The organism is Paenibacillus sp. PastF-3, from assembly GCF_029893135.1.
GTDB lineage: Bacteria > Bacillota > Bacilli > Paenibacillales > Paenibacillaceae > Paenibacillus_AQ > Paenibacillus_AQ nitricinens.
The window spans coordinates 173,014-288,356 of record NZ_JARXWM010000007.1 but is presented as its reverse complement, the minus strand read 5'-3'; the positions used below and the strand labels follow the sequence as shown (position 1 = coordinate 288,356).

Genomic DNA, 115,343 nt, shown 5'->3' with positions numbered 1-115,343 from the left:
GCAACTTTTGTTACCTCTAAATCGCCATTTGAAAGGGTTGCATCGATGGAACCTTTTACGCTCACTCCGGACAACAACGCATGGTCATTTTTGGTCTCGATATTCAGATCCTTATCCATCTCTACATTGCTAAAATCACCTTTAATGAATTTATGTAGCGCTAAGACAGTCTCCCATTCCTTTAGAAAATCATGGGTTTTATCTTTCCCTTGCGGAGTGATTTTATAATATTTTCGCAATCGACTATTGTGTTCAGTCGAATACACGGTCTCACAGTTTTGTGTCTCTAAACGCTTTAAAATTGGATAAAGCGTTGATTCGGAATTCTCAATATGCTCAGAAAGATCTTTGACGATTTTGTATCCATGATCCCCCCTAACACCCTTTGAATGCGCTCTTTCTTGTCTTTTTTTAATTACTGTTAGTATCCTTATTGGTTTTGAATTGTCTAGGGGTGACGCCCGTGTATTTTTTAAATACTTTGGTGAAATAGCTTTGGTCGTTGAATTGCAGACGGGTAGCAATGTCGGATAGGTGGATTCCAGGTAATTCAATTAGCCGTTTAGCTTCTTCAATTCGTTCGATTTGAATAAAATCGCTAACGGTGAACCCGGTCTCTTTCTTGAATAGCTGAGAGAGATAACTCCTGTTCAAGCCTGCAACCATTGCCAGGTTATCTAGGGAAAGCTCTTCATACAGATGATTAAAAATATAGTTCTTACAGAGGGCCACAGTTCGCGACAGTTGTGCACTTCTATTATTTCTGACATGGTCAGCGAAATCACAAAGCGCATGAAGAAGAGCGTTGTCTACTGCGGGAATATCCTTCAGTTCTTCGATATGCTGGATATGAAAATCGCTGAGGGTATAGGAAATCTCCCAATACAGCCCTCCATCTATCGCTGCACGTGTAGCGAGGGTAATACAGGAGATCGCCAAATTTTTTTTGCTGCGTAACTGACTTTTTTTAGAGAGTACACCGTAATTTTCTTCGGGGAATGAAGCTTGGCTTCGTAGCAGCTCGGCTTTATTCCCATTTTTGATATGGTGAAATAGAGCCTTTTCCAGCATAGGCTCGTGATGGAACCATGTATTCTCTCTACGGTAAGAGACATCCAAATCCAAGCTGTCGCTAGAGGGCTGTTTGGGTTCAAGCGCTCGAGAGTCAAGCAGTAGTTCGCTCAGGGTCAGAGTTTTTCCAGTAATAAGAGAATAGAGAAGCATAGCGGTATGGTACAATCTCATCCGGTTCATTACAGGCAGATTGCGATAGTAAGTAAGGCATTGATCCTGAATTCCGTAGGGTACTTCATTGTCACGCATTAGACTGAAGATACTGTCTCCTGAGAGTTGAGTAAATAACGAGGGACCCATTACAATGGTGCCTCCGCCATTATGCTCGAAAGGAAGATCGAGAAGGATATAATTCTCTAAGAAATTAGTAGTGCGAATGATTGGTATTGAGGCATTTGAGCTATCGTGATAAGAATTGTTTTCTCTATTATTCGAATTTGCAATTTCTGAAAGGAGTTCATTGATGTTATGAGCCCACGGGGCGCTCTCTGAAGAGGAAGGAAGCGCTAGCTCGATTCTTCGATTGGAGTCAAGCAGAAACACAGGAATTTGAAGCGATTCATACAGCGCTTTACAGATATATTGAGCTCCTTCATGATCGTCCAAATAATTCAACATTTTAAAGCCTCCTTACCCAACAAGAATACCAAAAATACAATAATAATGCCATAAATCCGGTATGAAGTAGATTAAAATGAGGATAGTATACATTCAGAGGAGGTATTTTTATGAAAACCAACATTCATGAACTCATCGCACAAATGACCCTTGAGGAGAAAGCAGGACTCTGCTCAGGGCTTGATTTTTGGCATACTAAGGGCATTGAACGACTCGGAATCCCCTCTTTAATGGTAACGGACGGACCTCATGGTTTACGTAAGCAAAAAGAGAGTGCCGATCACCTCGGGCTCCATAACAGTGTACCCGCAACGTGTTTTCCTTCAGCAGCAGGGATGGCTTCTTCCTGGGATCGGGATTTAATCGGACGTGTGGGTGCAGCACTAGGGAAAGAGTGTCAGGCAGAGAATGTCGCTGTTCTGCTCGGGCCGGGAACAAATATTAAGCGCTCCCCACTAAATGGTCGTAACTTTGAATATTTTTCGGAAGATCCTTATCTCTCGTCGGAGATGGGTGGAAATCATATCAATGGTGTGCAAAGTGAAGGAGTAGGGACCTCACTCAAGCATTTTGCCGCAAATAATCAGGAGCACCGGAGAATGTCCGTTGATGCCGTTATTGATGAGCGGACGCTGCGGGAGATTTATCTGGCTAGCTTTGAAGGTGCAGTTAAGAAGAGTCAGCCATGGAGTGTGATGTGCTCTTACAATCGCTTAAACGGTGAATATGCTTCAGAAAGTGAGTTTCTCCTGACAAAGATTCTTAGAGAGGAATGGGGCTACGCAGGATTCGTCGTTTCCGACTGGGGGGCGGTCAATGAGCGAGTGAAGGCACTGCAAGCAGGGCTGGAACTGGAAATGCCATCCACCGGAGGACTTGGCGATGCCCAGATTGTAAAGGCTGTACAAAATGGTGAACTAGCTGAAGAAATATTGGATCTTGCGGTAGAGCGATTGCTTACTTTTGTTATTAAAGCGGTAGAGAGCCGTAAAGAGAATGCCTCATTTAATGTTGAGGATCATCATCGTTTGGCACGCGAAGTAGCCCGGGAGAGCATGGTGTTACTTAGAAATGAGGATGGGATTCTGCCGTTGTCTAAGCAAGGGACTATTGCGGTGATCGGCGAGTTTGCTAAAAATCCGCGTTATCAGGGCGGAGGCAGCTCACATGTGAATCCGACGAAACTGGATGATGCTTTTGAAGAGATGAAGGCTCATGCAGGTTCTGCCGAACTGCTGTATGCGCAAGGATATGAACTGAATCATGACACGATTAATGAAGCTTTGCTACAAGAGGCACGGAATACAGCGGCAAAAGGGAATGTAGCCGTATTGTTCCTTGGACTTCCGGATAATTATGAATCAGAGGGTTATGATCGCAGTCATTTGTCACTTCCAGAGAGCCATAAAGCGTTAATCGATGCAGTAGCTGAGGTACAAAGCAATATCGTCGTTGTACTCAGCAATGGTTCACCCATAGAAATGCCTTGGATTCATAAAACGAAGGGTATTCTTGAAGGTTATCTAGGTGGTCAGGCTTTTGGCGGTGCAGTGGCAGATTTACTGTTTGGAGAGGTTAGTCCAAGTGGCAAACTGGCAGAGACCTTCCCGATGAAGCTGAGCGATAATCCATCCTTTCTTAATTTCCCAGGTGAAGGGGATACGGTAGAGTACAAAGAAGGCTTGTTTGTAGGCTATCGTTATTATGATAAAAAAGAGCTTGAACCGCTGTTTCCTTTCGGCTTTGGTCTAAGCTACACCGCGTTTCAATACAGCAATTTGAGAATCTCCAAGAGCAGCATAAAAGATACCGAGAACGTACAAGTTACGGCTACCGTCAAAAACACGGGTACTCGCGCAGGAAAAGAAATCGTTCAGCTCTATGTTAGCGACGTGAAGAGCAGCGTGATCCGCCCACTTAAGGAGCTTAAGGGCTTCCAGAAGCTAACGCTTCAGCCTGGTGAAGAGCAAGTGGTTTCTTTTGAACTGGATAAACGCTCCTTTGCTTATTACAACGTCAACATTGGCGATTGGCATGTGGAAAGTGGAGTTTTTGATATTGCTGTTGGTTCATCTTCACGAGATATTCGTCTGACTGCTTCGATTGAAGTAGAATCGACAGTTCCCCTTCCGTTAAGTTATCATCGCAACAGTACCGTTGGTGATTTGCTAGACAATCCACGTACGGCGGATAAAGTGAAGGAGTTCAGCAGTATTTTTGGAATGGAAGATGCGATGGACGATAATCCGGAAATGTTCGTGGCGATGATGAAATATATGCCGCTGCGGGCACTGGTTGGGTTCGGTCAAGGGAAATACACGGATGAAGATTTAGCGAAGGATCTGCAAGAATTTAATGCTTTGGCTGTAGAGTAGGTGGAATAGTAGGGAGTAAACCTCAACGTTCGCATTTCACGATATATTTAGAAAAAGGCTGCCCTTAGAGGCGGCTTTTTTGGATTTTGAAGGATTGAGTTAATGAATCTAAATTATTCATTCATTCTCTTCTATATGACTTATATTACATTAAATACCATAATGTCATATGACTAAATTGATGACAACGTACACTATTTAAATGCTCTTCTTATATATATATTGATGAAATGACATGTGTTAGATGCAGATGGAGGTATGGAAAAATACGATATTCGATAACCTTCTTGATGTGCGGGTGATTTTTAAATAGCAACTTTAGTTGTCTTGTCTGCATTGTTGTTTGGATGATAGATTAGAAAAAACGTCGAATTAGGAGGAAAAATGAGCTTTAAGGAGTTAATCATGTCTGGAAGCGATCTACAACTAACTAATAATGGATGGTACAAAGCGAATGAATATTAGCATTATATTGTTGGCTCAGCACTTTAATCTAACCGTACAATGTCTGGATCGAATCAAGCAATATACGCCTATGCCCTATGAGCTGATCGTCGTCTCGGATTACGAATCTACTGAAGTGTCGAATTTTCTTGCATATGAATACGGTGTTCATGTCATTCATAGCAGGAGTAAAGGGGTTGCAGCTGCATTTAATCTGGGCGCGCGGTCAGCTTCTGGTGATCGTCTTGTATTTATCCGCGATCAGATCATGGTAAATGAGGGATGGCTAGAGCAGTTGTCGAGCTGTTTGGATCATTATCCGAATGCTGCGATCGCGGGTCCTAGAATGAATGACGTTAGCGGTGGTCAAAGGATTCCCATTGTTTATCAGAACATGGAGCAACTCTATCAGTCGGCATCCATGCTTGCTATTGGGAAGTCAATGTCTTGGACCCGGGTTTCTAGGCTTGTTAGTTTGCTAATGATGATGCCGCGTCGCTATTTTGAGGAGATTGGGTCCTTCGATGAGAGGTTTGAGGTCGAATCCTATGAGGATGATGATCTGTGTTATCGCGCGTTATCAATGAATCTGGATGTTTACATAGCGGAAGGATGCGTAGTCTTCCGGAAGGAACCTCCTTCAGTAAATCCCAATGATCCCGATTGGTACAATAATAGATTAATCTTGAATCGTGCTAAGGCTATAAGCAAATGGGGATTCGATTTAACTTCGTCCTTGCATTGCGGCACGCGGAAGGTCACGGTCAGCTTATGCATGATCGTGAAGAATGAAGAGCAAACCTTAGGACGTTGTTTATCCAGCGTGAGGGAGCTAGTCGACGAGATCATTATTGTGGATACGGGTTCGAGTGATGGAACCAAAGCGCTCGCAGCTTCTTATGGGGCTCGGGTTTATGATTTCGAATGGGTGAACGATTTCGCTAAGGCAAGAAATTATGCCTTCAGTCTCGCGACTCAAGAATACCTGCTGTGGTTGGATGCGGATGATTATCTGCAGTCAGAGGATGCAGAGGCTCTAGGGTCCATTGTATCCGGATTAGCATGGGATATCGATGCCGTGTCGATTCATTATTATCTCGAGCGGGATAAGGACGGTAACGTAACTTCGAGTTTAAGGCGGAATCGTCTGGTTAGACGAAGTTGTGGTTTCCGTTGGATTGGAATCGTTCATGAGTACCTGGAGGTCGAAGGCAAAGTACTCTATGCCGAGTTAGGCATAACGCATGATAGAAAGCATACGCAGTCTTCGCGTAATCTGCTTATCTATGAGGGGATGATAGAAGCGCAGGCGAGCTTCACTCCGCGGGATTTATTTTATTATGCTAACGAGTTGTATGATCACGGCCTATGGCAGCGAGCGATAGAGCAATATGATACCTTCATTGCAATGCCGGATGGCTGGATGGAGGACAAGCTGCTAGCGAGCCGGCGTGCCGCCGATGCATTGGCACAATTAAGCCGCTTTCAAGAAGCTAAGCTTAAAGTACTTCAAGCCTTTGCATTGACACCTCCCCGAGCAGAAGCTTGTTGCCAATTAGGGGCTTATGAGCTAATTGAACAACGGTTCGAGAATGCTGTTTTTTGGTACAAGCTAGCCACAGAAGTTCCTAAGCCGACTGAACCTAACGCTAGAATAGACAATTCGGCATGGACGTGGCTGCCACATTTGCAATTATGCGTTTGTTATGATCGCTTAGGTCAACACGAAGAAGCTAACTATCACAATGAATTAGCTGGGAGTTATGTACCGAAGCATCCGAGCGTCATGGCAAATCGCGATTATTTAAAGCAATACGTAACTTTATATACTTGAGGGGGATATGGTTAATGGCAAGACTAAAGAGAGCAAAGGCAAGTGGGAAGAAGAGTGGAAATTCGTTAGCCTACAAGAGCTCAATGGCATTTATTCTAATGAGTCAGTTAATTGCACCATTGAGTCCTGCTAATAGTGGTATTCTACCCCGGGCAAGCGCCGCGGCTTACAGCGATGTCAATACTTCTTCATGGGCGTACCAGTATATCACCAAAGCGTCCGCACTAGGGGTAATTGAAGGAGACGGTGCAGGCAACTTCAACCCGAGCCGTCCTGTCACAAATCAGGAAGCGGTCGTTATGGTGCTCAGGTTCATGGGATATGAGCAGCCTAAGGCAAATGGCGTGAGCCTGCCCTTCACTGTAGATTCATGGGCAACTGTATGGTTGCAGCAAGCAATTGACATCGGTCTAGTAATTCCAAGTGAGGAAGAGAGACCAAACACCGTCATCTGGGGAAAAGAACAAGCGAGTAGAGAGTGGATAACACGTCTAATTATTCGTGCGGCAGGCAAGGAATCTGAGGCGATAGAGTTAAAGGACGGCAATATCGGTTTTTCCGATGCATCAGACGCATCGGACTGGGCAGCAGGCTACATTAATGCTGCAGTAAACCGTAATGTCATTTCGGGTTTCCCTAATAATACTTTTAAACCTAAGCAGACGGCTACTCGTGCCGAGTTTGCTGCTATTTTATCTAAGACCGAAATATTTGCGAGCACGGTATCCGATCGAATTATCCATGGCTCTGTCGTCTCGATGTCGAAGAATTCAATCGAAGTGTTGAGCAGCAGCGGCCAGACGTCGGAGTTCAAAATCAATACCCATTCAGTTCTGTTCGGAGACAATGGCAAGGGTGTACTGCCTACAGGAGCATTGGTGACGCTCATCCATAATGGAGGAGTAGCTTCCTTCGTTGAAGTATTGGGAATGGGGGCAGCAGGGCAGGCAGGTTCGAAAGGTGAAAAAGGCGATAAGGGAGATACGGGCGCAACTGGCGCAGTAGGTCAAAACGGGGCTTCTGGTTCCAGTGGACCGCAAGGAGCAACGGGAGCAACCGGAGCAGTCGGAGCAACTGGAGCAGTCGGAGTAACTGGAGCGACCGGAGCTAACGGTGTAAATGGAGCAGTCGGAGCGACCGGAGCGGCTGGAGCTAAGGGTGTAACAGGTGCGGTCGGCGCGACTGGAGCAACTGGAGCGACCGGAGTGGCTGGAGCTAAGGGTGCAACTGGTGCGGTCGGAGCGACTGGAGCCACCGGAGCGGCTGGAGCTAAGGGAGCAACAGGTGCGGTCGGCGCGACTGGAGCCACCGGAGCGGCTGGAGTTAACGGAGTAACAGGTGCGGTCGGCGCGACTGGAGCCACCGGAGCGACTGGAGCCACCGGAGTAACAGGGGCAATCGGCGCAACTGGAGCAACTGGAGCGGCTGGAGCTAAGGGAGCAACAGGTGTGGTCGGCGCGACTGGAGCCACCGGAGTGGCTGGAGCTAAGGGTGCAACTGGTGCGGTCGGCGCGACTGGAGCCACCGGAGCGGCTGGAGCTAAGGGAGCAACAGGTGCGGTCGGCGCGACTGGAGCAACTGGAGCGACCGGAGGGGCTGGAGCTAAGGGTGCAACAGGTGCGGTCGGCGCGACTGGAGCGACCGGAGCGGCTGGAGCTAAGGGAGCAACAGGTGCGGTCGGCGCGACTGGAGCCACCGGAGCGGCTGGAGTTAACGGAGTAACAGGTGCGGTCGGCGCGACTGGAGCCACCGGAGCGGCTGGAGCTAAGGGAGCAACAGGTGCGGTCGGCGCGACTGGAGCAACGGGAGCAGCTGGAGCAACTGGCGCGACTGGACCAACCGGAGCGACTGGGCCGCAGGGAGTCCAAGGCATACAAGGTGTAACCGGAGCGACGGGACCTACGGGCGCACAGGGAGCAACCGGGGCATCTGGCGCATCAACAATAATTCCATTCTCTTCAGGCGCACCAATAACCATAACGACAGCCCTCGGAGGATTAACCAACACAGTGGCGATGCTCGGATTTGGCAATTCGTACTCAGGAGCTAGTATAGTAGGTGGAAAAATAGATTTAACCAGAAGTAATGGCTCTGATCCTACAAAAGATCCATACAATCAGGCGTTTATAGTTCCACGTAATGGTACGATCACTTCAATATATGCTTTCTTCAGCACAACTGTAGCTATGACTTTAGTAGGCACAACCGTAAACATTCAAGCACAAATGTATAAAGCGGATAGAGACAGCAACAGTTTTACTCCTATTAGTGGTGCAGCAGTATCCTTGGCGCCTGCTTTCACAGGAATAATATCAATCGGATCTACTAGTAACGGATTAAGTACAGGATTAAATACTTCTGTTCAGGCTGGCGATCGCTTAATGTTAGTGTTCTCTTCGACGGCTTCCGGTCTAAGCTTGATAAATACAGTAACAGGTTATGCGAGCGCTGGAATTGAAATTAAGTAATTCAAGATTTGGGGTTGAAACCCTCCATTTTGTTTGATAGGAAGTGATTAAATATGGCAAGGAAGCTAGTTTCGATAAAAAGATTGAGTTTATTGTTGGCGTTAGTTCTTATATTTTCATTCGTCATTCCATTCCCATCGTCTGCGGGGTATGCAAAAGGACGTGCTATTGAAGAGGTAAAGCTCTTGGCTGCACCGGCAAATTTGGCAGTTAGCGGCACAACCTCCACAAGCATCGGCCTTAGCTGGGATGCCGTAGTAGGAAGCTCTTACTTCGATCTGAGTTATAAGGTAAGCCTAGTGGAGCAGACCAATTCCAGCGTGACCGATGTGGTCTACACCTTTGATTCAGGCGGATTAACGGAGTATACGGTGAAGGGATTAGCTTCCGACAGGAGCTATACATTCACGGTCCAAGCGGTAAATTTATCTGGACCTGTGTCCAAAACAAGTCTCCCTTTAATTGCAAATACGCTTCCAGCGGAAGCACAATCTCCGGCAACGAAAGAAGAGGAACTCCCTCTAGCCGATCAAGAACCCCCGAGTACTCCCGAGCTAAGTCTTACCGGTCGAACATCGAATAGTATTAGCTTGGCATGGAGTTCATCCGAGGATAATGTCGGAGTTGCGGAATATGTTCTATATCAAGACTCCAATCTGTTGGCAGAAGTAACGGTCAGCACAACAGTCTACACGGCTGTCAACTTGAAGGCTGGACAGGAGTACACCTTTTTAGTACAAGCTATAGACGAAGCGGGGAATAAATCAGCAATCAGTAACGAGTTGAAGGTTAGTACACTTGATGATGTAAGTATGGTTGGTCCGGTTATGAGCATGGGCAACGGGAATTCCTTCCATACATTAACTGTGCAGCCGGATGGTAGCGTATGGGCCTGGGGCAATAATAGGAAAGGTCAGCTCGGTGATAGCACGACCATCACTCGTAATAAGCCTGTGCGAATGGTTGGTTTGCCGGAGATCAGCGCTGCATCCGTTGGACAAGACCATTCCATCGCACTCGCGACGGACGGAACAGTGTGGACATGGGGAGGCAATAATGTGGGCCAGCTGGGTAATGGTACGTTGGAGTCCCAGCTTATGCCGCAGCAAGTGCCTGGATTAGCGCGTGTCGTAGCGGTTCAAGCGGGTGAGCAGCATTCGATAGCGTTATTGTCCGATGGAACGGTGTGGGCATGGGGACTTAATGCATATGGGCAGCTTGGAGATGGGACCACCGAGGATAGTGCATCACCGGTGCAGGTTATAGGCTTGAAGTCCATCGTATCGATCTCGGCCGGAGCCTTTCATAATCTAGCGGTTAGTCGCGATGGTCAGGTTTACGCATGGGGGGTCAATGCGTATGGTCAACTCGGCGATAACACAAAGATTGACCGCGCGACTCCCGTGCAGGTTGCTGAATTAAGCGGTGTTTCATCCGTATCTGCCGGCTTTTATCACAGCATGGCAGTGAAAAAGGACGGAACCTTATGGAGCTGGGGAACGAACGTCAAGGGGATCTTGGGTGATGGGACATCCGAAGATCATTATACTCCCGCTCAAGCGGTGGATCTGGGTTCAGTGATCAGCGTATCCGCTGGCGCCTTGCATAGTATGGCGCTGAAGAGCGACGGAACCGTATGGATATGGGGAGCGAACAACGAGGGCCAGCTCGGTGGCGGAACCGAGTCGGAGCGTTCCATCGCGTCTAAGCTCGATATTGGCAGTCGCATCGTCACTATTAGTGCAGGGTATATGAGCGGCGGTGCGGTTAGCGAGGAGGGAACCTTGCTGACTTGGGGTTACAATGGATTGGCCCAGCTTGGTAATGGCACTTATACTAATGTCATAGATCCGGTTACAATTCCACTTGTAGAAGAAACTAATTAAATTTGAAAAGTAGGGAATTCCAAGCCAAAGTGCAGTGGATTCCCTATTTTTTATATGAGGACCAAAAGAGAAAATTCTTTTAATATTCATAACTTTATCACTACAGCTATCCTCATGACTGCATGACTATTAAAATGATGTATCCGAACATATCACCTTCCGCATTTTAACTGATGGGGGAGAACAGTTCTTGCTCCGTCTTTACCCGGATAATGAACCTCGTAAGTGCCTTGTCTTACCCGAAGCTGTAACCGATTTGGAAGGGGCTTATATTATGGAAACGTCGGCGAGTGATGGACAATGGTACAGAAGGATGGAATGATCCACGCCGACTAACACAATAGAAATGTCGTTTTTCTGGATCGTGAACCGTATCCTATCAATTTTGGCAGGTGATCATATAATGAGACTAGAATGCTTCTTAACCTTCTTATTTGATAAGTAAAAAAGACTCTTCTATATAAATAGAGGAGTCTTTTTGCGGTGTTAAGGTATTTAGATAAATAGATTATGACTAGATTGATCGGCTTGACCGAGGTAATACCCAACGCCGCCAATTCCCACGCCGTCGATAAGTTCTTCACGGGTGATGCCCATAAGATCCATAGACATTTGGCAGGCAACGATCTCGACGCCTTGGTCGACAGCCATTTGAATCAATTCTTCCAAAGATGAGACATTATTGTTCTTCATTACAGAGCGAATCATTTTGGAGCCCATACCCATCATGTTCATATTCGAAAGTGTTAGCTTCCGACTGCCACGTGGCATCATCGCTCCGAACATTTTGCCGATGAAATTCTTGTTCACAGGTACTTTTTCATCCTTGCGGATAATATTAAGGCCCCAGAAGGTAAAGAACATCGTTACTTTTTTGCCGCTGGAGGCTGCTCCGTTGGCAATGATAAAGGAAGCGATCGCTTTATCCAAATCACCGCTGAATACAACCATCGTACTTGCGTTACTAGTTTGGACAGGTTGTGCTCCTGTTGGTATGGAATCCGCAGGAATACCTTTGCGCAGATAAGCTTCTATCATGCCCGTAGGCAGCTTCGTTAATTGCAAAAGCGTGTGCTTCGACATACGAGCCCATGCCTTGATATCTTCATAGAATCCAGGATCGGAAGCCGTTACCTTTAAGACTTGGCCGTCCAAGAGCGGGTCCATGCTCATTTTGACTTGGATCAGCGGCCCAGGGCAGCATAGGCCGCAAGCATCAAGTACGGAATCAGGTGTTAGATTCCATTCTTGGTTGGAAGTGGCGGATACAGATGCGCTGGAGTTGGATGCGAAAGCTGTAGTGTTGGTATTGGCTGCAGCAGTGCTAGTCCCAGTACCATTGCTAGTGTCAGTTCCCGCCGGTGCTCCCGTTGCTGCGATTTCTTTACGGGCTGCTGAAATACCTGCGTTTGGCGTCAAACTATCTTTTTTTTTAGGCGAATAATTACTCATTTGATATGTCTTATAGCCTCCGGTCAGATTCTTCACACGGAAACCCTTTTGCTGTAAAATCCGGGAAGCGGTATAGCCTCTAAGTCCAACTTGGCAATACACCCAAATTTCTTTACTAGGGTCAAGCTCGGCTAGACGACCACGCAGATCATCTACAGGGATGTTAATAGAGCCTTCAATATGGCCGTTGGCATGCTCGATTTCCGAACGTACGTCAACTAAAATGGTATTGTTGTTGTCACGACCTTCTAAATCCTTAGGAACGAATACTGTGGTCATACCTTTCAAAATATTTTCAGCGGCAAAGCCAGCCATATTCACTGGATCTTTAGCGGAAGAGTAAGGAGGGGCATAAGAAAGCTCCAATTCCGTTAAATCAGTAACCGTACCTCTAAAACGAATCACTGTAGCGATATCGTCGATACGTTTATCTACTCCACTATAACCAACAGCTTGTGCACCGAGCACCGTACCTTTTGGATCAAAAATCAGCTTCATTGATATTGGAGTTGCCCCCGGATAATAAGTTGCATGAGAGCTTGGATGTACGTAAATCACGTGATAAGGTAAGCCTAAACGCTGAAGTGTTTTTTCATTATTACCGGTAGAAGCACCTGTCACACCAAATACTTTAATGATAGAAGTTCCTTGGGAGCCTTTGTAAGTCGTACCTAGACCGCTAACGTTGTCCGCTGCAATCCGTCCTTGCTTATTGGCAGGGCCTGCTAGTGGAATGGCGGTTTTAGTTCCGTTTACGAAATCAACCACCTCGACCGCGTCACCAACTGCGTATACCTGATCTAAATTTGTTTCCATGCGCTCATTGACCAAGATATGCCCGCGTGGACCGAACTCTAAACCACTATCCTTCAGGAAAGAGGTATCCGGCGAAACGCCGATAGCCAGCAGAACCATATCACTTTGCAGCACAGTGCCACTCGCTAATTGAACTTCTATTTGTTCGCCAACTTCTGCAAACCCTTGGACCATATCCGAAAAAATAAGATTAACGCCATGCTCGTCGAGCTCTTTTGCCAAAATAGAAGACATTTCGGTATCGAAAGGAGCTAAGATTTGCGGGCCTGCCTCAATTAAGGAAACTTCCAGTCCAGCTTCTCTCAAGTTCTCAGCCATTTCAACACCGATAAACCCACCACCGATCACAACGGCGGAACGAGTACCTTCGGCAGCGACTTTGGTTTTGATTTTGTCAGTGTCGGGAATGTTACGAAGCATGTGAATTTTGGAGCTCTCGATACCAGGTAAATTCGGACGAATCGGTTTAGCGCCTGGCGATAAAATAAGCGCATCATAACTCTCTTCATAGGAACCACGTTCCTTGCTTTCCACTCGTACTTTCTTGTTTACAGGGTCGATAGACACCACTTCGCTTTCAATCCGAACATCGATGTTAAAACGTTTATGCATCGCCTCAGGTGTCTGAACCAGCAGCTTGGAGCGATCCTGAATGGAACCTCCGATATAATAAGGTAGTCCGCAATTAGCAAAAGAAATGTATGGATCACGCTCAAACATAACGATATGAGCCTCTTCATCTAATCTCCGAAGCCTGGCGGCCGCTGATGCGCCTCCTGCAACTCCACCGACAATCAGTACTTTTTTACTCATGATGATTTATTCCTCCCCAAGAAATAGCTGAATTAAATGTTTGATCTTCTCGTCTTTCACAGAATAGTTAATTTCAAGTCCATTACGTTCGGTCTCCACAATGCCAAGCGATCTAAGCTTCTGCAAATGTTGGGATACCGTAGATTGTGGAAGGTCGAGACAGTCCTGCATAAAACTAACGTTGCAGCTGCCTTTTTCAAGCAGTCCTTTAATGATGCACAAGCGAACGGGATGAGCGATAGCCTTTAAGGTTTCGGCGGTTTGGTTATAGGCTTTGAAATTTTTGTCCATGGTTATGAACTCCTCGCTTTACAATATCCTTATATCGTAATATTATGATATAGTGATATGAAAATCAAGTTATTTTTTAAAAAAGAGAAGGAGAGATGCTCGATGTCTTTTAAAATTTCAAAGGAAATTACCCCACAGCAAGTCGCGGAACTTCTGAAAAATGGAGAGACTCCTACGCTGCTGGATGTACGTGAACCCGCTGAATATGTGGAAGGACATGTGATTGGTGCTAAGCATATTCCGATTGGACAGCTGTTAATGCGTATAGATGAACTAGATCCTAATGATGAGATGATTGTGATGTGCCTAAGTGGTGGTCGAAGTGGACTGGCATGTGAGCTGTTGAGTGAAAAGGGATATAATGTTGTGAATATGATGGGTGGATTAAGTGCTTGGACGGATGATTATTTGGAACGGGGGTAATGGCGTGAATATGGTGTTTAGGATCCTACTAAGTATATTAATTGCTTTTAGTATTGTAAGGTTCTTACGTTCCGTTTGGCCAGTGCGCTCACTCTCCAATGTAGAAGCCCGCGACGTTCGAGAATTAGCAGATGAAACATTGGATATGAAAATGCTCGATGTAAGAGATGCCGTAGATTATGAGAAGGAAAGTATCCGTGGCTCGATAAATATATCAATAGGGCGGTTAGCCTATGTCTGGCAGCACTGTCTATCTCCGGACGATTCGATTCTAATTCTTGCTGATAGTTACTATAAAAGAAACAAAGCTGCGAGAATTCTTTATAAGCAGGGCTTTCGAAAGTTATATGCGGTAAATGGTGATTTTTTAGGGAATAAAAGAACGCTTTCCGACATTTCGGTGAAAGGTTGTTGTGAAGGATAATGGATTTAAGCTCATTAATGTCCCGTCTTGGATTTGGCAAAAGTGAAAGTGTAACTGTAAGGGTAAAAACCTTGAAGGTGGTAGAGTTTCGTAGCGAATTGGAGCAATCCAAAAATAAGCTGCTGATCGATGTCCGTGAACCGGATGAATACAAGAGTGGATTTATTCCGGGGGCGAAAAACATCCCGCTGTCTCAGTTGGAAAAGCGGCTCGGTGAGATCCCGAAGGATCGGGATGTGTTACTCTACTGCCGCAGCGGTATGCGAAGCAAAAGCGCAGCGTCGATTCTGAGTAAGCAGAGGTATACTCGGCTTGCACATTTGCAGGGCGGGGTAAGCAGCTGGGATGGGAAGTTGAGTCGACGGTAGGCTTTAAGGAATTTCGTCCTGAGCATAGTTCACCTGAGGTAGCTTTAACGTACTTAAACCAATTAGCTTTTTTAATGGAACTGAATGCTGTGGTGAGGCAAATGTAGATGAATTACTCTAACTGTGCTAACTAGGTTAGTTAGCACTAATTTAACTTACTGTAACTGAACTGCTGTATGAGCTAACTTAGCTGTATCTACTGTAACTGAACTGCTGTATTTAGCTAACTTAGCTGACCTTACTTTATCGCAACGTACTTTAAACTAATTAGCTTTTTTGCTGGATAAGTTTTATTTAGCTGGATCTAGTGTTGGCTGTTGAGTGTTATTGACAGTATTAGAAAGTGAATACTATACTTTTGAGTAATAGGATGAAGCACGTCCCGTACCCATATTGGGTGCGGGATTTTTTTATGCCAAGGAGGAGTGTAAAGTATGGGATTTGCGGAAGAGCATCGTAAGTGGTTAGAGGATCATATTAGTCGAAGAACAGGAGAACGTCGGGGGAGATTGGAGCGGGGACATGGCCATGGTGAGCGGATGTTTTTGGAGAAAGTATGGTGGCCTATGATGGGGCATTTCAATGACCTTCATCCTGAATATGAAGTGGTGGATTGGCGTAGCAAGCCCTACTTTGTTGATTTTGTGTGGAAGCCTGGACAGGTTAAGTTTGCATTTGAAGTAAAGGGCTACGGCCCACATGTGCAAAATACAGACCGAACGCGCTACAGGCAGGAGCTGAATCGAGAGACTTATCTGCAAATCGCGGGTTATCGGGTGGTCGCGATTCCTTATGATGATCTGGATGCGAGTCCTGAACTTACGATTACTTTGTTAAGAACATTGCTGATGCCGTACCTCGCTGTGAAAATGGAGGAGAAAAGGGAGTTTAGCCGACTGGAACGTGATATTTTACGGATTGCTGTGCGTTCGAATGGGTGCATCCGGCCGGTTGATTTGGTGAGGGAGCTTGGGATTCACCCACGGACGGCTAAAAAAGGGTTGAGTGCTCTCTGCGAAAAAGGAAAGTTTTCCCCCATAGTTTCTCAGGAGAGTGGCATAGTTTGCAGATATGAATATATCCATTCTTTCAAGGATTTTCAGCTATGGTGAGGTAACTAAATGCCTTGGATATCGCCTAAAAGGCTGGAATCAGGCAAAAGGAAGGCACAAATGCCTTGGATATCGCCTAAAAGGCTGGAATCCGGCGAAAGGAAGGCACAAATGCCCTAAATCAGCCCCCCGGCCCTAACTCGTACTTTCACTTATGGATACGGGCGAGCGAAGCCCCCCATAAATCTCTAATTTTGACCTGATTTTCGCTTAGATTGTTAAGGTGTTACTTATCGAGCTAATCTTCTATGATTAGGTTGATAGACCAGATTTGTGTTAAACACAGATAACTACCTCGAGAACATATGAAACCGCTATCAACTTGAATCGAAGGAGCGATTTTGATGGAAACAGTGACATCTAAATATCCATTTCAACAGATTGATTTACCCTTAAATGACCGAGTGCAGGATTTGATCTCCAGATTAACGCTAGATGAAAAAGTAAGTCTGATCCCTCAGTATCAAGCGGCCATAGAGCGTTTAGGTGTTGGAGCGTATAAACACGGTACAGAAGCGGCACACGGAATCTCCTGGCTTGGAAAAGCGACCTCTTTTCCTCAGCCGAGCGGACTGGCTTGTACCTGGAACCCAGAGCTAATGAAGGAAATCGGCTCGGCCATTGGAGATGAAGCAAGAGCATTTTACAAAAAGAATCCAACGGTGAATGGCCTGACGTTATGGGCACCAACGGTGGATATGGAGCGTGACCCGCGGTGGGGTAGAACGGAAGAAGCTTACGGTGAAGATCCAGAATTAACTGGACAACTCAGTACATCTCTTGTTCAAGGAATCCAAGGCGATCACCCGGTGTATTTGAAAGCGGTCGCAACGCTTAAGCACTTCCTAGGGAACAACAACGAGATCGAACGAGGAAATTGTTCCGCCAGCATCGACCCGAGAAATATGCGTGAGTATTATCTCGAAGCATTTAAGCCTGCTTTTCAAGAAGGAGGCGCACAGTCCATGATGACCGCTTATAACTCGGTGAATGGCGTGCCTGTTATTCTTCACCCAGCAGTGATGGATGTTGTCAAAGGCGAATGGGACATGGACGGTTTTATCGTAAGCGATGCCGGCGATCTTTTTGGGATTGTGAAGGATCATAAGTATTATGAATCATTTGCACAGTCGATGGCTGAGTCTATCAAAAACGGAATTGACAGCGTAACAGAAGAAACCGAAGAGACGATCAAGGTTCTTCATGAAGCACTAGACCAAGGCCTACTAGCAGAGGAAGATCTGGATCGTGCACTAACTAACACATTTAGAGTTCGTTTCCGTCTGGGAGAGTTTGACCCGGCTGAAGGGAACCCATACGCAGCAATCGACGATTCCGTTATTCTTAACAAAAAACATGCCGCACTGTCCATGGAAGCTGCCAAACAATCCATTGTGCTGCTGAAGAATGAGCAAGCTACTTTGCCATTGAATAAGACCGAATTAAACAAAGTGGCGATTATTGGTCCGCTTGGTGATGAAGCATTCAGAGACTGGTATTCCGGCACATTACCTTATGGAGTGACTCCGCTGCAGGGTGTTAGCAAAAAGCTGCCTGGTAAACACGTTACTTTTGAGAGTGGCGCAGATCAGATCATTCTTACCTCAGCCGCAAGCGGTCAAGCCATTGGAATTACGGGCGAGGACGGAAGGCTGGCTGTACAACATGTTATAGCAGAGCACGGAGAATTGTTCCAACATACCGCTTGGGGCTGGACTAGCAATACTCTGAAGGCGACTAGTCGTGGGCAATATGTAACTTTAAGCGAATCGGAGACTCTTACAGCATCTGCGGACGAAATTTACGGGTGGTTTGTAAAAGAATCCATTAACATCGTACCTGAAACCAAGGATACGGTATCTTTGCGGACTTGGAATGACAAACTGATCTCCGTAAATCCGGAGGATGGCACGCTGCAGGTTGCTGATCAGGATGCAAGTGCGGACGCTCGTCTTTTTAATAAGAACATCGTTACAAACGGACTGGACGCTGCGGTAGAAGCTGCCAAAGCAGCTGAAGTGGCAGTGGTTTTTGTCGGTAATCATCCGCTTCTTAACGGAAAAGAAGAAATCGACAGACCCGATATTGTGCTTCCAGAGGAGCAGGAGCGCCTGGTCAAAGCAGTCTATGAAGCGAATCCGAATACAGTGGTAGTTATTGTCGGCAGTTATCCGATTTCATCCACTTGGATTGACGAGAATATCCCGGCAGTTTTGTATACATCCCACAGTGGACAAGAGCTGGGCAATGCGGTTGCAGAAGTGTTGTTCGGAGATTACAGTCCTTCCGGCAAACTGAATATGACTTGGTTCCGTTCTGTGGAGCAGCTGCCTGAGCTGATGGATTATGATATTATCAAAGGTAAACGAACCTATATGTACTTTGACGGTAAGCCATTGTATCCTTTTGGTCACGGCCTAAGTTATGCTGAAGTGAATTACAAGAATCTAAATTTGAACACAAAGGAACTGCAGCAAGAAGATAGGCTTAAACTTTCCGTTCAAGTGGAAAATACTGGAGCAGTCGATGGGGATGAGGTTGTTCAGTTATATGTGCAGGCTTTGAATTCCCGGGTTAAACGTCCGATTAAACAGTTGAAAGGCTTTGAAAAAGTGAGTATCGCCGCAGGTCAATCGCGTACAATAGAGTTTGTTCTACCAGTCTCCGAGCTGGCATTCTGGGATGTCACACGTGAGCAATATTGCGTCGAAAATGGAGAATACACGATTCTGATTGGTCGTTCTTCTGCTGATATTAAATTATCTTCAGTAGTAACGGTGAAAGGGGACATCATTCCTTCCCGGAATTTATATAACAACACCAAAGCAGAGAACTATGATAACTACGAAGGTGTATATCTGGACGAATGCAAAGCAGGCGGGGCTTCGGTATATCCGGTAAAAGAGGGCGCTTGGATCGCTTTTAATGACGTATTGTTCGATCATGGAGCAGTAGCAATTGAAGCTCTGGTCTCCTCCGCAAAAGGTGGTAGCATTGAGATCAGAACCGGAAGCGCAGCTGGGAAACTGGCTGGAACCGTGACCGTCCCTTCTGGTGGAGTTCTGCAACAGTGGAGCACATTGAAAGGCGAAGTATCCGTGGAGACAGGTACTAGCGATGTTTATGTAGTTTTTAACGGCGAGGTGCTTCTCAGCCGGTTTGAATTTAAACAATAATAGAGATGACCTTTGATTATGGGATGGAGTGTGCACATATGGAGTGCTTGGGATGTCGGATTGCTAACGGAATTGAGTCTAACGTAAAGGTAGTATATGAGAATGAATTTATTACTTGTGTGCTAGATATAGCTCCGTTTAATGAAGGGCATACTCTGATCCTTCCTAAAAAGCATTACTGGGATCTCGAAGAAATCGACTCAGAGACTTCCTATGCGATAATGGACGGGGCGAAGAGGCTGTCAGTTGTTCTGAAGACTTTGTTCGAACCAGATGGCATAAGCATTTGCCAAAATGGCGGAAAGTTTAACGATTTGACCCACTATCATATGCACATCATCCCTAGATACGAAGGCGATGGATTTGTTTGGAGTGAACCACTACACCCGCACGGTGCTGAGAAGTTTTTGAGTCAGACGCAAAGAAAGATTCTTGACGTATTAAAAGAGGACTAAACATAAAAAGTGCATTCCTGAAGCAATATCAGGAATGCACTTTCCTTTTGTTATAGAGTAACACTCTAATCACATCCGCCACCGCCACCAGCATCTCCGCCACCGAAATCTCCCCCGCTGCTGTGCCCGCTATCCCCGCCCCAGCTATGACCGCTGTCATGCCCAGAATGGTGATGGGAGCCACCCCCGTGATGGTGTTGATTAGAATGATTCGAATTATTTGGATCCAGCAGATCTGGATGGCTAGCTGCCATAAAAGACATGCTGGCGGCATCATCACGTCTATTTCCCTCAAATCTGTTGCTGTTCGAGCTTGAACCATTACGAACTACGGATTGTATGATTATAAATACAATAACTCCAATAAACAGTATCCCAAAGACCATTAGATCGCCCTCCTAGTTATTCATTATAAGCTGTATTCTCTTAAATTGTACCATAATATTGAAAAAATGGATTTGAGAAAGTGTGGAAGGCTAGTTGATTTGATTCGCTGATGCTACCAAAAAGAGGAAAATAGTCTCGGCATGGGTTTGTTCTCAATGGTTAATCAATCTCAGTGCCTTGGCTATCAGTGTTGTGGGAAGATGTTCTACAAGGGCTCTGCTTCTTTATAGTTTGATTTTTGGATTACGAACTCTGTCAAGAGGTCAGGGTCCTAAATTTAAGTAGAAAATATTGGTATTCTATAGTATTATCAAATTTGCTAGAATTACAAAAAAATACAAGGGGCGCCGCACATGAAACAGGGGAAGAATTATTTCATTTTACTTTTATTATTTATTTTACTGATTAACTCACTGGGAGTTGGGGTTCCCACCGCCAGTGCAGATTCCTCACCGGCGTCGCTAGAACTCGAGCTTCCTGCTAATTTGACGGACTGGGTATTAGATGAAAATGCAGGTTATATCTATGCCATCTCTAGTGCGGAAAATAGTCTCTATTTTATTCGGCTTAGTGATCTTAAGATTGAGAAAACGCTGAATGTAGGTTCGAACCCTTATTATATTGCAAAGGATGGGCAATCTTTGCAGATTGCGCTTTCCGGAGCGACGATGATAAAAACGGTTAACCTCTCCACTCAACAAATTTCGGACACAATCATAACAAAAACAGTACCTAATGCGGTTGCTGCTACTTCCACTCATCTTTTCTACGGGACTGGTGATGGGAAAATCTACAAATATGATAAGGTAACTCGAACGAGCAGCTTATTATTCACTGATTTTATGACGAATAATATTACTCTAGCAGTTGATGAGTCTTCCAATACACTTTATGTTGGTGAATTATCCTCATATGCTGGGATCAAGGCTATAAACGCTGAAACCGGAGCATTACTCAGTCAGGACATTGATGACAATATGGAAATTGGTGGCTCTTCTATTTCTCTCAAGCATATATTTATTGATGATCAATTCGTATATTTTGGTGGGCATCAGTTCAATAAAAGGAATTTGATAGAGACCACTGGTACTTATTCAAGAACGAATGACGATTATACTTATCTCGAAGCTGTAATTTTGGATGTATCTGACGCCTATGTTCTTACTACACAAGGAGTGTACGATAAATATACATATACTCCGTTAGTTCTATTTCCTTCTAACAAAAGGTTTGCTTTGCTCGACTCGAACGGCTATGCGTTTCTTGGAGGCATAGAGAATTGGTATGATGATGCAAAAAAGATTAGTCGAATCGATCTTACGATACCACAAAGAATAACTGCAAACCTTACCACGGATTCTTATTCTATTAAAAGCGATCAAATGATTACGGATTGGGCTACTACGGACAAGTCTCCGTATATTTATGCCATTGTTGCAAGCACCAATGAACTTGTTGTTATCAATAAGGAAGATTTGAGTGTAGTAAAGAAGATGTTTATTGGTTCAAACCCAACTGACATAAAAATTTTCAATAACAAAGTTTATGTCATCTTTAAGGGTGAAAATCATATCAATATTATGGATTTGGAAGGTGGTATTCCATCAGAAGCAGCCACTGCCAAAATCACCACTAAGCACTACCCGTTTGAAGTCTATCCTGATAACAATAATCGGATTCTGTATAATAGCGGGGTATTTGATGGTGGCATCAGCGTGACATCGTCTGTCTATAGCAATGTTACAGATGCGGTGTACAATGAAAAAAGTGCAGGGATTTATAATTCAGACAGTTACACACTAGACCTAGATCAAAAGATCCTCTATGGCGTAGATAGTTTCTCCCTCTATAAATATAACAGTCAAAATTTCAAGTTAATTGAAAGACAAGACATACAAAGTGGTTATTATAATTCCAATATCCTCCTGGATGGAAACAATTTATATTATGGGAGTCGTAGGATCGATGCAACCCAAACATCCATATTATATGGAACCTATCCAGAAAAAATTATTTATGCTCGTGGCAGTCTTGTGTTTAGTAACAGAGCCGTCTACGACAGAGACAGCTTTACTAAAATTCATGATTTATTGATGTACATGCAACACGCATATGTTGATACAGATCAAACTATTTTTATATCTAGTAATAACCGATTATATAAATTTCATAGCTTTGGAGAGATGCAGACAGTCATGAATGAGGCTCGCCTTCCTTCTAATGCTGTTTTTGTGGATGAAAATTTAACCTCCGGTATAATTGACGGATATCTGTCCTTTGAACCTCCGGCTGATCAGGATGGGATTACGGGTTATGCCGCATATTATCTTGATCAGAATGGAAATAAACTTAAGCAAGTAGGAATATATAAGAACTCAGAATTATCAACGGATTCATTCTTAGTTTATGAAATATCATATTCGAGCCTGCCGACTGGAGCAGTAAGTATTGGGCTTTATCCGGTTGTCGGTATTAACAATTATGGCAGTGAGGGGACACTTGATATTCATATTTCGGCCCCTATCTATGATGCACCAAGTTATCTGCCTGTGGACTTATCAATTACAGATACGAATTCGGACATCAATATATTTACAGGTACAGTGACATGGAAACCTGGAACAGCTGAACTACCAGGTGCCCGTTATTCCTTATATTTTATTAACGAAGAAGGTGCGCTTGGAGATGCCATCGCTATTGTTAATGGTGGGCAAAAGAGTTACTCTCTTACTATTTCCGAAAGAAATGTGCCGGAGGAAGCTTTAGCACTCGGTGTTTTCACGGAAAATGATGATTTCATCCCTCCTTTCTATAGCAGGGCAATACTTGAAGATAAAGTGACAGCGGATATCCTGGTATCGTCCATTACTGTACATAAATACCAGGTGCAAGCGGATAACATCGTTGTGAATAACCTGGTTGCTGGAGATATCGTTCGAGTTTACAATGAACGACTTACCCGCTTACTAGGTTATGGGATCGTTGATCCGGACAAGACTACTATTACGATTACTATTATTAACATTGGATATCCGGGGGAGAAACTCCTTATAACTAGGCAATCATCTAAGAAAATTGAAAGTATGGGGACTTTAGTCGTTGTACCTCCTATTACAAATGATAGCGGCGGCGGAACTGGTGGCGGCGGAACTGGTGGCGGCGGAACTGGTGGCGGAGGAACTGGTGGCGGCGGAACTGGTGGCGGTGGAACTGGTGGCGGAGGAACTGGCGGCGGTGGAACTGGTGGCGGAGGAACTGGCGGCGGCGGAACTGGCGGCGGAGGAACTGGTGGCGGTGGAACTGGCGGCAGTGGAACTGATAGCGGTGGAACTGATAGCGGTGGCAGCACGGGTGCGGTCCCTACTGACAGTGCCAAGGTAGTAACAACAATCAAAGAAAACATAGATGGAACCCGCTCGTCTTTGACTGAAGTAGCAGCTGAATTTATTTCAAAGGCAATGAACGATCCTGAATTTAAGAAAAATCCGTTAATCATTATTAAGGCTGATGAAAAAACGGCAACTCAGAGCAGCCAATTCCAGATAGATTTAAGTTTGTTAACAAATATTAATAATAACTCGAAGGAAGCTGTACTTATTCTGGAATCATCATCGGGCAAGCTTCAGCTTCCTGTAAATTCATTGTTCTCGGCAATTTCCGGGTACAGTGGTTCGGAGCAGAGGGTCGTCATTACGATTGCTCAAGCTGCAAGCGACTACAAAGCCAAATTGACTACTCAACTAAGCAACTCTACTAGTATTACGTTGGGATATCCAATGGAGTATCAGGTTAAGCTGATTGGAAGCGGTCAGGATCGCATTCTTTCCAGTTTCTCTGATTATGTCAGTCATATGATGAAATTCAACGTAAACCAAGATGCAAAGGCCGTCTATACAGGTCTAACTTATAATCTGGTCACTGAGACCTACGTTCCTGTTCCTACCACCTGGGAATGGAAGGATGGAGTTTTGCAGGTGACTATGAAGCGTAAGGGGAATTCTGTATATACTGTTGTTCAAAACCATGCCCAATTTAATGATTTGAATAACAGCAATCCATTTAAAGACAGTATCTTAGCTTTAGCTAATCGAAGTATCATTAAAGGTTATTCTGATGGAAGTTTCAAAGCAGAATCGGTTGTCACGCGTGCTGAATTTGCCGCCATGCTTAATCGTGCCTTAGGTATTATGCCGAAGCTTCAGGCTTCTAAAAGCTTTAAGGATGTTAAGAATGGAGTTTGGTATTCGTCGCAGGTAAATGCAGCCGTCGACGCTGGCCTCATAAACGGCTTTGCGGATGGGAATTTCCGCCCGAGTCAAGAAATTACGCATCAAGAGATGATTGTTATGCTGGTCAACGCGCTGAAGTATGGCAAAACGGACACTACAGTAAATAAAACCTCTTCACCTGTGTTGCCTGATAAGTTGCCGGATTGGGTAAAGCCTTATTATGTTATTGCCCAAGATAATGAAATATTGCCGACGAACAGTCCATTTCAATTTCAGGCGGGTAAGAAAACTGAGCGTCAAGAAAGTGCGTTGCTATTGTACCAATTGATGAAGGTACTGAAGCTTACAAATGCCGAATAAAGAAGTCGGTGAATTGTGAGTTTTCTGGTTCACATCTCGTTCTATAGGCATTGAATTAAAGTGAAAGACACCCTCAAGGTGTCTTTTTTGTTGTCTATATGGCACTTTCAGAAGAAGCATGTAAATTTAATTGCTTGGAATGTAATGTACTCACCAATAATTCTGGTCAGAATTTTATATAGAAAGGGTTGATTTTATCACCCCGATTTGCTACCATACGATGTAACTTAATAGTTATTGTTTTCTAGGGTTCCGCAGCTGGTGCACAGCTGGTCTGGTCCGAGGGAAAACGCACGAACAGCATCGTTCGTGTTTACACGGAGGGATAAAAGCCCGGGAGGTATCGTTATAAATGACGATGACCTTCCGGGCTTATTTGTTTGTTTCGTGGGCAATTATAAAGTTAGTGAATTGAAGGAGGGCTTGGAATGAAGAACAACAATTCAGAGTGGTTAAAGGTAGTTGGTGCAGCTGTTTTCGAGGTCATGTGGGTCATTGGCTTAAAACATGCCTCCACGATGTGGGAGTGGCTGATAACTGTGGTAGCTATAATAATAAGCTTCTATGTGATGATTTCAGCGAGTACCAAATTGCCGGTCGGTACAGTATACTCCGTGTTTGTTGGTCTAGGAACTGCAGGTACAGTAGTTGCGGACATGGTTTTATTCGGAGAACCGTTCAAGTTGATGAAGCTGGTTCTAGTGGTTATTTTGCTGGCAGGCGTTATAGGATTGAAAATGGTGACCAAAGAAGCCGAAGTAAAGGGGGAGTCTTAAATGGCATGGGTATTTCTGGTCGTTGCTGGTTTATTTGAAATGTTTGGAGTAGCTATGATTAATAGGTTGAATAAACACCGGAATTTCTTGTCGTTCGCACTGCTCTTTCTTGGTTTCGGAGCAAGCTTTCTGTTTCTGTCTTTAGCTATGAAGAGTCTGCCGATGGGAACAGCATATGCGGTATGGACGGGGATCGGCGCATCCGGCGGAGCGATTCTGGGGATGATATTGTATGGAGAGGCCAAAGACTGGCGCCGGATCGTCTGTATTATTATGATTCTGGGGGCCGCTGTGGGACTAAAGCTGATAGCTTAGTTTAGTATTCATTCTTTACTTTTTCTCTTCAAAAGAGCGATTAGTTATAAATTGGACACGATTCAGATGTTTAGAAAGGTTCTTATAGGTCGTATAAAGTAAGTATACAATACTTCAATAAGGGGATTTTTAATATGACTAAGGATTCAATCGAACATTTGGCTGAAATCACAAAAATGAACCAATCTAACCGCATACTGCTTCCAGATGGAACGTCACTTCCTAGAATTGGGCAGGGAACTTGGAATATGGGTGACGACCATTCCCGTAGGGAGGAAGAGATTGCTGCCCTTCGATTAGGCGTGGAACTAGGCATGGATTTAATAGATACGGCTGAGATGTATGGGGAAGGACGCTCGGAGCTTTTAGTGGGTGAGGCTATCCAAGGCATTCGGGATCAAGTTTTCTTGGTGTCAAAAGTCTATCCACATAATGCCGGTAGTGAGCGCCTTATCCGCAGCTGTGAAGAAAGCTTGAAACGCTTGAATACGGATCATCTGGATCTTTATTTGCTGCATTGGCGGGGGGATATCCCACTAGAAGAGACTGTTGTAGGAATGGAGAAACTGGTCTCTCAAGGAAAAATAGCAAGATGGGGTGTATCCAATTTCGATATCGACGATATGAAAGAGCTGCTTGGTATTGAAGGGGGAACTCATTGTGCAACCAATCAGATTCTATATCATCTAGGGTCCAGAGGAATTGAAACTGAACTGCTGCCATGGCAGAGAAGTCACAAGATCCCGGTAATGGCTTACTCACCGCTTGCTCAAGCAGGTTCACTCCGAAAAGGAGTGGTCGAGAGTGAAGTCGTTCAGGAAATCGCCCGTGTTCATAACGTAACACCACTTCAGATTATGTTAGCTTGGACGATTCGCGAAGAGGATATCATTACGATTCCAAAAGCATCTTCTCGTGAACATGTCATTGAGAATGCCTCTGCAGGTTTAATTACGCTAAGTGAAGAAGAAAGATGGAAGCTTGATGAAGCCTTCCCAATACCATCTTGGAAAGTTCCGCTGGATATAATTTAAGATCAGATTAGCCAAAAAAGCTCACCGAAAAGGTGGGCTTTTTTAGTTGTGATAAATCCAATGTAGGCTGTGATCATACGGATATTGGAGGGTCTAAGAGAATGGTGCTTGTTATAATGATGAGCCTGTGGATGGCAGGGGAGCTGATCAGGAACGGAAGTCTTGCGAACATTCGCAGGCTTCCGTTTTTTCTTGGGTCTGAACCCTTGTACATGGCCGGTAAGGTAAATAAGCTGCTTTTTGGAAAAGGGTGCGGATGGGCAATCGGAGTGATGGCATCCGGAGCAGGTTTGGTTTAGAGGAACGAGGGAGTTGGGAAGATGAGGGATTAGCGTGCAACGCAAGGTTTATTTCATAGATATAAGTCTCACTGGTCAGAATAACGAAACAGGTTCTTCTGGAGGTGTTGAACCGCTAAAGTAAATAAATCCAAACCATCCTTATTTTCCGGGTCGGATCAAAAGCTAGTTGGCTTCTGTATGGGCTGTGGCAGGAACTCTTAAATGTTGTCAACAATGATCATGCCGAAACCGTGTTTTCAATTTGATGACAAAGAAAGCGTTTTAATTTAGGATGTGACCATAAGGGATAACCTTTAATGCATTTAAGTAAAGAAGGGTCCCATTCAATAATTAAAGGGGGCATTTTAAATGGCCACAACAGCAACACAGAAAAGTTCATCCGGTGGTGTACGGGTGAAAGTTCAACAATTCGGCCGTATGCTAAGCGGAATGGTGATGCCGAACATCGGCGCATTTATCGCTTGGGGGTTAATTACGGCATTATTTATTCCTACAGGCTGGTTTCCTGTTGAAAGCTTGGCGAAATTAGTAGGTCCAATGATTACTTACCTGCTGCCACTCCTGATCGGTTATACCGGCGGGCAGATGATACATGGTAAACGCGGAGGTGTAATCGGGGCTATAGTGACGATGGGCGTTATTGTCGGCTCGGACATTCCAATGTTCCTCGGCGCAATGATCGTGGGCCCCTTATCCGGTTGGGTACTGAAGCAATTCGACCGTGCAGTTGATGGCAAAATCAAAGCCGGCTTCGAAATGCTGGTTAACAATTTCTCACTTGGTATTATAGGGGGTCTTCTGACTCTCGGGGCATACAAAGGAGTCGGACCCCTTGTACAAGGTCTAACCAATTTGCTTTCCGATGGTGTGCAGTTCCTGGTTAACCATAGCCTGCTGCCACTCGTTAACATCATTATTGAGCCAGCCAAGATCTTGTTCCTGAACAATGCGATTAACCACGGAATACTGAGTCCAATTGCGGCAGAGGAATCTGCGAGAATAGGTAAATCTATCCTGTTCATGCTGGAATCTAACCCTGGTCCAGGTCTGGGTATCCTGCTTGCTTACTGGCTCTTTGGACGCGGATCGGCAAAATCGTCTGCTCCTGGCGCCGTAATCATTCACTTCCTGGGTGGGATTCACGAGATTTACTTCCCGTACATCTTAATGAATCCTCGCTTGATCCTGGCTGTTATCGGTGGTGGTGTTACAGGTACATTTACGTTCCAATTGCTTGGTGCAGGGCTTACAGCCTCACCTTCTCCTGGTAGTATCTTCGCCTACATCGCAATGACGCCAAAAGGTGGATTCTTCCCGATGTTCGCAGGTGTAATCGTTGCAACTGTTGTATCTTTCCTGATTGCTTCGCTGCTACTGAAAACTAGCCGTAAGAATAACGAAGATGAGGATGATCTGGAAGAAGCAGCAGCTAAAGTGAGAGAAATGAAATCTGCAGGTACTGTCGCTCAATCAGCAACTACTGTGAATCATGCAATAACTCCTGGAATTGCTGCGAACGTAGCTGGGAATGTCCGCAACAAAGCTGACGTCAATAAAATCGTCTTCGCTTGTGATGCTGGAATGGGTTCTAGTGCCATGGGCGCGTCTGTTCTAAGGAAGAAACTGCAGAGCGCAGGGGTGAACATTACCGTCGTTAACTCCGCAGTCAGCGAGATTCCGTCTGACGCAGACATTGTAGTGACCCAGAAGACTCTGACCGAACGGGCGATTGCCAGCAACCCTAACGCAGAGCACATCTCTATTGATAACTTCCTGAAGAGCCCGAAATATGATGAGCTTGTGGAACGTTTGAAGTAAAGAGAGTGGGTGAACGATAATTTATATTTGTTATCAAAAAGGAGACGCTGGCCCCCAAGCCAGCGTTTGTCTCCATATAAGGCGAGGGTTCCCCACATGAGGAAAATAACCGCCAGGCAGCGTCAAATGATCTCGCTGCTTTTAGAGGCAAACGAAGAGATCACGGCCGCAGAGATTGCGGGAAGTACTGGAGTCAGCGTCAGAACCGTGCACCGGGAAATGGAAGACATCGAAAAGGTCTTGCAGGATTTTGGACTGGATCTCATCAGAAAGTCGGGAAAAGGTATTCAATTGAGTGGCTCGGAGAGCGGGCTGACAGAGCTTCGCCTATTTCTGCTGGAAGAGAAGCCGGTAGAATATTCGGGCGAGGACCGTAAGGTGTATGAGCTATGTTCCCTGCTTGAAGCGGAGGAGCCGGTGAAGCTGTTTGCCCTGGCTCATTCCTTAAAAGTTACCGTGGCAACCGTCAGCTATGACCTTGACGAACTGGAGCCGTGGGTCCGTAAATTCGGCCTGCAGCTGGTGCGCAGAAGAGGGTACGGTGTTGAAATAACCGGAGGCGAGATGGATAAGCGCCGGGCCATTGGCCGATTGGCCGCCGAGCATCTGGATCAGTCTGATCTGGTGGGGCACAATCTGCAGGGTGAGGGGAATCCGGTCTTCAAGATGCTGTTGTCAACGGTGGGAAAAAGCAATCTGATGGATGTTGAGAATACCCTGTGGGACATGGAATGGAATTGGACGGCTGAACTGCCGGAGATTGTCTACATGGAGCTGCTGCTCGGATTATCTGTTGCTGTACGCAGGCTGGAACTCGGAAGGGGCATCAGCAATGCCGAAGAAGCTGGTTATTCACGGCTGTCGGATCACTGCAATATTGCAGATGCAGAGGATTTTGTAAGGCGACTGGGAGAGACGCTGGAGTTTCAATTTCATAGGACAGAAATTCTATATATCGCAGGCTTGTTTGACTTGGCGCAGGACTCCTTTTCCTCCGCGGGCTACGCTTACGGCGACATTGAACTGATGGAGATCGTTTACCGGCTGACGGAAAGTGTCATCAAGCGGACCGGAATTCCATTTCAGACCGACCGTTCTTTACGGGAAGGGCTGCTAGAGCATATTGATCCGGCGCTAAAACGGATTCGTGAAGGCACAAGGATTCGTAATCCCCTGCTCGTTCCTATTCGCAGGGATTATGAATATCTGTTTACTATAGTTCGGGCGGCAGTGGAGGATATACAGCTGGAGCTGGAGATTCCGGATGAAGAGATCGGGTTTCTGGTCATGCATTTTGGCGCATCTGTGGAAAGGCTAAATCAGCTCAGGCGCAATGTGCGGGCGATTCTGGTGTGCGCCAGTGGACTTAGCTCCTCCCGGCTGCTGGCTACAAGGCTTACGAAAGAGATGCCGCAGATCGAAATTCTCAGGAATATTTCCTGGTATGAGGCAGCCCGCCTGCCGCAGGAAGATTATGATCTGATCATCTCAACCATTGATCTTCCGTTGGATAAAGACCGCTATATCAAAATCAGCCCCCTGCTGACCGGGGAAGAAATAGAGAAATTACTGAATTACATCCAGAATACTACGTTAAAGGAACGAAATACACCTACCGCTGGTGAGCCGGACCCTACGGTTCGTGAGGAAGCGTCTATGGACCGCCTGAAGAGCTATAAAGGAATTCTGGATGAGATAGTCAGATTGTTGGAACGTTTTCAGTTCCATCCGCTGGATAATAGCGGAATGAGCCTTTCCCGGACACTCGCCGCGATGCTGGATCTGCTGAACGGCAGCGGAGTCGTCGGGGATGCCGAGATTCTTCTGGAGCGTCTGCTGGAGCGAGAAAGAATGGCCAGCCAGGTAATCCCGGATACCGGACTGGCGCTTTTTCATACAAGGAGCAGCCATGTTCTGATGTCTTCCATAACGTTATACCGGCTCCGGGAGCCTGTTTTACTGGGAGGAGATACCGAAGTCAGGGTTATTCTGTTGATGCTCGCCCCGCGCAAACTTTCTAAGGAAAGCCTGGAAGTGCTTAGTGAGATCAGCGCCCTGCTGCTAAATTCAGAGCTTGTAAGACTGCTTGAAGAACGGTCGGAGCTGGAAATTCGAGGCTATTTGTCGTCGGAGTTGCTACGTTTTTTTGAAAATAAAATGTGAAAGCGAGAGAAACCATATGAGTATACTGTCAGAGAATAAAGTAATTATGAATGGTGCCGCAAAAGATAAATATGAAGCGATCACTATGGCTGGCCAGCTGCTGGTAGATGCAGGACATGTAACGGAGGAATATATTCCCAAAATGCTAGAGCGGGAAGAGGTAGTCTCCACATACATGGGTGAAGGCTTGGCCATTCCGCACGGGACCAAGGATGCCCGGCCTTTTATCCAATCTACAGGATTGTCCATCGTCCGGTTTCCGGATGGTGTGGATTTTGGAGGGGAGGAGCCTGCGTTTGTGGTAATCGGAATTGCGGCTGCAGGAGACGGACACATGGAAATATTGACAAATGTGGCGATGATCTTTAGCGAAGATGATGCGATCGAACGGGTGATGAGTGCGGGGACACCTGCGGAAGTCATTGCCATCTTCGAAGGAGGAGTTGAGTAATGAAAGCAGTCCATTTTGGTGCGGGAAATATCGGCCGCGGATTTATTGGTCTGCTGCTGTCAAAGGCAGGGTATGAAGTATGCTTCGTGGATGTGAATGAAGCGTTCGTCTCCCAGCTTAAGGAGCGTGGTGAATACCCGGTAACGCTGGCCAGCGAAGGCCAGGAGACGGTTACCGTTACAAATGTGACAGCACTTAGCAGTATAACTCATGCCGACGAAGTAGCTGCTGCCATTGCTGAAGCAGATCTCGTTACGACAGCTGTTGGCGTGTCAATCCTGAAGCATATCGCCGGAGTACTTGCCGAGGGCATCGGCAGACGTGTGGCGGTTTCCTCGACACCTCTGCATGTGATTGCCTGTGAGAACGCCATTGGCGGCAGCGCTCAGCTCAAAGATCTTGTGTACGCACAATTGGATGAAGCAGCCCGCGGAAAAGCTGATGCTTCTGTAGCATTTCCTAATGCAGCAGTGGACCGGATTGTGCCACTGCAGCAGCATGAGGATATTCTCAAAGTTGTGGTAGAGCCATTCTATGAATGGGTTGTGGATGCATCGCAAATGCTTCCGGGCTATACCCCTGTTGAAGGGATTCACTACGTAGATAATCTGGAACCTTATATCGAGCGCAAGCTGTTTACAGTAAATACCGGACACTGCTCTGCAGCTTATCTTGGCTACCTTCGTGGCTATGAGACCATTCAGCAAGCCATGGGCGATGAGGAATTGACAGCGCGCGTCCGGGAAGTTCTAGAAGAAACCGGAGCAGTGCTGGTGAATAAACACGGCTTTGATCAAGCGGAGCACAGCAAATATATCGATAAAATCCTCGAACGCTTCCGCAATCCGGCGTTGACGGATGAAGTCTCCCGGGTTGGCCGCTCGCCAATCCGCAAGCTGTCGCCGAACGACAGGCTCGTATCCCCGGCACTTCAGGCTTATGACCGGGAACTGAGCTATTCGGCTCTAACCCGTTCCATGGCGACAGCGCTGCTGTTTGACGTGAAGGATGATCCAGAGGCCGTAGAGCTACAGGCATCCATTGCTGACATCGGAGTTCCGGCAACCGTTACGAAGTATACAGGCATTGCCTCAGGTCATCCGGTGCATCAGTCGGTTATGGCAGAATATGAGCAATTGAAATTATGAAATGCAAAAGAACCACAGGGGCAGAAATAGCCACTGTGGTTCTTTTGCTATACCTTTAGCTGTTCTCAATAATTGTCTGTAGTGTAGTCCGGTCAAGGCCTTCTACCAGTTTGATCAGAAGCTCTTTAGCAGCATCGTAGTCATCACTGTGAATCACTGATGAAGCGGTGTGTATGTAGCGGGAGCATATTCCGATTACTGCGGAAGGAACGCCAATTCCACTAACATGAACCTGACCTGCATCTGTTCCGCCTTGGGATACAAAATACTGATATTTGATCCGGTGGGTATCCGCTGTATCTTGTACATATTCAATCAGACCGCGATGTGTAACCATCGTAGGATCAAAAATACGCAAGAGAGCTCCTTTGCCCAGATGGCCAAATGCCTGACTATCACCCGTCATATCGGCAGCAGCGCTCGCGTCCAGACCGAAGAAGATGTCTGGTGACAGGAGATTAGCCGCAGTACGCGCGCCCCGAAGACCTACTTCCTCTTGTACAGTGGCACCAGCGAAAACGGTATTTGGCAGCTTTTTACCGTGCAATGCTTTAACTAGTTCAATGGCGAGACCTACGCCGTAACGGTTATCCCAAGCTTTCGCCAAGATTTTTTTCGGATTAGCAAGGGGAGTGAATGGACAAATCGGCAGAACCTGTTGGCCTGGTCTAACGCCAAAGCTTTCTGCTTCTTCGCGGCTGTCTGCACCGATATCAATATACATTTTGCTGATTTCACCAGTCTTACCACGTTCTTCATTGCTTAGCAAATGGATAGGCGTACTGCCAACAACTCCGGTCAGCGTTCCTTTAGGTGTAATGATATGTAGGCGCTGGGATGCAACAGCAGAGGCAAGCCAGCCGCCAAGTGGTTGAAAACGGATCATTCCGGTGTTAGTAATTCCGGTTACCATGAAACCTACTTCGTCAAAATGCCCGGCGACCATAATCTTTGGCCCGTTCTCTTCGCCCCGCAATACGCCGAACAAACTACCGAGACGATCCTGTACGAACTCTTCAGTATAAGGAGTCATAGCATCCTTGACGTAAGCGCGGAGTTCGCGTTCAAATCCTGGGGCTGAGGGAAATTCGGTAAGTGTTTTGAACATGTCCAATGTTTCTTGATTCATATGAATTCACTCCTTTATTAAAATATAAGAACACATTTATACATCATTCTTATATTTCTACGAGAAACGGATGTTATCCATAATGGATCACATCGTTATTTCTTCCTGCAACCTAGTATGAACATTCTGGGCTCACTTGTCCATGACAAGAGACAATGAACACCGGGCACGAGCTCCACGAATACTATGCATTAGAGGCTTTGGTGGCAGGAGCCTTAGAGAGGATGCGAAGATGAATGAGGGTAGCGGGTAGCGTACCCCCAAGAAGGGTGCAGGGAGGATTATCAAGTAGGAGCCTACAAGGAAACGGAACGCGCAGACGATACTGGCGCCACAATCCAAGGGAAAGAGAAGCAGTACTTATTTTTGTGCTCTTTTTATTGCTGATTGTTGTGTTACTGTATTTTTCCTGAACTGGAGGGACATAACGAAGCGGAGGATGGCAAACAATAAGGAAAACTTCTAAGCGAAGAACAACTTAAGGGGCTTAAAGTGAGTACTATGATGCTTGCCAGCCCCCTTCGCCTAACTTTCAGGAGGTGCCTCAATGCCGGCGAAAACTAAGAAATCGGGTGTCAAGCTGAAGCTTGACACCCTGACTCCACAAGATTATGAGAAATTGTCCAAGCCTTTTGTTCCTGCTAGGCCCGTATTCAAAAACTGCATACGAGCGTTTATTGCTGGCGGCATAATCTGTGTTATTGGACAAGGGATTCAGGAGGCTTTTATGGCAATCTTCGATATGACCTCCAAAGAAGCTGCCAGTCCGACAGTCGCGGTGATGATCCTACTCTCTGTAATTCTGACCAGCTTTGGCGTGTACGACAAAATGGCGCAATGGGCTGGTGCAGGAACTGCAGTTCCTGTGACCGGGTTTGCAAACAGTATGTGCTCTGCAGCTCTGGAGCACCGCGCTGAGGGGCTTGTACTTGGTGTAGGCGGCAATATGTTTAAGCTTGCGGGTTCGGTCATCGTATTTGGTGCCGTCGCTGCTTTCATAATTGGTATCGTCTATATCTTTTTGGGCACAGGAGGTGCACACCATACATGAAACAGCTTGGTAGTCAGACATGGGAGTTCACGAACCGTCCCGTTATTTTAGGCTCTTCCGCAGTAGTTGGACCGGAAGAGGGAGAAGGTCCTTTAGCTTCAGACTTTGATTTTATATTTGATACGCTGGAAATGGATGAGAAGACATGGGAGAAGGCCGAGCGCGCTCTGTTCGAGAAGGCTTCCCATCTGGCTCTGATTAATGCGAATATCGATAAACAAAAGCTGGAGTTTTTTGTCGGCGGAGATTTGATGAACCAGATTATCAGCAGCTCTTTTGCGGCCAGAAAATTGGGTGTGCCTTACCTCGGAGTCTTTGGTGCTTGCTCAACCTCTATGGAGAGCCTTGCGATTGCCTCAATGATCGTTGATTCTGGTGGCGGTAAGTATGCGCTGGCGGGAACATCCAGCCATAACTGTACAGTAGAGAAGCAGTTTCGTTATCCAACGGAATATGGTTCACAGAAACCCCCAACGGCGCAATATACAGTAACAGGCTCAGGCTGTGCTGTAGTGGGACAGAATGACGGCTCTGGTAGCCATCCAGTCGTGGTGTCAGCCACATTAGGACGTATTATGGATCTTGGTTTGACAGATCCTTTTAATATGGGGACGGCTATGGCACCTGCGGCCGCGGATACAATCACTGCCCATTTTCGGGATACAGGTCTATCGCCCGGGCACTATGATTTAATTGTTACTGGCGACCTGGCATCCGTGGGGTTACCTATAGCCAAAACCCTGTTGGCCAAAGAGGGAATTCCTATGGAGCAAACTACTTTTAATGATTGTGGTCTGCTTATCTACGACTTGGAGAAACAGAAATATGTGATCGCTGGTGGAAGTGGCTGCGGGTGCTCAGCAGTTGTAACCTATGGTCATATCCTTAAGCGGTTAAAAAAAGGTGAACTTAAACGGGTGCTCATAGTGGCAACGGGCGCACTTTTATCGCCTTTGTCTTATCAGCAGGGAGAGAGTATTCCATGTGTTGCTCATGCCGTATCCATAGAGAGCGGAGGTCAAGCATAATGATGATTTACTTATGGGCTTTTCTGATTGGAGGAGCCATTTGCGTTATAGGGCAGCTGATGTTCGATGTATTGAAGCTGACACCTGCACATACGATGAGTACCCTAGTTGTAGCCGGAGCGATTGCTGATGCTTTTGGTATCTACGATCCACTTGTGAAATTTGCGGGTGCTGGAGCAACCATTCCAATCACAAGCTTTGGGAACTCCTTGGTTCATGGGGCATTAACGGAGCTGGAGCGGGATGGCTGGATCGGTGTAGTTACGGGTATTTTTGATATTACAAGTGCGGGCATCTCGTCAGCTATTGTGTTCTCCTTTTTGGCAGCTTTAGTTGTACGGCCGAAGGGGTAAAGTTGATGCTGCATGAAAAGGTTGTCGTCAGAAAAAGACGGCAGCCTTTTTTTGTTATTTTAAAATTGTAGGATGTTTCATCTTATGGTTTTTTTTTGTATCCTCACTTCGTGATCTTCAACAATGTACTTTGGGTCCCCTAATCATGTAAAATATAAATAATACTGCTTATTCTGGCTAGGAGGATCATATATGCCCGTACGACAAGAATCGATGCACACTATGAATGCTGTACGCACTAATTTGGAATCCTGCATACTTGGAAAATCATTTGAAATACAATTACTGTTAACCGCTCTGCTTGCTGGTGGTCATGTATTGATCGAGGATGTACCGGGAACAGGAAAAACCCAGCTGATACGAGCACTTTCAAGATCAATGTCGGGTGAATATCGCCGGATTCAGTGTAATCCAGATATACTCCCGAGTGATATTACAGGTGTATCTGTCTATCACCCTAGGGATGAGATGTTTCATTTCCGGCCTGGTCCGGTGATGACGAATATTTTGCTAGCCGATGAAATTAACCGTGCTACTACGAAGACACAATCCGCACTTCTGGAAGTGATGGAGGAACGAAACGTTACCGTAGATGGTGAGACGTATCCACTTCCTCATCCTTTCATGTTATGCGCTACCCAGAATCCGATAGACTTTGAGGGAACCTATACTCTGCCAGAAGCCCAATTAGATCGATTCATGCTGAGAATTAGCCTTGGATATCCTGATGCAGCGACGGAGAAGAATTTATTGCTGAGCCATCAGGAAGGCCAACCGGTGGACAGGCTTTCGCCAGTAACAAGCATGGAACAAATTGCAGGAATTCAGGAAGAGATCCGCGACATCTTCATGAGCGATCCCGTGCTGAATTACTTGTTAGATATTGTGCGGCAGACAAGAGAACATCCACTGGTAATGCTGGGTGCAAGTCCACGTGCCTCACTATCCTTTATGATGGCTTGTAAAGCTTATGCCTTTTTGCAAGGCCGAGATTACGTTCTGCCTGATGATGTGAAGATCCTTACTCCATTTGCCTTGGGACATCGTATATTGCTGCGTCCAGAGTCGCGACTAGATAATATTAGCGTGGAATCTTTGCTTCAAAAGCTTCTGCAGAGCATCCATGTGCCTGTTACGATGAGGCAATGATATGAGACGTTATTTGTCGTCGGTTGCAGCCATCATTCAGCCATCTAAGCTTGCAAGCATCCTTGTAATTTGGAGTATTACACTCTTATATGTACTTTTTCAGGGCGGGAAAACTGCATTTATGTTGTTTATCATGGTCTCTGTACTTATTGCATATTTGATTGCTGGAGGTTTAGGAGGCGTTCGGCGAGCTAAGGGCACTCGCAGTCTTTATTCTGAACAAGACAAGGGGGATTTGCTCTCTGCCGGAGGACATCTTCGTGTAAAACTAAAGATTACAATCCCCGGGATTTTGCCCTTGCCTTACGTTGTTGTAAGGGAGGTTCTTAAGCGGCATAATGGAGAATCGTGGGTATTTGAGGAAAGTGTAGTCCCAAGCCTCAGAGGCATTGGGGAACTAAAGTTTCAGACACCAGCCTTAGAGCGTGGAACTTACACATTCTCTAATACAGATATTATCAGCCAAGATATATTTGGGCTTGTCGAGCATAAGGGAACATTTTTATCGGAAGGACAATTTCAGGTTTTGCCTCGTGCGATCTACGTTCCGCGCTGGCAGTTATATGAGAGAAAATCTCGGCTATCCGGGCCGCAGGCTTCCGTTGTTCAATCTCGGCGTGAAACCACACAGATTAATGGCGTACGTGACTATGTATATGGTGATCGCTTGACGCGAATTCACTGGAACGCAACTGCTAAGACAGGCTCTTGGAAATCCAAAGAGTTTGAGCATGAGTCGATTCCCAAAACCATTCTAGTCCTTGACGGAAGCACATCAGCTTATATGAATACGAATCAATTCGAATTAGCAGTTTCGGTGACGGCATCACTCCTCGGCTTCGGCATTCGGGAGAGAATTGGAATTGGTCTCTGTTGTTTGGATAAGTCGACGAAGGTGTTCGCACCTGTTGAAGGTGCTGCTGAGCGTCAGAAGATGATTCAATATTTAATCGATCTAAACGCTGAGGGGCGCGGTCCGCTTATCTCCCGATTGGAAAAAGGATATCGTATGTTTCCTAAAGGCTCTTACTTTGTGTTAATTAGTCCACAGCGTGGACAGCCTGTACTTGATGCCCTACGTTGGGCTGACAGCAGAGGAATGACTGCTTCTCACATTCATGTGCGAAATTCCGCAGAGATAAGTAGAGGTAACGATTGGATAGACGTCCTTAGATCTCGTGGAATAACCGGCTATGGTATTAGCTCGCTTCAAGAGCTTCCCTCAGTGTTAGGAGGGGAAGGTTGATATGAGAACCTGGTGGAATCAGATAAAATTCTCCTGGCACCGTTCCGTCGGCCTGTTATGGCTATTGATTATTGCACAGCAGTGGATTTCTTATACGGAACCCATCTGGCTTAATCAAACCACTGCTTCTGTATGGGCTGCCCTGTTAACGATTACCATCATTGAGATTTTTATTCCTGTTAAAGTTCAATTCAGACTGATTATAGAAGCAGCAGCTATTATCTATATCGTTTATCGCAACATTACTAATTATGGAATTTATGTTCCAGATCCATGGGCTACAACCCTTCTTGATAAGCTTCAGGATATTAGTGTGTATATGGTGCCGTATATCTGGTTTGCTCTTGGTGCCTCTGCCTTGTTGTTGCTATCGTCTTGGTGGGTATCCTCGAAGAAGCGTATCTTATGGTTTATAGGAATGAACATTGTAGCGCTGGCTGCGCTTGATTCCTTTACATCTATTGTTTTGTGGCAGGAAGTGGCTTGGACGGTATTTGCGGGTATGGGCTGGCTTGTCAGCCAGCACCTAAGAAGTTTTCAGTTACATTATCCGCGTGGATGGGTACATTTGCTGGAATATCCCTCGAAAATAGTCATGAATATCGCAATCGTCTTCTCTCTGGTTATTTTAATCGGTGTAAATATGCCGGATGTAAGGCCTACTTTGAAGGATCCTTATACGGCGTGGCAAGAGTGGAATGGAATTGGAAAATCTTCTGGTAAGAGCACAACTGGAACAACAAACTCCAATACGGGTTCAGGTTCCTCTGTTAACAATACTTCGTCAGGCTATAGTCTGAATGATGACAACCTGGGCGGGGGCTTTAACTTCGATTATACCCCGGTGATGACAGTGGTTTCAGATTTACGTATTTATATGCGAGGAGAAACACGCAGAGTCTATTCTGGAAGTGGATGGTCGGATAAGGATCGATTGAAGCGAGGACGTTTAGAAGAGGTGGAGACGGGGAAATCCTTGGAGCAAAATGCGGCTTCTAAGGTCACTACCCGCACATTGAAACAGACGGTTAAAGTGCTTAACAATAATGAATTTCCGGTGTTATTCGGTGCTTATTCTGTAACTTCGGTGGATTCATTGAATGGTGAGGCAGCTGGGAAGGGTCTTTTCTGGAGAGATCGTGATAGTGAGCTTCTATGGGATATAGACGGGAAGAAACTCGACTATCCTTCGACCTTTGAGCTGACTTCTGAAGTTCCGGTCATTCCTGTTCAGGAATTGACAGCAAAGACCTATAAGGAACTATACAAAGGGAATGATCTGGAGGAAAGCTTTCTTCAGCTGCCTGATGACTTCCCTCAACGGGTTAAAGATCTGGCCGAGGAAATTACAGCACAAGGAACAACACCGTATGAAAAAACAGCACTTTTGCAACAATACTTACAACAAACCTTTCCATATACCAACAAGCCGGATATAACACGTGTTTCAAGTGAGGATTTTGTAGATGGTTTTTTGTTCGAGCTGAAGGAAGGTTACTGTGATTATTATTCTACGGCATTAGTCACTATGGCACGTTCCCTAAACATCCCTGCAAGATGGGTTAAGGGTTATGCACCTGGAGAACAGGCGGAATTGCCTATGAATTTGGCGCAGCAGGTAGGTGCCGCAAATAATAATTACACGATTACCAATGCAGATGCCCATTCCTGGGCAGAGGTCTATTTTGGTGAGTATGGTTGGATTCCTGTTGAAGCTACACCAGGGTTTAATACTCCTCTCCTGACTAAGAATGAGCAAATACCTGAGACAGATCCGGAAGATCAAGATGAAATGGCAGAACCAACACCTGCACCTGTGACTAATGCACAAGCAGATCAAGGCTTCCATGTGGGTTTATGGGTAGTTTTGGCAGCAGTGGTTGTATTATTATCCTGGACTATTTTTAAAGTTTGGCATATTCGCTTTAAGTTGCGCTTCTTCGTTCAACAGATGCGAATGGGCCGACCTTTAACGCCTGATCAGAAAGTTGTGGCTGAAACTGAGCGTTGGGTAAGGTATTTGCATCGTAAGGGAATGATGAAGGAAGAGCATGAAACATTGCGTGAAGCCGTAGTCCGCTGGAGTCAGGAACGACCTGCTGTGGCCAATCATCTTTCTTCACTGCTAACGATGTTTGAACAAGCAAAGTATAGCCCTGATGTTATTGAAGACAAAGACTGGCAGAGCGTGTATACTGAAGCTTTGCGGCTGCGGAGAACGATAAGATCCAAGAAATAGCGTTTAGGCAGTAAATCATTGCTATAGATTTATTTGCGTAGCGCATGGAGTATGTTATAGTTTTTTGTATGAAATCGAGGTGAACGTATTGTTTGAAAGGTTAGTTCCCAAACTCCGGGTGAATACGGTATTCGATATTTCTCTAGAAGAGCTGTATCGACAGGGATACCGTGGAATCATTACGGATCTGGATAACACACTGGTCGGTGCCAAAGCGCCTGTGGCTACTCCGGAGCTGTTGTTGTGGTTTGAGAAGGTGAAGGAAGTGGGCTTTAAGCTCATCATCGTATCCAATAACAACATGGACCGGGTGTCACGCTTTGCTACACCGCTTAATATTGAATTTGTGCATCAGGCTCGGAAACCGAGTAATGCTCCTTTTCTCAAAGCGATGAAGCAGATGGAGTTACCACCGGAGCAAACGATTGTGGTGGGCGACCAAATGCTTACAGATGTATACGGCGGCAATCGGCTTGGCCTGTATACCGTATTGGTGCTGCCAATCTCCGTGAAGGATGAAGGGTTCGGCACAAGATTTAATCGTCGGGTAGAGCGAGTGGCTCTGACACGGCTTCGTAAAAAAGGATTGTGGCACGAGGAGGAAAAATAGTAATGAACGAACAAAGTGAAACACAGCGTCCTGAGAAGTGTAGCGGTTGTGGTATCAAGCTTCAGATGGAGCATAAGGATCAACCAGGATACCTTCCGGAAGTCGCACTAGACCGGGACCCTGTGATTTGCCAACGCTGTTTCCGGATTAAGAATTATAACGAGGCTTCATCTGTTTCTGTGAACCAGGATGAATTTCTTCGCTTGCTGAGTGGAGTAGGGGAGAAGAATGCACTTGTTATTCATATTGTTGACATTTTCGATTTTGAAGGCAGTTTGATTTCCGGTCTTCAGCGGTTTGTCGGTAATAACCCAGTTATTCTTGCAGTGAATAAATGTGATCTGCTACCTAAGGTTACGAACTGGAATAAACTGCGTAACTGGATGCAACAACGCTGTAAAGAAGAAGGATTGCGGACAGCTGAAATCGTACTTTGTAGTGCGAAACGTAATCAAGGCTTTGATCGTTTACTGGAAGCCGTAACAGAGCTGCGTGGTGGGCGTGATGTTTATGTAGTCGGTGCAACGAATGTAGGGAAATCTACGCTTATCAATCGTCTGATTTCGGACTACAGCGATTTGGAACAGGAGTTAACCACTTCACGTTACCCTGGTACTACACTTGATACGGTCAAAATCCCACTAGATGATGGCCACTATATTATTGATACACCAGGGATCGTGTATCCATGGCGTTATAGTGAACTAGTTGAGCGTCAGGATCTGGATGCAGTTATGCCAGCCAATCCGTTGAAGCCTGCCGTCTATCAGTTGAATGAAGGACAGACGTTATTTTTCGGTGGACTGGGACGTTTTGATTTCGTGCAAGGTCCGCATCAATCGTTCACTTGCTTTATTAGTGGTACTTTAAAAATCCATCGCACCAAACTGGAACGTGCAGATTCCCTTTATGCGGACCATCGTGGTGAAATGTTGTCTCCTCCAGGAAGTGACCGGATGGACAAGCTGCCACCATGGCAACGGCATGAGTTCCGAATTAATAAAGGCAGTCGGAGCGATCTATATATTTCAGGTTTGGGCTGGATTAAGGTCAATGGGACAGAAGGCGCAGTCGTGGCTATCCATGTTCCGCGTGGTGTGAAGGTGCTTACCCGCCCTTCGATGATCTAACGGGGAGGCTATTACAGTGTCTTTGATAACTGCAACCGAGGGCTACAATACCGGGAATATTTTACTGGGCGTAATGGGAGATCCTATTATACAATCAAAATCGCCTATTATGCATGAAGCAGCACTCCAAGCATTGGGAATTCCGGGTGCTTACGTGCCGCTTCATATCCTTCCAGACAATCTGGAGAATGCGGTGCAAGCGATTCGCACCCTTGGATTCCGTGGGGTAAATGTGACGATTCCGCATAAGGTTGCGGTGATGGCTTATGTAGATCTATTAGATGAAAGTGCGGTAGCCGTTGGTGCAGTCAATACGATTGTTAACAATAACGGAATACTCACCGGATATAATACGGATGGAATCGGTTATGTACGTTCGCTTAAAGCGGAAGCTATTTCTGATTTGTCAGGTACGAAGATTATGGTGATTGGAGCGGGCGGCGCAGCAAGAGGAATTGTTGCCGCACTGCTTCAGGAGAAGCCTTCGTCTATCCTTATCGCTAATCGCAGTGTTGATAAGGCACAGGACTTGGCTGCAGAGTGCCAGAGCAAAGGGAATGTGATCGGGATTAGCATGAACGAAGTAGCGGAAATGCTAGATGGTATTGATGTACTGATCAATACAACTTCCGTAGGCATGTATCCTCACATGGATGAGACACCTATAGATCCTGAACTGCTTCGTGCAGGGATGGTCATAAGTGATCTGATTTATAATCCACTGCGCACTCGTCTATTGTTAGAAGGACTTGAACGGGGTTGTACGATTCATGGAGGCCTCGGGATGTTTGTCTATCAGGGGGCTTATGCACTGGAGTATTGGACAGGACAGCCTGCGCCTACGGAAATCATGCGAAAGACCATACTCAATTGTCTGGGTGGAAAAGAATAAGAAATGGATTCATCAATTTAGGGTAATAATATATGTTAATTAAGGAGTTATTCATTTATGTTAACTGGTAAACAAACACGGTATCTTCGTTCATTGGCGCATCACCTCGATCCTATTTTCCAAGTGGGCAAAGGTGGAGTAAACGATCACCTCGTACGCCACATTGAAGAAGCTATTGAGAAGCGTGAGCTTATGAAGATTAGTATACTGAGCAACAATATTGAGAATCCCAAGGAGATCGGTGCTGCGCTGGCTGAACAATCGGGTTCTGAGCTTGTACAAGTGATCGGAAAGACCATTGTCTTGTACAAAGAATCGCGTGACAACAAAACCATTGAGCTGCCCCGCTAATACTTGAAAGCATACTACCGAGGAGGTCGTCCTCTTGAAAGTTGGAATTATGGGAGGTACCTTTGATCCTCTTCATATTGGACATATGATGGCAGCGGAAGCAGCCAGAGAAACTTATGGACTTCAAGAAGTATGGTTTATGCCTTCGCATATTCCGCCTCATAAACATGAGGCGGGGGTATCTGGAGCAGATCGGCTGGCAATGGTGGAGGAAGCGATACACAATCATGAAGCTTTTCGCACATTAGATTGGGAAGTTGTCAGAGGTGGCGTTTCCTATACGTATGAGACCATAAGACGGCTGCAAGAGACGTATCCGCATTTCGATCTTTATTTTATTATCGGAGCGGATATGGTCCAGTATTTACCGAAATGGAACGAGATTGAAGAGCTTGTACAGCGGCTTACATTTATCGGCGTAGGTCGTCCGGGGACACCTCTTGATCTAGACGTTTTGCCAACCTATATAGCAGAGAAGGTACTGCTAGCAGATATGCCTCTGGTTGATATTTCGTCAACGATGTTAAGAGAACGATCTGCAACTGGCAAATCCATACGTTATATGGTACCTGAGGCAGTGTTCGAATATGTTCAAAGGAGTGGATTGTATGGCATACAGCCGCGAAGCTCTGATTGAGGCGGTCTCGACACAAATGCCTGCTAAGCGCTGGAAGCATACACTGGGCGTCATGGAGTCATCCATTCAACTAGCGGAGCAATATGGCGCTGATCCTGAGCGTGCGGAGACAGCGGCAATTCTGCATGATGTGGCCAAGTATTGGCCTGTGGAGAGAATGAAGGAGATTATCGAGCAGAATCATCTGAACTTGAATCTTCTGAAGCATGACAAACAGCTGTGGCATTCGGAAGTAGGTGCCTTTGTAGCAGAGCAAGATTATGGGATCACAGATCCAGATATTCTTAATGCAATCCGTTTTCACACCTCAGGTCGTGAAGATATGAGTTTACTTGAGAAAATTGTCTGTCTCGCCGACTATATCGAGCCTGGCCGCGATTTTCCAGGGGTTGATAAGATACGTAAGCTGGCAAAAGTAAGTTTGGAAGAAGGACTAGTCGCTGGATTTGATTCTACGATTAGTTTGCTACTGGAAAAACGCCGAGTGATCTTTCCGTTAACGGTACTGGCGCGTAATGATTTAGTTAGAATATTGGAGGATAAAATATGAGTGTACAACCAAGCAAGCTGTTAGAACTGGCCCTTAAGGCTGTGGAAGATAAAAAAGCAATGAACGTAGTGGCATTAGATCTGCGTACTGTTTCACCGATTAGTGATTACTTTGTTGTCTGTCACGGTAATTCGGATACTCAAGTTCAGTCCATCGCTACCGAAGTCCGTAAAGTGGTCCATGAAGCAGGCGGCGTAATTAAGGGGATCGAAGGAATGGATTCAGCACGTTGGGTGCTGATGGATCTTGGAGATGTTATTGTTCATATTTTCCACCGCGATGAACGTGAATACTACAATATCGAGCGTCTGTGGTCGGATGCGAAGGTAGTGGAGACTGTATGAGCCTGATTGCAGGAACTACAGTTACACTTAATGTAGTAAGAGAGGTATCCCCATACGGATTTTTCCTGAACGCAGGAGATCAGGATGTTATGCTGCATTATACGGAGCTTACCGAGAAGGTTAAGACAGGCGATAAAGTTGAAGTCTTTATCTTCTTCGATACCGAGGATCGTCTAGCGGCAACAATGAAGAAACCGTTTCTAACATTGGGCGAAATGGCCTTATTGGAAGTGGCTGATATCCATCCGCGTCTAGGCTGCTTCTTGGAAATGGGTCTCGGACGGCAGCTGCTGCTGCCCATTCGCGAGCTTCCGGAGCTTCCAGAGCTGCGCCCTCAGATCGGCGACTATGTGTATGCGATTATGGAGCATGATAAACAGGGACGTCTTCGTGCTAAACTAGCCGGAGAACAGGAACTAGCTCCGTTAGCTCTTCCTGCGCCTGAATCCTGGATGGGACAGACTGTGACAGCCCGAGTCTACAAACCGCTGCAGATGGGGACTTTTGTTCTTGTAGATGCTGGGGTTTTAGGCTTTGGTATTATCGGTATGGTCCATTCCTCTGAACGGAGTCGTCTACTACGTCTTGGAGAGCAGTTCGAAGCACGTGTCTCCCATATTCGCGAGGATGGTCGGGTTAACCTTTCTATGGGGCTCCGTAAAGAAGTAGGCATGGATGTAGACTCTGCCACGATTTTAGAATTCTTGCATGCCCGTCCGGGTGGAGCGATGCCTTATTCGGATGCAACACCACCGGATATTATCAAGCAGCGCTTCGGAATTAGTAAATCAGCCTTTAAGCGTGCGCTTGGAAAGCTGATGAAGGAAGGCCATATTACCCAAAAAGAGAATTGGACGTATCTTGCTCCTAAGGAAGAGGAAGATTCAACCGAGGGAAATGAAGGTACAACTGAATAATTAAAATATAAGAAAGTATAAGTTTCACACTATATTTTATCCTTATATTTCTCGCTTAAACGCTTACCGTCCTTGTAGGGACGCCGAGGGCGTTTATGCTTGATGGGTCAATAACAGATTTACATTAAATGTTGTAATAGAAAGCGGTGTACTAGTGTCTTCCTATGGGAAATTTGCTTATGTATACGATGAGCTCATGGCAGATATGCCGTATCCTGATTGGATCTCCTTTGCTGAAACCGCATGGAGTAAATACGGTAAGCCTGTAACCGTGGCTGAGCTTGGCTGCGGCACCGGGAGTATCACTATTCCTTTGGCGGGTTCAGGGTATCATATGACCGGAATCGATCTATCTTCAGATATGCTCTCAGTGGCACAGCGCAAAATGGAAGAGCATCCCCAGGGACGGCGCTTCTTGCGCGAAGGTAGTGTTCGTTGGATTAGACAAAATATGAAGGAATGGGAGCTTCCAGAGCTTGTGGATTCTGTGATTTCTTTCTGTGATTGTCTGAATTATGTGCTGGAAGAAGACGATATCAGAGCTGTCTTTGCTAGTACTTTCGCAGGACTGAAGCAAGGCGGCACCTTTCTGTTCGATGTGCATCATCCAAATACACTGATCCGTTATGAAGAAGAACAGCCTTTTATTCTGGATGAACCATCGGTGTCTTATATTTGGACTTGTGAGATGGATGTTCCACGCCGCGAAATAGAACATCATCTGTCTATTTTCGCCCGCGAAGAGGGACGGAGTGATGTATATCGCCGTTTCGAAGAGACGCATATTCAGCGTGCCTACGATCCCCAGTGGATGATGGATGAACTGCTTAAGGCTGGATTTAGTGATGTGAAGACTTACGCCGATTTCGAGTGGATAGAGGCGGATGATGATGCGGAACGTTTATTTTATATTGCTATAAAATAAATATTTCCATAATAATAAGAGGGGTGCCTCATTAGCTATGAAAATAGCTGATGGGACACCCTTTTTTTGACTTCGTACTTATGTAAAACAAAAAACCGGGCAGTGTTTATGCCACCCGGCATCTTCCAATCCTTACCGATGCTCAAACAGATCAATGGCACCCAATACGACATGAGCCAGACCAAATCCAAGTACGCCTGTTGCTGCCATCTTATACTTGCTTCCAAGAAAAGCGGCGCTTGAAGCGGTTACGACGGTTCCAAGAACAGCGGGAATTAGACCTTCACGCATTCGAAACACTCCTTCTCGGTGGTTTGGGAGACAAGGTTATTATGAGTCAAACCCAAAAAAATATACGAAGGTAAAAAAGACCGGAGAACAGAAATTTCTGCTTCTGCGGTCTTTTTGTTTAAATGGTTTACTCTGATAAGGTAACAGCAGTACGAGAAGCGCCAATTTCAACTTCATGAACATCATATAGTACACGCGCCAGCAAGTCCTGGCTATAGTTGCCGAAATGTTTGCCGTAAATGGTGAGTCCGCGTTTGTTTACAGGCTTGTCCGTTACAGCTATCCGGAAAGTAAGCTCGCTCTTGTAATCAAGCTGGATATCATCCAGGGTCACGTCAGAAATCCGGCAGCCGTCAATAAAGCTGCCTTCATTATTAATACGGATCAGTTTGAGCATACCATATTGGTTTAAATGTGGAGGCCACCAGTCTGGATTAAACGTTCCACGGGTGTCTCCGAAATCTCCAGGACTAGTCCAGTAGCCGATTTCAATTCCATTTAAGTAAAAATAAAGATCGGAAGGGTAGTTATCGTTAGATCCTGGGGCCTCAGAGCCAATCTCCATCGAGAATTGGATTTCACGGAACGTTTGATTAGCTTTAAGATAGTTCGGAACTCTATATTCGAGAAAACCTTCGCCCATCCATATGATCTCAGCTTCAATCCGTTGGGGGTCTGCAAAATAACGCGGCTCATCAAAATCCCCGATTATGCTGTCTTTGGTAGCAAGTCCGCAGGTCGGAACAGCCTGATAGTTGCTATAATGTCCTACTTGGATTTCTACTTCGTAGAGATTATCAACATCCTTGCTGCGAAGATCAACAATAAGCTTATCCTTATTTAAATAGCAGACCTTCTGAATACCGTGTTTACCCACGGATGTGTTTATCTCGATGAGACCGCTTTCTTCTAGCTTTTTAATATGCATCGTGATTGCGCCATTGCTGAGATTCAGCTTCTTGGCAATTTCATTCAGATTCAGTGCTTGATTGGTAGCTAAAAGTTCGAGTATGAGGATTCTGATTTCAGAACTAAGCGCCTTGAATATTTCAAGACCACTCATTAAATCTTTAATATAGATCATTTTATCAATACCTTCTTCCAAATGGTCATAAATGAATACTGTTTTATGAAATTATAAACTAATATAGCATATAAATAAAGCATCCTTCCTTATTTTGTAGAATGATAAAAATAAGGGAGTTTTTTTCCTGTTTTTGCATCTAATCTAATTTAATTTAAAAATTAATGAAACTAATTTACAAAAAGAGATGATTTTACACCGTAATCCTGTTACTTTAACTATTTATTTTATAAAAGTATTAAAAGGTTTAAATAAATATATTTACAAGTCTTTTTGTCTATGCTATTTTTAAACTGAAAGTCTTAGAAAAGGACGTGAAAATCATTATGTTAGCTGCAACGCCCCCGATGGGCTGGAATAGCTGGGACTGTTACGGAGCTAGTGTTAATGAAGAAGAGGTAAGAGGCAACGCTGAATATATGGCTGCTTATTTGAAGGAATTCGGCTGGGAATATGTTGTTGTGGATATTCAGTGGTATGAGCCTGGAGCGAACTCTTCGCAATATCGTAACTTTGTACCGCTGGTCATGGACGAGTATTCCAGACTTCAACCGGCAGAAAATCGTTTTCCTTCCGCTAAGGGAGGCAGAGGTTTTGCTCCACTTGCTGAATATGTGCATGGATTAGGGTTGAAATTTGGCATACATATTATGCGTGGAATTCCTCGTCAGGCCGTTCATGCTGGCAGTGCCATTCTAGGATCTAAGCAAACTGCACGTGATATCGCTCATCCCAATTCTATTTGTCCATGGAATACAGATATGTATGGAGTAGATGCTTCTAAAGAAGGCAGTCAGGCTTATTATGATTCGCTCTTTCAGCTGTATGCCAGTTGGGGCGTTGATTATGTGAAAGTAGATGATATTGCCGCTTCACGTATTTATGGATACCACAAAGACGAAGTTGCCATGATCCGTAAGGCTATCGACCGCTGTGGTCGCGAAATGGTGCTTAGTCTTTCCCCTGGACCTGCTCCAGTGGAAGATGCGAAACACTTAGCTGATCACGCAAACCTGTGGAGAATGACTGACGATTATTGGGATCATTGGCATTTGCTACGCGGAATGTTCGAGCGCTGTGAGAAGTGGGCTTCCTACGTTCAGCCAGGCCATTGGCCGGATTGTGATATGCTGCCGCTAGGTCATCTTGGAATTCGTTCTGTTGATGGCGGGGGAGACAGATTTACAAGGTTTACTCCTGACGAACAGGTTACCATGATGACACTCTGGGCTATTTTCCGTTCGCCTTTAATGTTCGGAGGGGAGCTTAGAGACAATGATGAGTGGACTTTATCTTTGTTAACCAATAAGGAAGTGCTTCATCTGCATCATTTTGGTAAGGGTGGTAGACAGGTAGAGCGGAATGAAGAGTATGCGATCTGGACTTCTGAGGATGAGCAAGGTAACCATTATGTAGCGTTGTTCAATCTCAGTGATGAAGAGTCGACGCTTCAAATATCGTTTCAGCAGCTTCATGTTTCCATTCCAAGCACGATCCGTGATCTATGGCTAGGCCGTGACCTGGAGGTTGTTAATGAAGGGGTTAAGCAGCTTCTTCCACCGCATGGTTCTGCATTGTTAAAGCTTTTATAGAGGAGAGAGATTATGGATACGAGTAGAGCGTACAACAACCCATTGGTGGAGCAACGTGCTGATCCATGGGTATATAAACATACGGATGGCTATTACTATTTCACAGCTTCTGTTCCAGAATACGACCGGATCGAAGTAAGAAGATCGACAACCATCGAAGGATTAACTACTGCAGAACCAGTTGTAGCTTGGCGCAAGTATGAGACGGGGCCACTTAGTGCTAACATTTGGGCGCCGGAAATTCATTACATAGACGGGAAATGGTACATTTACTTTGCCGCAGCACGGACTACGGAGACGACGGATGGTTTGTTCGATCACCGGATGTTTGCGCTCGAGAATGCATCTGCTAATCCCTTAGAAGGAACATGGGTAGAAAAAGGTCAAGTGAAGACCGCTTGGGAATCGTTCGCTTTGGATGCGACCACGTTTCAGCATAAAGGAAAACTGTACTATGTATGGGCTCAGAAGGATCTGAATATTGAGGGGAATTCTAATCTGTATATCTCTGAAATGAGCAATCCGTGGACACTCACAGGTCCTCAGACTATGATTGCTACGCCTGAACATGACTGGGAAGTTATTGGGTACAAAGTCAATGAAGGTGCAGCAGTATTGAAACGTAATGGTCGTATCTTTATCAGCTTCTCGGCTAGTGCTACAGACTACAATTATTGTATGGGACTATTAGTTGCGGATGAAGACAGTGAACTTCTGGAGGCCGATTCATGGACTAAACTACCCAATCCTGTATTTCAAACGAATGAAGAAAATGGACAATTCGGTCCTGGCCACAATAGCTTTACGGTCAATGAAAATGGGGAAGATGTGCTCATCTACCACTGCCGCAATTATAAAGAAATTACTGGCGATCCTCTTTATGATCCAAACCGTCATACTCGTGCTCAGGTCTTCCATTGGAATGAAGATGGCACGCCGAATTTTGGAGTTCCTGTTAAGGATGCGCAATAAATCTGTTTTGTAAAAAAAGAGAGTTACCCATAAGCCACGTTAAAGGCCGCTGGGTAACCCTCTTTTTCATTTGTTACATGTTGCTGCTTAAGGTATATATTGTTGCACGATGGAAGTGATTACGCCGTCCTGAATCGTAAGGTGATAAGGGAATTGGCTTAGATCGAAAATATCCGTCTTATTAAATTGATCGATAAATTGCTGTAAGGTAATGGCTTCGTTCCACTGAATGTCTAAGTCCTCAATGTTACCAGTGTGATCAAAGATCTGCATGGTGACTGTTGCGTTATCAGCGATCGGATAGGTTGTCAGTGTATCAACATCATTAACAACATAATATCCGTCTGGAGCTCCGCCAATTTCTGCTGCACCTTCCGGGTCTCTTTCAGCAAAGACTCGGTCAGCATCAGCACCCTGATACCAGTTTATTTCATCGGCTGTAATGGAAAGCTTGCCATTCTCGGATTGAATAGTATGAATATATACCGTCTGTTGCTGAGTCTTGCCACTATCTTGCGCATCTACTCGTGTTCCAACGGTACTAGCAGTAGTAATTAGGGAAAGAAACAATAGAACAACAACCGGTAACACATACGCTGACTTTTTCTTAAACATTAGAAATCTCCCCCTTGAGATATGTAAAAAGGTTGTATATAGCTTATTACCCGCTATGTTTTTTCCTAAACGGGCTATATACTTCTATTACGTTAAACGGGCAGGTTTTGTTGCAATTTTTTTAAAAAATTTCTGAAAAAAGATGCCAGTCGTGAATCCACTGAAAATGATAGTAAAAGTTTGTCTCCTCGGGCATATTAAAATGTCAAAACATACAGATTAGGGGGAGCAACGAATGGGTGGAATACTACGGATTTATAGGAACGACTGGCGCAACGTATTTAAGGTTCCTGTGGCCGTGTTCCTGATCGCTGCCTTGGTAGTATTACCTTCTGTATATGATTGGTTTAATGTTGCAGCAGTATGGGATCCCTACAGTAACACCTCTGGCATTAAGATTGCTGTAACCAGTCTGGATGAAGGAACCGCTGTGAAGGATAAGAGCTTCAATATCGGCAATGACGTCTTGGAAAGCCTTCGGAATAATAAAAACTTAGGCTGGACCTTCGTAGATGCAGAAGCTGCGCATAACGGCGTGAAACGTGGAGACTATTATGCCAGTATTGTTATCCCTGCTGATTTCTCAAAGCGTATGACGGGAATCCTTGAAGGCAGGATCGTGAAACCAGAAATTGAATACACCGTCAATGAGAAGATAAATGCGATTGCTCCAAAAATCACGGATAAAGGCGCCTCTTCAATCACTACGCAAATCAGTGAGAATTTTACGGAAACGATTAGCGAAACGGTATTTACTGCTTTAAAGGAAATTGATGCAAAGTTCCAATCGGAACTGCCTATTATACGCAAGGTAGAAAAAGGTTTGTTTAAACTAGAGGCAAGTCTTCCTGAGATTGAAACGGCAGGCCAAAGTGTATTGAAAATTGAGGAGAATTGGCCACAAATTCATGCATCAGCAGAGCGTATCTCTAAACTGGAGAACAAACTGCCTGAGGTAGAGAAGGCGGGCCTAGCTTTAGAAAAAATAGCTGAACATTGGCCGCAAATTGCCGATGCTGCAGATCATTTAGACGCACTGCAGGATAAGCTGCCCAAAATTGAACAAGCCGCACAGCTAATCGTTCAACTCGATAATCATTTTGGCGAAGTTGAACAAATCATGGATAAGGCGGCTGAAGGTCTTGCTGGAGCCAACAAGATTGTTAACACTGCCCTAACTGCGTTACCTAAGGCCGACAAGATTGCAGCCGCTGGAAATGATTTTGTTCTGGAGCTTCAGCAATTCTTAGAGAAGAGTAATGCTGCATTTGAGGCAGTACCTGCCGCCCTCAAACAAAATATATACCTCCTGCAAAAAACGGAGAATACAGTAGTTCAACTTGTTGAACAGTTGCAGGGAAAGGATATTGACCCGCAAGCGGTGAGCGAGCAACTTGAGTTAGTATCCGCTCACTTAGCATCGGGAAGTAGCGTAATTGATCATACGCTTTCTTTGTTATCGGCACTGAATACATTCTCCCCAGGAACAGTGCCTAATGCGGAGATCAGCATTTTAAAGGATGTAAACCATGCCTTGAGCAGACAGACTACATTGGTAAATTCCTTGGCAACGGATCTTCAAAAGGATGGTCAGCCTGATCCGAGTAATGTTGAGCAATTGGGCCTTAAATCTGATGAAGGGAACGCAGCCGTTGCTATGCTTATTTCCAGATATGAAACGGCAACTATTCCTGCTATAAAAAATACATTAGAGCAATTAACTACGGCTGCTGAGACTACAGCTACAGCACTGGAGCAGGTTCCAGATCGTCTATCTGCGCTGGGTACCCTACTTGAAGAAACCGTGTCAGCGATTGAATTCGGACAATCGAGCTTGGCTAGTCTACAGCAGGACTTACCAGCGATTCGTGAAGCGGTACATACAGCAGCCAGTGGTGTCGCAGATAAGACACAGAACTTTGGTGCTTTCATTCGCGATACACTTCCACTTATTCAGAGCAGCTTGCCTGCCGCAGGGGAGAAGATACAACAAGCCGCAAATTTCGTCCGTCAGGATCTGCCGGCTGTAGAGGAACGCGTGCATCAGATTTCTGATCTGATTCGTACAGGCCTCCCCCGTGCGGATAAGGGGGTGGCGGTCGCAGCGGACTTGGTGCGAAATGATCTTCCAATCCTGGAAGATTCGATTCGTAAAGCAGCAGCTACCATCCGTCAGATCAAAGATGAAGTGGATCTGGGAGAAATTGCTGAGCTGCTCGGAGGGGATATTAAGAGCAAGAGTGATTTTTTGGCCAATCCGGTAGTGTTAAAAGAGAATAAGTTATATCCTATTCCGAACTATGGGTCGGCTATGACTCCTTTTTATGTTGTACTTTCTTTATGGGTGGGCGGTACACTTCTTATCTCACTTCTTCGTACGGGGGTGGATGCGGAGGGGATTGTGTACAAGCGATATCAATTGTATTTTGGACGACTGCTGACGTTTCTTACGGTTGGGATTCTTCAAGCGCTGGTGGCTGTACTTGGCAATATTTTTATTCTGAAATGTTATGTGGTGGATAAGGTGTGGTTTGTCCTTTTTGCAGTATTGATTAGTATCGTATTCGTGATGATTGTATTTACGCTGGTCTCCGTATTCGGCAATGTAGGGAAGGGGATAGCGATCGTATTTATGGTACTTCAATTCTCAAGCTCTGGCGGTACGTTTCCAATCAGTACAACAGGGCATTTCTTTCAGATGTTGAATCCGTTTATGCCTTTTACTTATGCGATTAGTCTAATGCGGGAAGCGGTAGGGGGGATTCTGCCGGAAGTGGCGATTCGCGATTGTCTTTATTTGATCCTATTCGGTGTACTAGCACTCTTATTGGCGCTAACACTCAAGAAGCCGCTGGAGCGTTATATCGATAAGGCGGCTGAGAAAGCCGAAGAATCCAAATTGATCTCCTAAGGGAAAAAAGAGGTTGTACCTAAGCCAATTGCTATGGCTTTTGGTACAACCCCTTTTGGATTATCTTGCTGGAGCGAAGTCGGCTACTGGCTTTAGAATCTCTTCAATTCTCTCCAAAGTATCTAGGGATAAAACGGCATCAACAGCTTTGGCGTTCTCTTCCACCTGCGCTGGCTTACTGGCTCCAATAATTGCAGAACTTACACCAGGTTGCCGTAGGGTCCAAGCTAACGCTAGTTGCGACAGCTTCAAATCAAGGCTGTTAGCTAGTTCATCCAGTTGTCCGACAACAGTCAGTACATCATCGCGGAAGTAGCTGCGAATGACCCCGTTTACCGAATCATCTGCTGCGCGGGTTCCTTCTGGAGGCTGTTGACCAGGTTTGTATTTACCGGTCAGAATTCCTTGAGCGAGTGGAGAAAAGACTACTTGACCAAGACCCTCGCGCTGAGATACCTCAAGCACCTCATTTTCAATGTACCGCTCAAACATGTTGTAGATGGGCTGATTAGAAATAAGTGAGCGCAGATTTAGTCTACGTGAAATACCGGCGGCATCAGAAATCTGGGCTGCGCTCCATTCGCTTACTGCAGAATATAGAATTTTTCCTTGTGCAGTTAAGTCGTCAAGCGCGCGCAAGGTTTCCTCTACAGGCGTCTCTCTGTCGAAGCGATGGCAAAAATAAACATCAATATAATCGGTTCCTAAGCGGCGAAGGCTAGCTTCACACTGCTCCATAATGTGCTTGCGAGATAAACCGCGATTATTTACATCGTCTCCCATGGGGAAGAACACCTTGGTACTAAGCACATAAGATGATCTTTCATAAGCGCGAAGAGCAGCACCCATTGCTTTTTCACCTTCACCTCGGTTATAGGCATTAGCTGTATCAAAGAAATTGATACCGCATTCAAAAGCTTTGCTGATGCAGGCGTCTGCAGCCTTTTGCTCTGCTGCTGTTCCATATGTAAGCCAGCTGCCTAAGCCGATTTCACTGATTTTTAGTCCTGAATTGCCAAGTCTTCTGTATTTCATATTTCTCTTCCCTCCTTGAGTTGTATATGTTAACTTTACTTGTATCTTATGGAACATTCAACTTGAATGTTTCATGTAAAAGAAGAGATCAAGGAGATGAATCATAGTAATGACTAGTCCAACTTCTAAAGCTAAAAAAGTGATTTTATTTCAGGGTGATTCTATCACTGACGGGAACCGTGGTCGTGATGAAGATCCCAATCATATTCTGGGACATAGCTATGCATATATCATTGGTGGCAAGTTAGGTAATGAACGGGCTGAGCAGAATCTAGTATTCTATAACCGTGGGATAAGTGGGGATCGAATCTCCGATTTGTATGCACGCTGGAATGAGGATGCGATTTACCTTCGGCCGAATATCATCAGTATTTTGATTGGTGTTAATGATCTTTGGAGAACAATGAAAGGGGAACCAAGCGGTGTAACGGACCGTTTTGAACGTGCGTACCGTCACGTGCTTGAAGAAACTGGGGAAGTACTTCCGCAAACGAAGCTAGTCTTGTGTGAGCCTTTTATTCTGAATACCGGAGCTCCGGCAGAACAATGGGAAGAATGGGAAGCTAAAATTACGCATTACCAGAGCGTTGTTAAGCAGCTTGCAGAAGAGTTTAATGCAGTGTTTGTTCCTTTACAGGAAGCATTCGATGCAGCTGCTCGTAGAACAGATGCAGCCTACTGGCTGTGGGACGGCGTTCACCCGACAGCGGCCGGGCATGATCTGATTGCCGGGGAGTGGCTGAAGATCGTAGGGAAAAGCGGTCTTTTAAACGACTAGTGAAATAAAGGTTTCCCCTTATCTTAATTTATGCACCTACTGATTACTCAGCGGGTGCATAGATAAGAGAGATATGATAGTTGTTCAGAAATTCGATCCATTCCTCAGAAGGCTTCTCGTCTGTAACGATATAATCCACTCTATCGAAACTGAATAATTTAATGAACGCAGTCCTGTCGAACTTAGAGTGATCTGCGAGCAGAATTACTTTATTCGCCTGCTGTTGCATAAGAATCTTCAATTCACTTTCTTCTTCATTCGAATCGCTGAGCCCACCAGTCATAGACAACGCTTTACAGCTGAATATAGCTACGTCCACATTATATTTTTGAATAGTCTGCGAGGCGGTATGTCCAACGAAGGAGCTGGTCTCGGGCCCTAGTATTCCACCAGTGGAAATTAGCTTTTGCCCGGAGTGTTGAAATTCGGATAATACAACCAAAGAATTCGTAATAATCGTCAGATTGTTTTTCTCCTCTATAATTCTCCGTAAAGCCTCAAAAACGGTTGAGCTCGTATCCGTCACCAAGCTATCCCCATCATTAATTAATTGGAGAACATGATCAGCTATCGTACGTTTGGCCTCTATATTTACCTGATGCCTACTCACATAGGGAGGGTCCTCATTCGTGTGGGCATTAAGAATTGCACCGCCATAATTTTTCTTGGCAAGGCCTTCCTTGTCCAGTTTATCCAGATCCCGCCGAATGGTCTCTTCCGAGACATTGAATTTTTGCGCCAGCTGAGCGACATGGACTTTCTTTTGTCTATACAGCTCATTAATGATTAGATCCCGCCGTTCAAATGCTTTCATCCGTTCACTCACCTCTATCATCATCTACTTCATAGTTTACTACATTGTCATAAAAATCAAAATCAAAAAATAACCTCATACTCACATAATACCACAGTGTTATGTTATAAATACCACATAAAACCACATTATTTATCTATAAATATGTTGATTTATGTTGACTAAAGCGTTTCCATATTTTATGATGGAGGAGAAATCATTCCATTATCGATAAGATTAAAGATGATCTTGAGGAGGAACAGCAGTGATAGAAAACTATCCGAAAATTGGTATCCGTCCGACCATTGATGGCAGAAGAAGAGGGGTTCGCGAATCGCTAGAAGCTCAAACCATGGGTATGGCACAGCGGGTAGCTAAGTTTATTGAAGAGAACTTATTTTATCCAGATGGCCGCCCCGTGGAGTGTATCATTGCCGATACTACGATTGGTGGTGTTAAAGAAGCTGCGGCTGCGGCTCAGAAATTTGCCGGGGCTAATGTTGGCGTATCGATTACTGTGACCCCTTGCTGGTGTTATGGTTCTGAGACGATGGATATGGACGCCTCGATCCCGCATGCGGTTTGGGGATTTAACGGAACGGAACGCCCAGGCGCCGTCTATCTAGCTGCTGTTCTCTCTGCTTATGCACAAAAAGGAATTCCGGCGTTTGGTATCTATGGTGAGGATGTTCAGGAGTCTGGCAGTGAGGAGATTCCAGCGGATGTGCAGACGAAATTGCTACAGTTCGCTAAAGCAGGGATGGCAGTTGCTCAAATGAGAGGGAAGTCCTATTTATCTATGGGTTCTGTTTCGATGGGGATTGCTGGATCGATTGTGAATGAACAGTTCTTCCAAGAGTATCTGGGGATGCGCAATGAATATATAGATATGTCAGAATATGTACGCCGCTTTGAAGAGGAGATTTATGATAAAGAGGAATATAAACGAGCCCTCGCGTGGACTAAAGAAAACTGCCAAGTTGGTGCCGATAATAATCCGAAGCATCTGCAAATAAGTGATGATGAGAAAGAGAAGCAGTGGGAGACTTGTGTGAAAATGACATTGATCGCCCGGGATCTGATGATCGGTAATCCTGTTCTCGCTGAGCTGGGCTTTGAGGAAGAGGCCAATGGTCATCATGCGATTGTTGGTGGCTTCCAAGGGCAACGCCAATGGACCGATCATTTTCCTAACGGAGATTTTATGGAGACAATTCTGAACTCCTCTTTTGACTGGAACGGCAAACGTAACCCTTATATCGTAGCAACAGAGAATGATAGCCTGAACGGAGTAACAATGCTGTTCAATTATCTGCTGACGAATACTGCACAAATCTTTGCGGATGTCCGCACCTTTTGGAGTCCAGATGCTGTTAAGCGTGTAACAGGTCATCAATTGCAAGGTGAGGCAGCACACGGAATACTACACTTGATCAACTCGGGTTCGGCTGCTCTTGATGGTACGGGTGAACAGACGATAGACGGCAAACCTGCGATTAAACCTTTTTGGGAAATTACAGAGGATGAGGTAGAAGCTTGTTTAAGCCATACACAATTCCGCCCGGCTTCTCAAGAATATTTCCGTGGGGGCGGCTTTTCTACGAATTATTTAACCAAAGGCGGGATGCCAGTTACCATGGCACGTTTGAACTTGGTAAAAGGACTTGGGCCTGTTCTTCAGCTTGTAGAAGGTTATACCGTAGAGCTGCCTGAGGATGTTCACCATACACTGGATCAAAGAACAGACCCAACTTGGCCAACGACCTGGTTTGCACCTAAGCTAACTAATAGTGGTTCATTCCAATCTGTTTATGATGTCATGGATAATTGGGGCGCAAATCATGGGGCGATTAGTTATGGGCATATTGGAGCGGATTTGATTACACTGGCGTCCATTTTACGCATTCCAGTCAGCATGCATAACGTTGAGGAATCACGTATTTTTAGACCACGGGTATGGTCATTATTTGGCACTGAAGATCTAGAGGGAGCCGATTACAGAGCCTGTCAGAACTTTGGACCTCTCTATTAAAATCTTCCTGTGAAGCAGGTGTGGTGAACAATGGGTGATACGATTAAACTTCTAGCCATAGATCTCGGCGCCAGCTCCGGAAGAGTGATGCTGGGGATATATGACGGTGAAAAGCTGAAAATGGAAGAAATTCATCGGTTTGAGAATACGCCGGTACAGGTTAACGGGCATTTATATTGGGATACGCTAAGGCTCTTCCACGAAATGAAGCAAGGGGTTCAAAAAGCCTTTAGGCAACATGGAGAACTGACGTCTTTAAGTGTGGATACATGGGGCGTCGACTACGGTTTTATCGATAAGAATGGAATGCTGCTCTATTCCCCACATCATTATAGGGATCGGAGGATGGAGGTTCACCGTCTCAAATTGGAAGCGTTACTGTCACCGGCAGAGCAGTTCCGTATGACCGGTATTCAACCAAGTGTGATTAATACAGTCTATCAGTTGTTCTCTGACTTTCAGGATAATGATTCTGTTAGGGAGACTGCGGACACTATTTTAATGATGCCAGATCTATTTCATTATCTATTTTCTGGTATAAAAGCAGCAGAACGCACGATCTGGAGTACAAGCGGCTTAATGGATGCTGTTACGGGAGAACTCTCCTCTGAATTATTTAGCAGGCTGGGGATTCCGAGTCATCTAGTTCCACATAAGGTTCATGCGGGAACAGTTATTGGATCAATTCTTCCGGTTATTCAAGAGGAGCTTAATATAGGCCCGATGAAAGTGATTGCCGGCGCTTCACATGATACGGCTTCAGCAGTGGCTTCGATTCCGTATACTCGTAAGGATGAAGCTGCATTTTTAAGCTGTGGTACGTGGTCGTTGGTGGGGATGGAGACGCCTGAGCCGGTCATTTCAGAGAAAAGCTATGAATATGGTTTCACAAATGAACGTTGCTACGGTAATTCTAATCGTTTGCTAAAAAACACAACGGGACTATGGATTCTACAGGAGCTCCAAAGGAATTGGGCAAAAGCAGGAGAGAATCTTAGTCAAAGTGAAATGGTTGAATTAGCTAAAACGATTGATCAAGCGCCAGCGATCATTGACCCGAATGACCAGCTTTTCAGCACACCTGGTGTGATGATGCAGCGGATTCAGGAATATTGTGAGCGAACGGGGCAACAGTCGCCTAATACGAAAGCTGAATTTATACGCGTTATCCTTGAGAGCCTTGCGCAATCATACTGTAGAACGATTGAAGAAATGGAAGAGATCACCGGCAAGACAATCACTATCATTCATATGGTTGGCGGTGGGATTCAAAATGAGCTATTATGCCAGCTCACCGCTGATGCTACGGGTAGAGAGGTCGTTGCAGGGCCAGTGGAGGCCAGTGGAATTGGCAATATCATTGTCCAGCTGGCTGCCCTGGGGAAATTGGAGGTTTCTAAGGCGAAAGAGTTCGTGGCACGATCTTTTACCTTTAAGACATACCAGCCTTCTTTGGTGAAGAACTCTAAAAAATAGGATATGAGGAGAGAACTTATGGATAACTTGGAACAAAAACTACGTTCGCAGATTTGTGATATTGGCAGAAATTTGTTTAATAAAGATTTCATTGCCGCCAATGATGGGAATATTTCAGCACGGTTATCAGAGAATGAAATTCTCACTACCCCCAGAGCCGTAAGCAAGGGATATTTAGAGCCACATATGATTGTAAAAGTAAACCTGCAAGGGGAAGTTCTTGAAGCGGCGGAAGGATACAGACCTTCAACGGAAACCAAAATGCATTTGAGAATTTATAATGAGCTACCTGAGATGAATGGTGTGGTTCATGCACATCCCCCGTATGCTACCGCTTTTGCCATTAAAGGTGAGGCGCTCGATAAAATGATGATGCCAGAGTCGGTTATCATGATCGGGGATATTCCTTTGGCGGAATACGGAACACCTTCAACAGAAGAAATCCCGGACTCACTGATGCCTTTCCTTGGCAAAAAAACAGCAGTCCTGCTCGAAAATCACGGAGCACTTACTTGGGGAACGGATGTTATGGAGGCTTATCTGAATATGGAGAGACTCGAATATACAGCCAAGATTACCTTTATTACACGTATGATTGACGGGGAGAGAGAACTGCCACAGCATCGGATCGATGAGCTGGTTGCTTTGAGATCTTTTTATGGGAAGTAATGAGGTGCTTGGATGTTGAAAAAAATTCCTAAGCTACTCTCTCCGGAACTGGTACGAGTGATGATGGAGATGGGTCATGGTGATGAGCTTGTACTGGCAGATGCTAATTATCCAGGACACTCCTTAAACTCAAAAGTACTAAGATATGATGGCATTGGAATACCTGATCTTTTGGATGCAATATTGGAACTGCTGCCCCTAGATCATTATGTGGAGCATCAGGTGGCGTTTATGGCTGTGGTTGAGGGAGATCCTACGGTGCCGGTGATCTGGTCCACGTACGAGTCGATAATCGCCAAACATGACGCTGAAGCGACGATTAAATATGAGAAGCGGTTTGATTTCTACAATCGTTCTAAGCAAAGCTACACTATTGTAGTCACAGGTGAAGAAGCACTTTATGGAAATATTATTATCAAAAAAGGTGTAATCAAGGCCTGATGATCAGCGATTCTGCTTGCGGTATTGCAGAGGTGAGCATTTCGCGATTTGCTTAAACACCCGCCCAAAGTGGGCTATGCTGTCAAATCCTGTATTCTCAGCAATGGTAGTGACTTTAGTGTTAGTGCTCTGCAAGAGTCGCTGAGCTTCCTTGATCCGAATGTAGTTTAGATATTCCACAATGGTGAAGCCAGTGGTCTGTTTGAATAAACGGCAAAGATAAGTACTGCTGATGAAAAAAGTTTCGGATAGCTGCTCTAATGTAAGCTTTTCAACATAATGTGCCTGTAAATAATCGATCATTTCGTAGACTTTAAGCTGCTTCTCACTGCTCTCAGGAGCGATGGGCTCGCGGCTTATTTCTTGTACTCTGTTCATTTCAATAAATAACTGGATGAGCAGTGTCTGAAGATAGGGGACTTGCTGTGATCGATGTTCTTCTTGTTCTTTTAGCATGGAGAAGAGGATAGTTTCGATGGCTCCTTGTTCATGTACTCCGGGACGCAGAAGTAAGCTTTGTGTAGTTAAAAAAGAAGGAATACTTAGGTCGTAGTTTGCCAACGTTTTTTGCAGAAAGACCTCCTCAAAGTTAATCAATATTCGTTCATGGCGCGCTGAGCCCTTAGAAGTGGTGCGATGGAGTTCATTTTTGTTAATAAATATTAAATCACCTTTGCGTAAGGTATAAATCAGATTATTGATATAATAGCTGCGCTCACCTGCGAGTAAATAATAAATCTCATATGTTTCGTGATAATGGTCGGAATCCATGCTGAATGGACCGGCTCTTTTGATTTGCTCAATGAAAAATGGAGGTTCAAGCACCTGTTCCATTCTATATCCCCCCTTTCAGATAATGAAGCTAATATATGCAAAGTTTTCGTTATTTCTACTAATAATCGCTTAGATTTGGATGTATTTTATACTATAAACTATAAGAAGAAACGGCATCTAAATCAATAGCGATGGAGTGATCCTTGTGTCGAAGAAGAAATATGTATTCGTTGGTACTGGTGGCCGAGCGGAGTTCTTCTATGGTGAGATAACTACGAATTATCGTGAAACTTCAGAAATTGTAGGCTTTTGCGATGTGAATGGGACAAGAATGGATTATGCGAATCGATTACTGAAAGGGAAATATCATTATCATGCGGTTCCTACTTATAAAGCTCATGAGTTTGATCGTATGGTTGAAGAGACCAAGCCGGATGTGGTTATCGTTACGAGTATTGACCGCACACATCATCGTTACATTATCCGGGCGATGGAGCTTGGCTGTGATGTAATTTCAGAGAAACCGATGACGGTGGATGAAGAGAAATGCCAGGAAATTCTTGAAGCGGTTGAGCGGACGGGGAAAAAACTGCGTGTTACGTTCAATTACCGCTACGCCCCGCATAATACCAAAATCCGTGAATTGATCATGGATGGGGCGATTGGAGAAGTGTTATCCGTCAATTTTGAGTGGCTGCTAAATACGCAGCATGGGGCGGATTACTTCCGCAGATGGCATCGGGATAAACGGAACAGCGGAGGGTTGTTAGTTCATAAATCAACACATCATTTCGATTTGATGAATTTCTGGTTGGGCTCCCGTCCGGATACGATCTATGCCATGGGAGATTTAAGGTTCTATGGCAGAGAGAATGCGGAGAAGCGCGGGGTGACGGAGTTTTATCAGCGTGCCCATGGGAGTAGTGCAGCGGAAAATGATCCCTTTGCGCTTCATCTAAAAGACAACGAGCAGCTTAAGCAGATGTATCTGGATGCCGAGCATGAAGATGGGTACCTGCGAGATCAAAGTGTATTCGGTGATAATATCAGCATTGAGGATACGATGGCAGTCATGGTCAAATACAAAAACAAGACGATTATGAACTATTCACTTAATGCTTATTTGCCTTGGGAGGGCTTCATTGTAGTATTTAACGGGACGAAGGGGCGGATGGAAGTTAAGGTTGTTGAACAGTCCTATGTAAACGCCGGGGGGAAGAAAGAAGATGAAGGGGCACTAAAGGACAAGCAGATCACTGTATTCCCTCATTTTGCGCCGCCTTATGAAGTGGAAATTGAAGAAGGCGTTGGGGGACATGGGGGTGGAGATCCGGTCATGCTTCGTGATATTTTTGAACGACCTGTGGAGGATCGGTTTAATCGTGCAGCTTCCCATGTGGATGGGGCGTTGTCTATTATGACCGGGATTGCGGCTAATCGTTCGATCGCTACTGGACTGCCGGTGAAGGTGGATCAGTTAATCAAATGGTAGAAGGAAAAAGCTCAAAACCAAAATTAGTAGTAGCCTGTTTGTGAACAAACCGCTGTGGAGTGGAGGGTTCTTACGATCGCTGTTAAAGCCCAATTTCTGGATAGTAGAAAGATTAGTAGTTGAAATTGGTCTTTAAAGGCGAACACTGGCGTTTCTCCAGAATCCCTCCACCCCTCCGCTCTGTCTTCACGTCAATTTACTACTATTTTTAGATTGAGCTAAAAAAGTAAAAATAAAAGGCTGCCTCTAAAGTCATCGTAGATGACTAAGAGACAGCCTTATTTATTTTGGCTATAGAAATTATTGTTTGACGACGTTGAAACCGTCTTTTTGCAATTGAGTCACAATGCCATCATCACCCAGCATGTGTAGTGCACCAACAATGACAAGATAAGTCGCTTTTTTATCACTATTCAAATATTCTTTTACATGCTTCACCATGTTGGCATTCCGATCCGAAACGAGACCTTTATAGTATTCTGGCTCCTTAGCAACCGCTTGTGTCATAGCTACGAGTGATTGTTCATCCCCCTGCATCCACATTTGGGATAATGCATCCAACGAAGCCGTTGCTGCAGCATTGTCCGTTTGCTTGAGGCTATCGAGTGTATCGAGGAGAAGCTTTTCTTGCAATCCATCTGAGAATTGATTAAACATATTCAGCTGCAATTGCATATTTTCCAATTCAATGATAGGTTTATTCAGTTTGCCTGCCTTCTGTGTGAAATATAGGTCGATCCCCGTATCCGGTGTATAATCTGTTGTTTGCATTTGTAGGCTTGAGATCCCTTGAGTAACGACCCATGGCTTATAGGAATCGAATGCATTTCCTGCAAGACCATTCGCTTTCAGAACCGCAACAACTTTGTTATAGGTATCAGCGGATACGTGATCCTTGAGTTTGGTCCCATCTGTATAAGAACCTTTCTCCGCAAGGAACTTTTGCATCTCCGTTTGATCAACCTTTGTTAAGTCAACTTCAACCCCGAGATATTGAGATGCTTCAAAAGCAGCTTCAATTTCCGGGCGTAGCGGGTACATTTTGTCGTTAGCCACATGGATAGAGCCAAGTAGATAGACGGTATTACCGTTGTTCTCCACTTTCCATAAGAATCCGTTGCTACCAGCAGCCTCGTTATTAGCTACAAAGGTGATGGTGCGCTGCGCCGCACTCCATTCTACCTTATAGCCGATCGTTTCACCGATAAAGCGGACAGGAACATAGGTGACATTGTTGATGGTTTTAGGAGCCACCTCTAGTTTTTTCTTCTCCCCGTTTACCGTTGCTGTGGTGCTGCCGATAGTCAGTGAAAGGGCTAGTCCATTTTTGGTCCCCGTTACGGTTTGGGTCTTTTTATTCCAATTCATATTTACATTTAGCTTCTCTAGGAGTGGACGCATAGGAACCAAGGTCGTTCCTTTTTCAACAACTGGGTTAGAATTGCCTAACTTTACTTCTGTTCTATCAATCCACACACCGACAGGCTTTTCAGCCGCATGGGCAGTGGTAAAGACAGACATAACCATGAAAATGGATAAAAATAATGCACCTAGCTTTTTCATTAATAGGACACTCCGTTTCTAAAAAGAATGAAAGTTGTAAGTCACTTTTTGATTTTAACGTATTTTTCCATAAATAGTTATACGTTTTGTTACTATATTGATTTGATGCCTAGGATTGGAAAGCGAGCCTGTATCACTTTACTTCGTACAAAAGTCAAAATAATGCACATCAAAGCAAAAATCGCCCCTATTAGATCCTGTTCACTCTCCTTATCATGAAACATAAGAAACGAAGAGCCCGAAGGGAGCAAGGAGCTTATGTGGAGCAGTGCGATTGAAGATGCAATAGAGAAGGTACGTAAGAACATTGACCGATTTGGGGGCAGATTCCCTCATGTCAGCATCAATGGAACTTACCAGCTTAATAACAACGATGATTGGACCAATGGATTCTGGAGCGGCATGTTGTGGTTGTGCTATGAATATACGCAGGATGACAGCTTTCGTATTGCGGCATCTCATACCGTAGAGGATTTCCGGCGCCGTTTCTCGGCAAAGACGGTGCTTGATCATCACGACATCGGTTTTTTGTATTCATTATCCTCCAAGGCCCAGTGGATGATTGATAAAGACGAATCCGCACGTCAGTTGACACTGCAAGCGGCAGATTTACTACTGAAGCGCTGGCGGACAGGCGGCGGTTATATTCAGGCTTGGGGACCTGTGGGAGATGCCAAGGAAGGTGGACGCATCATTATTGATTGTCTGTTGAATCTACCCCTTTTGTACTGGGCGGAACAACAAACTGGTGATTCACTATACCGTCAGGTGGCGGTCATGCAGGCGGATAAAACGAAACGTTATCTGGTGCGGGGAGATGACAGCTCCTACCATACGTTTTTCTTCGACCAGAAGACTGGAGAGCCGATTGGCGGCGCTACACACCAGGGTTATACTAACGGATCGACTTGGACGCGAGGGCAGGCCTGGGGCGTCTACGGTTTTGCATTATCTTATCGCTATACTAAGGATCCGTTGTATTTGGAAACGTCCAAGCGGATGGCCCGTTATTTTTTAGAACATTTACCAGAGGATCATGTCGCTTACTGGGACTTTAATGCTCCAGTGTCTGCGGATACGTACCGGGATAGCTCGGCCTCTGCAATTGTTGCGGCTGGACTGCAGGAACTGCTGGAGCTAATGGAGGAGGAAGATCCCGAACGGGCTTATTTTCAACAAGGATTAATACAGTCGATGACTTCACTTGTGCAGAACTATTCCACGATCGGTGAAGACGCGGAGGGGCTGCTGAAGCACGGCTCTTACCATGTACGCGGCGGTCTGTCTCCGGATGATTTCATGATCTGGGGAGATTATTTCTACCTCGAAGCGTTGCTGCGGCTGCAAAAAGGCACCAGGGGGTACTGGTATGAACGCTGATGGCCGATCAACCTCTCCCTATGCTGTCTTTACGCTACTCGACCTTAAGTTACCTGCTTTAACGCCCGTGAAAGATGCGCTCAGCCAAGCACGGCAGGAAGATGCGCTAACTGAATTGCATCGTTATTTGACTAGTCGGAGCATGCCGGGCTGGCGGGCAGAGGACAGTCGGAAACAGCAGCATATCGATTATATACAGCGATATTGCGCAGAAGAGCTGGAAGTCGTAATGAAGACGGCGGATGAAGTTATGGAGCAGACGTTTCTTTTTCGGTTTCCCTGGGATATGGAACGCAGCCGCATTCCGGTCACTTTTAAGGAAGAAATTGACTGGCGTTATATTCCCGATAAGGATGTAGAATGGGCTTATATGCTGAATCGCCACCGCTACTGGGTGGCATTAGGACAAGCGTATGCGATAACAGGTAATGAGGAGTATGCGAGAACATTTTGTTGTCAGCTTGAAGATTGGATGGACCGTAATCCTGTTCCAGACATGCCTACGAATGATACGTTGACTTGGCGCACCATTGAAGCGGGTCTTCGCTGTGCGAACTGGATCAAAGCGCTGTCCTATATACAGGATAGCCCGCTGCTTACACCGACGCTTCTGGCGAAAGTGATGATATCCCTTCATGAACACAGCGAATATTTGTCTTTATCGTTTACGGGCTGGAAGAATATCAGCAATTGGGGAGTTCTGGAGACTTGTGGCTTATTCCAAACCGCGCTCTACTTCCCTGAGTTCACAAGGGCTAAGATTTGGCGACGGCTCGGTGAGGAGAGATTGGGGGAGACGGCTAGAATCCAGGTCATGGCAGACGGTATCCATTGGGAGCAATCGCCCACCTATCATCATGAGGTTCTGGTATGTTTTCTCGACTGCATCCGCTTGGCTCGCATGAATGGACTGGAGCTACAGGCTGAACTTCAGCAAAAAGTTCATCAAATGGCCGCCGCTTCCTTGTATTGGGCCAAACCGAATCATCGGCAGCCGATGCTCGGGGATAGCGATGATAGCGATGTCCGTTCGATTTTGACTTATGCAGGTTGGTTGTTTCAAGATTCTGTGCTCCGCTTTGGCGGATACGATCATATGGATTATGACAATGCCTGGTTGTTCGGAACGAGTGGAGTTGAAGGCTACGAGCAGCTGATTGCGGAGGAACCGCCTTACTTGTCGCGCTCTTTCGCACATTCCGGTCATTATGTGATGCGAACGGGTTGGGACGAGCAGGACTTGTATCTATATTTCCACTGCGGACCGCTTGGGGGTGGACATGGTCACGCGGATTTGCTACATTTCGATCTGCATGCCTTTGGACGGGATATGCTTACCGATCTGGGCAGATACAACTATAGTGATCACACACCACTCAGAAAAGCGTTAAAAGAAAGTGCTGCCCATAATACGACTACTGTTGACGGAATTGGATTCACTGAAATCACGGATACATGGTCCTTCTCCCAAATTGCGAAGCCGACAGGCAGCAAATGGATCAGCAATCCGGATTTTGATTATGTTGAAGGCAGCCATGATGGCTACCTTCATTTGGATGATCCGGTACACCTGCTAAGGAGGATCATATTCATCAAGCCTTATTACTGGCTTCTGGTCGACAGCTTTAGCTGCCGTCAGGAGCATACGTTTTCCCAGCATTTTCATTTTGCACCCGGAGCGGTTCAGATGGAAGACGAGACATTCATTTGCCGTACAACAAAAGATAGGGAAGCCAATCTTAGCATCATTCCCGTTAATGTTAAAGGACTTCAGGGCAAGATTGATGACGGGGTAATCTCCCGCGAATACAATCTGCTGGAACCCAATCAGCATGCCGTTTACTCCCGTACGGGAAAAGGAACGGTATCGATGATGCAGATACTGTACCCGCAGCCTTCCGGTGAGCCATTCTGTCCACAGGTTGAACAGGTGCCGATTTACCGCCATACGGGTGAACCTGTGGATGCTGTACAGGCGGAGGCATGCCGCATCAGCTTCCCTGAAAGGAATGAGGAGCATATTATCGTGATCAGCCATAAGCTTCCATCCAGTCACTTGGATTCCTATGTAGTAGAAGATATACAAATATTTGGTGAAGTAGTGCTTATTGTTTTCGAAAACGGTAGAAAGAAAGTCACGGTAATCAGATAATGCATGTATACTGGATAACGGGCTGATAGAATAAAAGAAAAGAGCATGAGAGAGGCGCGGAGAAAACATGTTCAAATTCACTTACTATAGACGTATCCAGGCATCATTTCTTTTGCTGATTTTTATCCCGCTGATTGCAGTATCGATCATCTCCTTTGTGCTTATTCGGGATACGATGGTAGAAAAGCTACAGCTCAGCAACGATAACTTCCTGAACGTTATGATTGACGAACTAAACAAGACCATTGATGATGTGACATTTGCATCGCATTTTATTGTAAACGATACCAATTTTCGCGCCAATCTGAAGGTCTTTGCAGATACCGGGCGACTGAACACCTATCAGGATTACGTACATTTTACGCAAATTCAGGATGTGTTTTCGCTCATCAACTCTAAGCCGCTAAATAATAACATTCGTATGTATTTGGTTAACCGGAAACACTTTGTGATCTCCTCTGGGACTGAGAATTTATCCGTGATTAATGCCAACATGGACAAGCTGATGGGACGTGTCAATATTCACGAACCGGAGACCTTGCAATGGCTTGGGATGGCCGACAGCGGTTCCGGTAAAAGCAGCAGCTACTATATTGCCAGAGTAATCTATGATAGCCGGGAGAAACAGCAGGTGTCCGTGCTTCTCATCTCGATTCCTGATGCCTATTTCAATAAATTGCTCGGGCCGGTTGAGTTTGGCAAGCTGGCGTTGTTTGATTCCAGAGGAGGTCTGATCGCCGGGAACTCAGAGCTAGCCCCAGAAGGCAAGGCAGATAGAGGGAGCGTGCGTACGGCCAGAGCCATCGACAAATCCAATTGGGAGCTGGTCTATGAAGCTTCAGAGAAAGAATGGTCGGGCCAGATTTCGCGAACTTTTTATAGTGGTATTGGTTTAGTGCTTCTCTTGTTTATTGTCTTTTCCGCCACTTCCATGCTGATTGCCAAAAGATTGCATAGTCCGATCATGAAGCTGCAGCGCGTTGTGCGCCAGTTCGGAATGGGGAATCTTGATGTCAGGCTGGAGGTCAAGGGCAAGGATGAAATCGCTGAGCTGGGGCAGACATTGAATACTATGCTGGATCAACTGCAAGGATTGATTCACGACATTGAGCTGGAGCAAGAACAGAAGCGAGTGATGGAACTTGAGGCCCTGTTTATGCAGATTCGTCCCCACTTTTTGATCAACACGTTGAATTCGATCAAATGTAGCCTTATTTTGGCTAAAGATAAGCTGCACAGCGGGATCATTGATTCGCTAATGAGTCTTCTCCGTGCCTATTTGAAGGTCAATGAACCGGCTACCTTACGGGAAGAATGCAGACTGCTTGGCCATTATATCGACATCATGAAGATCCGCAACGAAATCCCTCTTGAACTGGAGGTCGATCTGGAAGCGGATACAGAGAAGCTCATCGTTCCTAAACTTATTCTGCAGCCTCTCGTAGAGAATGCGATCGTTCACGGTCTAGTTGACCACCCGGCACCGCGTATTGTCGTACGTGCCCGAACGATTACTGATGGGATTATGATTGAAGTCGAAGACAATGGCTGCGGAGCAGGGGCAGAAATTCTGGCAGGACTGAACCGCAGATTGCTCTACAAGGACGATGAACAGGATGGAGCTTATCAAAGGGTCGGTTTAATTAACGTGGTCCAAAGACTGAGGCTGACCTATGGTCAGGATACCCGCTTGTCGCTTCATAATTTGCCGCAAGGTGGGGTGTCCGTTTCTCTGTATTTGCCGCAAGGCAATCATCAGGTTAATCTGCCCGAGAGAGAGGGATATTGATGTATAAAGTGATGCTCATAGATGATGATGTTCCTATGCTCAAAGTGCTTCAGCAGATGATTGACTGGGAAGCACATAGCTTGCAGATTGTCGGCAGCACCTATTCCAGTGCCAAGGCGTTATTAATGTTTGAGGAAGTGCAGCCCGACATCGTGATCACGGATATAGGCTTGCCGCAAAAGAACGGGATTGAGCTGGCCGATTACTTTACCCGGATGAAGCCGGAGGTCAGAATTATTTTCCTGACCTGTCATGAGGATTTCCATTATGCTCAGCAAGCGGTAAAGCTGAAGGTGGATGACTATTTAATCAAGGACCAGCTTACAGACGAGCAACTGGAGAAAAGCCTTGCCAAGTCTGTACGTTTGCTTAAATCGAAGATCGGGTTAATCAAGCATGGGGAGACGGGTTACAACAGCCAGCTATTCCGGCAGAATCTGCTGCAAAGGGTGATTGGCGGCGCTCCGCCCGAAACCACGTTAGCCTATGCGATGCAAATCGGCATATCCTGGACGTACCCGTGGTTCATGCTGGGCACGGTCAGTATTCACTTTTCCAGTTTCGAGAAGAGGTACAAGCAGAGCGAGTATCCACTTATTTTATATGCCATTTACAATATAGCCTTAGAGCTGTCCGAAGCGTGTGAGGGGATTACGCCTTTTTTGGAGCAGAAGAATATTGTGATTCTGTATAATTACCGTGTGAATCTGGCGCAGAATGCCAGTCTTTATTTTCATGATTATTTACAGCGATTGTGTTCTGAGTGCTCCCATCTCCTTAAGATTCAACCGGGCATCATTGCAGTCACTGAGAAAATAGAGCTACAGGCGATTGGACAGATTCATCGGCAAATTGTCCAGGACAAGTGCGAGTTTTATGCGAGTGCGGATTACACAGTTCTGGATACTCTGCAAATCGCTACACCTCGCTTCCAGCCTGCTCCTCAAGGATTTCTGGATAGTTATATCCCGCAGATGGAACGGGCCGTGATTAAAAATGATCTTGAAGCCATCCGTGGCACTCTTCAGGAAATCGCTAGGACTGCAAAAGTTATGGCTATCCATCCGGGAGATTTCGTCCGGGATTTATCCTTTATGCTCCGCGGTATCGAGCTGATGTTCACTAGCCTAACATTCGATGAGGATCTGTTCGTCTATCTCGTGCAAACCCGCACACTGGAGGATACGATGGAACTGGTGGAAAGAAAGCTTGTGCAGATTACAGGCAACAAACAGCAGGTGGCGGGAACTCCCCCGCAGGAGCCCAAGCTGCAGCTTATCCAGCAATTTATCGATCAGCATCTTGGCGATAACATCACTTCAATCGATATGGCACGTTATCTCTTTTTGGACCCGAGCTATTTCTCGCGTTATTTCAAACGCATGACAGGTCTGACCTTTACGGACTATGTACATCAGCACAAGATGAAGGTTGCGACCAAAATGCTGAAAATCTCCAGCCAGAACCTGGAATCGCTAGCCGTTGGTCTGGGATATTCGGACAGAACCTATTTTTCAAAAGTGTTTAAAAAATATGTGGGAACAACGCCGAGCGAATATAAATCCAAACACTCGGTACGCTGAGAAGATTAATGCCTATCGTTCTGAACAGAGCCGCCGCCCCTCCCGGGCGGTCTTTTTATTGTCAGCGGACAAAGGTCAAAATCTTGCACATCTCGGGTCATAATCACTCCTTCATGCGGAAGGCAGATATATTACTATAATGACAAATCAAATTGTCGAGGTGATACAACGTGGAGGCTGCAAAACAACCTGTGCCAAAAATTCTGCAGGAGAAGCGGAAGTTCTGGACTCCGCAGCGGAAAGAGGCTTTGACCGGGTGGCTGTTTCTAGCTCCGGAAATTGTCGGAATGCTTTTTCTTAATGTATTTGCACTTGGATTCTCACTTTATTTAAGCTTCTCGAAATGGGATCTATTGTCGGGGGTTCAAGGGATCGAGTTTATCGGATTGGATAACTATATCAAAATGTTCCATGATCCGAGCATCATTCAAGCTTTGAAGAACAATGCTATTTATATGATTATGACCGTGCCGATACCGATTGCGATTGCTTTGGTGCTGGCGGCATTGATTCAAAATAGTGTATTTCTTAAAAATTATTTCAAAGTTGCCTTCTTTATCCCTTATATTTCTTCGATTATTGCAATTGCCGCTGTATGGAGCGCATTGTTCCATCCATCCCTTGGACCGATTAATCAGTTCTTGATGGAGCTTGGAATTTCCAGCCCTCCAAAATGGCTGGTGGATCCAAAGACCTCGCTGTTATCGATTGCCATTATCAGTTCTTGGGCGAGTCTGGGTTACACCATTATTATCTATATGGCCGGCTTGACGAATATTTCCGATGAAATCTACGAGGCTGCAGAAATAGACGGAGCCAGCGCACTGAAAAAATTCTTTGCTATCACGGTTCCGATGCTGCGTCCAACCACGTTCTTCTTACTTATAACCATGCTGATCGGCTCGTTTAAGGTGTTCGACATCATCGCCTTTTTGACCGAAGGCGGCCCGAACAATTCTTCTACCGTGCTTGTGTTCAGGATCTATGAGGAAGGGTTCAAATACTACAACATGGGCTATGCTTCTGCAATTTCCTGGCTGCTATTCGCCGTCATAGGCTTGATCACCGCAGCTACTTGGAAAATGAGAAATGAAGAATAAAGGGGGGAGATTAACATGCAACTGATTAGAAAAAATATGTCCAGAGTGATCACTACCTGCATCATGGGGGCTTTGTCCATTGTATTTCTTATTCCTCTGATCTGGATGATTTCCGCAGCCTTTAAATATGAGAAAGATGTTATGCGCTTCCCGATCCAATGGATTCCCGAGAAGATCAATGTAGCGTATAATTTCAAGATGGTTTGGATGGGACGAGTACCTTTTTCTCATTTCTATTTAAATTCCTTTAAAGTTGCGATTATTACAACCTTAATTACACTTATCATATCATCTATGTCGGCGTACGCCTTGACCAAAATCAAGTTTAAAGGACGAAATATGGTATTTCTGGCGCTGCTGTCGTTCATGATTATACCTGACCAGGCCACACTGATTCCGCGCTTTCTGCTGATTCGCTGGTTCGGTCTTTATGATACTCATGCTGCAATCATATTAATGAGTATGTTCTCCATCTACTTCACGTTCCTGCTGCGGCAATTTATGATTGGTGTCAGCGACGAATATATTGAAGCGGCGCGAATTGACGGTGCAGGCCATTTACGGATATTCTGGTCTATCATTATTCCGCTCTGCAAGCCGGTGCTCGCTACGGTGGCGATCATCAAATTTATCTGGACCTGGAATGATTACCAGAATCCGCTGATCTTCTTACTAAATAAGAATTTGTACACTATCCCACTCGGTATGACACTGTTCCGGGACGATTATTCGAACAACTATGCGATTATGATGACGGCAGCGGTGTCTGCGATCATCCCTCTGGTCATTGTGTTCATTGCCTTACAGAAGCAAGTCATTAACGGGATTTCCTTAGGTGGTGTAAAGGGCTGATCAAGCAGCTGCACCAAAAGATGGGGAAAAGTCAAAAATGTAATCCTACAACAGCAAAATTGTGCACTTGGCCTGTATAGCAGGTGCCTATAATAAGAAATGAACAAGGCACTATACTTAAAATTCAGTGCGGGGGGAAATAAAATGAAAACAAAGAGCAAAAAAGGATTATCCGTTGTATTAGGCTCCATGCTAGCGGTTTCCTTAACGCTAAGCGCTTGTGGTAATTCCGGCAATACGGCCGAGAATGGCAGTGCTGACGCAAGTGCAAATGCAGGGAATGCTAAGGCGGACAAGCAGGTCGCCATCAAGTATTACAACTGGGACAATGAAGCGCAGTCGGCAGGAACCGATGGTATGCTGAAGGAATTTATGGATCAGAACCCGGACATCAAGGTAGAGCATGTGACACTCGTTCCTGGGGATTCCGTAGAAATGCTGAAGAAACTTGACTTCCTGATTTCTTCCGGCGAAGCGATTGACGTTGTGCAGGTACCAAGCCTTGGCGGTGTGCTTGAACGGGCGACTCGGGGAGCGCTTGCCCCGCTGAATGAATTCTATGAGAAGGATAACCTCGTTCCTGAGGATGAATATTATGTAAACGCTAAGGTCGATAGCAAATATTATGGGATGCAATACACTAAGAGCAGCAACTATGTGATGCTGAACAAGGACGCGCTGGATGAAGCGGGGTTGCCTGTCCCTACTTTTGGCTGGACATGGGATGACTACCGCGACTATGCTAAAAAATTGACTAAAGGCGAAGGTGTGGACAAACGTTACGGCACATACTTTCACACTTGGGAGCTATACATGAATGCTCCAGCCCAAACGATGATGAAAGATCCGTTCGTATATGATGATGGAACAACCATTTTCGCGGATCCAACCTATAAATATTTCTTCCAGCTACGTAAAGACATGGAGTCGGTTGATAAGTCTGCAAAATCTTATGCGGATGCTCTTGCTGCAAAGCTCAACTACCGGACTGAATTCTTCAATGAAGAAGCTGCTATGATTCTGGCAGGGAACTGGACGATTGCTGACCCAGGTAATACAGAGCAGTACCCACATGGATTTAAGACAGCTTTTGCTCCGGTTCCGGTACCTCCGGCAGGATCGGAACCGAAAGAATATGAAGGCAAATACTTCACCAGCGGCAACATGCTGGCGATGGGTGCAACTTCGAAGAACAAAGAAGCTTCCTTTAAACTGATGAGATTCATGTCAACGGCTGTTAGTGATAACAGACTGGAATTCTCCGGCTATAAAAAAGCTGACAATGAGGCTCTACTGACTAAATTAGTTGCTGGAAAAGAAGATATGTATGATATGGATTCACTCAAATATACACTCTTCGATAGCGGAATTCAGTTCCTCGACGGTGCGCAGGTGATGACGACGGCGACTTCCGAGTTGACCAAAGTTATCGATGACGGGTTCAGCAGATTTATGCTCGGCAATGAATCAGTGGATAAAGTGCAGCAATGGATGGTTGATGAAGCAACGAAAATCATCAATGAAAAAGGCGTCATCAAATAAATAGGCAATAAGCGAGGTATCCCAAGTTGGGGACGGGGCTTTGGAAGGTCATCAACCGGCTTTCCAAAGCCTTATTTATACATTGGGCTACACAAATATATGGGAGAGTATAAAAATGATGGAAAGTATTTCTTCAAAGAACAAGTCCGAAGAGCAAGCAGCGTTGCCTTCCAGAGAGCAGATGGCTTGGCAAGACCTGGAGCTGGGGATGTTCTGCCATTTTGGTATCAATACATTTTGCGATCAGGAGTGGGGAGAAGGCGGCGATTCACCTGCCGTTTTTAATCCGCTTGAGCTGGATGCCCGCCAATGGGTTAGTACAGCCAAAGAAGCTGGATTCCGTTATTTTATACTGACGGCTAAGCATCATGACGGCTTCTGCCTGTGGCCGACTGCGACAAGCACCTATTCTGTGGCTTCCAGTCCATGGAAAAAAGGACGCGGCGATATCGTTAAGGAGTGCGCAGAAGCTTGCCGGGAACTTGGGGTCGGCTTTGGCATTTATTTGTCTCCATGGGACAGACATGAGCCATGTTATGCGGATCCGCAAGCGTACGATGATTTCTATGCCCTGCAATTGCAGGAATTACTTACGGGATATGGTCCGCTTACGGAGATTTGGTTCGACGGTGCAGGATCAGAGGGACGCAATTATGATTGGCGGCGGATTATGGAGCTGATTAAGCTCCATCAGCCAAGCGCTATGGTGTTTAATATGGGAGCACCAACGATTCGCTGGGTTGGCAATGAGGAGGGGGTTGCTCCTTATCCATGCTGGAACACTGCGAATACCGCAAGGGGGAGCATGTTCAGTGAAGCTTCGCTAAACTGGCTGCCCGGAACACCGAAGTGGGTGCCTGCGGAATGCGATGTGCCTATCCGTAAAGACCGTTGGTTCTGGCATCCTGAGGAAGAGCATTTGCTGCTGTCCCTAGAACAGCTAATGGACATTTATTATCGTTCGGTTGGGCATGGGGCGACTTTGCTGCTCAATGTGGCGCCTGACAACCGCGGGCTGTTTCCGGAGGCCGATGTGCAGCGTCTGCTGGAATTCGGTAAGGAGATTAAGCATAGATTCGGCGAGGCTCTGGCGGTAACGACAGGCACTGGAGAGCTTATTGAGCTGGAACTGCCTGCGGCTGCTGTGATTGACCATGCCGAGATGATGGAGGACATTGCTTACGGAGAGCGGGTGGAAAGCTATGTACTGGAAGCGTACAGCAATGGGGAGTGGCTGGAGTTAAAGCGCGGTAGCGCGATTGGCCATAAGAAAATTGACGCTTTCCCTCCAGTATATGCAGAAAAAATACGGCTGCGGGTGATGGAAGCTTCCGCAAGTGCCGAGATCAGACGGCTTGCCGTTTATCACTGTGGAGAAACGATAGAATAGATGTTGAAAAAGGAGGTTGTAGAGTATGAGCCTACTCACTTGGAACGATGGACACTATTTGCTGGACGGACAGCCTTACCGGATCGTATCGGGAGCCATTCATTATTTTCGGGTTGTGCCTGAATACTGGAAAGACCGGCTGCTGAAATTGAAAGCCTGCGGATTCAATACCGTGGAGACCTACATCGCCTGGAATATGCATGAACCTAAAGAAGGGGAGTTCGTATTTGATGGCATGGCCGATGTGGTCTCTTTTATTGAACTGGCCGGAGAGCTTGGGCTCCATGTAATTGTCAGACCAAGTCCATTCATCTGTGCGGAATGGGAGTTCGGAGGTCTGCCGGCCTGGCTGCTGGCTTACAGTGAACTTCAGCTTCGCTGTTGTGATCCTCTTTATTTAAGCAAAGTGGACAGGTATTACGATGAGCTGATTCCTCGGCTGGTTCCTCTGCTCTCCACACATGGCGGGCCGATTCTGGCCGTCCAGGTAGAGAATGAATATGGCAGCTATGGCAATGACAGTAGTTACCTGAGATATATGCGTAATGGACTCCTCAGCAGAGGGGTCGATGTGTTGCTCTTTACCTCCGACGGACCAACCGATGAAATGTTGCTCGGCGGAACACTGGAAGATGTGCATGCTACAGTCAATTTTGGCTCCTGTGCAGAGGAATCCTTCCGCAAATACCGGGAATACCGATCTGAAGAGCCGCTGATGGTGATGGAATATTGGAATGGCTGGTTCGATCATTGGATGGAGGATCATCATGTGCGCGATGCTGAAGATGTAGCTGGCGTTCTGGATGATATCCTGACGCACGGCTCCTCACTCAATATGTACATGTTCCACGGAGGGACCAATTTTGGCTTCTTTAATGGGGCGAATCATATCGTCGCCTACGAGCCGACGACTACAAGCTATGATTATGATGCCCCGCTCACGGAATGGGGAGATATGACAGCGAAATTTGAAGCTGTTCGGTCGGTACTGGGCAAACATGGATTTGCACCGACTTGTCCGCTCCCTGAGCCGATTCCGAAGATTTCCTACGGGAAAGTTGCCTTGATGGAAAGAGCGGAACTGACTTCCAATTTGGCAAAGTTATCCGAGCCGGTGAATAGTGTGTGTGTGCAGCCGATGGAAAAGCTAGGACAATCTTATGGTTTTATATTGTACAGCACTTATGTGCAGGGACCACGGTCCAGGCAGAAGCTTTACATCGAGGGCGTGCGTGATCGGGCGCAGGTCTTCCTGGATGGACAGGTACTTGGGGTAATTGAACGCTGGAATCCGCAGCCACTTGAACTTTCCATTCCTGCCGGGGGAGCGCAGCTGGATATTCTCGTCGAGAATATGGGGCGGATCAATTATGGGCCGCTCATTCGTGATCCTAAAGGGATCTTAGATGGGGTTAGAATCGATAACCAGCTTCAATATAACTGGACGATCCGTACACTGCCACTGGAATCTGGATCGCTAGATTTACTTGTGTATAAGGAACATCCGGTGGAGCAGCAGGAAGCTACGACACCTTCGGATCTACCTGGATTTTACCGGGGCAGCTTCGAGGCGGAGGAAATAGGGGATACCTTTCTAAGATTCGATGGATGGAACAAAGGGGTTGCCTGGATTAACGGGTTTAATCTGGGCCGCTACTGGAACGCAGGACCGCAAAGGGCGCTATATATCCCCGGTCCATTGCTGCGCAAAGGTCGTAATGAACTGGTTCTTTTTGAACTGCACGGCTGTGCGGAGACATGCGAAGTTGAGCTTGTGAATTGCCCTGATCTGGGAAAAACTTCGGCCGTCGACGATGCCGTGCTGAATTTTGTACAGGAAGATAATGTGTAGATATTTTTAGCTTTAAACAATTCAAAGATTGGGGTGAACAAATGCGGAAATCAAGTCTGGTTTTAGTGTTAGTTCTCATGGTTGATCTTTTTTCTTCATGCGTAGGAATTCATTACAACGCTGATGGTAAAGCCTCAGCGGCTGCATCAAATCTCATGCTTAACGGAAGCTTTGAGAATACAACGACAACCCTGGACTCCACCTGGACAGGGGTTACAGACGCTGCTCCGGTGGGCTGGAGCTTATGGGTCCCTACAGGTAGCGGGAAAGGCACGAATAAAACAGCGAATATCAAGATAGACGCTGGCACTGCGCATGAAGGAACCCGGTCCATGCTGTTTGATGCCTTTGCCACAAGCAGGATTTCCATCAATCAGGGGGTAACTTCGGTTATCCCCGGTAAATCCTACAGACTTAAAGTCTGGCTAAAGACGGACAACGTCACTGGGCAGGGAGCCTACTTTAGAACACAGTATTACAATACTGCCAAAGTGGGAGATGGACCTTCTTCTCCCAAAATAACAGGCACACAGGACTGGAGTATGCAGCAAGTACTTTTAACTATGCCGGCTAATGCGACGAAGCTTGTCATCGAGCCTTTTTTGGAGACTGGAAAAGGAAAGCTTTGGATAGATGATATCCTATTGGAGGAATATACGGGTCTTACGGGGATTGCACTGGACCGGACGGCCTTCTCTATGGTCAAAGGGGACACCGTTGCACTTCTGCCGACATTATCTCCATTAACGGCGGTGGATAAAACGGTAGTGTGGACTTCAAGCAATCCAGAAGCTGCGACTGTGGATGCATTTGGTAATGTAACGGGTACGGGGATCGGATCTTCGACCATCAAGATTGCCACGCCGGATGGTAGCCTCGCAGCCGAATGTCTGGTTACTGTTGAAGCTCCTGACACGATACAGGCCTATAAAAAACTGAGGCTGAAATGGTATGACCGATTAAGTGGTGGCCAATACGATGGGCATGATCCTGATATCGCTGCCAGTATAAATGCTCAGGCTGTGACGGCTGCTGCATTTTGGGAGAGTATGAACAAATCCTCCGGCCGCACCTCCTTGTGGAGTGATACCGCGAGCACTACAGATTCACAGTTTATTACAAGCGCTTACAATCGCTTGAAGACTATGGCATTGGCCTATTCTGTGGAGGGCTCGGAGCTTTATGGCAGCAGCGTTTTGGCCAATGATATTGTAAGCGCAATCAATTGGATGTACACCAACCGTTATAATCCGGGAAAAAGTGCTTATGGGAACTGGTGGGACTGGGAGATCGGCACGCCGCAGGTTGTAAATGATCTTATGGTGCTCATGTATGACCATCTGACGCCGCAGCAAATCAATCAGTATCTTGCGGCTATTGATGCCTTCTGCCCGGATCCCAGAGTAGGGTCGGTGCTTGGCGTCAAAGGCACAAAGATGACGGGAGCAAACCTGCTGGATAAAGCGCTTGTGGTCACGGTAAGAGGCGTGATTGGCAACAACAGCGCGAAGATCATTCAGGGCCGTGATTCCATTGGCTCCGAGTATGTGTACACAACCCATGGAGATGGTGTATATAAGGATGGTTCGCTCGTTCAGCATAATAATATTGCCTATACGGGAGGTTATGGTTCGGTCTGGCTCAAAGGGACGGCTGATATGTCTTATCTGCTGACCGATTCTCCATGGCCAATAACGGACCCGAATGTTCTGAACATTTACGAATGGGTGGCTCAGACTTACGAGCCGGTGATCTACAACGGTCAATTTATGGATTCGGTAAATGGTAGAGGTATTTCTAGAAAAGGGAGCGGCAGCGCAAGGGGGTTAATTGTCACCCTGCTGCAGATGGCTGAAACTGCTCCGGACAATATTGCAGTATCCATTAAGCAAGCCTCAAAAGAATGGATCTCAGCGAATATGGCATCCGGCAATTATTATGAAGGGTTGTCGCTTGCCGATATAACGATTGTAAAAAAGCTGATGAATGACGGGAAGATCCATCCAAGAGGAGCTCTTATTAAGAATCAGGTATTCGCCGGCATGGATCGGGTAGTTCATCTGCGAGAAGGTTACGGCTTCGGCTTGAGTCTGTTCTCGAATCGCATCTCGGCGTTTGAGAAAGGGAACAACGAGAACCTGAAAGGTTGGTATACGGGGATTGGGATGACCTATTTATATGATCAGGATCTGGCTCAATACCGCAATGACTTCTGGCCTACCGTCAATTCCTACCGCTTGCCTGGCACGACAACGGATGGATCTGGGCAAGGGATGGTACCTGTGGAATGGAAAAGCTACATGAATCCCAAAACCTGGGTGGGTGGATCGTCGCTGGAAGGCCTTTACGGTGCAGCCGGTATGGATTTCTCACTCTCGCAAGTGACCGGCAGCGATTTGCAGGGCAAGAAATCCTGGTTCATGTTCGATGACGAGATTGTGGCGCTTGGTTCGGGAATTTCCAAAACAACTGCCGGCCCGCAGTCTGTTGAGACGATTATCGATAACCGGATGCTGAACGAAGTGGGAAACAACAAACTTGTAATCAACGGAGCTGTAGAACCGTCACAGACGGGATGGTCAGAGACATTGAAGAATGTTCAATGGGCCCATCTGAAGGGGAATGTGCCAGGTTCCGACATTGGCTACTATTTCCCTGAAGCTCCAAGTATTCTGGCGCAACGCGAGTCCAGAACTGGCAGTTGGAAAGAGATTAATGCTTCTCAATCCGATGCTCCCATTACGCGCAACTATTTAAGCCTGGCAGTTGAGCATGGGGATACGCCTACGAATGACTCATACAGTTATGTTCTGTTGCCTAATCGTGACATTTCAGGTACTGAGGGTTACAGTGGCAACCCGGATATCGAAGTGCTGCGCAATACAGAGGATGTGCATGCGGTCAGAGAGAAGAAGCTGGGCATAACCGCCGCTAATTTCTGGAATCCAGGAACGGTAGATTTCATCAAGGCGCGCAATCCGGCTTCCGTGATGATTCGGCAGATCGATCAGGAGCTTGTAGTTTCGGTGTCTGATCCTACACAGTCACAAAATCAATTGTCCCTGGAACTGGATATACCGGGATTGACACTGCTCAGCAAAGACAGCAAGACGGAAGTGGTGCAAGCTTCGGGCAATACATTGATTACGGTAGATGTGACGAACTCCATAGGGGCAACGCATGTATTGAAATTTAAGATTACTGAAGGAGAGGCTCCAAAAGACGAATATGATGAGCTTCGTGGAAGATGGGTAGAGTATTTGACCGGAGGGCAATCCTTCAACCCGAATCATCCGGACATTGCCAAGTCCATAAAGATTTTATCAGATAAGATTAGCAATCAGGAGCAAACTGGATTCTGGGATACGATGAACAAGCAAATGAACCGTACTTATTTATGGAGTGATAAGCCGGGCAGCACAGCGGATGCTTTTGATACGGCCGCCTCTTATAATCGGTTGAAGGATATGGCTATTGCCTTTTCGACAACTGGCTCACCATTATACGAGAACAAGCAGCTGAAATCAGATATTCTGGACGGTTTAGATTTCCTATATGTGAATTGGTATAACGAAACCAAACTGGAGAAAGGCAATTGGTTCGAATGGGAGATCGGTATTCCGCTTGCATTGGGAGATACAATGGCCTTGATGTTCGAGTATTTGTCAGCCGATCAGATTAATAAATATACCAAAGCCATTGATAAGTTCTGTCCGGACCCAACCAAACGGACCAATCAGCCCTCGTTGATGGAAACCGGTGCGAATCGGCTGGATAAAGCACTGGCGGTGGTCCTGAGGGGCATTCATAATCGTGACAGCGCAAAGATCAAACAAGGACGGGATGCGGTTAGCCAGGTATTGCCCTATGTGACCCGCGGAGACGGCTTTTATGAGGACGGCTCCTTTATCCAGCATAATAATATTGCTTATACCGGCAGTTATGGGGCTGTATTGCTTGGCGATATGATGAAAATGATGACTCTGCTGACAGGGTCCTCCTGGCCGCTGACGGATGCCAATATGAAGAATGTATACAACTGGGTAACGGATTCTTATGAACCTCTTGTCTACAGAAAATTAATGATGGATATGGTGTTCGGCAGATCGATAGCTCGGGGCAACAGGGAGCTCGTGCCTTGGTCACATATTCTGCGGCTGGCCTCTTCCGCGCCACCGGAGCAAGCGGCCCGATTTAAATCGATGGTAAAGTATTGGTTTGAAGCCGATACGGTAGTAGAAAGTTATTACGAGGGTCTACGAGTAGCTGATGTTGTTCTGCTTCAGAGTCTTATGAATGATCCTGAGGTGCAGCCATCAGGAGACCTTACCGTGCATAAGCAGTTCGCGGCTATGGACCGGATTGTCCACCATCGGCCTGGATATGCCTTTGGGATCAGCATGTCATCCGCCCGAATCGCCAACTATGAAGCTGGCACAGAGAACCTGAAGGGCTGGTATACAGGTGAAGGCATGACCTATCTGTATAACCAGGATCTGGATCAATATGCAGATGCATTCTGGCCAACCGTGAACGCTTACCGTCTGCCTGGGGTTACATCGGATGGGGCAACGCGCGGTGCAGGCAAGACCACATCTAAAACATGGGTGGGAGGATCATCCATAGACGGTCTTTACGGAGCGGCCGGCATGGATCTGGATCCGGATAACAGCACATTGTCCGGTAAAAAGTCCTGGTTCATGTTCGATGATGAAATCGTAGCGCTTGGTGCAGGCATTACAAGCACGGATAACCGCAAGGTGGAGACCATCGTAGATAACCGTAAGCTCAAGGCGAGCGGAGATAATGTACTTACGGTCAACGGAGAGGTTAAACCATCCGCGCTGGGCTGGTCTGAGTCAATGAATCAGGTGCATTGGGCACATCTTGAAGGCAATGTTCCTGGTTCAGGGATCGGTTATTATTTCCCTGATGCCCCAATGATAGACGGTCAGCGAGAGTCTCGGACTGGCGCATGGAAGGATATTAATCAAGGGGGATCCACGGAGCCGATTACGAGAAATTATGCCAGCCTGTCGATTGCTCAGGGAACGAATCCGGTGAATCAATCGTATTCGTATGTGCTGCTGCCGAATCAGGATGAAACGGCGACAGCGCGCTACAGCAGTAGTCCTGACATCGAAATTATAGCCAACACGGATAGTGTTCAAGCCGTCAAGGAACAGAAGCTGGGACTTACGGCTATGAACTTCTGGGTTCCGGGAATGATCGAATCCGTGCGTGCCAATCAGCCAGCTTCCATTATCGTCAAGGAGTCTGGAGATGAACTGACGATAGCCATTTCGGACCCGACACAGTCTCAAACCGTGGTGAATGTGGATGTCGGCAGAACCGCGCTGGAAGAGCTGATGAAAGATCCAACCGTGACGGTACTGCAGAGCTCGCCGAGGATCGAACTCGCTATCCATACGAGCGGATCTAAAGGGAAAAGCCATGTAGTCAAGTTCAGAATTGATCCGAATGCCGAGCCTTCCGAGCCCTCTGCTTCGGAACCAGATGAAGCGGCAATAACGAAGCTGTATGTTTCTGAAGATGCGTATGTCAATGGAGGATCGAAAGCTGCAGTCAATTATGGTTCGGTCAATTACTTGCAAATCAGAAATGGCAGCGGAGACACAGACAGAAGAGCTTATCTGAAATTCGATCTGAGTTCATTTGTCGGCGAAGTCGGTTCTGTGAAGCTGAATGTGTTCGGAAAGACAAATGACGGGGCAGGCACTTTGTCCGATATTGGTGTATTTGGAGTCCAAGATGATTCTTGGACAGAGGCAACGATAAATTACAATAATGCTCCAACAATCGGTACTCAAGCCGCGCTGCAGACTTTTTCCGGACCGGAGCAGTGGCGGCAGTTCGATATCACCTCATGGGTTGGTAAAGAGTTCCCTTCCGATCCGGTGATAAGCTTGGCGTTCAGGCAGGTAGGCTATAATCTCGCCACAGATATAAGAAGCCGCAAGAACGAGAATGGCAAATATGCTGCGAATCTGGAGATTCTGCCGAAAGATACAACACCTCCAGTCACGAAGGCGACTGTACTTGGAGAAGCAGGAGAAGGGGGCGCATTTAAGGGCAAAGTCAATATCACTTTTGATGTTACCGACCAATCCAATGGGGGGGCTGTTGGCTGGGGAGTCAAGCGGACGGAATACCGGCTCAACGGAGGTGCATGGAATGCGGTTACTCAGAGCGTATATATTGAGAACCCCGGAACCTTCAGCATTGATTATCGTTCGGTGGATAAGGCTGGCAATGTAGAGCCGTTCCGGCAGCTTCAGGTGACGGTCATGGAGCCTACAGAAAGAGTCTCAACGGCAATCAGCGGTCCGGCAATCCTGACTGTCGGGGAGACCGGAACGGCGGTTACTTCGGTTGTATACAGCGATGGCAGCCGTTATATAGTAACCGAAGGCATAATCTATGAGAGCAGCGATACTAACGTCGCAAGTATAGGCAAAGATGGCCATATTGAAGCAAAAGGCCCGGGTGTTTCGGTTATTTCATCCGTTTATGACAGCATGACCGCTTCCTATTCATTAAAGGTGTATGAACAGCCGCCGGAGCTTCTCTCCATTTCGTTAAGCGGTCCGACATCCTTGGAAACAGGGCAGAGTGGTACGGTGGTCACAACAGCAGTATATAGTGATGATAGCCGCCATACGGTAACCGAGGGTGTGATCTACGAGAGCAGTAACAGGAAGGTAGCCACAGTAACGGCAACAGGGCAGCTACAAGCACTCGATCCGGGCATGACTGTGATTACTGCAAGTTACGGAGGACAGCAGAGCAGTCTGACGCTTCAGATTCTACAAACGGAAGACAATACTTCAACTGTTTCGAGTCCGCAACCACAAGTACCTTCCGTACCGGAGGAAACGGCGGGACGACTGCAACTAAATGCAGCCTCGTTGAACGATCTTTCGGCAGCAATTGTCTACAAGGGTAAATTGAGAATGCTAGTATTGCCGGGGATGGCAGCAGACATGCTGAACCAGAAGCCGCTTCGGGTAGAGGCTTCTAACTTCAATGTGACCCTTCCGGCAGCGGTGCTTCAACAATTGCAGGCTTTGGTTCCTGCGGAGCAATTGGCCGATAGCCAAATCCTTCTGGAGGCTTCCGAGGTAAATGGGGGAGCGAAGCAGAGAATACTAGCTAACGCGGAGCGGCAATCTGGTGCAGCATTGAACCAGGCAGGGGAGTTCCTTCTCTTTAACCTGTATATTGTCGCTGGTGACGGTACACGAAGCATACTTCACCCATTTGTTGAGCCCGTTACATTGGAGCTTAACATTTACCCTGAGGCAAAAAGGAATTTGCTCGGCGGCTATTATTTTCCGGAGTCCGGAAATATGGAGTATGCGGGTGGTGGTTCCTGGCTGAAGGGCAAGGTGGCTCTGCACACCGAACACTTAGGCACATATGCCGTGCTGGAATATAACAAATCGTATGACGATATTCCTTCTGGACATTGGGTGGCGGCGGTTGTAAAAGAGCTGTCGGCCAAACATCTGATTCAAGGCGTCGGACCTCGGAATTTCGAGCCGAACCGATCAGTGACCCGTGCCGAATTTACAGCTATGCTGGTCCGCTTGCTAGGACTTGAAGCGAAAGGATCTACAGCATTTGCGGATGTATCTGCGGATCAGTGGTATGCGGGGGAAGTGGCGCGGGCTGTAGAGGCGGGGATAGTCCATGGGGTGAGTGAGACTCGCTTCGCCCCAGAAGCTCTTATTTCCCGCCAAGAAATGGCGGTCATGGTGATGCGAGCGTACGAATATGTCAGCGGGAGAAAGGTGGAGCCGAAGCCTGTAATCCAATTCGGTGACTTGCGTGCGGCTGCCTCATGGGCCCGTGAATCGATCAGCGCTGCCCAAGCCCTTGGACTTATCCAGGGACGAAGTGACCAGCAATTTGCTCCGGGAGGCTCAGCAACTCGAGCTGAGAGTGCAATGGTTCTACACAATCTTTTAGCAATTAAGACTGAAAATTAAGAATTGAAGCCAGGGCTTTGGGAAGGTTCAGTAGAACCATTCCAAAGCCCTTTTGGCGTTTAGAGAAATCTGCCGGTTTGGATGGACAAAGCTTTCGTTGAGGTTTCATTTCTACTCGGTTTGTGAATAATGGAGGATTGAATAGGAAGGGAGCATTAGAGATGCAAGAATATATGGATATAGTGCTGCGGGCTGTTGTTGCTATGATCATGCTCTTATTGACCGCTAAAATATTGGGCAAACAGACTATTTCTAATCTGACGTTCCACGATTTCGTGACAGGAATTATTTTAGGATCGATTGCATCGAATTTAGCATTTAATAAAGATCTGAAATCTTCGTATATGATCGTGGCCCTTCTAGTCGTTGTAGCCGTGTCTTTTTTATTTTCTGTTCTCGCTTTAAAGAATCGTAGAATGAGAAGCTGGATCTCAGGATCACCTACGGTACTTATCGAAAACGGGAAAATTCTTGAAGGGAATATGAAAAAAGTAAGGTATTCTTTAGACTCCTTGGATCAGGCGCTGAGGGAAAAAGAAATTTTTAATCTAGAGGTAGTAGAGTATGCCGTATTAGAAGATAACGGAATGGTATCCGTCTTAAAGAAACAAGAGTATCAATATGTTACTCGAAAAGATTTGAAGCTTCTTTCGGTTCCTCAGAGCTTTCCCGTTGAGTTAATTATGGATGGCGTTCTTATGGAAGAGAATCTTGAGAATAATGGACTGACCAAAGAATGGCTGGAGAACGAATTAAGACGGAAGGGGAAAAGGATCTCCGACGTATTTTACGGGGTAAGAGGAACGCAGCAGCAGCTTGTTTTTGACTACTATGAAGACGGGATAAGGAAACCTATTGATAAAGAATAATGTTTATTCAAATTGGAGATTGACGGATCGCTGAGGACCGCTCTATAATGTTTGTATAATTATTAATTAGTTAATAAAAATATAAATGTTGAAGGGCGGAGTTTATTCATGGCAGATCGCGCAATCCTTAACACAGACATTCGCAAAGGTACGATAAACAAAAATATTTATGGACACTTCTCTGAGCATCTAGGACGTTGTATTTATGAAGGCATTTGGGTCGGAGAAGATTCACCGATTCCTAACACTAAAGGTATACGTAATGATGTTGTGAAAGCGCTTAAAGAAATTCAGATTCCAGTGCTTCGCTGGCCGGGTGGATGTTTTGCAGATGAATATCATTGGAAAGATGGTATTGGCGATCGCGAAGTTCGTAAACGTATGATCAATACGCATTGGGGCGGCACGGTTGAGAACAACCATTTTGGTACACATGAATTTATGGAATTATGTGAGATGCTGGAATGTGAACCTTATATCAATGGTAATGTGGGCAGTGGTACGGTTCAAGAGATGTCCGAATGGGTAGAGTATTTAACCTTTGGCGGTGTCTCCCCGATGTCTGAGCTTCGCCAGCAGAACGGCCATCAAGAGCCTTGGGCCGTGACTTATTTTGGCGTCGGCAATGAGAACTGGGGCTGTGGCGGGAATATGCGTCCGGAATATTATGCAGATCTTTATCGCCAATATCAGACGTATGTACGTAATTATGGGGACAATCGTATTCACCGGATCGCTTGTGGTCCTAACGTGGATGATTATCACTGGATGGAAGTTCTGATGCGTGAAGCTACGCGCTTTATGGACTCGATTACTCTTCATTATTATACGATTCCTGGTCCAGCTTGGGAGGATAAAGGGGCAGCAACAGGCTTTGAAACTAGTGAGTGGTTTAGCACTTTAGAGAAGGCCCTTCGTATGGATGAGCTGATTACTAAACATGGCGTTATTATGGATAAATATGACCCAGATAAAAGAGTAGGCCTTATCGTTGACGAGTGGGGAACTTGGTACGATGTTGAGCCAGGCACGAACCCGGGATTCCTATATCAACAAAATTCGATTCGGGATGCCCTTGTAGCTGGCGTGACCCTGAATATTTTCCATAAACACAGTGACCGGGTACGGATGGCAAATATTGCGCAGACCATTAATGTGCTTCAAGCGGTGATTTTAACCGAAGGCGAAAAAATGCTGCTAACGCCTACCTATCATGTATTTAATATGTTCAAAGTCCATCAGGATGCTGTGTTGTTGGATTTAACAATCGATAGTGGGACTTACAGCTTTGAGGGCCGCGAGATTCCTGAAGTATCTGCTTCAGCTTCCGTCACAGACGCTGGGATCATTCATGTCAGTCTTTGCAACTTGAATCACGCTGCTTCAGCTACGGTACCCCTTGAGCTACGTGGCCTTTCCGGGCAGAAGGTTGAAGTGACAGGTACTACGCTCACAGGTAACAAGATAGATGCTCATAATACATTTAACCAGCCGGATGCTGTTGTACCGCAAGCTTTTACAGCCTTTACACTTGAAGGTGATCTTCTTAATGTAGAGCTGGCTCCAATGTCAGTAACAGTGCTGGAGATTACGCCGAAGGCATAAGGTGGTGTTATCATGTCAACAACATCTGCATGCAAGGGGTGTCGCGACGATTATAAGGTTACCGAAGCACAGATAAAGCGTATCCTGTCATCATCCATGTTTAAGACAGAGCTTTGTGTTCCAGATAAGGTTTATGCTGAACGGATTTCTCTTTGCGGGACTTGTCCTAAGCTGCATGAGAATGTGACTTGCGTCGCTTGTGGCTGCATTATTCCCGTTGTAGCTAAGCTTAAGGAACGTAGCTGTCCGCTGCCTGGTGGCGGATTATGGGGACCCTTCATTGAACATGAAATAAGGTAAAATAAGAGCCGCATTCGACTCTCCAACGGGAGATGAATGCGGCTTTATTCATGAAATATAAGAAAGTATAAGTTTCACGCTATAGTTTAGATCTTATATTTTTCAGAAACGGGTATCGTCTTTAAAAGACGACAACGTCGTTTCTTCTTAAGTATCTGTGTAGAACAGCTCAACGATTAGATCATCATTATAGTTGCCGAAGCCTTTGCCAAAAAGAGTAATGCCGCCAATATGCTCGGCCTCTTCATCGACGGAAAGCTTGAAAGTCCATTGCTTGTTGCGGATGTTCACTTGATCCAGCGTAACGTCGGACAATTTCAAGCCGTCCATAAACGTGCCTTTAGATGTAATGCGCAGCTGCTTAAGAAGGCCGTATTGATTCGTGAGTGCTGGCCACCAAGCTGGCGTGTATTTACCGCGTCGATCTCCGTAGTCACCCGGACTTGTCCAGAATCCAAGCTGCACTCCGTTTAGTGTGAAGGTGATGTCGGAGGGCCAATTATTATTAATGGAAGGTGCTTCGGAGGCAATCTCCATCGTAATGATTAGCTCCTCGGGCTGTTGACTGGAGAGAAGGAAGTTAGGAATTTTATATTCGATATATCCTTTGCCGAACCAGAGAATACCAGCATTCATACGCTCGAGATCCCAGAAATAACGGGGATCATCAAAGCTGCCAATCACTTGCTCTGTAGTGGCGAGACCGCAGGTAGGCTCGATCATGAAGTCGGAATAATGTCCAACAGGAATCTCCTTGCGGTAGCTTTTGCGCTCATTAATTTGTCTGCCTGGAAAGGTTATCTCGGCACTTTCAGCAGCCAGCGTACAGATCTTTTGCAGACCACTTCGTCCAGGTGCCATATGTGTCTGGATAAGTCCTGCAGCTTCCAGCTTACGCACATGCATTGTCATAATGGCGCTGCTCAAATTTACTGCTGCGGCCAATTCCTTGACATTCATTGGGTTCTCGGCAAGCAAGCGCAGCAGGTGCAGACGAACTGAACTGGCTAAAGCTTCGTAGACGGGAAGGGATTCTTCCGACAGGTCAAGTTTCATAGATGGCCTCCAATTTAGTTCAAGACGTATAGTTAATGATTATATTATTTAAATGCTTGTTTTACAATACGAAGGTGAGAAACTTTCTGGATGCTCATTCACTTTAATCGCGTGATTTAAGATAAAAAGAACGGAGCCTGAGGCTCCGCTCTCTTTCCAAATGATGATTCTCTTAATTTACATTTGAGTTATATTCGGTCAGTATTTCGTCTGATTTGAGTGCTCTGCTGTAAATCTTCAGTTCATCAATCATTCCCTTATAAGGTACGTCCCAATAGTTTACGCCAAGTGCGAATACACCATTCTTGTTCTTAAACACATTCGGGAAGCCCTCACCGGAGAATTGCTCAACTCCGTCGAGGTATACCTTCACGGTACCGTTGTTGACCGTAAATGCTACATGCGTCCATTTATTCTCTGGAATCTTCATAGCGGAAACAGCATCATACCAGGCCTCGCCAGACCATAGGAGTGTTTTACCTCCGCCGTTCTGAGGAACGAAGCTAATCCAGCTGTTTATCGAAGCAGCACCGAAGAAGGTTGTTGTTGCATCAGTAAGTTGCTCAGGGTTTAACCACATAGATACAGTATAGGTATTGCTGTCAATTAATCCATCAGGTAACCGGATTCCGGAAACACCGTCAAATACTGCTGCTTGATTAATGATACCTCTACCGTAAGTAATGTTACCTACAGTTGGAGCTTCGATTTTTATTCCCGTAACCTGGCCAGTACCGACCAATTGGAGGGAGTCATCAAGGTTTCCGTCAAAAGCATAATAGGCTACTTTTCCATCCGTAACGTTTACCTTATAGTCTGCTGAGACACCACTACCATCAGCCGCAGTAGCAGTAATTACTGCTTCACCACCGACCGTTAGTGCTGTTATGGTTCCGGTTATACCATCTATTGAAACGGCGCTAGGATCACTAGAACTCCAAGTGAGTTTCTTATTTCCTGCATTGGTAGGCAGTACATTTACTTGAGGAGTAAAGGTATTCCCCACAGCCACATCCATTTCAGCAGCACTGATGGTTATCGTACTTACTTTAACATTGCTGTCAGGCTGACCGTTTACCAGCAAGTCAACCGCTTCTGCGGAGAGTGCACTTTCATAGATTCGCAGGTCATCTATCAATCCTTTGTAGGGGATATCCCAATAGTTTACGCCCAAGGAGAATACTGCATCTGCGCTGTCAAATACATCCGTAAATCCTTTTCCAGTGTACTTCAATACTCCGTTTACATAGAGCTTCACAGTCCCAGCATCGTAAGTGAAAGCTATATGTGACCATCGGTTAACTGGAATCTGCATGCCTGCTTCTGCATCATGGAAGGTTTGACTGCCAAACCACATCCGGGTTGTAGCTCCGCCGTTTCCATAAGGCAAGAGACTAATCCAATTCGTATCAGTTGTAGCACCAAAGAAGGCTGTAGTGAATGGAGTCAATTCTTGTGGGTTAAGCCACATGCCTACTGTGTAGGTGTTGCCTTTAATCAAACCATTTGGTAGGCGAATACCGGAGCTACCGTCGAATTTAGCTGCAAGACCAACTTCACCAGTCTCATAGGTAATGTTCCCACCAGTATTGTTAATCCGATTGCCGGTAATTGTACCCTTATCAGTACGATCTCCGTTCTCTGAAAGATCTCCTTCAAAATCATACGCTGCCACCAAACCGTCTTCCAGTATATTTCCAGTCAGTTCCATTACAACGATAGTAAAGGTCTTAGTTGCAGTAGACTCACCCAGCACAATCGTAGCAGTAAGTTCAATCGTTGCGTTGCCGAGTCCTTTTTCAGGACGAACAACTGAACCATCGTTTCCTACTACGGCTTCATTGGAAGATGACCACGTAATGACTGTTCCACTTACGGCCTCAGTTGGGAGCGTAAGATCTTTGTACACTTTACTTGTGTTGCCTAGGCTTAAACTATCTTTAACATTGGATACAATTTGATCTGTGCTCAGCAGTTCAATTTGGCTGCCCCAGACGGTAACACCCTTATTGGACATGGCTGTGAAAGTCATAACATTGCTCTGACGAGTGGAATCCCATTGTTTTACGAATACACCTTTGTAGAGATTTTGTACAGTAGCTCCGTTTTCTGTTTCATTGATGAGCAGGTCGGCGTAATACTCTCCTTTTAGCGCCCAAGAACCGGTTACGGACCCTGTAATAGTTCCATCACCTCGCAGTTCGATAGCTGTTGTGGATTTAATTTTAGCAGAAGTATCTTTCCCGTGATTCACGAACTGATAAGCTCCAATAACATCATCCTGCATAACAGCAGCGATAGTTTCACCAGTGTAACGATGAGGAGAAGTGAGCGGCCATCCATCCTCGTTGGTGAACATTTGATGCACACGAAGCTCATGTGTTTCACCACGCTGCGGGAAACGAGTGTGGAAGAAGTTGAATATTTTACCTGTCTCTTCATCATAATTCACTGAATTATGGCCTGAAGCAACATAGCCGTAGGTTTGAAAGTCTGGGTCACTATTCACGTTCGTGAACAAGAAGTTACCAAGAACTTTGTTGCCAACGTCCGAATGGTCATTGCTTGTTGCCAGCACTGCACTTTGTCCGGCAGCATCCACATAAGGACCATCCGGATTCGTTGAACGGAACTGACGCATATTGTAACCACCGTCGGACGCAAGTCCTCCATAAGTTACATATAAGAAGTAGTAACCAGTATTCTTGTCGTAAACGATATACGGACCTTCGCCCGATTTGGTCATACCGCCAGAAATATGGGTACCGAAATACCGGTCGATTAGACGTCTATCAGCGGTCGTTCCATCTTTACCCGGATATTTAGGCTCGCCGGAAGCTGGATCGATTTCTAGAATAAATATGCCGCCTGACCATGATCCATAAGTCATCCACAGCTTGCCGTCTTTATCGTAGAATAACGTCGGGTCAATTGCGTTTGTATACGTTTTGTTCTTATAAGAACCGCCTGCGTCAAACCAATCTGGATTGGCATCTTCTAATGTTCCGTTATTAATAAGCTTTTGAATATTTGTGTTTGTCCATTTTTTATTAATTTTGCTGTTAGTATCGTAATCTTCTTCCTTGGTGAAGCCGGAATAAATTACGGTATTTCCATAGGTATAAGGACCTTCAATATTTTGCGAAGTGGCAAAGCCGATCGCTGAGCGGATGTAAGTGGAAGAAGCGCTATAATACATCATATAAGCACCAGTGGTCCCGTCCGCATTCTTATAATCCTCATTCCAGAAAACGTCTGGAGCCCATATGGAGAATCCGCCTTTACTGTCAGAATCGTTCTCTCCAGCCCATTTAAAGGATTCTGCCAGATTCGCGGAAAGATCACCAAAGAGTACGTTGCCCGGTGTTGTATAACCATTTGTGAAACGAGTCCAGTTCAGCAGATCATCGCTTTTGGCAGCATCGATATGAGACCCGAACACATAATACGTTCCTTTGTCTACAGCCACTGAAGGATCATGTACAGAAACATTGGTGAGTGCTGGTGCCGTTGCTGACGGACCCGGCGTAGCAGTAGGAGTCACTGTAGCTGTAGGAACCGGAGTAGTAGTAGGTGTAGCAACAGCGCCGCCGTCCGATCCACCAGAACCTGAACCACCAGAACCAGACGTTGCCGTAGCTGTCGGAGTAGGTGTTTCAAATTTGATTAGATTACTGTATTTACTGTCAAAGCTAATCTTACCGGTGCCTTGGATAGTAATCATCTCGTTTATGCCAAGGATAAGATTCTTGATTGCTGCACCAGCATCTACACGCAGCTTGGCTAATTGGTTCAATGTAACTTCAGTAATATTGCCTGCAGCTAGATGTAGTGTAGGCACTCCTAACGCCCGTACCTCAGCAGAATCAAAGTTTCCTCTCAGCCTGATGATTGAATCGTTCGGGAGCGTATTCTCTATAACGACCCGACCGAAGCCTGCTCCCGTCAAAGTAGTATCTTCCTCAAGCGCTACACCGGAATGTACACGTACGCTTGGTACGGCACTCGTTCCTTTAGTAACGACGCGAAGTCTCCCATTACGCTTATCTACAACCATGTCACCTGCATTAGAGTTACTAAGCACGATACTATTTTCGCCGCCGCCGGATACGAATATTGTTCCTTTAACAGTGACGTTATTCAGCGTGATATCGCCTTCTGCAATCCCTTCGGTAAGGTACAGGTTTCCGGAGATGGTGGAGTTGTTCAACTCAACACCCGGGCTACTAATTACCATATTCTGAGTGGTAATCCCCGTATAACTCCCGCTCTTAGAAGTGATTTGCCCGGCCAACTTCTCAATCATGCGCAGTGCTTCCGCTCTTGTTACGGCTTTTGCGCCTTTAAAGCTGCCGTCACTATAACCATTCAAATAACCTTCACCAAATAAAGATATTACAGCTTCTTGGCTCCATGAGGGTAAATCTTCAACATCTTTTGGTGCAGCGGTATTTGCAGAAGAATTGAGCTGGAATAGTCTGTGCAGCATAACCGCGGCTTCTTGACGGCTTACTACCTGTGTTGGACGGAAGGTGCCATCGCTATATCCTGATACATATCCTGCAGCCGAAGCTTTCTGGATATCGCTGTAATAAGCGCCTGACTCCAGTACATCCGTGAAGGCAATTTCTGATTTTTCCTGCAAATTAAAGGCCCGATTGATCAATGTAACCCATTCCGCGCGGGTGATCTCTTGATCCGGTTTGTAAATTCCATTTCCATAGCCTGAAATCAAGCCCTTATCCACCCAGGATTGAAAATCTTTCTCTGCCCAGTGGCCTGAATAATCGACAGCCTGTTGATGCGTGGATAGTGCGATTGTTTTGGAATCGCTTGCAGAAGCTGCTGAAATGAATGGTGCAGGTACTAGCAGCGTGAGTGCAAGAAGTGAAGCGGTTAGCTTACGAGTTGTTTTCCTCAAATTCATGATCCTCCGATTCTATTGATTAGAGATTGCGGCGGTACGAAAAATGTAAAACGCTTACAATAAAACTACTAAAAAAACGTTTTTCACAAATCAAAATGGATTTGTTTTATGTTCATACAAACCATATCGTGGAAAACGTTGTATATTGATCTCATTTTAAGCATGATATTAGCATATAGTCAAATAGAAATTTATGAAATAATGAATCTATTTATATTTTTATTAATAAAATGGAGTTGGGTTTGGATAGCGTATGAAAAGTACTGTAGATTACTACTGAAGTTGTGGAAAGTAAAAGAAGGTGGGAGATGTGGGCGATAAAGAGCTGGATAGGGGAAAGTGATAACTGGTTCATATCACAGAACAGATAGGGGGGCTAAGGAAGAATAAATACTAATTAGTTGTTCGCCCCCATGAAAGAACCAGCCTTGATTCTTAAGCATACTAGAAGATTTTAAAGGTAATACATTTTGAACATAATATCTTGATCATGATTTCCGAATTTTTTTCCGAAAATTGTCGCGCCTCCGACGTGTTTTGCATCTTCCTTCACTTCGATCCGGAAAGTCCATCGGTCACAGGTCGTATCTAAATCCTCTATCGAAACGGAAGACATGGGGTCACCGTCAATGTAAGTTCCATTGTGATTAGTGATTCTAATCGTTTTTAGTAATCCATACTGGTTAATATTGTGCGGCCACCACTCAGGTGTGAATTTACCTCTTGCATCAGCAAAATCGCCAGGGCTTGTCCAAGTACCTAGTTCCAAGCCGTTCAATGAAAAGGTAATGTCTGAAGGCCATACGTCATTGGCAAATGGGAATTCAGAAGAAAGCTCTAAGCTAATCTCAAATTGCTGTAAGGTTTCATCTTTTTTTAGGAAATTGGCAATGTTGTATTGAACATAACCTTGGGTAAACCATAGAATCTCTGCATCGACTCTTTTAGAGTCCATGAAATACTTGGGTTCGTCTACTCTGCCGATAAACTCTTTCTCTGTGGCAAGTCCGCATGTAGGCTTCAGATCATAGTCCGTATAATGACCAATCGGCACGGATGTCTCATAGGAGGCAAAGGAATGAAAGATTTTCTTAGGGAAGTTAATCTCAATATGATCGACTCTAAGAATTGAAATTTTTTGCATTCCGGATTTACCAGGAACCTTTTCTGTTTTTATGATGCCTGCATCTTCTAACTTTTTAATATGTTTTGTTACGATGGGACTGCTTATTTTAAGTTCTTCTGCCAAATCTTTGATGTTCATCTTATTTTTGGAGAGTAACTGAATGATTTTTATTCGTACTTCACTTGCCAAGGCTTCATAAACAACGAGAGAGGACTTGTCTATTTCCAATTGCATTTTATCCACTTCTTTCAAAGTAATTTCATATACTGTAAAGTTTATTAATCTCTATATAAAGTAACACGAAAGGTAACTGAAGTAAATAATATATCGCTTTCATCTCGTCTTAATGAACTAAAAGGTTAACTAAGATTTAAAAAAATCAATTAAGTTTATTTAAAAGTTATTGACTACGCTTTCAAATCGACTGTATACTAAGTTTAAGTTAATCGTTTCCAACAAAGTTAATGTGAATGATTATCTTAACATTACAGCTGCAGGGGGAGAGAGTAATGAAAAAGAAATTTGGAGTAGTATTAGCAACGGTTCTAATGTTAACGACAGTGTTAGCAGGATGTGGTGGTAAAGATGATAGTAAGACGATTACGTTCTGGACACCGCTGACCGGTGATGATGGTGCTTATATGGATCAAATCGTTAAAGAATACAATGCAACGAATCCAGAGATTAAAGTGAAGCACGTTATTACAGCTGATATGTACACGAAAATTTCTACCGTTTTGGCTTCCAGCAAAGGTGTTCCTGATTTAGCCATTATCCACGCTGACCGTGTTCCCGGGTTTGTTAAGCAAGGTGTCTTAGAACCCATGCAAGATACTGTATTGCCGGCACAACCTGAACTAAAAGCTGAAAATTACTTACCACAAGCTTGGAACACTGGTAACATCGACGGAACGCAATACACAGTACCTCTTGATATCCACAGTAACGTAATGTATTACAATAAAGATTTGCTCAAGAAATATAATGCTGAATCTTTCTTGGATGATAACGTTGTTACGATTGATGAAATGCTTTCCTTGCAAGGTAAATTGGATGAAGGCGACTATGTAGTGAATGATGCCTTGCTCGGATGGGTTATCCTGGCTCAAATTCAAAACTTGGGCGGAGATATTCAGGTGGATGGCAAACCGGCTGTTAACTCCCCAGTATTTAAACAAGCTTTTGAAGATGTTAAGAAAATTGCCGATGCGGGTTTGATGACTCCATTTGGTGAAGACGGTTACTTGATGTTCCAATCCCAAAATGTACTCTTCTCCACAGATGGAACTTGGAGTTCTACCGCACATGCCGGAGTTGAAGGCTTGAACTTTGGTGTGACTAACATTTATTCTCCAACCGCTGATAAATTCACGAACAGATCTTCTTCTCACTTGTTCGCTATGCTTAAGAACGACAAGAGAACAGATGAAAAAGAAGTAGGGATTGCTAACTTCTTAGAATATGTGCGTACAAACTCAATGGAATGGGCAAAAGCTGGTCAAAACGTAGCCAGTAACGTAGTTAACCAAAGTCCGGAATACCAAAACTACATGCAATCCTTCTTTACTTCTAATGAAAAAGAAATTGAATCCCTTTACATTTACACATATGAGTACTACCCATACATTGCAGAAGCAGTAGATACTTATTGCGCAGATATCGTTCGCGGTAACGTTGATCTAGATGAGACCTTGGCAACCATGCAGAAGTTTGTAGAAGATAAGATCGCAGAAAGCAGCAGTGCAGCGAAATAAAGCGAAATAGAATAGATTGTACGAAGTAATGTGCCGTACTGTGGTGCATTACTTTGTGCAAAAGGAGAAATGAAATCCTATGAAAAAGAAAATAAACTGGGCACCTGCCTTCTTTGTAGGTCCGCACGTCATTTTGTTTGCTATCTTCATTTTATTGCCAACGATTTATGGGATTTATGCTTCATTTACAAAGTGGAATTTAATGAGTGACCCGGTATGGGTAGGCTTTGATAACTATAAGGCCATTCTTTTTGATGGCAAATCAACGTTTCATACTCAATTTTTCAGAGGTCTGAAAAATACGCTGGTCTTTGTGGTTCTCTCTGTTCCATTATTAATAGTTATCCCATTAATGGTTGCTGTTGCACTTGAACATAAAAAAGTTAAAATGAAGAGCTTAATTCAATCTATTCTCTATATTCCAGGCTTAATTTCAATTTCTGCGGCAGCACTAATCTGGCTTTTGATCTTTAATAAGCAATTAGGGATTACTGGTAATCTATTCGGATCACAAATTGCTTGGCCAGCAAATCAGCCGTATGCGTGGATTATCATCATTGTAATTACACTATGGGGTGGTATTGGGGGCAACATGATTATTTATCGTGCTTCCTTAAGTGGTGTTGCGCAGGAATTATATGAATCGGCAGAGCTCGATGGTGCGGGTTCAATTAAAAGATTCACAAGTATCACCTTGCCGTCTATTCGTTTTCCATTAATCTATACCTTTGTTATGACAACTGCTGGAGCCTTCAATGTATTCGGCCAACCGTTAATGATGACCGATGGCGGGCCTCGACAAAGTACACATGTACTCATGATGTATATTCGTCAATTAGCTTTCGGTAATGGTGAATCCATTGCAGGGATGGCATCGGCGATGGCAGTGTTATTGGGATTAGTAATCTTGGTGATCTCCGCACTGCAATATTATGTAATGAACCGAAATGCTACATAAGGTTCTCGGGAACTAATGGATTAACAAGGAAATGGAAAAGGTAGGTGTACTAAAATGTCAAATCAGGCGTTAAATGGCCTAGATAATCGTCCAGTTGTAAATAGAACAGGCAAAGTAAAAGGCTCATCCAATATTAGCATTTCAAAATATGTATCATATGCTTTTTTGCTTATCCTTTGTGTGATTTGGATTATTCCGGTTATATTCGGGATTTCCACATCTTTTAGATCACAAACGGAAGTGGTTTCCACCGGCTTTAGACTATTTCCTGAAACATGGGTTTTTGAGAACTATGTAACGATTCTGAACAATACTTCAACAGCCCCGATTCTACGTTGGTTAGGCAATTCATTATTTATCGCGACATCCCACACCATCCTGGTGGTTATTGTGATTTCGATTACTGGCTTTGGTTATACCCGGATTAACTTTAAAGGAAGAGACACGTTGTTCTTCACTTTGCTAGGCATCTCCTTCTTCCCCGGTGTGGTTAACTTGATTCCTTCTTACAAAATTATCGATTCCTTGGGTTGGGTGAATACTTCCTGGGCAATGATTATTCCGGGTCTTGCGGGTATGGGGAACATCTTCTTGGTCAGACAGTTTATGAACGGTATCCCCAAAGAATTAGATGAGTCTGCAAAAGTTGACGGTGCTAGTGATTTTAGAATTTTCGCACAAATTATATTGCCGCTAGTTAAGCCAATTCTGATTGTTTGCGGATTGTTCTCCTTTACGGGATCTTGGAATGACTTCCTCTGGCCGGTTATCGTGTACACAGATGTAGACAAAATGCCGGTTACAGCGGGTTTGCTCTTGCTTCAAGATATCTATGGAAACTATCGTATGATCGGGCAATTAATGGGGTCGGCGATTTTGGCGATCATTCCAACCTTGCTGCTATTTATATTTGCTCAAAAATACTTCGTTCAATCTATTAACTTGAATTCAGGTATTAAAGGGTAGATCCAATGAACATAAACTTAAATACACCTTACCTTCTTTATAAGGAAGGGTGTGTTTTGGTGACCCATAAAATTAAAAATAAAGAGAGATATAGGAGTTGTCATCATGAGAGAATTCAATGCGAAAAATCCGCTTATTGAGCAAAGGGCAGATCCATGGATCTATAAACATACTGATGGTTATTATTATTTCATAGCTTCGGTTCCGGAGTTTGATAGAATCGAGCTTCGTCGTTCTAAATCCATTCAGGGATTAGCTGAGGCTGAGGGTAAGACCATTTGGGTGAAGCATGAAACTGGCTTAATGAGTGCCAACATTTGGGCGCCTGAGATTCACTATATTGATGAAAAATGGTATGTGTATTTTGCAGCAGCACATACTTCCGATACGAAAGATGGCTTATTTGATCATCGCATGTTTGCCATAGAAAATTCATCCGCAAATCCTTTGGAAGGGGAATGGGTGGAGAAGGGTCAAATCAAAACGAAATGGGAATCCTTTGCCCTGGATGCAACCACTTTTGAACACAGAGGGGTTAGATACTACGTTTGGGCACAAAAGGATCCTGATGTTCCTGGTAATTCTAATATGTATATCTCCGAAATGGAGAATCCTTGGACATTAAAAGGAGAGCAGGTGTGCATCACCACGCCTGAATATGAATGGGAAAAAATCGGCTTCCTGGTGAATGAGGGTGCGGCAGTTCTTAAACGTAATGGACGTATTTTCATGACTTTCTCGGCAAGTGCGACAGATCATAACTACTGTATGGGGTTGTTAACCGCTGATGAGAATAGTGATTTAATGGATCCGAAATCATGGGTCAAAACACCAGAACCTGTGTTTACGACTTCTGAAGAAAACGGTCAGTATGGTCCGGGGCATAATAGCTTTACAGTTTCTGAAGATGGCACACAGGATATCCTGGTGTTCCATGCTAGAAGCTATAAGGAGATTGTAGGAGACCCGTTATATGATCCTAATCGGCATGCGCGTGTGCAAGTGATCGAGTGGGATGAAGATGGAACGCCAAACTTTGGTGCCCCTAGACCGGATACGAAATCTTAAAATAATGCTTCTCTAGTGTGAAGAAGCTTTTATATTCTTCTATTAATAAAGGGGGACGCTTCGTTAGCAATATGCTATCGGAGTGTCCCCCTTTTCTTATAATGAAAGATCCCGTCGTTTAAACAGCTCGATCCCTAAGGCGAAAGCGAGAACACCGATCAACAGTAACCAACTAGAAATCTGAATAATCTCCACGTTACCTTGAACGATTTTACCCGGCTGATAGAAGGAGAATAGGGTCAGGTAACGTAACCCCTCCATTTTATCACTTATTTTAGCAAGTAAGTCCAAAGTGAAGAATCCGAAGGTGATAGCACCGGAAATCCCAAGCGCTTTTTTCTCATCATTACATATCGAGGAAATCAGAAAAGTCAGTCCCGCAACGGCAAAAAACAATAAAAAGGCAACGGTATTCAACTGTACAAAACGTCCGCTGTTAAATTCATATTCACTGCCGAGGAACCATGCTTTACCTAATAGTCCGGCGAGTGTAGTCACACCCATAATCAGGAGCAAAGCTGTCGTGAGTACAAGCGCCTGCGTGGTAGCTACTTTTCTCCGCGTAGTTGGTGTTATAAGCAGATAAGCCATAGAGCCGCGATCCACGAGCCGAGCCATGAGCTGTGTTGACATTTGTACACAGACAATGGATAGAATCAGCACCAGAATAAGTCCGTAATATTCTCCTGAGATAAACGCCTCAGCACTGGTGAATCCGCTATTTAATCCAAAAGCTTTTCCCACACCTTCTGGCATAGCTTTAATGAGATCATCGATAGCTTGTGTGCTTCCAGCGATCTCTGGATAGAGCCAGATCATAAACAGAATATAGAAGGCTGAACCGAAGGCGTAATTCATAATTCCTTTCAGGTTCACTCTCATCATTTCTTTATAGAGTGGAAGATTCATTGCACGGCCCCCTCACGGTCATAATAGTCCATGAAGATATCCTCTAAATTCTGCGTGAACACATCCATACTGCGGATATTGTATTTACCAGTCTCCTGAATGAATCGATCGTAATTGCCTTGTACAGCAATGCGGACCATATTCCCTTCGCGAGCTTCCACTTGAAGACCAGAGGCGGCAAATTGCTCTGCATCTTCACGATTTGTGAAAACAACCTCAAACAGCTTCCGCTGCATCGATTGTAATTCGTGAATATCTTTTACAGTGATGATACGTCCGTCTTTAATGATTGCAGCGCGGTCACAGGTTCGCTCAATTTCTTGAAAGCTGTGAGAGGACATTAGAAAAGTGGTTCCGGCTGCTTTTTCCTCCAATACGAGATCTATAAATACCTTTTGCATAAGCGGGTCGAGACCCGAGGTAGGTTCATCCAGAATGATAACTTCAGGATTGTGCATGAAAGCTGCGACAATACCGACTTTTTGCTTCATTCCCTTTGACATTTTGCGGATCGGAGTTGCGGCATCAAATTGCAGGCGTTCAATCAGGTGGTCGCGTTTGGTGGTGTTCTTCATTCCTTGCATGCCAGACATGAACTTAAGGAAGGAAATGCCCGTCATCCCGTCAAAAAAGTTGATTTCACCAGGGAGATAGCCGATATGCTTCTGAACCGTACCCTGTGCTTTCCATACATCAAGCCCATGGATGCTCGCATAACCTTGATCCGGTATCATAAATCCCATGATATGTCTTATGGTCGTTGATTTACCTGCGCCGTTAGGCCCCAGAAATCCAAACACCTCGCCTTTATTAACGGTAAACGTAACATCTTCGATGCCCTTGCCATTCGAGAATCGTTTGGTTAAGCCTTCAACTACAAGCATGCCGCCACCCCCACTGCAAAATAATGAACTATTACTAATTAGATATTTCATATGTTATATTATTCCTAGTGAACAACGAAGTCAATGAAATTATGAAATAATTAATACTCAATATTTCATTAAGTTAAGGGTGGATAGCATGAATGGATTTGAGAAAAGAGCCGCTCAGATAAAGCTCAAAATTATGAAAACTACAATGGATATGCTCAAGCTTTGGGAGCCCAAACGTCTTCGAATCACAGACATTGCGAAAGAAGCAGGGGTCTCACAGGTGACGATTTATAATTATTTTGGCAGTAAGGAAGCCCTGCTTAGCGAGTCCTTTAAGGATTTTATAGAGAAGGCCATTCGCGAATTTGAAGATTACATTCATGGAGCGCATTCTCTAAAAGAGATTATTAAATACATTATGACGATGGAAAGAGACACTTACAGTTCATTGCCTCCCGCGACGGTAAAAGAGCTTATGGTTGAAGACCAAGAAATGTTTCATTATATTGAGGAACGGTACACGAACGACGTTTTACCATTGATGGTCAAGATGGTGGAGGATGGAAAAACGCGAGGAGAAATCTCAAGTAAAGTGTCGACCAAAGGGATTCTTTCATTTATGGGAATGTACATGCGAAGTTCTGGGGAAATGCTAGATGAAGCCAGCAAACAAGAAGATATAGATGCCTTCCTGGACGAAGCCATCCATCTCTTCTTCTATGGCATTTGCGGGCGGGAGCAGGAGTAGCAGGAGCTTTGGTACATTTGGAATATTAACTCCACTATTAGATGCGTAAAATAGATGCGTAAAACTTTTTTTGCTCCTCAGGCATTCTTTCTATCAAATTATTGCTATAATTCATTGCTCTTAGAACACTATTGAGCTGATTATCATCTAAATCATCTGCATTCACGATAGGTACAACACGACCATCACTTCTTTTTTCAATAGTTAGCTCGGAATCAATTACAGTTCTTTGAGTAATTGAATCTTCTTTAGTGATGACGTCATCTTGTACGTTAGCTATCGGTGTAATTAGAAGAAATAGCGCCAGCACTACTTAGCTTAAAGAGTCTGTTCATTTAAGGAATAAAATAATCACTAGAAGACTGCTAACCTGTTAATAGTAGAAATTAAAAATAACAGAAAATAATTCCGGTAAAAACTTTTATCGCGAGAGTTATGTTCTACAGAAATCATCCTCGGATAGTATATCGCATCTTGTCGTCTTCTCAAATACAAAGGAGACCCTTGTATTCGAAGAGGTCTCCTTGGGTCAAAAAAATGTCGTGGTTCACCATTTAAAGAAGAATTAAAATCGTTGTATTATTTTTTGAGAAAATTCTTAACTCCATCATAAATTACAAGCAATCCAATAATTAAGGCTAATGATCTGATAGTAAATTCAAAATATAAAAGGGGACCCAAAATACTGTCAGTCGAATAGGTATACCCTGTAAGGATTATTGGTGAGAACATAATCAATAATCCGATGACGATACTTGATAAGAGCAATTTATTGTTGTTTTTATCCATCCAATTCTACACCACCTAATTAATGGGTATTTCTTATGAAGATAATACCATTTTTTTATAAAAGGGAATAATAACAAATCGTACTCAGCTTTTCTTTTTAATATATGCACTCTAATAAAAAACCATGAAGGATCGCTTAAGTCTGATCCTTCATGGTTTTGATTTTTTTATTTAGTACCAAGTAAAAGGATCGGACTGGAAAACGATCATATACAAATTAGTATTACCCGTAGCAGAAATTCCAAGAGTTGTTGCACCACCGATTCCAATCTGTATATCACCAGTAATTGATTAAATAATGCCGTTATTATAAAACTTCCCATCTACAAGGTAGTAAATAGTAAATAGTATTTGCATCTTGAAGCAGAAAGAAGCCCGCACTAATAAAGAGTACGGGCTTCTTTCTAGCAATTTTACCCCTATTCATATAATAATATAAGCATTCATCTATACTAGGATCCTCAATTGACTTAGCCACCACTTCATGAATTTCATTCTGGGAACAGCGGATTCCCTGTCATCCCTATCCACAGTTCGGATTGTTCCAACTTAGCTGCAAGCTGAAGCAGTATATCTTCCCGGCCTTTCGCAGCCATTACCTGTACCCCCAACGGCAGACCCTCTCGCGACATATGGACAGGAACACTCATAGCCGGTTGACCCGTCAAATTGGCGAGTTGGGTGAACGGTGTATAAGTTAAGCTTGGTTCAAACATCGCGTAAATCATGCGCTGCTGCTCTTCTTTCGGCAATTCATGTACATGCAGCAGCTTTTCGATCTCAGCAGCGCTATGCGTCAGCTCGCCAATCTTAGGTGCTGAATCCGCATTTGTTGGTGTGATATACAGATCGTAGCGATTAAGCAGACCTGCCATTTGAGCGGCTGCAATATCCCATTCATCCAGACTATGCACAAATTCAGCTGCAGAGACTTTTCTCCCAGCTTCTCCGAGGACCCAAGTGACGATATCTACTTCACTGGGAGTAATGGAACGTCCCTTCATCTTCTCCAGCGATACGAACATCGCTGCCACTTCCCCGGTATTCATCGTATAGTAATTCTCCATTAGCCTTACACCATTTACTGGACTCAGTTTTTCTTCCACTTCATACCCTTCAGCTTCGAGCCATTTTACAGTTTTGAGCACAGCAATTACGGCTTCATTCGTTACTGGTGTGCCTACTGGGGAAGCGGTTGTGAACGCTATGCGTAGTTTTCGCTGTGTTGGCTTGAATAGATCATCCAGATAGACACCAGGATATAACGGTGTTTGAAAAGCAGCCTCTGGCTGCACAACCTGCAGTAAATCCAGCATAGCAGCGGTATCGCGAACTGACCTTGTCAATGCAAAATCGATAGAAGCACCTTGCCATTGACGGCCTACACCTGGTCCTACTGGAGTGCGTCCACGGGTTGGCTTTAGCCCGAACAAGCCGGTGAACGAGGCGGGGATACGGATCGATCCACCACCATCACTAGCTCCCGCTGCCGGAACAATACCAGAAGCTACCGCAGCAGCAGCGCCGCCACTCGAACCACCGGGGGAATATTCGGGATTCCATGGATTACGTGCCGGGCCATGAAGGATGTTCTCGGTAATATTTTTGAGGCCGAATTCTGGTGTATTCGTATGTCCAAGCGGAATAAATCCGCCGTTTCTGATTCGTGCTACGTAGTTCGAGTCACGTCTAGCAATATTGTCTTTCATAAGCAAGGCACCCGAAGTAAGAGGTTCTCCAGCAATAGCTTGGGAGATATCCTTCAGCAGGAAAGGAACGCCAGCAAAAGGGCGAGCACTATCATGGACAGGCATATCGTCAGCTTCCTTAAGAGCAGCTTCTCTACGAGTGCGTACGACCGCATTAAGGACTGGATTGACTTCATCGAGCCGGGCGAAGGCGGCCTCGACCAGCTCGCGAGGGGAGACTTCACGTGCTTTGACAAGCGCAGCAAGCCCTAGAGCGTCATGTGTAGAATAAGAAAAGGACATGATAGATAACCTCTTTCGAATAGGCGTGAATGGCCTGTATTTTATATATAACAATGTATCATTTATCGTCAGTAAAGGACGACCAAGCCCTTTCATCTGATCTTATTATACATCGCGCTAGTAATGATTTGAAAATGGATCCCTGACATCTATCAATTCTTTTTTATGTCCGATTAGGCTATACTTAGTGTTAAATGGATCTTATGGGGTGTACTGATGAACGAAGATAAATATCAGAATGTGGATGGACTAATGGAAGCTTTCCAGCAATTTGCCAGGATGAATTGGCGTAAAACTACAGTCTGGGGATTGAAGCCAAGTGAGGTTCGGATGTTGGTTTCTTTAAAGCTCGGCAAGGAACGGGAAGGGAAGAAGGGGCAGACGGTTTCAGATATCAGCAAGTTTCTTAAAGTCACTTCTCCTACGGTTACACAGATGGTCAATAGTCTGATTGCACAGGGATATGTAGTGCGTTCTGCCGATGCCCAGGATCGCAGAATCAGTGAAATCACGCTTACGGAAAAAGGAGAGCATTTGGCCGAAATGGCCGTAACGAAATCCCGAAATACCTTTAAAGGCATGATTGATTATATGGGCAGAGAAAAGACAGATTCGTTAATGGAGCTGTTAAACGAAGTCTACGATTATTTCGAAGAATTGAACGATCAACCAACCGAATCCTAATCTCCTTCACATAAAAAAGAGATGCCGCACAGCCTAAGCTGTTTACGGACATCTCTAATGTATATTTATTTGTGATTAGTGTGCAGCAGGTACTGACTTTTCAAGGTTTTTGCCTTCGCTTTTTCCCTCTGCAGTGACCTCTGTTTTTTTCTCACCACTTCGTAATGGAATCTCTTTAAGGAACAAGACAAGCAATGCTGCAATGACTAACAGTGCGGTGCCGCTTAAGAATACAACCGTCAGGGAATCGCTTAGTGCATTTCGCAGCATCTCAATCAATTGATTGAAGAGCGGTTGGATTTGCTCTGGCAGCGTTGCGTGCAGTTCCTTCAGCTTAGGCTGATCCAGCAGCATTTGCGGATTCATAAATGCGGAAAGCTGTTTAGCGGATTCAGGGTCAAGTTTGGTTAAATCCGGACCCTTGCCAGAGGACACCGCTGCCTCTAGTTTATTCGTTAATGTAGTATTCATGATGGTACCCATAATAGCAATACCAATGGTTCCGCCTAAATTACGGAACAAAGTATTTGTAGCAGTAGCAACCCCTAGCATGGAAGGCGCTACGGCATTTTGTACGGTTAAGGTAAATACAGGCATCGATAGTCCTAAGCCAATACCGAAGACAATCATGCTGACTACGGCCATCGCAATGTTGCTCATAAAGGCCATTAAGATCATGGCTGCAACCATAAATGGCATACCAATCAGGGCATAACGCTTGTATTTACCTGATTTGGAGATCCATCTGCCCACGAGCGTACTAAGTACAATCATTGCCAGTGACATCGGCATATTAATGAATCCCGAGTTGGTTGGGGAGACGCCTTCTACACCTTGGACAAAAAATGGCAGATAGATCATTGCGCCCATCATACCGGCATTCATCAGGAAGCCGACAACCATGGAGATGGTTACGATGGAATTCTTAAATAAGGATAATGGCAATACTGGACTTTTAGCTTTTCGTTCAATCAGAATTAAAATAATAACTCCGAGAATAGATGCCCCGAACAAGCTGAGTATCTCTGGGGAACCCCATTCATATTTTGTACCCGCCCATGAAAAGCCGAGCAAGAGTGCAACAATGGTAAGGGAAAGGAAAATGGAGCCTAAGTAGTCAATGGATTCTGAAGTGGAGCGTGTAGTTTTAGGAAACATTTTCCAAATCATAAAGAAAGCCACGATACCGAAAGGCAAGAAGATCCAGAAGATCCATTTCCAAGCCATGTGATCCACCATGAAGCCGCCAAGGGTAGGACCAATTACACTAGAGAATCCAAATATGGCCATCATAATTCCAGTCCATTTGGCTCTCTCTCTTGGAGCGAACAAATCACCTACAGCGGTTACGGTAGCGGACATTAGAATCCCGCCGCCAAGACCTTGAATCCCGCGATAAGTGATCATTTGAAAAATATTGGTCGACAATCCGGACAGGAAAGCGCCTATAATAAAAATAACGATCCCTGCTAGCAGGAATGGCTTTCTCCCGTAAATATCAGATAGTTTTCCGACAAGTACGGTAGCGATTGTGGAGGTGAGCATATAGATGGTAATTACCCAAGTATAATGTTCAATGCCTCCTAACATCGCAATAATTCGGGGCATTGCAGTACCTACAATGGTCTGGTTGATTGCTGCGAAAAACATAGCCGCCATTAAAGCAATCATAATTGTAACTTTTTTCTTTTGCGTAAGATGCTCCAGAGCTGTTCCTCTCCTTTAACTTCTATATATTGTAGTTTGGGAATTCATGTCTTATTAATTAGGTAGCCAAACTATCATTTATGTATAATACACAAATTCATCATTTAGCACAACTGTTTAATTATTTAATTTTTATGGAAACAGAATGTGAATTGGACTTGATTTTTTGGAAATAGGTAAGTAATCTAATTAGATTGAGTTAAATTGGAGGTGCCCTATGGATACTCAAAATAGTCAAGAGCAAAAGCTAATTATAGCCTTTGAAAATATTAAGCGTTTGACCTCTCGTCCGTCCTCGAAGGAAGCGATTTCGTATAGAGAATTTATGATGATGTATGTCATAAACAATTTAATGAAGCGAAAGAAGCTTTCAGACGAAGTCGAAGAGCAGCAGGGAGTCATGATTTCTAGATTAAGCGACTTGCTCCAAATTAGCAGACCTACTGCGACACAAATGGTTAACAGTTTGGAGGAGAAGGGTTATGTGGTGCGAACAACGTCCGATACCGATCGGCGGGTTGTATATATTGGTCTGACGAATGAAGGGGAGCAGATTTATGATTCCCAGATGGCTACTTTTTCAGGTATTTTAAGTGAAGTTACGGAAAAGGTGGGTAAGAAAGAGATCGACCAGTTGATTTTTCTGTGCGATCGTTTTCAAGAAGCAGTGCATGAAGTCAGAAGCCGCCAGTTTTTTAATCCATCCGATGAAGATCCACTCGTTTTGGATTCCGTATAGCGACCATTTCAAAAAAAGATATTTCGGTGCCTTTGCCCGGAACGTCTTTTTTTAATTATAAGAAAGTATAAGTTTCACGATATATTTTATCCTTATAATTCTCGCATAAACGCTCACCGTCCTTTAAAGGACGCCGAAGGCGTTTTAGCTTGCAGCATCCAGAGCCAGGAGGAATTACTATCAGAATATTAGCGATTAGCGACATTCACGGAAGCTATTCCGAATTCAACGCATTATTAAAAAAAATAAACTATCGGCCATCCGAGGACAAGCTCATCCTGATGGGGGATTATGTGGACAGAGGTCTCAATAGTAAAGGAATTGTGGATCAAGTTATGGCCCTAAAGCGGGAATGGGGCGTCACAGTTCTAAAAGGTAATCATGATAAAATGGCCTATGACGCGCTAACCAGCGAGGATGATAAACTGGATACACATTGGCTTAACAACGGCGGTTTGTATACATTGATGAGCTATTGTGAGGCGGATTCTGACTTTTTTAAAGCAGATTTTGGCTGGCGTGATTATATGTTGCTGAAAGAAGAGATTAGACAGAAATACAAACATCATTTGGACTTTCTAAGTTCATTACCCCTCTATTATGAGACAGACGAGCATATCTTTGTTCATGCAGGCATTAATCCATTACTTGAGGATTGGAAGCAGCAGGAGCCGTATGATTTTATTTGGATCAGAGAACCATTTTATACGAAACCTGTAGTTAACACTAACAAAACGGTAGTTTTTGGACATACGTCAACGACGGAACTGCATGATTCGGAAGACATCTGGTTTAGTCCGCTGGGCGATAAGATTGGTGTGGATGGTGGATGTGCCTATGGCCAACGTCTGAACTGCTTGGAGATTTCTGGAGGGGAATACATTACACATTTTGTTCAAAATGGGGAGAAGCCTTGAGCGGTCTCTCTTTTTTAATGGATTTCTTCTTATATAAGTCATGAAAAGAACTTAAGAAATTGTAGAATAGCACTGTATTAAACGCCGACTATGTATAAAATAAAGAGAATAGGGGGTGTAATAGATGAATGCAAACAACAAATATCATATCCTCATGCAAGGGATGATCAGCAACAATGTGAGCGAAACGTGTAAGGAGTTTGGTATATCCCGGACGATCTATTATCAGTGGTGTAAAGCTTACCAAGAGCAGGGGATGGATGGACTGGCAGAGAAGGAACGAAGGCCGGTAATGCCTAATAAAGTGGATAAGCGAACGGAAAGATTTATCTTACAATACGTTGCCAAATTTCCTGAAGATGGACCCAAGCGAATCTTTTACGAACTGCAGGATGAGGGTGTGAACATAGGGGAGTCAGGTATTTATAATGTGCTGCGTCGAAATAGGCTTAGTAAGAGAATAGAACGTGAGGCTTACGCCAAAGAAATCAAAGCAAAGAAGAGGGACGGCGCGCAAGCGGCTAACAGCAGAGGATGTAAAGAGAAACCAAAACCTCTGGACTATAAGATGAAAAATCCGGAAAATGCTCATCCCGGGTATATGTGCCAACAGAGCATTAGCTATATGGGAGTGTTCCCAAGGGTAGGAAAGGTGTATCAATACGTGGTCTACGATGCCTATTCCAGATTAGGCTTAGTTAAGCTTTATAATCGGAAGTCTTCCATTCAATTTATCGATTTTATGCATCTGAAGGTCATCCCATTAATGAAGACATTAGAATTCCAAATCGACAATTTGGTTACGAACAAAAGTCGTGAGTTTACTACAAACTGGGATAGAGGCAAACATAAATACAGCGATTTTTTACATAAGAACAACATAAATCAAGTAGCCATAGCTGCAGATCAGACCGAAGTATTTCAGCCATTACAGCAATTTGTAGCGGTGTTGTCGAAAGAATTTTACCAGCAGGCTTGGTTGGATGTTTCGATAGGTTCCTTTGAGACTTTGGAAAAGCGCTTACACGAATACTTGAGAATCTATAATTTTAGCAGGGTAATCACAGACGGACCTAATCGGGGGAAAATACCATCAGATGTCGCACTTGAGTATTCGGGTCAGCGTGAGACCTTGCCATTATGGTTATTTACAAGGAGATAACGGATGATGACTAATGTGAAGTATGAAGACAGAATAGGGATCATCGGTGCAGGGATTTCTGGGGTTACAGCTGCCTACCAGCTAGCGAAAAAAGGATATACCCATATTACTCTCCTTGAGAAGTCAGACCGGGTAGGTGGCAAGTGTCATTCGATTGAATACAAGGGGAAAACCTATGAAATGGGAACCCTAATCGGCTTGCCAACTTATAAACATACGATAGAGCTTATGAGAGAGTTCGACCTTATGGATAAGGGACCGCTTTTGGAACGGGGATTTTTTGATACAAACGGGCGCAAGACTTCACAGATTCCCATGGATCAGATTCAGGTGTTTACACAAGAATTTAAACGGTTGCCTGATATTTTGAAGCGTTATGAGTCCCTGCTAGAACCGGGTTTTCTCCACTTACCAGCAGATTTATGCCAGCCTTTTTCAGAATGGTGTACGGAGAATGATCTTTCTGTGATTGGGCAGGTGTATATGCATTACTTCAATACTTTTGGTTTTGGGAGTATTCAGGATGTGCCGGCCGCTTATGTATTGAAATTTCTTACTTATGATAATCTATTATCCTTTATTGAGATTACTCACATGATAACCTGGCCTAAGGGAGTCACAGAACTCATTAGAAGAATGGCTGACCAAGTAGAGGATCTGCGTCTGACTTGTGAAGTGCTACAGATGGAGCAAGAGGCAAACGGCCAAGTTCGGGTGGAAACAAATCAGGATATCTTTTATTTTGACAAGGTTATTTATACAGCTTCTTTAGAGCATCTAGGCGATATGGTGCACTTGTCTTCTGAAGATAGAACATTATTTGAGAGCATCACCTATGAACAGTTTAGAGTATACGCCTACAGAGTAAAGGGGTTACCGGAGCTTTCTGGATATATCCCTTGTAATATGAATCCTGAACGCAAGGGACATATGATGGCATGGTATTACAGGTGGGCAGATATGGGCACAACGGATTTAGTTACGGTTTACGTAGCGGAGAATGATGAAATGACAGATGTGGAGATGCGGGAAAAGGTAGAAAATAAACTTCACGAGCTGGGCGGCGAGAATATCCGTCTGTATATGATGAAGCGCTGGAGGCAATTCCCCCATGTAGATTCTAATGCGATCCGTGACGGCTTTTATGAACGGCTTGATCAGATGCAGGGCAGATATGAAATCTATTATGCTGGAGAAATTATGAATTTTCCTACACTGGAGAACTGTATCGTATATTCGAAATATTTGGTTGACAGATTCTTTTAAAAATGTGTGAGAGTAAGCCTTGTCCACAAAGAAATTTGTCGGCAAGGTTTTTTGTATTGCATAAAGTTTATATTTTGGGCCTCCCACAAAGTACCTGAGTAAGCATTAAAGTAAAACTCCACTTTGTGGGGGATATTTTACGTTCGAGTTAGGTTTACAGTCTGTAGTTCTGTAGACATAGTTTCTAATAGATTCCCTTACTTGGGGTAGGACCTTGGATGAATTCCAGTCCTATTGATGTGTAAACTCAACTCGAAATGAGACTATGAAAACCTTGATAAATCAACGTTTTGAGCGGTTTGATCGTTCGAAGGAGGATGGGATATATTGGTCTCAAGACATCACTTACATACAAAAAACACGAATGCTTACGAAGCTAGTTTTGCACGAAGACAATCAGTGATGCTTATGCTCATAAAACTTTTAGGAGGAATACATTATGTTTTTATTCGAATCGATTCCCTGGTACTCTGCTCTAATGTGGTTGGTAGTACTTGCAGGATTAATGTTTTTCAACGAAATAGCTCGAAGAAGCAAGTGGTTCTCAATCATTTTGTTTGTCGTTGTCCCTATTGTGCTTACCATAGCGGTCTGGCCAAATACGGCAGGCGAAGGCTCCAGTACTGGAACATGGTTTCACTGGGTAAAAGTATATTCTGCCTTGGCAGGATGTATAGGGTTTATGGCTATCCGTTATGTTAAAGGATGGGACAAAAATAAATATATATTAATGTTCCCGGCGATTATCCTTGCAGTTAACATTCTTGAAGCCGTTATCCGTGATTTCCAAGTGTACAGCTTGCAAGGTATGGTGGATGGCGTAATGATGGTAGGCGGTCCTTGGAACATTATGAACGGGATCGCAGGTATTCTGAACATTATTACGATTTCTGGTTGGATGGGTATTGTTATTAGTAAAGATAAGAGTAAGGATATGTTGTGGCCGGACCAGCTTTGGTTCTGGATCATTGCTTATGACATTTGGAACTTTGCCTATGTATATAACGCAGTTTCTGATCATTCCTTTTATGCAGGTGCAGCGCTTCTGATCTCTTGTACCATTCCAGCATTCTTCTTCAAAAAGGGAGCATGGCTACAGCACCGTGCACAGACTTTGGCGATTTGGATGATGTTTACAATGTCGTTCCCGGCGTTTGTTGGCGATTCAAAGTTCTCCGTACAATCTTCTCACAG

General features: G+C 45.0%; 89 protein-coding genes and 1 riboswitch (2 of these 90 only partly in view). Of the genes, 68 read left to right on the top strand and 21 right to left on the bottom strand.

What is annotated here, in order from left to right; genetic code table 11:
* Together M2444_RS16365 and M2444_RS16360 are read right to left on the bottom strand one after the other, a co-directional pair.
* Positions 1 to 524, bottom strand: partial view of a helix-turn-helix transcriptional regulator gene (locus M2444_RS16365; protein WP_280787529.1) — the 5' portion only. The gene continues 94 nt to the left of window position 1, outside the view; 524 of the gene's 618 nt are visible here — the first part of the coding sequence; the start codon lies at positions 522 to 524; the stop codon falls past the left edge of the window.
* Entirely contained in the window at positions 412 to 1,692 is a 1,281-nt protein-coding gene (locus M2444_RS16360) for an AraC family transcriptional regulator (protein WP_280787476.1), read from the bottom strand. Before M2444_RS16360 ends, M2444_RS16365 begins: the two co-directional genes overlap by 113 nt.
* Before the next feature lie 110 nt (positions 1,693 to 1,802).
* Between M2444_RS16360 and M2444_RS16355 the strand changes: the two genes are divergently transcribed.
* The 5 genes from M2444_RS16355 to M2444_RS16335 all read left to right on the top strand — a co-directional run bounded on the left by M2444_RS16355 (position 1,803) and on the right by M2444_RS16335 (position 11,021).
* A complete protein-coding gene (locus M2444_RS16355; RefSeq protein WP_094878648.1) occupies positions 1,803 to 4,067 on the top strand; it encodes a beta-glucosidase family protein in 2,265 nt (754 codons plus the stop codon).
* A gap of 454 nt (positions 4,068 to 4,521) precedes the next feature.
* Positions 4,522 to 6,345 carry a glycosyltransferase family 2 protein gene (locus M2444_RS16350; RefSeq protein ID WP_280787475.1) on the top strand — a complete coding sequence of 608 codons (1,824 nt, stop codon included), beginning with the start codon at positions 4,522 to 4,524 and terminating at the stop codon, positions 6,343 to 6,345.
* 14 nt (positions 6,346 to 6,359) lie between these two features.
* Complete coding sequence (locus M2444_RS16345) at positions 6,360 to 8,813, top strand: exosporium glycoprotein BclB-related protein (RefSeq protein WP_280787474.1); 2,454 nt, start codon at positions 6,360 to 6,362, stop codon at positions 8,811 to 8,813.
* 53 nt (positions 8,814 to 8,866) lie between these two features.
* A complete protein-coding gene (locus M2444_RS16340; protein ID WP_280787473.1) occupies positions 8,867 to 10,699 on the top strand; it encodes an RCC1 domain-containing protein in 1,833 nt (610 codons plus the stop codon).
* Positions 10,700 to 10,889: 190 nt separating this feature from the next.
* Positions 10,890 to 11,021: a hypothetical protein gene (locus M2444_RS16335; protein ID WP_256990718.1), complete on the top strand. Its 132-nt coding sequence runs from the start codon at positions 10,890 to 10,892 to the stop codon at positions 11,019 to 11,021.
* A 173-nt stretch (positions 11,022 to 11,194) separates the two neighbouring features.
* Here the strand turns inward: M2444_RS16335 and M2444_RS16330 are convergent, their stop codons facing one another.
* Both M2444_RS16330 and M2444_RS16325 read right to left on the bottom strand, forming a co-directional pair.
* A complete protein-coding gene (locus M2444_RS16330) occupies positions 11,195 to 13,780 on the bottom strand; it encodes an FAD-dependent oxidoreductase (RefSeq protein WP_280787472.1) in 2,586 nt (861 codons plus the stop codon).
* Between the two features lie 6 nt (positions 13,781 to 13,786).
* The gene (locus tag M2444_RS16325) at positions 13,787 to 14,071 is read right to left on the bottom strand and encodes an ArsR/SmtB family transcription factor (RefSeq protein WP_036675735.1); all 285 of its coding nucleotides are present in this window, start codon (positions 14,069 to 14,071) and stop codon (positions 13,787 to 13,789) included.
* 102 nt (positions 14,072 to 14,173) lie between these two features.
* On the opposite strand from M2444_RS16325, the gene M2444_RS16320 reads away from it, so the two are divergent.
* The 6 genes from M2444_RS16320 to M2444_RS16295 all read left to right on the top strand — a co-directional run bounded on the left by M2444_RS16320 (position 14,174) and on the right by M2444_RS16295 (position 20,029).
* Positions 14,174 to 14,494 carry a rhodanese-like domain-containing protein gene (locus M2444_RS16320; RefSeq protein ID WP_094874737.1) on the top strand — a complete coding sequence of 107 codons (321 nt, stop codon included), beginning with the start codon at positions 14,174 to 14,176 and terminating at the stop codon, positions 14,492 to 14,494.
* 10 nt (positions 14,495 to 14,504) lie between these two features.
* A complete protein-coding gene (locus M2444_RS16315) occupies positions 14,505 to 14,918 on the top strand; it encodes a rhodanese-like domain-containing protein (RefSeq protein ID WP_280787528.1) in 414 nt (137 codons plus the stop codon).
* Positions 14,918 to 15,286, top strand: coding sequence for a rhodanese-like domain-containing protein (locus M2444_RS16310; protein WP_280787471.1), 369 nt, complete (start codon positions 14,918 to 14,920; stop codon positions 15,284 to 15,286). Before M2444_RS16315 ends, M2444_RS16310 begins: the two co-directional genes overlap by 1 nt.
* A 434-nt stretch (positions 15,287 to 15,720) precedes the next feature.
* The gene (locus M2444_RS16305) at positions 15,721 to 16,398 is read left to right on the top strand and encodes a hypothetical protein (protein WP_280787470.1); all 678 of its coding nucleotides are present in this window, start codon (positions 15,721 to 15,723) and stop codon (positions 16,396 to 16,398) included.
* 344 nt (positions 16,399 to 16,742) lie between these two features.
* Positions 16,743 to 19,574 carry a glycoside hydrolase family 3 protein gene (locus tag M2444_RS16300; RefSeq protein ID WP_280787469.1) on the top strand — a complete coding sequence of 944 codons (2,832 nt, stop codon included), beginning with the start codon at positions 16,743 to 16,745 and terminating at the stop codon, positions 19,572 to 19,574.
* A 38-nt stretch (positions 19,575 to 19,612) separates the two neighbouring features.
* Positions 19,613 to 20,029, top strand: coding sequence for an HIT family protein (locus M2444_RS16295; protein WP_094874777.1), 417 nt, complete (start codon positions 19,613 to 19,615; stop codon positions 20,027 to 20,029).
* A 65-nt stretch (positions 20,030 to 20,094) separates the two neighbouring features.
* Here the strand turns inward: M2444_RS16295 and M2444_RS16290 are convergent, their stop codons facing one another.
* On the bottom strand, positions 20,095 to 20,415 hold the full coding sequence (locus tag M2444_RS16290; protein WP_280787468.1) for a hypothetical protein: 321 nt from the start codon (positions 20,413 to 20,415) through the stop codon (positions 20,095 to 20,097).
* A gap of 354 nt (positions 20,416 to 20,769) precedes the next feature.
* Here M2444_RS16290 and M2444_RS16285 point away from each other — a divergent pair, with 354 nt between their 5' ends.
* From M2444_RS16285 to M2444_RS16245, 9 genes are all read left to right on the top strand, one after another.
* Entirely contained in the window at positions 20,770 to 25,005 is a 4,236-nt protein-coding gene (locus tag M2444_RS16285) for an S-layer homology domain-containing protein (protein ID WP_280787467.1), read from the top strand.
* Between the two features lie 233 nt (positions 25,006 to 25,238).
* Positions 25,239 to 25,347: riboswitch (guanidine-I (ykkC/yxkD leader) on the top strand.
* An 86-nt stretch (positions 25,348 to 25,433) separates the two neighbouring features.
* Complete coding sequence (locus tag M2444_RS16280) at positions 25,434 to 25,781, top strand: DMT family transporter (protein WP_094878351.1); 348 nt, start codon at positions 25,434 to 25,436, stop codon at positions 25,779 to 25,781.
* The gene (locus M2444_RS16275) at positions 25,782 to 26,096 is read left to right on the top strand and encodes a DMT family transporter (RefSeq protein ID WP_042125359.1); all 315 of its coding nucleotides are present in this window, start codon (positions 25,782 to 25,784) and stop codon (positions 26,094 to 26,096) included.
* 134 nt (positions 26,097 to 26,230) lie between these two features.
* Positions 26,231 to 27,130, top strand: coding sequence for an aldo/keto reductase (locus M2444_RS16270; RefSeq protein ID WP_280787466.1), 900 nt, complete (start codon positions 26,231 to 26,233; stop codon positions 27,128 to 27,130).
* Between the two features lie 101 nt (positions 27,131 to 27,231).
* Positions 27,232 to 27,429: a hypothetical protein gene (locus tag M2444_RS16265; RefSeq protein WP_280787465.1), complete on the top strand. Its 198-nt coding sequence runs from the start codon at positions 27,232 to 27,234 to the stop codon at positions 27,427 to 27,429.
* Positions 27,430 to 27,780: 351 nt separating this feature from the next.
* A complete protein-coding gene (locus M2444_RS16260; protein WP_280787464.1) occupies positions 27,781 to 29,250 on the top strand; it encodes a PTS mannitol transporter subunit IIBC in 1,470 nt (489 codons plus the stop codon).
* A 96-nt stretch (positions 29,251 to 29,346) separates the two neighbouring features.
* Positions 29,347 to 31,413, top strand: coding sequence for a BglG family transcription antiterminator (locus M2444_RS16255; RefSeq protein ID WP_280787463.1), 2,067 nt, complete (start codon positions 29,347 to 29,349; stop codon positions 31,411 to 31,413).
* Positions 31,414 to 31,429: 16 nt separating this feature from the next.
* Positions 31,430 to 31,864, top strand: a complete 435-nt coding sequence (locus M2444_RS16250) for a PTS mannitol transporter subunit IIA (RefSeq protein WP_280787462.1) — start codon at positions 31,430 to 31,432, stop codon at positions 31,862 to 31,864.
* Positions 31,864 to 33,012: a mannitol-1-phosphate 5-dehydrogenase gene (locus M2444_RS16245; RefSeq protein ID WP_094874292.1), complete on the top strand. Its 1,149-nt coding sequence runs from the start codon at positions 31,864 to 31,866 to the stop codon at positions 33,010 to 33,012. The genes M2444_RS16250 and M2444_RS16245 overlap by 1 nt, the downstream gene beginning before the upstream one ends.
* A gap of 55 nt (positions 33,013 to 33,067) precedes the next feature.
* Here M2444_RS16245 and M2444_RS16240 read toward each other — a convergent pair whose 3' ends face one another.
* On the bottom strand, positions 33,068 to 34,141 hold the full coding sequence (locus M2444_RS16240) for a M42 family metallopeptidase (RefSeq protein WP_042185952.1): 1,074 nt from the start codon (positions 34,139 to 34,141) through the stop codon (positions 33,068 to 33,070).
* 547 nt (positions 34,142 to 34,688) lie between these two features.
* Here M2444_RS16240 and spoVAC point away from each other — a divergent pair.
* From spoVAC to M2444_RS16165, 15 genes are all read left to right on the top strand, one after another.
* Complete coding sequence (spoVAC, locus tag M2444_RS16235; RefSeq protein WP_042185955.1) at positions 34,689 to 35,192, top strand: stage V sporulation protein AC; 504 nt, start codon at positions 34,689 to 34,691, stop codon at positions 35,190 to 35,192.
* Positions 35,189 to 36,220: a stage V sporulation protein AD gene (gene spoVAD, locus M2444_RS16230; protein WP_094874290.1), complete on the top strand. Its 1,032-nt coding sequence runs from the start codon at positions 35,189 to 35,191 to the stop codon at positions 36,218 to 36,220. Before spoVAC ends, spoVAD begins: the two co-directional genes overlap by 4 nt.
* Positions 36,221 to 36,222: 2 nt before the next feature.
* A complete protein-coding gene (gene spoVAE, locus M2444_RS16225; protein WP_036675923.1) occupies positions 36,223 to 36,573 on the top strand; it encodes a stage V sporulation protein AE in 351 nt (116 codons plus the stop codon).
* A 192-nt stretch (positions 36,574 to 36,765) separates the two neighbouring features.
* Complete coding sequence (locus tag M2444_RS16220; protein WP_076284318.1) at positions 36,766 to 37,722, top strand: AAA family ATPase; 957 nt, start codon at positions 36,766 to 36,768, stop codon at positions 37,720 to 37,722.
* A gap of 1 nt (position 37,723) precedes the next feature.
* Positions 37,724 to 38,968, top strand: coding sequence for a DUF58 domain-containing protein (locus M2444_RS16215; RefSeq protein ID WP_094874289.1), 1,245 nt, complete (start codon positions 37,724 to 37,726; stop codon positions 38,966 to 38,968).
* A 1-nt stretch (position 38,969) separates the two neighbouring features.
* Positions 38,970 to 41,207, top strand: a complete 2,238-nt coding sequence (locus M2444_RS16210; RefSeq protein WP_280787461.1) for a DUF4129 domain-containing transglutaminase family protein — start codon at positions 38,970 to 38,972, stop codon at positions 41,205 to 41,207.
* A gap of 88 nt (positions 41,208 to 41,295) precedes the next feature.
* Complete coding sequence (locus M2444_RS16205) at positions 41,296 to 41,817, top strand: YqeG family HAD IIIA-type phosphatase (RefSeq protein ID WP_280787527.1); 522 nt, start codon at positions 41,296 to 41,298, stop codon at positions 41,815 to 41,817.
* Positions 41,818 to 41,819: 2 nt separating this feature from the next.
* Positions 41,820 to 42,947 carry a ribosome biogenesis GTPase YqeH gene (yqeH, locus tag M2444_RS16200; protein WP_094878359.1) on the top strand — a complete coding sequence of 376 codons (1,128 nt, stop codon included), beginning with the start codon at positions 41,820 to 41,822 and terminating at the stop codon, positions 42,945 to 42,947.
* 16 nt (positions 42,948 to 42,963) lie between these two features.
* Positions 42,964 to 43,839, top strand: a complete 876-nt coding sequence (gene aroE / locus M2444_RS16195; protein ID WP_256990039.1) for a shikimate dehydrogenase — start codon at positions 42,964 to 42,966, stop codon at positions 43,837 to 43,839.
* A gap of 57 nt (positions 43,840 to 43,896) precedes the next feature.
* Positions 43,897 to 44,190, top strand: coding sequence for a ribosome assembly RNA-binding protein YhbY (gene yhbY / locus M2444_RS16190; protein WP_042185967.1), 294 nt, complete (start codon positions 43,897 to 43,899; stop codon positions 44,188 to 44,190).
* Positions 44,191 to 44,224: 34 nt separating this feature from the next.
* A complete protein-coding gene (locus tag M2444_RS16185; protein WP_280787460.1) occupies positions 44,225 to 44,827 on the top strand; it encodes a nicotinate-nucleotide adenylyltransferase in 603 nt (200 codons plus the stop codon).
* The gene (gene yqeK, locus M2444_RS16180) at positions 44,799 to 45,377 is read left to right on the top strand and encodes a bis(5'-nucleosyl)-tetraphosphatase (symmetrical) YqeK (protein WP_042185970.1); all 579 of its coding nucleotides are present in this window, start codon (positions 44,799 to 44,801) and stop codon (positions 45,375 to 45,377) included. The genes M2444_RS16185 and yqeK overlap by 29 nt, the downstream gene beginning before the upstream one ends.
* Positions 45,374 to 45,721: a ribosome silencing factor gene (rsfS, locus tag M2444_RS16175; RefSeq protein ID WP_042185972.1), complete on the top strand. Its 348-nt coding sequence runs from the start codon at positions 45,374 to 45,376 to the stop codon at positions 45,719 to 45,721. The genes yqeK and rsfS overlap by 4 nt, the downstream gene beginning before the upstream one ends.
* A complete protein-coding gene (locus M2444_RS16170) occupies positions 45,718 to 46,638 on the top strand; it encodes a CvfB family protein (RefSeq protein WP_094874284.1) in 921 nt (306 codons plus the stop codon). Before rsfS ends, M2444_RS16170 begins: the two co-directional genes overlap by 4 nt.
* Before the next feature lie 154 nt (positions 46,639 to 46,792).
* Positions 46,793 to 47,563, top strand: a complete 771-nt coding sequence (locus M2444_RS16165) for a class I SAM-dependent DNA methyltransferase (RefSeq protein ID WP_280787459.1) — start codon at positions 46,793 to 46,795, stop codon at positions 47,561 to 47,563.
* Positions 47,564 to 47,695: 132 nt separating this feature from the next.
* Here M2444_RS16165 and M2444_RS16160 read toward each other — a convergent pair whose 3' ends face one another.
* Both M2444_RS16160 and M2444_RS16155 read right to left on the bottom strand, forming a co-directional pair.
* The gene (locus M2444_RS16160) at positions 47,696 to 47,854 is read right to left on the bottom strand and encodes a hypothetical protein (RefSeq protein WP_036675694.1); all 159 of its coding nucleotides are present in this window, start codon (positions 47,852 to 47,854) and stop codon (positions 47,696 to 47,698) included.
* Between the two features lie 127 nt (positions 47,855 to 47,981).
* Positions 47,982 to 48,938, bottom strand: a complete 957-nt coding sequence (locus M2444_RS16155) for an ArsR/SmtB family transcription factor (RefSeq protein ID WP_094871572.1) — start codon at positions 48,936 to 48,938, stop codon at positions 47,982 to 47,984.
* A gap of 326 nt (positions 48,939 to 49,264) precedes the next feature.
* Between M2444_RS16155 and M2444_RS16150 the strand changes: the two genes are divergently transcribed.
* Positions 49,265 to 50,530, top strand: coding sequence for a glycoside hydrolase family 27 protein (locus M2444_RS16150; protein ID WP_373455825.1), 1,266 nt, complete (start codon positions 49,265 to 49,267; stop codon positions 50,528 to 50,530).
* 12 nt (positions 50,531 to 50,542) lie between these two features.
* On the top strand, positions 50,543 to 51,502 hold the full coding sequence (locus tag M2444_RS16145; protein WP_280787458.1) for a glycoside hydrolase family 43 protein: 960 nt from the start codon (positions 50,543 to 50,545) through the stop codon (positions 51,500 to 51,502).
* Positions 51,503 to 51,589: 87 nt separating this feature from the next.
* On the opposite strand, the gene M2444_RS16140 is transcribed toward M2444_RS16145, so the two are convergent.
* Positions 51,590 to 52,117 carry a hypothetical protein gene (locus M2444_RS16140; protein ID WP_094871576.1) on the bottom strand — a complete coding sequence of 176 codons (528 nt, stop codon included), beginning with the start codon at positions 52,115 to 52,117 and terminating at the stop codon, positions 51,590 to 51,592.
* Positions 52,118 to 52,352: 235 nt separating this feature from the next.
* On the opposite strand from M2444_RS16140, the gene M2444_RS16135 reads away from it, so the two are divergent.
* Positions 52,353 to 55,028: a YhgE/Pip domain-containing protein gene (locus M2444_RS16135; protein ID WP_280787457.1), complete on the top strand. Its 2,676-nt coding sequence runs from the start codon at positions 52,353 to 52,355 to the stop codon at positions 55,026 to 55,028.
* Between the two features lie 60 nt (positions 55,029 to 55,088).
* Here the strand turns inward: M2444_RS16135 and M2444_RS16130 are convergent, their stop codons facing one another.
* Entirely contained in the window at positions 55,089 to 56,063 is a 975-nt protein-coding gene (locus M2444_RS16130) for an aldo/keto reductase family protein (RefSeq protein WP_280787456.1), read from the bottom strand.
* A 109-nt stretch (positions 56,064 to 56,172) separates the two neighbouring features.
* On the opposite strand from M2444_RS16130, the gene M2444_RS16125 reads away from it, so the two are divergent.
* Positions 56,173 to 56,841 carry an SGNH/GDSL hydrolase family protein gene (locus M2444_RS16125; RefSeq protein WP_280787455.1) on the top strand — a complete coding sequence of 223 codons (669 nt, stop codon included), beginning with the start codon at positions 56,173 to 56,175 and terminating at the stop codon, positions 56,839 to 56,841.
* Between the two features lie 43 nt (positions 56,842 to 56,884).
* On the opposite strand, the gene M2444_RS16120 is transcribed toward M2444_RS16125, so the two are convergent.
* Positions 56,885 to 57,655 carry a DeoR/GlpR family DNA-binding transcription regulator gene (locus M2444_RS16120; protein ID WP_042125399.1) on the bottom strand — a complete coding sequence of 257 codons (771 nt, stop codon included), beginning with the start codon at positions 57,653 to 57,655 and terminating at the stop codon, positions 56,885 to 56,887.
* Between the two features lie 244 nt (positions 57,656 to 57,899).
* Between M2444_RS16120 and M2444_RS16115 the strand changes: the two genes are divergently transcribed.
* The 4 genes from M2444_RS16115 to M2444_RS16100 are packed head-to-tail and all read left to right on the top strand — an operon-like array spanning position 57,900 to position 62,252.
* On the top strand, positions 57,900 to 59,666 hold the full coding sequence (locus M2444_RS16115) for an L-fucose isomerase (RefSeq protein WP_094876845.1): 1,767 nt from the start codon (positions 57,900 to 57,902) through the stop codon (positions 59,664 to 59,666).
* A 30-nt stretch (positions 59,667 to 59,696) separates the two neighbouring features.
* Complete coding sequence (locus M2444_RS16110; RefSeq protein ID WP_280787454.1) at positions 59,697 to 61,142, top strand: rhamnulokinase; 1,446 nt, start codon at positions 59,697 to 59,699, stop codon at positions 61,140 to 61,142.
* An 18-nt stretch (positions 61,143 to 61,160) separates the two neighbouring features.
* Positions 61,161 to 61,811: a class II aldolase/adducin family protein gene (locus M2444_RS16105; RefSeq protein ID WP_076298138.1), complete on the top strand. Its 651-nt coding sequence runs from the start codon at positions 61,161 to 61,163 to the stop codon at positions 61,809 to 61,811.
* Positions 61,812 to 61,823: 12 nt separating this feature from the next.
* The gene (locus M2444_RS16100; RefSeq protein WP_094876847.1) at positions 61,824 to 62,252 is read left to right on the top strand and encodes an RbsD/FucU family protein; all 429 of its coding nucleotides are present in this window, start codon (positions 61,824 to 61,826) and stop codon (positions 62,250 to 62,252) included.
* 3 nt (positions 62,253 to 62,255) lie between these two features.
* Here the strand turns inward: M2444_RS16100 and M2444_RS16095 are convergent, their stop codons facing one another.
* Entirely contained in the window at positions 62,256 to 63,086 is an 831-nt protein-coding gene (locus M2444_RS16095; protein ID WP_280787453.1) for a helix-turn-helix transcriptional regulator, read from the bottom strand.
* Positions 63,087 to 63,231: 145 nt separating this feature from the next.
* On the opposite strand from M2444_RS16095, the gene M2444_RS16090 reads away from it, so the two are divergent.
* Positions 63,232 to 64,518, top strand: coding sequence for a Gfo/Idh/MocA family protein (locus M2444_RS16090; protein ID WP_094876849.1), 1,287 nt, complete (start codon positions 63,232 to 63,234; stop codon positions 64,516 to 64,518).
* Between the two features lie 300 nt (positions 64,519 to 64,818).
* Here the strand turns inward: M2444_RS16090 and M2444_RS16085 are convergent, their stop codons facing one another.
* Positions 64,819 to 66,081, bottom strand: a complete 1,263-nt coding sequence (locus tag M2444_RS16085; RefSeq protein WP_280787452.1) for a TraB/GumN family protein — start codon at positions 66,079 to 66,081, stop codon at positions 64,819 to 64,821.
* 258 nt (positions 66,082 to 66,339) lie between these two features.
* On the opposite strand from M2444_RS16085, the gene M2444_RS16080 reads away from it, so the two are divergent.
* The 13 genes from M2444_RS16080 (at position 66,340) to M2444_RS16020 (ending at position 90,507) form a co-directional block, all read left to right on the top strand.
* Positions 66,340 to 67,461 carry a glycoside hydrolase family 88 protein gene (locus tag M2444_RS16080; RefSeq protein ID WP_094876850.1) on the top strand — a complete coding sequence of 374 codons (1,122 nt, stop codon included), beginning with the start codon at positions 66,340 to 66,342 and terminating at the stop codon, positions 67,459 to 67,461.
* Entirely contained in the window at positions 67,451 to 69,613 is a 2,163-nt protein-coding gene (locus M2444_RS16075) for an alginate lyase family protein (protein WP_280787451.1), read from the top strand. Before M2444_RS16080 ends, M2444_RS16075 begins: the two co-directional genes overlap by 11 nt.
* A gap of 67 nt (positions 69,614 to 69,680) precedes the next feature.
* Positions 69,681 to 71,402, top strand: coding sequence for a sensor histidine kinase (locus M2444_RS16070; protein ID WP_094871600.1), 1,722 nt, complete (start codon positions 69,681 to 69,683; stop codon positions 71,400 to 71,402).
* On the top strand, positions 71,402 to 72,985 hold the full coding sequence (locus M2444_RS16065) for a response regulator transcription factor (RefSeq protein WP_280787450.1): 1,584 nt from the start codon (positions 71,402 to 71,404) through the stop codon (positions 72,983 to 72,985). Before M2444_RS16070 ends, M2444_RS16065 begins: the two co-directional genes overlap by 1 nt.
* A gap of 170 nt (positions 72,986 to 73,155) precedes the next feature.
* Positions 73,156 to 74,085 carry a carbohydrate ABC transporter permease gene (locus M2444_RS16060; RefSeq protein WP_042125419.1) on the top strand — a complete coding sequence of 310 codons (930 nt, stop codon included), beginning with the start codon at positions 73,156 to 73,158 and terminating at the stop codon, positions 74,083 to 74,085.
* Between the two features lie 15 nt (positions 74,086 to 74,100).
* On the top strand, positions 74,101 to 74,937 hold the full coding sequence (locus M2444_RS16055) for a carbohydrate ABC transporter permease (protein WP_042186014.1): 837 nt from the start codon (positions 74,101 to 74,103) through the stop codon (positions 74,935 to 74,937).
* Positions 74,938 to 75,081: 144 nt separating this feature from the next.
* The gene (locus tag M2444_RS16050; protein WP_094876853.1) at positions 75,082 to 76,479 is read left to right on the top strand and encodes an ABC transporter substrate-binding protein; all 1,398 of its coding nucleotides are present in this window, start codon (positions 75,082 to 75,084) and stop codon (positions 76,477 to 76,479) included.
* Positions 76,480 to 76,594: 115 nt separating this feature from the next.
* Positions 76,595 to 77,869 (top strand): alpha-L-fucosidase, encoded by a 1,275-nt coding sequence (locus M2444_RS16045; protein ID WP_256990498.1) that lies wholly within the window; start codon positions 76,595 to 76,597, stop codon positions 77,867 to 77,869.
* A gap of 25 nt (positions 77,870 to 77,894) precedes the next feature.
* Positions 77,895 to 79,721: a glycoside hydrolase family 35 protein gene (locus M2444_RS16040; protein ID WP_280787449.1), complete on the top strand. Its 1,827-nt coding sequence runs from the start codon at positions 77,895 to 77,897 to the stop codon at positions 79,719 to 79,721.
* A 41-nt stretch (positions 79,722 to 79,762) separates the two neighbouring features.
* Entirely contained in the window at positions 79,763 to 87,733 is a 7,971-nt protein-coding gene (locus tag M2444_RS16035) for a polysaccharide lyase family 8 super-sandwich domain-containing protein (protein WP_280787448.1), read from the top strand.
* 161 nt (positions 87,734 to 87,894) lie between these two features.
* Positions 87,895 to 88,602 (top strand): DUF421 domain-containing protein, encoded by a 708-nt coding sequence (locus tag M2444_RS16030; protein ID WP_094871608.1) that lies wholly within the window; start codon positions 87,895 to 87,897, stop codon positions 88,600 to 88,602.
* Between the two features lie 108 nt (positions 88,603 to 88,710).
* Positions 88,711 to 90,207 (top strand): alpha-N-arabinofuranosidase, encoded by a 1,497-nt coding sequence (locus tag M2444_RS16025; protein ID WP_280787447.1) that lies wholly within the window; start codon positions 88,711 to 88,713, stop codon positions 90,205 to 90,207.
* Positions 90,208 to 90,219: 12 nt separating this feature from the next.
* Positions 90,220 to 90,507 (top strand): hypothetical protein, encoded by a 288-nt coding sequence (locus M2444_RS16020; protein WP_094871611.1) that lies wholly within the window; start codon positions 90,220 to 90,222, stop codon positions 90,505 to 90,507.
* 147 nt (positions 90,508 to 90,654) lie between these two features.
* Here the strand turns inward: M2444_RS16020 and M2444_RS16015 are convergent, their stop codons facing one another.
* From M2444_RS16015 to M2444_RS16005, 3 genes are all read right to left on the bottom strand, one after another.
* Entirely contained in the window at positions 90,655 to 91,563 is a 909-nt protein-coding gene (locus M2444_RS16015) for an ArsR/SmtB family transcription factor (RefSeq protein ID WP_280787446.1), read from the bottom strand.
* A 172-nt stretch (positions 91,564 to 91,735) separates the two neighbouring features.
* Positions 91,736 to 96,484 carry a LamG-like jellyroll fold domain-containing protein gene (locus M2444_RS16010; protein WP_280787445.1) on the bottom strand — a complete coding sequence of 1,583 codons (4,749 nt, stop codon included), beginning with the start codon at positions 96,482 to 96,484 and terminating at the stop codon, positions 91,736 to 91,738.
* 460 nt (positions 96,485 to 96,944) lie between these two features.
* Positions 96,945 to 97,850, bottom strand: a complete 906-nt coding sequence (locus M2444_RS16005; protein ID WP_042186035.1) for an ArsR/SmtB family transcription factor — start codon at positions 97,848 to 97,850, stop codon at positions 96,945 to 96,947.
* A 275-nt stretch (positions 97,851 to 98,125) separates the two neighbouring features.
* Here M2444_RS16005 and M2444_RS16000 point away from each other — a divergent pair, with 275 nt between their 5' ends.
* From M2444_RS16000 to M2444_RS15985, 4 genes are all read left to right on the top strand, one after another.
* A complete protein-coding gene (locus tag M2444_RS16000; protein ID WP_042186037.1) occupies positions 98,126 to 99,370 on the top strand; it encodes an extracellular solute-binding protein in 1,245 nt (414 codons plus the stop codon).
* Positions 99,371 to 99,449: 79 nt separating this feature from the next.
* On the top strand, positions 99,450 to 100,328 hold the full coding sequence (locus tag M2444_RS15995; RefSeq protein ID WP_094871615.1) for a carbohydrate ABC transporter permease: 879 nt from the start codon (positions 99,450 to 99,452) through the stop codon (positions 100,326 to 100,328).
* A gap of 54 nt (positions 100,329 to 100,382) precedes the next feature.
* Positions 100,383 to 101,294: a carbohydrate ABC transporter permease gene (locus M2444_RS15990; RefSeq protein ID WP_094871617.1), complete on the top strand. Its 912-nt coding sequence runs from the start codon at positions 100,383 to 100,385 to the stop codon at positions 101,292 to 101,294.
* 105 nt (positions 101,295 to 101,399) lie between these two features.
* Entirely contained in the window at positions 101,400 to 102,362 is a 963-nt protein-coding gene (locus tag M2444_RS15985) for a glycoside hydrolase family 43 protein (protein ID WP_280787444.1), read from the top strand.
* A gap of 96 nt (positions 102,363 to 102,458) precedes the next feature.
* Here M2444_RS15985 and M2444_RS15980 read toward each other — a convergent pair whose 3' ends face one another.
* Together M2444_RS15980 and M2444_RS15975 are read right to left on the bottom strand one after the other, a co-directional pair.
* Positions 102,459 to 103,271, bottom strand: a complete 813-nt coding sequence (locus M2444_RS15980; RefSeq protein WP_280787443.1) for an ABC transporter permease subunit — start codon at positions 103,269 to 103,271, stop codon at positions 102,459 to 102,461.
* Complete coding sequence (locus M2444_RS15975; RefSeq protein WP_280787526.1) at positions 103,268 to 104,155, bottom strand: ABC transporter ATP-binding protein; 888 nt, start codon at positions 104,153 to 104,155, stop codon at positions 103,268 to 103,270. Before M2444_RS15975 ends, M2444_RS15980 begins: the two co-directional genes overlap by 4 nt.
* A gap of 139 nt (positions 104,156 to 104,294) precedes the next feature.
* Here M2444_RS15975 and M2444_RS15970 point away from each other — a divergent pair, with 139 nt between their 5' ends.
* Positions 104,295 to 104,894: a TetR/AcrR family transcriptional regulator gene (locus tag M2444_RS15970; protein WP_280787442.1), complete on the top strand. Its 600-nt coding sequence runs from the start codon at positions 104,295 to 104,297 to the stop codon at positions 104,892 to 104,894.
* A gap of 37 nt (positions 104,895 to 104,931) precedes the next feature.
* On the opposite strand, the gene M2444_RS15965 is transcribed toward M2444_RS15970, so the two are convergent.
* Together M2444_RS15965 and M2444_RS15955 are read right to left on the bottom strand one after the other, a co-directional pair.
* Positions 104,932 to 105,204, bottom strand: a complete 273-nt coding sequence (locus tag M2444_RS15965; protein WP_094871626.1) for a hypothetical protein — start codon at positions 105,202 to 105,204, stop codon at positions 104,932 to 104,934.
* 970 nt (positions 105,205 to 106,174) lie between these two features.
* Complete coding sequence (locus M2444_RS15955) at positions 106,175 to 107,674, bottom strand: amidase (protein ID WP_280787441.1); 1,500 nt, start codon at positions 107,672 to 107,674, stop codon at positions 106,175 to 106,177.
* Between the two features lie 216 nt (positions 107,675 to 107,890).
* Here M2444_RS15955 and M2444_RS15950 point away from each other — a divergent pair, with 216 nt between their 5' ends.
* Positions 107,891 to 108,358: a MarR family winged helix-turn-helix transcriptional regulator gene (locus tag M2444_RS15950; protein WP_042186061.1), complete on the top strand. Its 468-nt coding sequence runs from the start codon at positions 107,891 to 107,893 to the stop codon at positions 108,356 to 108,358.
* Between the two features lie 75 nt (positions 108,359 to 108,433).
* Here the strand turns inward: M2444_RS15950 and M2444_RS15945 are convergent, their stop codons facing one another.
* On the bottom strand, positions 108,434 to 110,065 hold the full coding sequence (locus tag M2444_RS15945) for an MDR family MFS transporter (RefSeq protein ID WP_094871632.1): 1,632 nt from the start codon (positions 110,063 to 110,065) through the stop codon (positions 108,434 to 108,436).
* A gap of 217 nt (positions 110,066 to 110,282) precedes the next feature.
* Here M2444_RS15945 and M2444_RS15940 point away from each other — a divergent pair, with 217 nt between their 5' ends.
* The 5 genes from M2444_RS15940 to M2444_RS15920 form a co-directional block, all read left to right on the top strand.
* Positions 110,283 to 110,804: a MarR family winged helix-turn-helix transcriptional regulator gene (locus tag M2444_RS15940; protein WP_094871634.1), complete on the top strand. Its 522-nt coding sequence runs from the start codon at positions 110,283 to 110,285 to the stop codon at positions 110,802 to 110,804.
* Between the two features lie 149 nt (positions 110,805 to 110,953).
* A complete protein-coding gene (locus tag M2444_RS15935; protein ID WP_306440465.1) occupies positions 110,954 to 111,721 on the top strand; it encodes a metallophosphoesterase family protein in 768 nt (255 codons plus the stop codon).
* Between the two features lie 124 nt (positions 111,722 to 111,845).
* Positions 111,846 to 112,883 (top strand): helix-turn-helix domain-containing protein, encoded by a 1,038-nt coding sequence (locus M2444_RS15930; protein ID WP_280787440.1) that lies wholly within the window; start codon positions 111,846 to 111,848, stop codon positions 112,881 to 112,883.
* Positions 112,884 to 112,886: 3 nt separating this feature from the next.
* Positions 112,887 to 114,149, top strand: a complete 1,263-nt coding sequence (locus M2444_RS15925) for an FAD-dependent oxidoreductase (RefSeq protein WP_280787439.1) — start codon at positions 112,887 to 112,889, stop codon at positions 114,147 to 114,149.
* A gap of 439 nt (positions 114,150 to 114,588) precedes the next feature.
* Positions 114,589 to 115,343 carry the 5' portion of a DUF5692 family protein gene (locus M2444_RS15920; protein WP_094876867.1) on the top strand. 163 nt of this gene lie beyond the right edge of the window, so 755 of the gene's 918 nt are visible here — the first part of the coding sequence; its start codon is at positions 114,589 to 114,591; its stop codon lies beyond the right edge, outside the window.

Bases quoted from the DNA above. Each gene is read 5' to 3' on its own strand.
- M2444_RS16360 (WP_280787476.1), bottom strand. From the start codon at position 1,692: ATGTTGAATTATTTGGACGATCATGAAGGAGCTCAATATATCTGTAAA.
- M2444_RS16355 (WP_094878648.1), top strand. From the start codon at position 1,803: ATGAAAACCAACATTCATGAACTCATCGCACAAATGACCCTTGAGGAG.
- M2444_RS16350 (WP_280787475.1), top strand. From the start codon at position 4,522: ATGAATATTAGCATTATATTGTTGGCTCAGCACTTTAATCTAACCGTA.
- M2444_RS16345 (WP_280787474.1), top strand. From the start codon at position 6,360: ATGGCAAGACTAAAGAGAGCAAAGGCAAGTGGGAAGAAGAGTGGAAAT.
- M2444_RS16340 (WP_280787473.1), top strand. From the start codon at position 8,867: ATGGCAAGGAAGCTAGTTTCGATAAAAAGATTGAGTTTATTGTTGGCG.
- M2444_RS16330 (WP_280787472.1), bottom strand. From the start codon at position 13,780: ATGAGTAAAAAAGTACTGATTGTCGGTGGAGTTGCAGGAGGCGCATCA.
- M2444_RS16325 (WP_036675735.1), bottom strand. From the start codon at position 14,071: ATGGACAAAAATTTCAAAGCCTATAACCAAACCGCCGAAACCTTAAAG.
- M2444_RS16320 (WP_094874737.1), top strand. From the start codon at position 14,174: ATGTCTTTTAAAATTTCAAAGGAAATTACCCCACAGCAAGTCGCGGAA.
- M2444_RS16315 (WP_280787528.1), top strand. From the start codon at position 14,505: ATGGTGTTTAGGATCCTACTAAGTATATTAATTGCTTTTAGTATTGTA.
- M2444_RS16310 (WP_280787471.1), top strand. From the start codon at position 14,918: ATGGATTTAAGCTCATTAATGTCCCGTCTTGGATTTGGCAAAAGTGAA.
- M2444_RS16305 (WP_280787470.1), top strand. From the start codon at position 15,721: ATGGGATTTGCGGAAGAGCATCGTAAGTGGTTAGAGGATCATATTAGT.
- M2444_RS16300 (WP_280787469.1), top strand. From the start codon at position 16,743: ATGGAAACAGTGACATCTAAATATCCATTTCAACAGATTGATTTACCC.
- M2444_RS16295 (WP_094874777.1), top strand. From the start codon at position 19,613: ATGGAGTGCTTGGGATGTCGGATTGCTAACGGAATTGAGTCTAACGTA.
- M2444_RS16290 (WP_280787468.1), bottom strand. From the start codon at position 20,415: ATGGTCTTTGGGATACTGTTTATTGGAGTTATTGTATTTATAATCATA.
- M2444_RS16285 (WP_280787467.1), top strand. From the start codon at position 20,770: ATGAAACAGGGGAAGAATTATTTCATTTTACTTTTATTATTTATTTTA.
- M2444_RS16280 (WP_094878351.1), top strand. From the start codon at position 25,434: ATGAAGAACAACAATTCAGAGTGGTTAAAGGTAGTTGGTGCAGCTGTT.
- M2444_RS16275 (WP_042125359.1), top strand. From the start codon at position 25,782: ATGGCATGGGTATTTCTGGTCGTTGCTGGTTTATTTGAAATGTTTGGA.
- M2444_RS16270 (WP_280787466.1), top strand. From the start codon at position 26,231: ATGACTAAGGATTCAATCGAACATTTGGCTGAAATCACAAAAATGAAC.
- M2444_RS16265 (WP_280787465.1), top strand. From the start codon at position 27,232: ATGGTGCTTGTTATAATGATGAGCCTGTGGATGGCAGGGGAGCTGATC.
- M2444_RS16260 (WP_280787464.1), top strand. From the start codon at position 27,781: ATGGCCACAACAGCAACACAGAAAAGTTCATCCGGTGGTGTACGGGTG.
- M2444_RS16255 (WP_280787463.1), top strand. From the start codon at position 29,347: ATGAGGAAAATAACCGCCAGGCAGCGTCAAATGATCTCGCTGCTTTTA.
- M2444_RS16250 (WP_280787462.1), top strand. From the start codon at position 31,430: ATGAGTATACTGTCAGAGAATAAAGTAATTATGAATGGTGCCGCAAAA.
- M2444_RS16245 (WP_094874292.1), top strand. From the start codon at position 31,864: ATGAAAGCAGTCCATTTTGGTGCGGGAAATATCGGCCGCGGATTTATT.
- M2444_RS16240 (WP_042185952.1), bottom strand. From the start codon at position 34,141: ATGAATCAAGAAACATTGGACATGTTCAAAACACTTACCGAATTTCCC.
- spoVAC (WP_042185955.1), top strand. From the start codon at position 34,689: ATGCCGGCGAAAACTAAGAAATCGGGTGTCAAGCTGAAGCTTGACACC.
- spoVAD (WP_094874290.1), top strand. From the start codon at position 35,189: ATGAAACAGCTTGGTAGTCAGACATGGGAGTTCACGAACCGTCCCGTT.
- spoVAE (WP_036675923.1), top strand. From the start codon at position 36,223: ATGATTTACTTATGGGCTTTTCTGATTGGAGGAGCCATTTGCGTTATA.
- M2444_RS16220 (WP_076284318.1), top strand. From the start codon at position 36,766: ATGCCCGTACGACAAGAATCGATGCACACTATGAATGCTGTACGCACT.
- M2444_RS16215 (WP_094874289.1), top strand. From the start codon at position 37,724: ATGAGACGTTATTTGTCGTCGGTTGCAGCCATCATTCAGCCATCTAAG.
- M2444_RS16210 (WP_280787461.1), top strand. From the start codon at position 38,970: ATGAGAACCTGGTGGAATCAGATAAAATTCTCCTGGCACCGTTCCGTC.
- yqeH (WP_094878359.1), top strand. From the start codon at position 41,820: ATGAACGAACAAAGTGAAACACAGCGTCCTGAGAAGTGTAGCGGTTGT.
- yhbY (WP_042185967.1), top strand. From the start codon at position 43,897: ATGTTAACTGGTAAACAAACACGGTATCTTCGTTCATTGGCGCATCAC.
- yqeK (WP_042185970.1), top strand. From the start codon at position 44,799: ATGGCATACAGCCGCGAAGCTCTGATTGAGGCGGTCTCGACACAAATG.
- rsfS (WP_042185972.1), top strand. From the start codon at position 45,374: ATGAGTGTACAACCAAGCAAGCTGTTAGAACTGGCCCTTAAGGCTGTG.
- M2444_RS16170 (WP_094874284.1), top strand. From the start codon at position 45,718: ATGAGCCTGATTGCAGGAACTACAGTTACACTTAATGTAGTAAGAGAG.
- M2444_RS16160 (WP_036675694.1), bottom strand. From the start codon at position 47,854: ATGCGTGAAGGTCTAATTCCCGCTGTTCTTGGAACCGTCGTAACCGCT.
- M2444_RS16155 (WP_094871572.1), bottom strand. From the start codon at position 48,938: ATGATCTATATTAAAGATTTAATGAGTGGTCTTGAAATATTCAAGGCG.
- M2444_RS16150 (WP_373455825.1), top strand. From the start codon at position 49,265: ATGTTAGCTGCAACGCCCCCGATGGGCTGGAATAGCTGGGACTGTTAC.
- M2444_RS16145 (WP_280787458.1), top strand. From the start codon at position 50,543: ATGGATACGAGTAGAGCGTACAACAACCCATTGGTGGAGCAACGTGCT.
- M2444_RS16140 (WP_094871576.1), bottom strand. From the start codon at position 52,117: ATGTTTAAGAAAAAGTCAGCGTATGTGTTACCGGTTGTTGTTCTATTG.
- M2444_RS16135 (WP_280787457.1), top strand. From the start codon at position 52,353: ATGGGTGGAATACTACGGATTTATAGGAACGACTGGCGCAACGTATTT.
- M2444_RS16130 (WP_280787456.1), bottom strand. From the start codon at position 56,063: ATGAAATACAGAAGACTTGGCAATTCAGGACTAAAAATCAGTGAAATC.
- M2444_RS16125 (WP_280787455.1), top strand. From the start codon at position 56,173: ATGACTAGTCCAACTTCTAAAGCTAAAAAAGTGATTTTATTTCAGGGT.
- M2444_RS16120 (WP_042125399.1), bottom strand. From the start codon at position 57,655: ATGAAAGCATTTGAACGGCGGGATCTAATCATTAATGAGCTGTATAGA.
- M2444_RS16110 (WP_280787454.1), top strand. From the start codon at position 59,697: ATGGGTGATACGATTAAACTTCTAGCCATAGATCTCGGCGCCAGCTCC.
- M2444_RS16105 (WP_076298138.1), top strand. From the start codon at position 61,161: ATGGATAACTTGGAACAAAAACTACGTTCGCAGATTTGTGATATTGGC.
- M2444_RS16100 (WP_094876847.1), top strand. From the start codon at position 61,824: ATGTTGAAAAAAATTCCTAAGCTACTCTCTCCGGAACTGGTACGAGTG.
- M2444_RS16095 (WP_280787453.1), bottom strand. From the start codon at position 63,086: ATGGAACAGGTGCTTGAACCTCCATTTTTCATTGAGCAAATCAAAAGA.
- M2444_RS16085 (WP_280787452.1), bottom strand. From the start codon at position 66,081: ATGAAAAAGCTAGGTGCATTATTTTTATCCATTTTCATGGTTATGTCT.
- M2444_RS16080 (WP_094876850.1), top strand. From the start codon at position 66,340: ATGTGGAGCAGTGCGATTGAAGATGCAATAGAGAAGGTACGTAAGAAC.
- M2444_RS16075 (WP_280787451.1), top strand. From the start codon at position 67,451: ATGAACGCTGATGGCCGATCAACCTCTCCCTATGCTGTCTTTACGCTA.
- M2444_RS16070 (WP_094871600.1), top strand. From the start codon at position 69,681: ATGTTCAAATTCACTTACTATAGACGTATCCAGGCATCATTTCTTTTG.
- M2444_RS16065 (WP_280787450.1), top strand. From the start codon at position 71,402: ATGTATAAAGTGATGCTCATAGATGATGATGTTCCTATGCTCAAAGTG.
- M2444_RS16055 (WP_042186014.1), top strand. From the start codon at position 74,101: ATGCAACTGATTAGAAAAAATATGTCCAGAGTGATCACTACCTGCATC.
- M2444_RS16050 (WP_094876853.1), top strand. From the start codon at position 75,082: ATGAAAACAAAGAGCAAAAAAGGATTATCCGTTGTATTAGGCTCCATG.
- M2444_RS16045 (WP_256990498.1), top strand. From the start codon at position 76,595: ATGATGGAAAGTATTTCTTCAAAGAACAAGTCCGAAGAGCAAGCAGCG.
- M2444_RS16040 (WP_280787449.1), top strand. From the start codon at position 77,895: ATGAGCCTACTCACTTGGAACGATGGACACTATTTGCTGGACGGACAG.
- M2444_RS16035 (WP_280787448.1), top strand. From the start codon at position 79,763: ATGCGGAAATCAAGTCTGGTTTTAGTGTTAGTTCTCATGGTTGATCTT.
- M2444_RS16030 (WP_094871608.1), top strand. From the start codon at position 87,895: ATGCAAGAATATATGGATATAGTGCTGCGGGCTGTTGTTGCTATGATC.
- M2444_RS16025 (WP_280787447.1), top strand. From the start codon at position 88,711: ATGGCAGATCGCGCAATCCTTAACACAGACATTCGCAAAGGTACGATA.
- M2444_RS16020 (WP_094871611.1), top strand. From the start codon at position 90,220: ATGTCAACAACATCTGCATGCAAGGGGTGTCGCGACGATTATAAGGTT.
- M2444_RS16015 (WP_280787446.1), bottom strand. From the start codon at position 91,563: ATGAAACTTGACCTGTCGGAAGAATCCCTTCCCGTCTACGAAGCTTTA.
- M2444_RS16005 (WP_042186035.1), bottom strand. From the start codon at position 97,850: ATGCAATTGGAAATAGACAAGTCCTCTCTCGTTGTTTATGAAGCCTTG.
- M2444_RS16000 (WP_042186037.1), top strand. From the start codon at position 98,126: ATGAAAAAGAAATTTGGAGTAGTATTAGCAACGGTTCTAATGTTAACG.
- M2444_RS15995 (WP_094871615.1), top strand. From the start codon at position 99,450: ATGAAAAAGAAAATAAACTGGGCACCTGCCTTCTTTGTAGGTCCGCAC.
- M2444_RS15990 (WP_094871617.1), top strand. From the start codon at position 100,383: ATGTCAAATCAGGCGTTAAATGGCCTAGATAATCGTCCAGTTGTAAAT.
- M2444_RS15985 (WP_280787444.1), top strand. From the start codon at position 101,400: ATGAGAGAATTCAATGCGAAAAATCCGCTTATTGAGCAAAGGGCAGAT.
- M2444_RS15980 (WP_280787443.1), bottom strand. From the start codon at position 103,271: ATGAATCTTCCACTCTATAAAGAAATGATGAGAGTGAACCTGAAAGGA.
- M2444_RS15975 (WP_280787526.1), bottom strand. From the start codon at position 104,155: ATGCTTGTAGTTGAAGGCTTAACCAAACGATTCTCGAATGGCAAGGGC.
- M2444_RS15970 (WP_280787442.1), top strand. From the start codon at position 104,295: ATGAATGGATTTGAGAAAAGAGCCGCTCAGATAAAGCTCAAAATTATG.
- M2444_RS15955 (WP_280787441.1), bottom strand. From the start codon at position 107,674: ATGTCCTTTTCTTATTCTACACATGACGCTCTAGGGCTTGCTGCGCTT.
- M2444_RS15950 (WP_042186061.1), top strand. From the start codon at position 107,891: ATGAACGAAGATAAATATCAGAATGTGGATGGACTAATGGAAGCTTTC.
- M2444_RS15940 (WP_094871634.1), top strand. From the start codon at position 110,283: ATGGATACTCAAAATAGTCAAGAGCAAAAGCTAATTATAGCCTTTGAA.
- M2444_RS15930 (WP_280787440.1), top strand. From the start codon at position 111,846: ATGAATGCAAACAACAAATATCATATCCTCATGCAAGGGATGATCAGC.
- M2444_RS15925 (WP_280787439.1), top strand. From the start codon at position 112,887: ATGATGACTAATGTGAAGTATGAAGACAGAATAGGGATCATCGGTGCA.